General features: G+C 35.9%; 91 protein-coding genes and 1 pseudogene. 44 read left to right on the top strand and 48 right to left on the bottom strand.

Annotated features, from left to right (window positions below; genetic code table 11):
• Nucleotides 1-15: 15 nt before the first annotated feature.
• The gene (locus tag ACN0U3_RS05425) at nucleotides 16-1,695 is read right to left on the bottom strand and encodes a pseudouridine synthase (protein ID WP_417265439.1); all 1,680 of its coding nucleotides are present in this window, start codon (nucleotides 1,693-1,695) and stop codon (nucleotides 16-18) included.
• Between the two features lie 260 nt (nucleotides 1,696-1,955).
• On the opposite strand from ACN0U3_RS05425, the gene pheT reads away from it, so the two are divergent.
• On the top strand, nucleotides 1,956-4,394 hold the full coding sequence (pheT, locus tag ACN0U3_RS05420) for a phenylalanine--tRNA ligase subunit beta (RefSeq protein ID WP_417265438.1): 2,439 nt from the start codon (nucleotides 1,956-1,958) through the stop codon (nucleotides 4,392-4,394).
• A 37-nt stretch (nucleotides 4,395-4,431) separates the two neighbouring features.
• The gene (pepT, locus tag ACN0U3_RS05415) at nucleotides 4,432-5,682 is read left to right on the top strand and encodes a peptidase T (protein ID WP_417265437.1); all 1,251 of its coding nucleotides are present in this window, start codon (nucleotides 4,432-4,434) and stop codon (nucleotides 5,680-5,682) included.
• 499 nt (nucleotides 5,683-6,181) lie between these two features.
• Here the strand turns inward: pepT and ACN0U3_RS05410 are convergent, their stop codons facing one another.
• The 8 genes from ACN0U3_RS05410 to ACN0U3_RS05375 all read right to left on the bottom strand — a co-directional run bounded on the left by ACN0U3_RS05410 (nucleotide 6,182) and on the right by ACN0U3_RS05375 (nucleotide 15,868).
• The gene (locus ACN0U3_RS05410) at nucleotides 6,182-6,559 is read right to left on the bottom strand and encodes a hypothetical protein (RefSeq protein ID WP_417265436.1); all 378 of its coding nucleotides are present in this window, start codon (nucleotides 6,557-6,559) and stop codon (nucleotides 6,182-6,184) included.
• A gap of 323 nt (nucleotides 6,560-6,882) precedes the next feature.
• The gene (locus ACN0U3_RS05405) at nucleotides 6,883-7,695 is read right to left on the bottom strand and encodes a metallophosphoesterase (protein WP_417265435.1); all 813 of its coding nucleotides are present in this window, start codon (nucleotides 7,693-7,695) and stop codon (nucleotides 6,883-6,885) included.
• Nucleotides 7,695-8,603 carry a T9SS type A sorting domain-containing protein gene (locus tag ACN0U3_RS05400; protein WP_417265434.1) on the bottom strand — a complete coding sequence of 303 codons (909 nt, stop codon included), beginning with the start codon at nucleotides 8,601-8,603 and terminating at the stop codon, nucleotides 7,695-7,697. The genes ACN0U3_RS05405 and ACN0U3_RS05400 overlap by 1 nt, the downstream gene beginning before the upstream one ends.
• 339 nt (nucleotides 8,604-8,942) lie before the next feature.
• Nucleotides 8,943-9,605 carry a hypothetical protein gene (locus tag ACN0U3_RS05395; RefSeq protein ID WP_417265433.1) on the bottom strand — a complete coding sequence of 221 codons (663 nt, stop codon included), beginning with the start codon at nucleotides 9,603-9,605 and terminating at the stop codon, nucleotides 8,943-8,945.
• Nucleotides 9,606-10,311: 706 nt separating this feature from the next.
• The gene (locus ACN0U3_RS05390) at nucleotides 10,312-12,765 is read right to left on the bottom strand and encodes an alpha-ketoacid dehydrogenase subunit alpha/beta (RefSeq protein WP_417265432.1); all 2,454 of its coding nucleotides are present in this window, start codon (nucleotides 12,763-12,765) and stop codon (nucleotides 10,312-10,314) included.
• 248 nt (nucleotides 12,766-13,013) lie between these two features.
• Complete coding sequence (locus ACN0U3_RS05385; protein ID WP_299205615.1) at nucleotides 13,014-13,676, bottom strand: outer membrane beta-barrel protein; 663 nt, start codon at nucleotides 13,674-13,676, stop codon at nucleotides 13,014-13,016.
• 64 nt (nucleotides 13,677-13,740) lie between these two features.
• Entirely contained in the window at nucleotides 13,741-14,856 is a 1,116-nt protein-coding gene (locus tag ACN0U3_RS05380) for a hypothetical protein (protein WP_417265431.1), read from the bottom strand.
• 121 nt (nucleotides 14,857-14,977) lie between these two features.
• Nucleotides 14,978-15,868 (bottom strand): 3-hydroxyacyl-CoA dehydrogenase family protein, encoded by an 891-nt coding sequence (locus tag ACN0U3_RS05375; RefSeq protein WP_417265492.1) that lies wholly within the window; start codon nucleotides 15,866-15,868, stop codon nucleotides 14,978-14,980.
• Between the two features lie 102 nt (nucleotides 15,869-15,970).
• Here ACN0U3_RS05375 and ACN0U3_RS05370 point away from each other — a divergent pair, with 102 nt between their 5' ends.
• Nucleotides 15,971-17,074, top strand: coding sequence for a glycosyltransferase (locus tag ACN0U3_RS05370; RefSeq protein ID WP_417265430.1), 1,104 nt, complete (start codon nucleotides 15,971-15,973; stop codon nucleotides 17,072-17,074).
• Between the two features lie 208 nt (nucleotides 17,075-17,282).
• Here ACN0U3_RS05370 and ACN0U3_RS05365 read toward each other — a convergent pair whose 3' ends face one another.
• The 6 genes from ACN0U3_RS05365 to ACN0U3_RS05340 form a co-directional block, all read right to left on the bottom strand.
• On the bottom strand, nucleotides 17,283-18,476 hold the full coding sequence (locus tag ACN0U3_RS05365) for an ABC transporter permease subunit (protein ID WP_417265429.1): 1,194 nt from the start codon (nucleotides 18,474-18,476) through the stop codon (nucleotides 17,283-17,285).
• Nucleotides 18,477-18,479: 3 nt separating this feature from the next.
• The gene (locus ACN0U3_RS05360) at nucleotides 18,480-19,244 is read right to left on the bottom strand and encodes an ABC transporter ATP-binding protein (RefSeq protein ID WP_417265428.1); all 765 of its coding nucleotides are present in this window, start codon (nucleotides 19,242-19,244) and stop codon (nucleotides 18,480-18,482) included.
• Between the two features lie 151 nt (nucleotides 19,245-19,395).
• Nucleotides 19,396-20,346 carry an alpha/beta hydrolase gene (locus tag ACN0U3_RS05355; protein ID WP_417265427.1) on the bottom strand — a complete coding sequence of 317 codons (951 nt, stop codon included), beginning with the start codon at nucleotides 20,344-20,346 and terminating at the stop codon, nucleotides 19,396-19,398.
• A complete protein-coding gene (locus ACN0U3_RS05350) occupies nucleotides 20,297-20,776 on the bottom strand; it encodes a DUF1456 family protein (RefSeq protein ID WP_417265426.1) in 480 nt (159 codons plus the stop codon). Before ACN0U3_RS05350 ends, ACN0U3_RS05355 begins: the two co-directional genes overlap by 50 nt.
• A gap of 53 nt (nucleotides 20,777-20,829) precedes the next feature.
• Nucleotides 20,830-22,776, bottom strand: a complete 1,947-nt coding sequence (locus ACN0U3_RS05345) for a phospholipase D-like domain-containing protein (protein WP_417265425.1) — start codon at nucleotides 22,774-22,776, stop codon at nucleotides 20,830-20,832.
• A 27-nt stretch (nucleotides 22,777-22,803) separates the two neighbouring features.
• Entirely contained in the window at nucleotides 22,804-23,526 is a 723-nt protein-coding gene (locus ACN0U3_RS05340; protein WP_299205606.1) for a 2-phosphosulfolactate phosphatase, read from the bottom strand.
• 246 nt (nucleotides 23,527-23,772) lie between these two features.
• On the opposite strand from ACN0U3_RS05340, the gene ACN0U3_RS05335 reads away from it, so the two are divergent.
• Genes ACN0U3_RS05335 through ACN0U3_RS05325 form a run of 3 tightly spaced genes read left to right on the top strand, consistent with a single transcriptional unit; the run spans nucleotide 23,773 to nucleotide 30,578 of the window.
• Entirely contained in the window at nucleotides 23,773-29,172 is a 5,400-nt protein-coding gene (locus ACN0U3_RS05335; protein WP_417265424.1) for a hypothetical protein, read from the top strand.
• The gene (locus ACN0U3_RS05330) at nucleotides 29,135-30,292 is read left to right on the top strand and encodes an FAD:protein FMN transferase (protein WP_417265423.1); all 1,158 of its coding nucleotides are present in this window, start codon (nucleotides 29,135-29,137) and stop codon (nucleotides 30,290-30,292) included. The genes ACN0U3_RS05335 and ACN0U3_RS05330 overlap by 38 nt, the downstream gene beginning before the upstream one ends.
• A 37-nt stretch (nucleotides 30,293-30,329) precedes the next feature.
• A complete protein-coding gene (locus ACN0U3_RS05325) occupies nucleotides 30,330-30,578 on the top strand; it encodes a hypothetical protein (protein WP_299205602.1) in 249 nt (82 codons plus the stop codon).
• Nucleotides 30,579-30,597: 19 nt separating this feature from the next.
• Here ACN0U3_RS05325 and ACN0U3_RS05320 read toward each other — a convergent pair whose 3' ends face one another.
• Genes ACN0U3_RS05320 through ACN0U3_RS05305 form a run of 4 tightly spaced genes read right to left on the bottom strand, consistent with a single transcriptional unit; the run spans nucleotide 30,598 to nucleotide 35,777 of the window.
• Nucleotides 30,598-31,818, bottom strand: a complete 1,221-nt coding sequence (locus ACN0U3_RS05320; protein ID WP_417265422.1) for a bifunctional 3,4-dihydroxy-2-butanone-4-phosphate synthase/GTP cyclohydrolase II — start codon at nucleotides 31,816-31,818, stop codon at nucleotides 30,598-30,600.
• A gap of 54 nt (nucleotides 31,819-31,872) precedes the next feature.
• Nucleotides 31,873-33,015, bottom strand: coding sequence for a glycosyltransferase (locus ACN0U3_RS05315; RefSeq protein ID WP_417265421.1), 1,143 nt, complete (start codon nucleotides 33,013-33,015; stop codon nucleotides 31,873-31,875).
• 13 nt (nucleotides 33,016-33,028) lie between these two features.
• Nucleotides 33,029-34,201 carry a glycosyltransferase family 4 protein gene (locus ACN0U3_RS05310; protein ID WP_417265420.1) on the bottom strand — a complete coding sequence of 391 codons (1,173 nt, stop codon included), beginning with the start codon at nucleotides 34,199-34,201 and terminating at the stop codon, nucleotides 33,029-33,031.
• A complete protein-coding gene (locus ACN0U3_RS05305; RefSeq protein WP_417265419.1) occupies nucleotides 34,194-35,777 on the bottom strand; it encodes an LptF/LptG family permease in 1,584 nt (527 codons plus the stop codon). Before ACN0U3_RS05305 ends, ACN0U3_RS05310 begins: the two co-directional genes overlap by 8 nt.
• Before the next feature lie 102 nt (nucleotides 35,778-35,879).
• On the opposite strand from ACN0U3_RS05305, the gene ACN0U3_RS05300 reads away from it, so the two are divergent.
• Entirely contained in the window at nucleotides 35,880-38,231 is a 2,352-nt protein-coding gene (locus tag ACN0U3_RS05300) for a hypothetical protein (RefSeq protein ID WP_417265418.1), read from the top strand.
• Nucleotides 38,232-38,571: 340 nt separating this feature from the next.
• Here ACN0U3_RS05300 and ACN0U3_RS05295 read toward each other — a convergent pair whose 3' ends face one another.
• The gene (locus tag ACN0U3_RS05295; protein WP_417265417.1) at nucleotides 38,572-40,011 is read right to left on the bottom strand and encodes an ATP-dependent DNA helicase; all 1,440 of its coding nucleotides are present in this window, start codon (nucleotides 40,009-40,011) and stop codon (nucleotides 38,572-38,574) included.
• A gap of 302 nt (nucleotides 40,012-40,313) precedes the next feature.
• Here ACN0U3_RS05295 and ACN0U3_RS05290 point away from each other — a divergent pair, with 302 nt between their 5' ends.
• From ACN0U3_RS05290 to ACN0U3_RS05270, 5 genes are read left to right on the top strand one after another with little or no spacing between them, the layout of a single operon-like run.
• Nucleotides 40,314-41,207 (top strand): hypothetical protein, encoded by an 894-nt coding sequence (locus tag ACN0U3_RS05290; RefSeq protein ID WP_417265416.1) that lies wholly within the window; start codon nucleotides 40,314-40,316, stop codon nucleotides 41,205-41,207.
• 13 nt (nucleotides 41,208-41,220) lie between these two features.
• The gene (locus ACN0U3_RS05285) at nucleotides 41,221-41,985 is read left to right on the top strand and encodes a DUF3822 family protein (protein ID WP_417265415.1); all 765 of its coding nucleotides are present in this window, start codon (nucleotides 41,221-41,223) and stop codon (nucleotides 41,983-41,985) included.
• Complete coding sequence (locus ACN0U3_RS05280; protein ID WP_299205592.1) at nucleotides 41,976-42,518, top strand: RsmD family RNA methyltransferase; 543 nt, start codon at nucleotides 41,976-41,978, stop codon at nucleotides 42,516-42,518. Before ACN0U3_RS05285 ends, ACN0U3_RS05280 begins: the two co-directional genes overlap by 10 nt.
• Nucleotides 42,519-42,545: 27 nt before the next feature.
• The gene (gene coaD, locus ACN0U3_RS05275; RefSeq protein WP_417265414.1) at nucleotides 42,546-43,007 is read left to right on the top strand and encodes a pantetheine-phosphate adenylyltransferase; all 462 of its coding nucleotides are present in this window, start codon (nucleotides 42,546-42,548) and stop codon (nucleotides 43,005-43,007) included.
• Nucleotides 43,008-43,048: 41 nt separating this feature from the next.
• The gene (locus tag ACN0U3_RS05270; protein ID WP_417265413.1) at nucleotides 43,049-44,488 is read left to right on the top strand and encodes a hypothetical protein; all 1,440 of its coding nucleotides are present in this window, start codon (nucleotides 43,049-43,051) and stop codon (nucleotides 44,486-44,488) included.
• 5 nt (nucleotides 44,489-44,493) lie between these two features.
• Here ACN0U3_RS05270 and ACN0U3_RS05265 read toward each other — a convergent pair whose 3' ends face one another.
• Nucleotides 44,494-44,907, bottom strand: coding sequence for a thiol-disulfide oxidoreductase DCC family protein (locus tag ACN0U3_RS05265; RefSeq protein ID WP_417265412.1), 414 nt, complete (start codon nucleotides 44,905-44,907; stop codon nucleotides 44,494-44,496).
• Between the two features lie 79 nt (nucleotides 44,908-44,986).
• On the opposite strand from ACN0U3_RS05265, the gene elbB reads away from it, so the two are divergent.
• Nucleotides 44,987-45,667: an isoprenoid biosynthesis glyoxalase ElbB gene (gene elbB, locus ACN0U3_RS05260; protein ID WP_417265411.1), complete on the top strand. Its 681-nt coding sequence runs from the start codon at nucleotides 44,987-44,989 to the stop codon at nucleotides 45,665-45,667.
• Between the two features lie 85 nt (nucleotides 45,668-45,752).
• Here elbB and tsaD read toward each other — a convergent pair whose 3' ends face one another.
• Nucleotides 45,753-46,775, bottom strand: a complete 1,023-nt coding sequence (tsaD, locus tag ACN0U3_RS05255; RefSeq protein WP_417265410.1) for a tRNA (adenosine(37)-N6)-threonylcarbamoyltransferase complex transferase subunit TsaD — start codon at nucleotides 46,773-46,775, stop codon at nucleotides 45,753-45,755.
• Between the two features lie 24 nt (nucleotides 46,776-46,799).
• Between tsaD and ACN0U3_RS05250 the strand changes: the two genes are divergently transcribed.
• The gene (locus ACN0U3_RS05250; RefSeq protein ID WP_417265409.1) at nucleotides 46,800-51,425 is read left to right on the top strand and encodes a translocation/assembly module TamB domain-containing protein; all 4,626 of its coding nucleotides are present in this window, start codon (nucleotides 46,800-46,802) and stop codon (nucleotides 51,423-51,425) included.
• Nucleotides 51,422-52,882: an acetyl-CoA carboxylase biotin carboxylase subunit gene (locus ACN0U3_RS05245; protein ID WP_417265408.1), complete on the top strand. Its 1,461-nt coding sequence runs from the start codon at nucleotides 51,422-51,424 to the stop codon at nucleotides 52,880-52,882. Before ACN0U3_RS05250 ends, ACN0U3_RS05245 begins: the two co-directional genes overlap by 4 nt.
• 77 nt (nucleotides 52,883-52,959) lie before the next feature.
• On the opposite strand, the gene ACN0U3_RS05240 is transcribed toward ACN0U3_RS05245, so the two are convergent.
• The 4 genes from ACN0U3_RS05240 to ACN0U3_RS05225 form a co-directional block, all read right to left on the bottom strand.
• A complete protein-coding gene (locus ACN0U3_RS05240) occupies nucleotides 52,960-53,679 on the bottom strand; it encodes a hypothetical protein (RefSeq protein ID WP_417265407.1) in 720 nt (239 codons plus the stop codon).
• Nucleotides 53,680-53,814: 135 nt separating this feature from the next.
• Entirely contained in the window at nucleotides 53,815-54,867 is a 1,053-nt protein-coding gene (locus ACN0U3_RS05235) for an AI-2E family transporter (RefSeq protein ID WP_299205582.1), read from the bottom strand.
• Nucleotides 54,868-54,873: 6 nt separating this feature from the next.
• On the bottom strand, nucleotides 54,874-56,982 hold the full coding sequence (gene scpA, locus ACN0U3_RS05230; RefSeq protein WP_417265491.1) for a methylmalonyl-CoA mutase: 2,109 nt from the start codon (nucleotides 56,980-56,982) through the stop codon (nucleotides 54,874-54,876).
• Nucleotides 56,983-57,007: 25 nt separating this feature from the next.
• Complete coding sequence (locus ACN0U3_RS05225) at nucleotides 57,008-58,306, bottom strand: methylmalonyl-CoA mutase family protein (protein ID WP_417265406.1); 1,299 nt, start codon at nucleotides 58,304-58,306, stop codon at nucleotides 57,008-57,010.
• Between the two features lie 341 nt (nucleotides 58,307-58,647).
• Between ACN0U3_RS05225 and ACN0U3_RS05220 the strand changes: the two genes are divergently transcribed.
• The 3 genes from ACN0U3_RS05220 to ACN0U3_RS05210 all read left to right on the top strand — a co-directional run bounded on the left by ACN0U3_RS05220 (nucleotide 58,648) and on the right by ACN0U3_RS05210 (nucleotide 60,719).
• On the top strand, nucleotides 58,648-58,869 hold the full coding sequence (locus tag ACN0U3_RS05220; protein ID WP_299205579.1) for a hypothetical protein: 222 nt from the start codon (nucleotides 58,648-58,650) through the stop codon (nucleotides 58,867-58,869).
• 183 nt (nucleotides 58,870-59,052) lie between these two features.
• Nucleotides 59,053-59,805 (top strand): YoaK family protein, encoded by a 753-nt coding sequence (locus ACN0U3_RS05215; protein WP_417265405.1) that lies wholly within the window; start codon nucleotides 59,053-59,055, stop codon nucleotides 59,803-59,805.
• 32 nt (nucleotides 59,806-59,837) lie between these two features.
• Nucleotides 59,838-60,719, top strand: a complete 882-nt coding sequence (locus ACN0U3_RS05210) for a M90 family metallopeptidase (RefSeq protein ID WP_417265404.1) — start codon at nucleotides 59,838-59,840, stop codon at nucleotides 60,717-60,719.
• 7 nt (nucleotides 60,720-60,726) lie between these two features.
• On the opposite strand, the gene ACN0U3_RS05205 is transcribed toward ACN0U3_RS05210, so the two are convergent.
• The 5 genes from ACN0U3_RS05205 to ACN0U3_RS05185 form a co-directional block, all read right to left on the bottom strand.
• Nucleotides 60,727-61,221, bottom strand: coding sequence for a phosphoribosyltransferase family protein (locus ACN0U3_RS05205; protein WP_417265403.1), 495 nt, complete (start codon nucleotides 61,219-61,221; stop codon nucleotides 60,727-60,729).
• A gap of 5 nt (nucleotides 61,222-61,226) precedes the next feature.
• Nucleotides 61,227-62,291: an endolytic transglycosylase MltG gene (gene mltG, locus ACN0U3_RS05200; RefSeq protein ID WP_417265402.1), complete on the bottom strand. Its 1,065-nt coding sequence runs from the start codon at nucleotides 62,289-62,291 to the stop codon at nucleotides 61,227-61,229.
• A gap of 3 nt (nucleotides 62,292-62,294) precedes the next feature.
• Entirely contained in the window at nucleotides 62,295-62,810 is a 516-nt protein-coding gene (locus tag ACN0U3_RS05195) for a GNAT family N-acetyltransferase (protein ID WP_299205573.1), read from the bottom strand.
• A gap of 111 nt (nucleotides 62,811-62,921) precedes the next feature.
• The gene (gene dapF, locus ACN0U3_RS05190; RefSeq protein ID WP_417265401.1) at nucleotides 62,922-63,698 is read right to left on the bottom strand and encodes a diaminopimelate epimerase; all 777 of its coding nucleotides are present in this window, start codon (nucleotides 63,696-63,698) and stop codon (nucleotides 62,922-62,924) included.
• Nucleotides 63,695-64,303, bottom strand: coding sequence for a hypothetical protein (locus ACN0U3_RS05185; RefSeq protein ID WP_417265400.1), 609 nt, complete (start codon nucleotides 64,301-64,303; stop codon nucleotides 63,695-63,697). Before ACN0U3_RS05185 ends, dapF begins: the two co-directional genes overlap by 4 nt.
• A 146-nt stretch (nucleotides 64,304-64,449) precedes the next feature.
• Between ACN0U3_RS05185 and ACN0U3_RS05180 the strand changes: the two genes are divergently transcribed.
• The 3 genes from ACN0U3_RS05180 (at nucleotide 64,450) to ACN0U3_RS05170 (ending at nucleotide 68,494) form a co-directional block, all read left to right on the top strand.
• On the top strand, nucleotides 64,450-65,925 hold the full coding sequence (locus tag ACN0U3_RS05180) for a Do family serine endopeptidase (protein ID WP_417265399.1): 1,476 nt from the start codon (nucleotides 64,450-64,452) through the stop codon (nucleotides 65,923-65,925).
• Between the two features lie 174 nt (nucleotides 65,926-66,099).
• Entirely contained in the window at nucleotides 66,100-66,966 is an 867-nt protein-coding gene (locus tag ACN0U3_RS05175) for a sigma-70 family RNA polymerase sigma factor (protein WP_299205568.1), read from the top strand.
• A 76-nt stretch (nucleotides 66,967-67,042) separates the two neighbouring features.
• Nucleotides 67,043-68,494 (top strand): glyceraldehyde-3-phosphate dehydrogenase, encoded by a 1,452-nt coding sequence (locus ACN0U3_RS05170; protein WP_299205566.1) that lies wholly within the window; start codon nucleotides 67,043-67,045, stop codon nucleotides 68,492-68,494.
• A gap of 190 nt (nucleotides 68,495-68,684) precedes the next feature.
• Here ACN0U3_RS05170 and ACN0U3_RS05165 read toward each other — a convergent pair whose 3' ends face one another.
• The 7 genes from ACN0U3_RS05165 to ACN0U3_RS05135 all read right to left on the bottom strand — a co-directional run bounded on the left by ACN0U3_RS05165 (nucleotide 68,685) and on the right by ACN0U3_RS05135 (nucleotide 76,252).
• Nucleotides 68,685-69,137 carry an FKBP-type peptidyl-prolyl cis-trans isomerase gene (locus tag ACN0U3_RS05165; protein ID WP_417265398.1) on the bottom strand — a complete coding sequence of 151 codons (453 nt, stop codon included), beginning with the start codon at nucleotides 69,135-69,137 and terminating at the stop codon, nucleotides 68,685-68,687.
• Nucleotides 69,138-69,141: 4 nt separating this feature from the next.
• Nucleotides 69,142-70,011: a TraB/GumN family protein gene (locus ACN0U3_RS05160; protein WP_417265397.1), complete on the bottom strand. Its 870-nt coding sequence runs from the start codon at nucleotides 70,009-70,011 to the stop codon at nucleotides 69,142-69,144.
• The gene (locus ACN0U3_RS05155; protein WP_417265396.1) at nucleotides 70,008-70,724 is read right to left on the bottom strand and encodes a class I SAM-dependent methyltransferase; all 717 of its coding nucleotides are present in this window, start codon (nucleotides 70,722-70,724) and stop codon (nucleotides 70,008-70,010) included. Before ACN0U3_RS05155 ends, ACN0U3_RS05160 begins: the two co-directional genes overlap by 4 nt.
• Nucleotides 70,725-70,726: 2 nt before the next feature.
• The gene (locus tag ACN0U3_RS05150) at nucleotides 70,727-71,284 is read right to left on the bottom strand and encodes an IS1096 element passenger TnpR family protein (protein WP_417265395.1); all 558 of its coding nucleotides are present in this window, start codon (nucleotides 71,282-71,284) and stop codon (nucleotides 70,727-70,729) included.
• Nucleotides 71,285-71,326: 42 nt separating this feature from the next.
• Entirely contained in the window at nucleotides 71,327-72,739 is a 1,413-nt protein-coding gene (locus tag ACN0U3_RS05145; RefSeq protein WP_417265490.1) for a CCA tRNA nucleotidyltransferase, read from the bottom strand.
• A gap of 40 nt (nucleotides 72,740-72,779) precedes the next feature.
• Nucleotides 72,780-73,637, bottom strand: a complete 858-nt coding sequence (locus ACN0U3_RS05140) for a hypothetical protein (RefSeq protein WP_417265394.1) — start codon at nucleotides 73,635-73,637, stop codon at nucleotides 72,780-72,782.
• Nucleotides 73,638-73,699: 62 nt separating this feature from the next.
• Entirely contained in the window at nucleotides 73,700-76,252 is a 2,553-nt protein-coding gene (locus ACN0U3_RS05135) for an ATP-dependent Clp protease ATP-binding subunit (RefSeq protein ID WP_417265393.1), read from the bottom strand.
• A gap of 223 nt (nucleotides 76,253-76,475) precedes the next feature.
• On the opposite strand from ACN0U3_RS05135, the gene gyrA reads away from it, so the two are divergent.
• The gene (gyrA, locus tag ACN0U3_RS05130; RefSeq protein ID WP_417265392.1) at nucleotides 76,476-79,040 is read left to right on the top strand and encodes a DNA gyrase subunit A; all 2,565 of its coding nucleotides are present in this window, start codon (nucleotides 76,476-76,478) and stop codon (nucleotides 79,038-79,040) included.
• An 18-nt stretch (nucleotides 79,041-79,058) separates the two neighbouring features.
• Nucleotides 79,059-80,276 carry a tetratricopeptide repeat protein gene (locus ACN0U3_RS05125; RefSeq protein ID WP_417265391.1) on the top strand — a complete coding sequence of 406 codons (1,218 nt, stop codon included), beginning with the start codon at nucleotides 79,059-79,061 and terminating at the stop codon, nucleotides 80,274-80,276.
• Between the two features lie 137 nt (nucleotides 80,277-80,413).
• On the opposite strand, the gene ACN0U3_RS05120 is transcribed toward ACN0U3_RS05125, so the two are convergent.
• From ACN0U3_RS05120 to ACN0U3_RS05100, 5 genes are all read right to left on the bottom strand, one after another.
• The gene (locus tag ACN0U3_RS05120) at nucleotides 80,414-81,244 is read right to left on the bottom strand and encodes a S1 RNA-binding domain-containing protein (protein ID WP_417265390.1); all 831 of its coding nucleotides are present in this window, start codon (nucleotides 81,242-81,244) and stop codon (nucleotides 80,414-80,416) included.
• Nucleotides 81,245-81,281: 37 nt separating this feature from the next.
• Nucleotides 81,282-82,091, bottom strand: a complete 810-nt coding sequence (locus ACN0U3_RS05115) for a universal stress protein (RefSeq protein ID WP_299205546.1) — start codon at nucleotides 82,089-82,091, stop codon at nucleotides 81,282-81,284.
• 349 nt (nucleotides 82,092-82,440) lie between these two features.
• Nucleotides 82,441-83,007: a class I SAM-dependent methyltransferase gene (locus ACN0U3_RS05110; protein WP_417265389.1), complete on the bottom strand. Its 567-nt coding sequence runs from the start codon at nucleotides 83,005-83,007 to the stop codon at nucleotides 82,441-82,443.
• 5 nt (nucleotides 83,008-83,012) lie between these two features.
• The gene (locus tag ACN0U3_RS05105) at nucleotides 83,013-84,275 is read right to left on the bottom strand and encodes a dihydroorotase (RefSeq protein ID WP_417265388.1); all 1,263 of its coding nucleotides are present in this window, start codon (nucleotides 84,273-84,275) and stop codon (nucleotides 83,013-83,015) included.
• Nucleotide 84,276: 1 nt separating this feature from the next.
• On the bottom strand, nucleotides 84,277-86,316 hold the full coding sequence (locus ACN0U3_RS05100) for a BatA domain-containing protein (protein ID WP_417265387.1): 2,040 nt from the start codon (nucleotides 86,314-86,316) through the stop codon (nucleotides 84,277-84,279).
• Nucleotides 86,317-87,221: 905 nt separating this feature from the next.
• On the opposite strand from ACN0U3_RS05100, the gene ACN0U3_RS05095 reads away from it, so the two are divergent.
• The 5 genes from ACN0U3_RS05095 to ACN0U3_RS05075 all read left to right on the top strand — a co-directional run bounded on the left by ACN0U3_RS05095 (nucleotide 87,222) and on the right by ACN0U3_RS05075 (nucleotide 92,632).
• The gene (locus tag ACN0U3_RS05095; protein ID WP_417265386.1) at nucleotides 87,222-87,929 is read left to right on the top strand and encodes a hypothetical protein; all 708 of its coding nucleotides are present in this window, start codon (nucleotides 87,222-87,224) and stop codon (nucleotides 87,927-87,929) included.
• A 393-nt stretch (nucleotides 87,930-88,322) separates the two neighbouring features.
• Nucleotides 88,323-88,862: a hypothetical protein gene (locus ACN0U3_RS05090; RefSeq protein WP_417265385.1), complete on the top strand. Its 540-nt coding sequence runs from the start codon at nucleotides 88,323-88,325 to the stop codon at nucleotides 88,860-88,862.
• Nucleotides 88,863-89,005: 143 nt separating this feature from the next.
• Nucleotides 89,006-89,596: a DUF3109 family protein gene (locus ACN0U3_RS05085; RefSeq protein WP_417265384.1), complete on the top strand. Its 591-nt coding sequence runs from the start codon at nucleotides 89,006-89,008 to the stop codon at nucleotides 89,594-89,596.
• Nucleotides 89,596-90,438, top strand: a complete 843-nt coding sequence (locus tag ACN0U3_RS05080) for a class I SAM-dependent methyltransferase (protein WP_417265383.1) — start codon at nucleotides 89,596-89,598, stop codon at nucleotides 90,436-90,438. Before ACN0U3_RS05085 ends, ACN0U3_RS05080 begins: the two co-directional genes overlap by 1 nt.
• Nucleotides 90,439-90,541: 103 nt before the next feature.
• The gene (locus tag ACN0U3_RS05075) at nucleotides 90,542-92,632 is read left to right on the top strand and encodes an alpha-ketoacid dehydrogenase subunit alpha/beta (protein ID WP_417265382.1); all 2,091 of its coding nucleotides are present in this window, start codon (nucleotides 90,542-90,544) and stop codon (nucleotides 92,630-92,632) included.
• A gap of 473 nt (nucleotides 92,633-93,105) precedes the next feature.
• On the opposite strand, the gene ACN0U3_RS05070 is transcribed toward ACN0U3_RS05075, so the two are convergent.
• Nucleotides 93,106-94,935 (bottom strand): AAA domain-containing protein, encoded by a 1,830-nt coding sequence (locus ACN0U3_RS05070; RefSeq protein WP_417265381.1) that lies wholly within the window; start codon nucleotides 94,933-94,935, stop codon nucleotides 93,106-93,108.
• A gap of 545 nt (nucleotides 94,936-95,480) precedes the next feature.
• On the opposite strand from ACN0U3_RS05070, the gene ACN0U3_RS05065 reads away from it, so the two are divergent.
• From ACN0U3_RS05065 to ACN0U3_RS05020, 10 genes are all read left to right on the top strand, one after another.
• Nucleotides 95,481-97,226, top strand: a complete 1,746-nt coding sequence (locus ACN0U3_RS05065) for a cbb3-type cytochrome c oxidase subunit I (RefSeq protein ID WP_417265380.1) — start codon at nucleotides 95,481-95,483, stop codon at nucleotides 97,224-97,226.
• Between the two features lie 4 nt (nucleotides 97,227-97,230).
• Nucleotides 97,231-98,241, top strand: a complete 1,011-nt coding sequence (locus ACN0U3_RS05060; RefSeq protein WP_417265379.1) for a cytochrome c — start codon at nucleotides 97,231-97,233, stop codon at nucleotides 98,239-98,241.
• Nucleotides 98,242-98,274: 33 nt separating this feature from the next.
• Nucleotides 98,275-98,550: a hypothetical protein gene (locus ACN0U3_RS05055; protein ID WP_417265378.1), complete on the top strand. Its 276-nt coding sequence runs from the start codon at nucleotides 98,275-98,277 to the stop codon at nucleotides 98,548-98,550.
• On the top strand, nucleotides 98,540-98,944 hold the full coding sequence (locus tag ACN0U3_RS05050) for a cytochrome C (protein ID WP_417265377.1): 405 nt from the start codon (nucleotides 98,540-98,542) through the stop codon (nucleotides 98,942-98,944). Before ACN0U3_RS05055 ends, ACN0U3_RS05050 begins: the two co-directional genes overlap by 11 nt.
• A gap of 346 nt (nucleotides 98,945-99,290) precedes the next feature.
• On the top strand, nucleotides 99,291-100,019 hold the full coding sequence (locus ACN0U3_RS05045) for an FkbM family methyltransferase (RefSeq protein ID WP_417265376.1): 729 nt from the start codon (nucleotides 99,291-99,293) through the stop codon (nucleotides 100,017-100,019).
• A gap of 83 nt (nucleotides 100,020-100,102) precedes the next feature.
• The gene (locus ACN0U3_RS05040) at nucleotides 100,103-100,672 is read left to right on the top strand and encodes a pentapeptide repeat-containing protein (protein ID WP_417265375.1); all 570 of its coding nucleotides are present in this window, start codon (nucleotides 100,103-100,105) and stop codon (nucleotides 100,670-100,672) included.
• A gap of 112 nt (nucleotides 100,673-100,784) precedes the next feature.
• Nucleotides 100,785-101,552 carry an ion transporter gene (locus ACN0U3_RS05035; protein ID WP_299204528.1) on the top strand — a complete coding sequence of 256 codons (768 nt, stop codon included), beginning with the start codon at nucleotides 100,785-100,787 and terminating at the stop codon, nucleotides 101,550-101,552.
• A gap of 120 nt (nucleotides 101,553-101,672) precedes the next feature.
• Complete coding sequence (locus tag ACN0U3_RS05030) at nucleotides 101,673-102,311, top strand: HdeD family acid-resistance protein (protein WP_299204531.1); 639 nt, start codon at nucleotides 101,673-101,675, stop codon at nucleotides 102,309-102,311.
• Between the two features lie 13 nt (nucleotides 102,312-102,324).
• Nucleotides 102,325-102,918, top strand: coding sequence for a Crp/Fnr family transcriptional regulator (locus ACN0U3_RS05025; protein ID WP_299204534.1), 594 nt, complete (start codon nucleotides 102,325-102,327; stop codon nucleotides 102,916-102,918).
• Between the two features lie 64 nt (nucleotides 102,919-102,982).
• Nucleotides 102,983-103,858 carry a pirin family protein gene (locus ACN0U3_RS05020; protein ID WP_299204537.1) on the top strand — a complete coding sequence of 292 codons (876 nt, stop codon included), beginning with the start codon at nucleotides 102,983-102,985 and terminating at the stop codon, nucleotides 103,856-103,858.
• 19 nt (nucleotides 103,859-103,877) lie between these two features.
• On the opposite strand, the gene ACN0U3_RS05015 is transcribed toward ACN0U3_RS05020, so the two are convergent.
• The gene (locus tag ACN0U3_RS05015) at nucleotides 103,878-105,062 is read right to left on the bottom strand and encodes an oxygenase MpaB family protein (protein WP_299204540.1); all 1,185 of its coding nucleotides are present in this window, start codon (nucleotides 105,060-105,062) and stop codon (nucleotides 103,878-103,880) included.
• 324 nt (nucleotides 105,063-105,386) lie between these two features.
• On the opposite strand from ACN0U3_RS05015, the gene ACN0U3_RS05010 reads away from it, so the two are divergent.
• Complete coding sequence (locus tag ACN0U3_RS05010) at nucleotides 105,387-105,911, top strand: YceI family protein (protein ID WP_417265374.1); 525 nt, start codon at nucleotides 105,387-105,389, stop codon at nucleotides 105,909-105,911.
• Between the two features lie 76 nt (nucleotides 105,912-105,987).
• On the opposite strand, the gene ACN0U3_RS05005 is transcribed toward ACN0U3_RS05010, so the two are convergent.
• Entirely contained in the window at nucleotides 105,988-107,067 is a 1,080-nt protein-coding gene (locus ACN0U3_RS05005; protein ID WP_417265373.1) for a cytochrome-c peroxidase, read from the bottom strand.
• A 331-nt stretch (nucleotides 107,068-107,398) separates the two neighbouring features.
• Here ACN0U3_RS05005 and ACN0U3_RS05000 point away from each other — a divergent pair, with 331 nt between their 5' ends.
• Nucleotides 107,399-108,763, top strand: a complete 1,365-nt coding sequence (locus ACN0U3_RS05000; protein ID WP_299204551.1) for a cation:proton antiporter — start codon at nucleotides 107,399-107,401, stop codon at nucleotides 108,761-108,763.
• Nucleotides 108,764-108,865: 102 nt separating this feature from the next.
• Here ACN0U3_RS05000 and accD read toward each other — a convergent pair whose 3' ends face one another.
• Both accD and fbaA read right to left on the bottom strand, forming a co-directional pair.
• Nucleotides 108,866-109,711, bottom strand: coding sequence for an acetyl-CoA carboxylase, carboxyltransferase subunit beta (gene accD, locus ACN0U3_RS04995; RefSeq protein ID WP_299204554.1), 846 nt, complete (start codon nucleotides 109,709-109,711; stop codon nucleotides 108,866-108,868).
• Between the two features lie 50 nt (nucleotides 109,712-109,761).
• The gene (gene fbaA / locus ACN0U3_RS04990) at nucleotides 109,762-110,829 is read right to left on the bottom strand and encodes a class II fructose-bisphosphate aldolase (RefSeq protein ID WP_417265372.1); all 1,068 of its coding nucleotides are present in this window, start codon (nucleotides 110,827-110,829) and stop codon (nucleotides 109,762-109,764) included.
• A gap of 619 nt (nucleotides 110,830-111,448) precedes the next feature.
• Here fbaA and ACN0U3_RS04985 point away from each other — a divergent pair.
• The 4 genes and pseudogenes from ACN0U3_RS04985 (at nucleotide 111,449) to ACN0U3_RS04970 (ending at nucleotide 115,078) form a co-directional block, all read left to right on the top strand.
• Complete coding sequence (locus ACN0U3_RS04985) at nucleotides 111,449-113,479, top strand: S9 family peptidase (protein WP_417265371.1); 2,031 nt, start codon at nucleotides 111,449-111,451, stop codon at nucleotides 113,477-113,479.
• A gap of 1 nt (nucleotide 113,480) precedes the next feature.
• A pseudogene (locus tag ACN0U3_RS04980) lies at nucleotides 113,481-113,648 on the top strand (hypothetical protein); the annotation flags it as partial.
• A 39-nt stretch (nucleotides 113,649-113,687) separates the two neighbouring features.
• Complete coding sequence (locus ACN0U3_RS04975; protein ID WP_417265494.1) at nucleotides 113,688-114,530, top strand: hypothetical protein; 843 nt, start codon at nucleotides 113,688-113,690, stop codon at nucleotides 114,528-114,530.
• A complete protein-coding gene (locus tag ACN0U3_RS04970; protein ID WP_417265370.1) occupies nucleotides 114,527-115,078 on the top strand; it encodes a hypothetical protein in 552 nt (183 codons plus the stop codon). Before ACN0U3_RS04975 ends, ACN0U3_RS04970 begins: the two co-directional genes overlap by 4 nt.
• The last annotated feature ends 265 nt before the right edge of the window (nucleotides 115,079-115,343 follow it).

Below are 115,343 nucleotides of genomic sequence, written 5' to 3'. Positions count from 1 at the left end.
CAACAGTATTCCAACTTAAAAATCGGGTTGAGCTTCAAAAAATATTTTTTCTTTGGTTCGGGGGTGTTCAATTTCTAATGTTGTGGCGTGTAGGTAGAGTCGATCTGCGACTTTTCCGTACAAATCATCACCTTTGATGGGGAGGTTTAAGCCTTTGCTGTGTGCACAATGTACCCGCAATTGATGTGTTCTCCCAGTTATGGGTGTAAGTTCAATTCTTGTCATGCCTTTTCTTCGCTCTAAGACTTTCCAAATGGTTCGTGCCGATTTGCCATTTTCAAAATCAACTTTCTGACGTGGTCGATCCAAGACGTCTAAAGTCATGGGCAGGTCAATAATCCCTTCTGTTTCCTTTAAATAACCATTCAAAAGTGCGGTATATGTTTTCTTTACAGTTCTTTTGATGAATTGTTGCTGTAACTTCTTGTGCGCAATTAGATTTTTCGCAATGATTAATAGACCAGAGGTTGACATGTCTAGTCGATGAATCAACAAAGGTCCTTCAGCCTCTGGATATCGCTTTCTAATTCGCGCATAAACAGAATCGTAGATTTCTTTTCCAGGAACCGACAATAATTCGTGAGGTTTGTTAACCAATAGAATATCTTCATCTTCATAAACGGTATGAATAACCTTGTCAATTCCTGGATTGGTCAATAGCGGGTTGTCGTCAACTTCCATTCCTTTGAGCATGTGTGAAAGAATGGGTTTACATTTTCCTATACAAGCTGGATAATACTGCTTATGTTTTCTGACTTCTGTTCCTGGAGGAGCGCCCCACCAAAATTCAGCCAAAGCAACAGGTTTTAATTGGTGACTAAATGCATAATGTAAAAGTTTGGGTGCTGCGCATTCTCCTGCTCCGGCTGGTGGTTTCTTGAATGCAGTATGTTTAAAAATATCGAGCAAAGCAGCTTTTTCACCTGCTTGATTTAAAAACATATAGGACTTAAATAACTTTTGCTGAAGTTGGGCAGAATCTTGTTTGCGTTGTTCTTGTAGAAAGTTTAATTTATCTTTGAAAGGAGCGATTTTCGATTCAAGGGCAGTCAATTGATCGATATGACCTTTTTTGACTTTCGCTAATTCTGTCTTGTAAGCAATGCTTTCCTCGGCCAATGACTTCATTAAAGTTTGTAATTCATTTTCAGGGAGTGACTGCTGTCCAATTTGACGTTTTTTTTTGCGATTGGCTTTAGCAATTCTCATTTCTTCTCGCAATTCAGCTTCTTCTTTTTGGAGTTTTTGTTTTAATGCTAGGTACTCTGATTGAAGATCTAAAAAAGTAGAATTTCTTTCAAGAGCAATAATTTCAGCATTGATGGCATTGATTTCTTGTTCACCTGATAAAAAGAAACTACCTTCAGTTAGCATATCAAAAACTGGAGGAACGAAGTATTCATGATGATTTGAATTGGCAAGTTTACCTGAGAATGCTGCTAAATAACCCAATTCACCAGCCTTGTTTTCTACCACTAATACACCAAACATTTTACCGATCTCGAGGCCTTCTGAATTAGCATTTAACCCAAAATTGTGTTTCCAATCATTTGACTCTATGTGTTGCTGTAATTCTTCTGCAGCTTGAATGGCCAATGGATGTGGAGTGTAGTAAAATGGAAAAGTGAATTTTTCAGGTACAGTTAGACCTGCAAGATGAGATTTAAAATGGATGAACTTTGAAGGGTTTTGCATCTTACTTTTCCGCTGATGTTGAGTTTGGGTGCAAATATAAAATGATTTTACTGAATTTACATGTGGTTTATTCAAAGAATAACGGTCATTTAAAACCTATAGGAAAGTGATGATAAAGCTAATTTGTATCGCGCTAAAATGCACAATAAGCAATCCATATCAATAATCTCAATAAAAAGCGACAAAGTCCTTATTCATTCACTGTTTAACACAATAATTTAACTATTTTTGCTATTTGAAAATATTGCAATTAAAGAAGAATGAAAATTTCATATAACTGGTTAAAAGATTACGTAAAAACAGAACATTCACCACAACGTTTAAGCGAAATCCTTACGGATACAGGGCTTGAAGTAGAAGGGCTTGAAAAGGTAGAGGTAATTAAAGGCGGACTTAATGGTGTTGTAATTGGTCAAGTGACCAGTTGTGAACCTCACGAAGGCGCTGACCGTTTAAATGTAACCACCGTTAATATCGGGGAGGACGAAGAGCTACAAATTGTTTGTGGTGCACCCAATGTAGCAGAAGGACAAAAAGTTGTTGTGGCTACTGTTGGAACGACATTGTATCCGAATCCAGATGAACCATTCAAAATAAAGAAAGCCAAAATTAGAGGGGTTGAGTCATTTGGGATGATTTGTGCTGAAGACGAACTTGGTCTTGGTAAATCACATGAGGGAATTATGGTTTTACCCGAAGAGGCCAAAATTGGACAAGGAGCAGCTGAGTATTTTAACTTAGCAGATGACTATAGAATCGAAATCGGATTAACACCTAATAGAAGTGATGCTTTAGGTCATTTAGGTGTAGCACGTGACGTTGTGGCGTATAACAAAGTACATAAGGTAGAGAAAAGCTCTCTTCAGATGCCTGATGTTAGTGCTTACGAAGTTTTTGAAAATGGCGATAAAATAAAAATATCAGTAGAATCTCCTGAAGATTGTCCTCGTTATATGGGGTGTGTTGTTTCAAATCTAAAAGTGAAGTCTTCTCCTGATTGGCTGAAAAACTACCTGTTAACAATTGGACTTACGCCGATCAATAACGTTGTAGATGTGACGAACTTTGTGATGCATGAACTGGGAACCCCCTTGCACGCATTTGATTTGAGCAAAGTAGGAGATAAAATTGTTGTGAAACGCGCTAAGGAAGGTGAGAAATTTACCACTTTGGACGACGTAGAACGTACAATGACTGACCAAGACCTCATGATTACCAATGGGAAAAAGAACCTTGCTATTGCAGGTGTATTTGGTGGTAAAGAATCTGGAGTTAGTGAAGACACAACTACTATTTTTATCGAAGCGGCTTATTTTAATCCTGTGAGTGTTCGTAAAACTGCTAAACGCCACGGGTTAAATACAGATGCCTCATTCCGCTATGAAAGAGGTGTAGACATTTGTATGATTGAATTTGCGATGAAGCGAGCGGCAACCTTGATTGCTATGCTAGCGGAAGGAAATATAACGCATGAACCTATTCCTCATTATCCAAAACGTGTTGAACCGACTGAAGTTATGTTTAGCTACACGAGGTGTAACCAGTTGATAGGTAATGATATTGATGTTGACAAAGTGGGGGAGATCTTAAATGCTTTGGATATTCAAATTTTGCAAAATAATGGCGACCAAGTGAAGTTGAAGATTCCAACCTACCGTGTTGACGTTACACGTGAAGCAGATGTTATTGAAGAGGTGTTGAGAATCTATGGATTCAATAATATTGAACTACCGCAAAAGTGGAACATTAGTTTATCGAGTCAAAACCTACGTAGTGAAGAAATGCGCTTGAATACCATTGCAGATTTATTGGTCTCACAGGGATACTTTGAAATGATGAACAATTCATTAACCTCAAGTAGCTTGATTGAAAATCATGGTGGTGAGGCCTTCTCAAACGATCATTCTGTAAGAATGCTGAATCCTTTAAGTTCTGATTTAGATGTGTTGAGGCAATCCCTTGTGTTTCAAGGGTTAACAACTGTGGTTCACAATAAAAACCGTCAGAATTCTGACCTTGGTTTGTTTGAGTTTGGAAAGATTTACCAAAAGTTCAATGGTGAATTTAAAGAAAATAAACGTTTGTCGATATTTTTGACAGGATCAAAAGAACCTGAACAATGGAATTCTAATCAAGAAGAGGTTTCCTTCTATACTTTAAAAGGAATTGTTACTGCAATTTTAGACCGTTTAGGATTGGACCATATGGCTTCAATGAAAGGATTGAAAAAATCAATCTTAGAAGACGGAATGCAGCTTTATGTTCAGAAAGATAAGATTGGAGAAATAGGGTGGACAAGTAATGAATTGAATAAAAGTTTAGGTTTAAAGAAAAAGGTTTATGTTGCTGATTTAGATTGGGATATAATCATAAGTCTGGGGAACAGAAACAAGGTTTTATTTACTCCACTACCAAAGACTTTTGCAATGCGTCGTGACTTTTCTTTATTGTTAGACCGATCAGTAACCTTTCAAGAAATAGAAGAAGTGGCGCGTATAACAGATAGGAAATTACTGAAAGAAGTAAACTTATTTGACGTTTACGAAGGCGATAAATTACCAGAAGACAAGAAGTCCTACGCAGTGAGTTTTTACTTTCAAGATGAGGAAAAGACCTTGAAGGATGACCAGATTGATAAAATCATGGAGAAAATCCGTGTCCAATTAGAGAAACAATTGAGTGCTGAACTAAGAAAGTAATCACTACTTATTAAGCAATACGAAAAAGAATAATATTATGGCAATTAAAAATTACAATCACACCGTTGCAGAACGTCTAATGCGTTACGTGCAAATCGATACAACAGCAGATCCCAATTCAACTTCTTTTCCTTCTACCGAGATCCAAAAAGATTTAGGTAGACTCTTGGTGCAAGAATTACTTGACTTGGGTGTTGAGGATGCTGAAATGGATGAATGGGGTTATGTATTTGGAACGGTAAAAGGAAATACATCGAATGATGTTCCAACAGTATGTTTTTGTGCACACATGGATACTGCTCCAGATGTTACAGGGAAAAACGTAAAGCCAATTCTACATAAAAACTATGACGGTAAACCAATCACACTTCCAGACGATACAACCCAAGTAATTACAACAGAAAAACATCCTTACCTTAAAGAAAAGATAGGTGATGATTTAATTACTGCAAGCGGAAAAACACTTTTGGGAGCAGATGATAAAGCGGGGGTTGCTTGTATCATGGATTTTGTGGAATACCTGATGGGGAATCCAGGAATCAAACATGGTGATATCCGTATTTTATTTACGCCAGACGAAGAAGTTGGAAGAGGAGTTGACCATTTAGATATGGAAAAACTGAATGCTGACTATGGTTATACCTTGGATGGAGGAGTATTAGGATCTATCGAAGACGAAAGTTTCTCTGCAGATGCTGTTAAAATTACAATTCATGGGGTAAGTGCTCACCCAGGATATGCCAAAGGTAAAATCATCAATGCTTTAAAGTTAGGAGGAGAAATTCTTGCTGCTTTACCAAGAGACAGCTGGTCTCCAGAAACTACCGAAGGTAGAGAAGGATTTGTTCACCCGACATCATTTGATGGAATTCAAGAAAAAGCGACTATTGGATTTATTATTCGTGATCATGAGACCAGTAAATTGGCCGAATATGAAGAACGTTTAAAAGGAATTGCAGAGGAAGTTGTTGCTCAATATCCTGGAGCTAGCATGGACTTTGAAGTTACAGAACAATACAGAAACATGAAGGAAGTTTTAAAAACAGTTCCTTTTGTAACTGACTATGCTATCGAAGCCATGAAAAAAGCAGATATCACTCCGCGTCCAGTTATTATCCGAGGAGGAACAGATGGTTCACGTTTGTCTTTCATGGGATTACCTTGTCCGAACTTGTTTACAGGCGAAATGGCAATACATTCCAAACATGAGTACGTAAGTGTTCAAGATATGCAAAAGGCAGTTCAAACGATGGGAGAATTGGTTCAAATTTGGGAAAAGCATATTTGAGGAAGAGGTTGCCAATAAAAATTGGCAGGGAGAGATTTAAGGGAGGATTTTGAGAAACTTGAATCAGAGTTATCCTTTAACTCAAAACTCTTTTGAAGAAAATATATTTTATAGATTTATTTTTTTTAAAATAATTGAGGAAAAAAAGGTGGTAAGAATGGTTAAGTATTCATGCTATATAGTTTGTTGAAATTGTGATGACCTCTAGAGGTCTTTTTAAAAAACTGATACCACCGCGGGCTGAAAGCCCAACTCATATCAGCTGGATGCAAGGCATTCAGCTGATATGAAAGTTTTTCAAGCGCACTGAAGGTGCAGCTCAACTGTTTTTTTGATTAGCTATTTTAAACCGTGTCATCCTACGATTTCTGAAAATAAGATTTAGAAATTGTAGAACCTCATTTTTATTTTTTGGTAAAACAAGGTCAATGAATTTAATATTAACAAGCCTGTTTTTGTGCTAATCTTTAATTTGAGTAATATTAGATTGGTTTTAAATCTATTCATGGTTGTCCTTTCTTTTCAATTTGAAGAGCATTCCAGAAATAATTGCTGCAAGAGAATAACTAATTGTAATTTCAAGACTAATATCATTAAGGCCTATCCACTGGGTTAAAGGCACACCTAATAATGTAATTGAAATAAGAAGTGTCTTCACTGTTTTAACATCAATTTCATATTCATCTAGGTAATTAAAAACGAATGCTAACACAGTGAAAGTAGGCATAGAAAAAAATCCACTCAACAATAGCGCAAATAAATAAATTTCAATTGAGACTGTAAAAAATGAAGAACTTGAATTCATACTGTAAACAAGAATTAGAGATCCTAAGAATACTGTAGTTAACCAATGTTTGAAATAGTATGACCATTTCATATTATCATTTTAGAACAAATATAAGATAACTTAACTAAACCTATTTTGTATTTATCATATTTACGATGAAGTTGAGTTGCCTTTTCAAGGCGCTAGAACATTTTTATGATTTCAACCCAAGGCGATGCCTTGAGTTGAAATCAGTTGCCTTTTCAAGGCGAAGTAATATGTTCATTATGAAATGCTCTATTGATTAAGGGGAATTTTATCAAATAGCCATACGGGCTGAAAGCCCAACTCATATCAGCTGGATGCAACGCATTCAGCTGATATGAAAGTTTTTCAAGCGCACTGAAGGTGCAGCTCAACTCTCTTTTCATTCATCACAAATCCATCTCTACCATTTCTGCTCTCGCACCAAAACGAAAAGGCAAAACACTGGTACCTATTCCTTTTGAAATATACATTTTTGGTTCTTTTTCTGTATACCATCCTTTTAAATATTTCCCACTTCCTTGGGGTTTAAATGGTGCAAAGCCCAAGATGGCAATTTGACCGCCATGGGTATGTCCTGATAGCACTATGTCAATGCTTAAACTATTGTTTTGATCTGTAATAACATCTCTATATGCAGGACAGTGGGCCAGGACAATGTTGGTTTCAGAGGCTGTTAGGTTTTCTGTTGACTTTTTAAAGTCAGCGTTACCACCTACTAAATCATCCACTCCTATAATGCTAACAGTTCTGTCTTCGATAGAAATAGTTCTGTTTTCATTTATGAGCAATTCACAATTGTTATGTTGATATACTTCTTTAAGCTCATCGAGGTTGACGTTCCCCCAATATTCCCAGTTTCCCGTGATTGCATACTTTTGAATGGACTTGTCAATTAACTGTAAGAATTCATTAAAAACTATAATTTTGTCATTACTGTCTACAGCATCTCCGGTAATGAAGAGCAAATCAGGCTTCTTCTCGTTGATGGTTGTAGCAATGGAATGATGAAAAGAACGTAGTTTGTCGATGTGCAAATCTGTAAGCTGAATTATTTTAATTTTTTTTCGATTTTGCTTAGAAAGGACAAAGTATTTCCAGTCAATAACATATTTCTCAAACCATAAAGAATCCAACAGAACAAGTCCAATTGTAGTGAGGATACTACCTTTGATAAACTTCCTTCTACTAACTTTCCTCATTATTGAACAATTATTTTCTTCACTTGTCTTTGAGAACTATTGTCCATTCTTAAAAAATAAATACCTGACTCCCAATGTGAAACATCAATCTTCACTGTCTCGCCATGGCTTTCTATTGTTTTTATTGATGCTCCATAAACATCAAAAATAGTAATTACTCCTTTAGATTTCTGTTGAGGTTCTATCGTTAGTAAAGAACTCACAGGATTGGGGTATAGATTGAAGTTTAAAGCGTTTTCTTCCATGATTCCTAGAGTAATTTCTGTGAAACAATCAGAATATCCTGGATGATTGTAGTGTTCTAAACTATTGGCAAAAGAACAAGTCATGAGCATAGAATCTGGCATTTCCTCGCTAAACTTTACAGGTGAAAGAGGAAAAAGTGGCCCGTGAACACTTCCAATGCCTTCAATCCACACTTCGTTTAAATGATCAAATGCTGTGGGGCCAGTTGGTTCTGAAAAGATGAATTTTTTATAACTTTCCCCATTAATTTGAACGGATTGAATTTCATCCACATGAATCCATGAAGTGAAGAAATCAAATTCATAAAATACACTATCTCCAACACTTAAATTAAAATTATAAAGGGTGTCAATTGGATCCGTAGCACTTTTAAAAAGCACAAAATCATTTTCAACTTTTGTTAAACCTTCAAATACTAGATTACTTTGAAATGTGGAATCATTTGTCGAATACATTTTTGACCAAACTTCACCGCTAATTGTGCTGTCTCCTTGAAAACCATAAACTGTCGTTGTTGTTGCAACAAAATTGGGGTGTTCTTGTGTGGCAGCAGTAGATGTTTTAGCGACATTCCATTTAGAATCTTGGTGAGAGAAGTGGTTGGTGATTTGTCCAAATAGGAGAGTAGGAGCCAGGAATGAAAAAAGTAGAAGTGTTTTCATGGATTTAATTTATTAACTAATGTTTAAATTTATGATTTAAATTTTTAATCTACAAAAGTTTATTGTTGTCGTGGTGTAGTTTTGATGACAGAACGCATATTTCGACAGGCTCAATAGAGCGATGACGTGGATGATGAAGCAACGTTGATAATGACAGTTTTTTTAAGTTTAAAAAATCTCTTGGTAATGCAATTCTAAAAGAAAACGCTGCCGCGAGAAGTCTTTCATGTGGTTATTTTGTATTCGAATCCTTCATCGTTTCATAAGGATATTGAATTCTGATCAAAGAAACAATATGTGGTTTTATGCTATTTTTTTTACATTAAAACCCCATTTTACTTAATTGGGGATAGTCAATCGATACGAAAGCATTAAACGACCAAGAAGAAGGGTCTTCGATCCCCAAAACTCCCTCCATTCTATGTCAATATTACCGTCTAAGGATAATCCAAACCCGTTCATTCTATCTAGTTTATAATAGAATTCCAGACGATGAAACAAAATAGGCGTAAACACCCAAGCCTCATTGTATTCAGTATTAACATATCCATCTTCATCGTTAAAATAGGTTTTTCTTAGATTTTTCTGAAAATTGTAGTGAGGAATGAGCAGTAGAGAAAAGTCGAAATGTTCGGAACGAAGAAATTGAAACCCCAAGTGAACTCCGATTGAATAGGCCTTGATTTTATTTTTATACTTCGCATTGGAAGAGCCGATAGCAATCCCTTTTTTAAGTGTTGATCGATCAATGAGGTACTCAAACCCAAGTACAAAACGTGAGGGAAAATAAATTTGATAAGCTCCAGAAGCTGACCATCCATAATAGTCGTTGTTACTTTTTTGTGCGGTGTTTTGTACAAACATTCCTCCAGAAAATATAAATGAATGTTTAGCTTTATGATCTATAGCTGATTTAGAATCAGTAAGCTCGTCGGTCAAGGGTTCTTGTGCAGCCACTGCAAAAGAGAAGAACAGCGTAATAATCCAAAAGGTATATTTCATGATTTTTGTGTTTTGGTCTTCAGTTCATTGAGTTGAAGTTGTTCCGTAAAAACAACATTGAAATTATGGATAATAAATGAAAGTACAATTCAATTTAACGCTTATCCTAATACAGATTCTTTTGAACTCAACGTTTTAAAGTAACACTATTCTTAATTAATATTGATTCTTAATACTGTGACTCTGCATCTAAGTATAATAGAACTACTTTTTTTGAATGCTATTTTAGACTAAGTTGATTTATTTCTTAATTTATAGAGTCCTGCCGATAAAACACCTACTATTGAATAAACTATAGTATATTCAACTGCGATGGAATTAGAGATGATATACAAGGTTAAAAATGTTCCGAATACAGTTGTAAGAATGATGACTAATTTAATAATACTTGATTGAACACTTTTCTTAATTAAAAAGTGAAAAAGTAGGAACGAGATTATAATAGTTGGTAGAGCAAAGAGTGAGCTAAACAATAAGAAAATAAAGAAAATCTCCAGTTGATAAGAAAGGTCATATGTTTCTTCCTGAAAAAATGAATAGATAAAAATAAATAAAGAGCTAAAGGTTAAGGTAGTAATCCAGTGTTTAATGAGATATGAATAGTTCATTGTAATTTTATAAGGTTCTCTTTATTTACAGACGAAAATTAGGCCAAAAATAAAAAAAGGGCGTTCCTTTCGAAACGCCCTCTCTCTTTAACTATTTATTAATCCAAAAAAGAAGGAAACTCTTTTGGATCTGCCTCATTCATAATTTTGTATGCAGCGGCATAAATGTCATCGATATTTGGTTTAGAGAAGTAATCTCCATCTGTTCCATACGCTGGACGGTGGTCGTTTGCACTTACTGTTACTGGCTCGCTGTCCAATAAATAATAAGCTTTTTGCTTCACTAAAACTTGATCTAAAATATATGCAGACGCTCCACTAGAAACATCTTCGTCAACAATCATTAATCGATTCGTTTTTTCCAAAGATTTAGAAATATCGTGGTTTAAATCGAAAGGCAATAAAGTTTGAACGTCAATTAATTCAACACTAATGCCTGCTTTTTCTAATTCTTTGACTGCTTCTGCTGCGATATTGAAAGTAGAACCATAACTAACTAATGTTAAGTCTGTTCCTTCTTTTACAACATCAACCTTACCTAATGGAGTTTTGTATTCACCAAGGTTTGTAGGCATTGCTTCTTTAACACGGTAACCGTTCAATGGTTCAATCACCAATGCGGGCTCATCTGCTTCGATTAATGTATTGTACATTCCAGCAGCTTGCGTCATATTTCTAGGAACACAAACATGAATTCCACGTGCAGCGTTGATGATCATTCCCATTGGACTACCAGAGTGCCAAATACCCTCTAAACGGTGTCCACGTGTACGAATAATTACAGGTGCTTTTTGTCCACCTTTTGTTCTGTATTGAACGGTTGCTAAATCATCAGAAATAACCTGGATGGCATACAACAAATAATCTAAGTATTGAATTTCTGCAATTGGACGAAGTCCTCTCAATGCCATTCCAATTCCTTGACCAAGAATGGTGTTTTCACGAATTCCAGTATCAGAAACACGGATTTCACCAAACTTTTCTTGCATTCCTTCCATCGATTGGTTTACTCCACCAATTTTTCCGGTATCCTCACCGAAAGTGATGATTTCAGGATGTTTTTCGAACAACTTCATAAAGTTGTCACGTAAAATTAAACGTCCATCTTCAATTCTTTCATCATCTCCATAAGTCGGCGCTACAGCCTCTATATTGGTCACTGCATATTTAGAAGCAGAGTAGAGGTGAGACCCATATCGCTTTTTATTTTCTTCAAGTTTCCCCTTGTACCAGTTGATCAATTGCGTTCTTGCAGCACTGTTTTCTCCTCTAACTAAACGTAATACTTTGTTTACTGTATTGAAAACATCTTTTCTGATCGGTTCAAAGGCTTTTTCTAAAGCTTCAATTTCTTTATTGATAAAGGTTCCGTTTTCACTCTCAACAGCAATTTGTTTCATCAACTGAACAGCAGCATTTAAATCTTGTTCTGTACCTTTTCTAAAGTCCTTCCAAGCAGCTGCTTTTTGTTCTCTTACCGTTTTCTTTGCTTCTTTTTCAATGGCTTCAACTTCTTCAGCTGTTGCAATTGTTTCTCCGTTTTCTCCCTTATAATTAAGGATGAATTCTTTGAATTTTGCTACGGCGTCAAAATCTTTCTCCCATTGTAAACGCTCTTCAGACTTATATCTTTCGTGAGAACCTGAAGTAGAGTGACCTTGTGGTTGATTCACTTCTTCGACGTGTACCAATACTGGAACATGCTCTTCACGTGCAATACGAACCGCTTTTTCATAGGTTGCACAAAGGTGTGGATAATCCCAACCTTTTGTCTTTAAGATTTCAAATCCTTTCTTTTCTTCCGTACGCTGGAATCCAGCTAGAGCTTCTGAAATACTTTGTTTAATAGTTTGGTACTTTTTAGATACAGAAATTCCGTATCCATCATCCCAAACTGACATTACCATCGGTACTTGTAAAACTCCAGCAGCGTTCATCGCTTCCCAGAACTGACCTTCAGAAGTACTTGCATCTCCGATTGTACCAAAGGCAACTTCATTTCCTCCGTTTGAAAAAGCCTTAAATTTCTCTATGTTTTTTAATTCATCATGATGACGATAAACTTTAGAGGCTTGTGCTAATCCTAATAGTCTAGCCATTTGACCAGCAGTAGGGGAGATGTCTGAAGAACTGTTTTTTTGTTCCATTAAGTTCTTCCACTCTCCATTTTCGTCTATATTTCGTGTGGCATAATGCCCACCCATTTGACGACCTCCTGATGCAGGTTCTAAAGTCTCATCAGTTTCTGCATATAAAGCAGCAAAGTACTGTTGTACTGTCAATTGATCGATGGCCAACATGATGGTTTGATCTCGGTAATAACCTGATCTGAAATCTCCATTTCTGAACTGCTTTGCTAAAGCAATTTGTGCGACTTCTTTACCGTCACCGAAAATTCCAAACTTGGCTTTTCCAGTAAGTACTTCACGTCTTCCTAATAATGATGCTTCTCGAGAAATGTTCGCCAATCTGAAATCAGCTAATACTTCTTTCTTGAAGTCTTCAAAATCGATTTTATTCGGTTCCTCTTTAAGGACTGTTGCTTTTGACATAGGATAAAAATTTGTACGCAAATATAAGTATTTAATTTCAATTTATCGAATGATCAACTCCCCGTTAAAGGTATTGTGAAAGCACAGAGGTATCCTGTTGATTTTTATCAAGTTGTTTGCTGATCTAATAGAATTATAAGTCTAAGTCTTCGAAATTAGACCAGAACAATTAGATAGTGAGAAGACCAATGATTGAAATTCACTGAAATTTAAAAGAATGGGAGAGTGAACTTACAACTAAAAAAAGACTATAGTCCTTTTGGTTTTTTGTATTTGTACTTTTTATGGGTCCACTTGTAACGTTTACCATCGAATTTACCCGCGTAGTTTTGAGCACCAAATCTATAGATAACTCCAGCATGATAATGTAAGTAATTCGATTCATGTTTATAAATCACAGGGTGAACTGCAACTTTACCTGCTGCTCTAAGCTGTATTCCTATGTATTCAGTAAACATTACATTAAATCCAACTCCTAGGTTGGGTGAAACCATGTGATTAATCTTGTCAATTGGTCGGTTTGTATATCCAACTCCCAAGAATATAAAAGGATCAAAGTAAGGTTGTTCCATCAAGTACCCAAAACTGTATTTAAAGTTTACATCACTGTTGAACACCAATCCTTTTTCTCCAGTATTCGCATTAACAATATTAGATCCGATGTAACGGTTGAAATTAAACAAAGCCTCAACACTCATTCCTTGTTGCAGGTAATAATCAACGCTTACAGTTGTAGGGGCGGGGATCATGTTCCACCTCGGCATGAAATTGAGTAAATTACGATAGGGATCACCGTCGTCATCTATGGCATTCCATGATAAACCAACCATGAAAGTATATGGTTTTAATTCTTGAGCATTGACTTTAGAAACTGTAAAAGCAAGTAGTAAAATAATGAATATATGACGCATAAAACCTTTGTTTATTTGTAAAACTAATAAATTAGAATGGAAAATTGATTATTCGTATCTTTCTTTATTTTCTTTTTCTCTTCCTTTTCTTTTTCTTGTCGTTTAGATTTGAAAAACTAACTCCTTGATGATTTGATTTGGATTTGTTAGGACTGACTTTTTCAATGTTTGATTTCTTTGGTTTTTTACCTTTCTGTTCTTGTTTCAAATCATCAGGGGTAACAGCTTGGTGTCGACCTCCGTCAATAGGTGAATTAGGATCTTCTGGATTGATCCATGTACTTTTTGTAGGAACAGAAACTACGGAATCTAATTCCTTATCGTAGGCTTTTAAATCTACAGTGTTAGAAACTTCTTTGTTCACTGCAATAATGTCTTCATGTAAAATCCATTGCTTACCATCCCATTCATAAGCATCATAAGACATGTCCGGAACGTAAAACTCTCGAAATTCTTTTAAACCAGGTGACTCTGGAGTAAGGTGGTCGAATACAATTTTATCGCGTTCAACATCGAACCTTAGAGACATTGTGGCTTTATTCGAATGTTCAAATATTACTCGTTTTGCCCTGCCGTTTTTGACTTCAAATAATGGATAACCAAAGTTGGGAATCTTACCTGTGAAATACAGTACATCAATTAATTTTATTGAACTCCTTTGGTCATTGGCATCATAACCCAAAAGGGTATAGTAGGTTCTATTTCTGCGTTGAACATCAATGATGTCATAGTACAAGGCGCCATACCAATTTTCATGGGTTACCGTTTCTTCTTGAATCATTCCGAAGTGTTGCTTCTCGCGATTTAATTCAATAACATGTATTCGGTCTCTACGCTCATCTTTTTTCATGATAAATGAAAAGTAATTATGCATCAAGTCCTTGTATTGAATATTCCATGTGATTACACGTACAAGCTTATCATCCGAATATATTTTTCCCACAGAAGTTAAAGCAGCAAAAGGATAGTCAAATGCACCATCCATATTGAGTGCCTTGCCAAACGCTGTTTTGAACTCTTTATTCAAGAGGTTAATTTTTTCGTCTTCTTTGGCTGTTCTTAACTGCGTGAGTAATTTACTCAATTCTTCTTCTTTTTCACGAAGTTGAGCAAGATTCTTCTGTCCAAAGATTGGGAATGAAATAGAAAGTAAAACTATAAGGGTGATAATGTATCTCATGGTTATATAACGTTCAAAATGTACTATTGTTACACAATTTATATACCGTAAAAATAATGCGAATTGTAGAAACAAACAAGCACCTCAAAAAAGGTGCTTGTATTGAGTCAAATAATAAAGTTTACTTCTTGAAATTAGAAGCTACAATAAGTTCTTTTGTTCCATGTGACCAATCATAAAAACCTTCTCCAGATTTAACTCCTTTTTTGCCAGCAGCAACCATGTTCACCAATAGTGGGGAAGGTGCATATTTGTCATTTCCAAGACCGCTGTATAGCACTTCCATAATCGCTAAACAAACATCTAGTCCAATAAAGTCAGCCAATTGCAAAGGTCCCATTGGGTGAGCCATTCCTAGTTTCATTACAGTATCGATTTCTTCAACTCCGGCAACACCTTCATTTAAAGTAATGATTGCTTCGTTGATCATCGGCATTAAAATACGATTGGCAACGAATCCTGGATAGTCATTCACTTCAACTGGAGTTTTCTTCAATGACTTAGAAGTTTCCATAATTAAGCTTGTCACTTCATCAGAAGTTGAATAACCTCGAATGATTTCAACCAATTTCATTACAGGAACTGGATTCATAAAGTGCATTCCAATTACCTTATCTGGACGAGAAGTTACAGCAGCGATTTTTGTAATTGAGATTGAAGAAGTGTTGGTCGCTAAAATCGCTTCTGGCTTAGCAGCTTTATCTAGTTGTTCGAAGATTTTAAACTTCAAACTTTCGTTTTCTGTCGCTGCTTCAACGATTAAATCAGCTGTTTTTACTCCTTCTTCTGTTGAAGTAAAAGTTTTAAGTCGACCTAATGTTGCTGCTTTATCTTCTGCACTGATTTTTTCCTTGCTGACCATACGATCGAGGTTCTTTTCAATCGTTGCCATTCCTCTATCTAAAGAGTCTTGTGAAATATCAACCAATGACACTTCGTATCCAAACTGTGCAAAAACGTGAGCAATTCCATTTCCCATTGTTCCAGCACCAATTACTGCTACTTTTTTTATCATATTCTTATAAAATTATTTTCGTGCCCTAAAGTTACAGATAATCGTTAATTAGCTAAGGCTTTTGGGTTAAATTTTATAGAGTTTGTTAAATTTGACCTTATGAAAATAGCCGTTTTATCTACTTTTTATCCTTATCGTGGCGGAATAGCACAGTTTAATGCCGCTTTATATCGTGCAATTGAACGTAAATATGAAGTGAAAGCATTTAATTTTTCCTTACAATATCCAAAGGCGATGTTTCCAGGGAAAACACAATTGGTCACAGCGGATGATAAGGTAGATGAAATTCCAACTGTTCGCGTGTTAAATGCAATGAATCCGGCAACATATATGACCACGGTGAAACGCATTCGTGAGTTTGAACCTGATGTTTTGGTCATAGGATACTGGATGCCTTATATGGCACCTGCATTAGGGTACGTAGCAAAAAAAATGAGTAAACATTGTCGCGTGGTCTCAATCGTTCATAATGCTACACCACACGAGCAAGGGAAGTTGGACAGAACTTTATCTAATTATTTCTTTAATCGAAATAGTCATTGCATTGCTTTGTCAAATGCTGTAAATAAGGAAATTAAAGAAAACTATCCAAGGGTTAAGTCTAAAGTTTTACTTCATCCTGTTTATGATCATTTCGGGAATGTTGTGGACAGAACAGAAGCAGCTGAGAAACTAAATCTTAATCCTGATAAAAAATACTTGTTGTTTTTTGGATTAATCCGTGATTATAAAGGTCTAGACCAATTGTTATTGTCGATGAAAGACTTGGAAGAAGATATTCATTTGATTGTTGCTGGAGAAGTTTATGGTTCTTTTGAACAGTATGATGAAATCATCAAATCACACCAGCTTGAAGATAGGGTACACCTCAATTTGGAATATATTTCCGATGAAATGGTGAAGTATTATTTTTCCTTAACCTCAGTGGTTGTTTTGCCTTATAAATCTGGAACCCAAAGCGGAATTATCGCCATAGCCAAACACTTCAATAAACCTGTAGTAGCCACAGATGTTGGCGGATTGTCAGAATTTATTCAAGATGAAACAGAAGGAATGATCGTCCCCCCAAATAATGTTCTTGAATTGAGTAAAGGCATTGAGAAAATGTTGAATAGTGTTCATATTACAACAACAGATCAACCTTCAACCTATAATTGGGACGATTTTGTAGAGGATATGTTGGAGTTTATGATTGAGGAGTGAGGTGGTCTGGTGAATGGGAAGTTGAAGGTCAAACAGAACTAAAAGGTTTAGAGGGCATCGCAACAGAGGTTTTTATTGGAGTCTTTGAGATGAAAATGGAGGAGTAAATAGAAACTGTTTAAAATTAAAAAAGAAGCACAGCTTAGCCGTGCTTCTATAAATTTCACTTGATTGAAATACCCGAAATGTAAATACCCGAACCTTAAAATCAACTAATAATATTACTCTCTTTACCAAATCGCTTGTAAGAAAACAATACTGATAACGCAGCGACAGCAACCATGGTCATAAAACTAATGATCATCAAGATTGGATCGATGGTTCCTGCAACGATTTCTTTTGTGGCCAATACGATATTGACAATCGGAATGACCGCTGTAGTATAGTCGAGTTCAATGTTAGGTAAAAAACCTATAAAAGTAGGGAGTATGACAACAAAGTTGACTGGAGTTAATACACTCTGTGCCTCTTTAAATGACTTTGCGTATATTGTTGCTGGTATCATTATTCCGGCAAAGAAAATAGTCAATGGTAAAAGAAGAACAAATAAACTCAGTATAAATGTAGGAGTTAGTATTCCATCGATAACAGTCATTATTGCAGGATTGTCCACTAAATTGAAAACCCGAAGTCCTAAAAACAAACCGAGTAAAGAAAAACTTGCTGCAGCTATTCCTGATAGAACAATCACTAGCATTTTACCGATTAATATTTTCCAACGTGGAACTGGAGTAGTCAATAGAGTCTCAAGGGTTTTTCTTTCTTTTTCTCCAGTGAATAAATCTATGGCTGGATACATACATCCAATGAATCCAAAAATGATGAATAAATAGGGGAGGACACCACCTGCTAATTTTCCTATGACTTCTTTTTCACTTGAAAAATCAATGTATTGCTCCGCAATGGGCTCGATAAGTTGCGTGTCTAAATTTAACCTCTCAAAACGTTGCGTTAAAAAAGTGTTTTTAATTTCAGAAAGATAGGTTTGAACCCGTGCCTTGTTTCCTACATTTACTCCTTTATGAAAAATGAGAACTGTTGATTGCTTGTTCTCAGCTTGTTCATCATCAAAACTTGTGGGAATAAAAAAGGCCAGTTGAATCGAGTCATTGTTAATGTCTTTCCTTAATCCTAAAGTATCTTCTCGAAAAATCAACTCTTTTGGTCCCAATGTGTCAGGGATGGAGGCAAGTGTTTGTGAGAATTGATTGTCTGTTTTATCAGAAATCAATGCAATTTTTAAAACCTCTTCTTTTTGCTGCTCGTCAAAATGCTTGGTGACAGTTGTCGAAAGCCCAATAATTAATGGAAAAACCAAGATAGGAACTACAATCATTGCGATAATAGTTCTGCGATCTCGTAATGTGTCTTTTAATTCTTTTTTAAATATTGTAAATATCATGGCTTAATTGTTTTCGTTGATGATGCGGATGAATTCTTCAGTTAAATTCTTGGTTTGCATGTTGTCACGGAAGTCTTGCATGCTGCTACGGTGAATTATCGTTCCTTTATGGATTATGGCGAGGTCATCACACAGCAAGTCAACTTCGCTCATAATGTGAGAGGAGAAAATGACTGTTTTTCCTTGTGTTTTGCAATCACTGATGAGTTTAATGATGTTTTCTGCTGTTATGACGTCTAGTCCACTGGTTGGCTCGTCAAATACAACTACGTCTGGATCGTGTATCATCGTTCTGGCAATGGAGACTTTTTGTTTCATTCCTGTACTTAATCGACCAATGCGTTGATCTTGGAAGTCGTGCATTCCCAATAAGGTGTATAAATGTTCTTTTCGTTGCTCGTAGTCAGCATCTGAAACTCCATATAGCTTTGCAAAATAAGCGATGATCTCATTTGCTGTTAACCGCTCATAGAGTCCTGTAGAACCCGTAAGAAAACCAATCACTTTTTTGGCATCATTGGGTTGTTTCTGAATGTCAATACCGTTGATTTTGATGGAGCCTTGACTGGGTTTTAATATTCCTGCGAGCATGCGTAATGTCGTCGTTTTTCCAGCGCCATTTGGACCAAGTAGTGAGAAGATACGTCCAGGTTGACATTCAAAACTCACATCTTCAACGGCTAAAGCAAACTTATCGGTGGTATTGTTTTCCTTTTGTTGCTTTTTCGTTAACTCAAACTCTTTGCGTATGTTTTCTACTTGAATCATAAGTGTTCTATGTTGATAATCTTTAAATATTCACCACACTTTTGTAGGGAATATCATAATTGTACGGTGTGATTATGAAGGCATAAAGATAGTAAATTCTGTTATTATACTTGATTTATTACTTGAAACTTAAAAGAATTATCAATTGATTTTATTGTGCTATCATTTTTGCGATTTTTTGAGCGATTTCTTTGTTGTAAATTCGCGCTCCGCAGATATGACAACCGTCTATTTCATAAAACGCTTTGGGTTCATTCGCATGGTCATATATCTTTTTTCCCATTTCAAATGGTACAACATTGTCTTCTGTGCTGTGAATGACAAGGATGGGTTTGTTGAACTGCTGAACAGATTCGATTGCACTATACTGTTCTTTTACAAATATTTTTCCTAGAAAACCTGCGAAGTGGATGCCAATGTCCTTGTGTGAGGAAAAGGCGCCTTCTACTACCAAAGCATCAATTTTATCTTGATTTTGAGCGGCTACTACCGTGGCTAAATGTCCACCCAGTGACTGACCGTAGAGCACAATATCTGTTCCTTTAACATCTGGTCGGGTCAGGATATAGTTCAGGGCAGAGTTTCCATCTTTTAATACATTTTTTCGCGTGGCCCTTCCTTCAGAAAATCCGTATCCGCTATAATCTATGACGAATGCTTGGTAGCCATACTTCAAAAGTAGGGTCATAGACCAATGTTGACTGGTAATAAATCCGGCATTTCCGTGAAAGAATAAAAGGGTGGCTTTTGGTTTAACATCTTTCGGTGTGAGCATCCAACCATTGAGTAAATTCCCACTTGTGCTTTCAAATAGGGTACTTTCTATGGTGTAATCAAATTCGACGGTGTCTTTTCCATTGCGGATAAATTGGGGTTGATAGTGTTCACCTATGTAGTTTATGGTCACGGTGTCTCCTTCTAAATAAAGGGTTGCCGATTTAGCATCAGGCTTCATTTCTGTAGGCTGAAGATACATTTTATTCAGGTTGCATGCACTGAACATGAACAAGAGAAGGGGAAGAATAAGGTGGATTGTGTATTTAATCATTTTATTACTGGTCTTCCACTTTTGCGTTGTCTCTGTATTTAATTTGTAATCCATAAAGGAAGTTTCGTAAAAATTGATCGTTACACTTTCTGTACTGACGCTGTGATGGATTGCGAAAGAATGAACTTAATTCATGTTTGCTCACCCGCATATTGGCCAAATCAAAGATGTCCAACATATCATTGTCTTGTAAATTTAAAGCAATCTTTAATTTTCTAAGGATAATGTTGTTGTTCAATCGATCTTCAGGTCTCATTTGAGCTCCTTCCTTTTTCCCTCTTTTTTCATTGATGAAACCGTTGAGAAAAGCAGCCAATTCTTTGTCCTCAATTTTAACATGTGAATCATCGTCTTCTTTCTTCAACCAATCACACACTTGAGCACGTGAAGCCTCTAATGCTCCTGAAGCAAAAAGCTCCATCATTTTGTCATCATTATAATCAAATGTATAGCGCAATTGACGTATTATATCGTTGTTTGTCATAGTTTTCCAAAATTAATGATTTTTTAGAGATGAAATGTTACTATTTTATAGTTTTAGTCTTCTTCTTCTTCTCCTATAATAAGGTAGGCTTTTAATTTTTCCAATGTAGCCGTTCCAATTCCTCTGATTTCTAAAAGATCATCTAAACTTGAAAACACGCCTTTTTCTTCTCTGTATTGTATGATTGTTTCTGCTGTTTTTGGACCTACGGATGGTACAAGTGACAGTTCTTCAATTGTTGCTGTGTTGATGTCTAACGGAAATAAGTTCTTGAGCATTGTTGCTTCAGCGGTAAGGATTTTGGTATCAACTAATTCTGGACAATCCCACATTCCACGGTAGTTTGTTTTGGCTTGTTCTTCAGCTAATTTGAATGAAAGTATGGAGTCTGGTTGTTGTCTACCATAATAAGAAAACGTAGCGTTTCCAGTTTCGATCATTTTTCTGTTTACATTAATTAATTGGGTGTCTTTTTTTGCGGTGATGTATCCAGAATAACGTCCAAACCTATGTGATGGTTCTTCTTTTCCTGCTGTTATTCTTAAGGCTGCTCCTTCAATTAGAGAATCAAGAAACTGCAAGGATTCTTCAGCATAATAGTAACTTGAATCTTTGTGACCAGCCCAGTTTCTCGGAATTTTCACCCCCAACAATTCAACAGGATAAAATAAGTTGGTTGCTAACTCCACCTCAATATTTCCATTTCTACCTATTCTAAAGTTATCATACCAAATATTGGTGTCTAGGCTGGGGTAGTGGTGATAGCTTTCTCCCTTTGCCCGACTCATAACACCTTTGAAATCTTGAAAGAATTGATTGGCTATTTTATTGTCATAAATCATCAAAATGTTCTCATCATTGGCAACTTCAGCAGCTGCGGAAAAATTATAAGAACCCACAATGGTAAGCGCTTTGTGTTTTTCGGGATAAGGATACTCTGCATCAATGATTATGGTTTTTGCGTGAAGTTTTCGCACTTCTTTTCCAGGGAGTATAAGTCTGTTTCCAAACGCCATTTCAGGTTTTGCCCAAATTTGGTCGTTGTTCCTATATCGTGCGTAAAAAGCAGGATCTATAACGCCTTCTAAAATGATCTCTCCGCGACCTGAACGCTCTATCATAGCTTCGCTAATGGGAATGTTTGGACTGATGGCAAAGGCTAAAAAACGAACATCATGTTTTGCGTATTCGTTAATTAGTGTGGTTATTCTTTTCGAAATACTAGGCTTGGTTTTGTTCCTGTCCATGGGGCCGAAGTAAACCTCTACTTTAATATCATTGATGTGGTGAATGTTTTTTGAAACATTGCGTTTGTCTTTGTGAAATCTAGCTTTTCTGGCATTGGGAACTGCAGTTTTACTTCCCCACATTTGCTTAAACTCTTCTAGGTATGCTCCTGCAATTCCACTGTCTTTGATGACTAGTACAACGTTGGTGTTCCATGGACCAGTATAAGTAATGTTCATGGAACCTGTCCATAAATAGTCGTCTTCTGGATCTTCACTTAAGGCGTCAAACACAGCGAATTTATGGTGCATGTTCGCTCCTGAATTAGGAAGTTTTTCATTTAAGGCAATAATTCTTCCATCAGGATGATAAATTGTACCACTGTCATCGATGTTATATATTCCAGCCGCCCTCAAAGTATCCCACATGGGATGAGTAAAACGAGGAGCGTGATCTCTATGAATAACATCTGTAACGACCCTTACCCGAACACCTCTTCGTGATGCATTTGCCAAGGCGTGACCTACACGCATGTTTTGCAAATCATAGGCTACAAGGTCTATACTGTATTGCGCGCTATCAATTCGATCGATAAGGGGTTGAATGAGGTCGTATTCACCTAAAGCTTTGTTGTCGGGCAGTGCGAAGTTATGGTCGGGAATAGAATTAAAGTAAGTTCTAATCCATTCGACTTTGCTGGTGTCTTTTTTCTTGCATGCAAATGAATACGTGCTGAAGAGTAGAAAGAAAAGCAATAGTGTTTTTTGTGTCATGTGCTGATTAAAAATTCACTAATCAAACTAAAGGCTTAATTTTTCAATTCTATTTCCTTTTAAAATTGGAATAACCTTCATTTGATTAGGGGTAAGACAAAATTTAATATCTTCATTCAAATTTAATCTTTTTAATCTTCTTCTATGTGAACTTGCTTTTAAGAATCCAAAATAATTGTCTTTTGCTGCAAGATAAAGGTATTTCGCTGCTACTGAAGAATCGTCATCGGATGTGAATTTCCCTGTTTTCAACAAACCTTCTGCAATTGCTCCTCCGCAAATGGTATCTTCTAAGTTGAATTTATCTTTCCAACCTGAACATAGACAAACAACGTTTTGCTCTTGTTGTATCAACCAGTCAATCAGATAATCAAGGTTAGTTAAAGCCCCAATTACTACTGTTGGCGCTTCTTTTGCAATATTGATGGCGCGAGTTCCATTAGTGGTTGACAGTACTATGTCTTTCCCTTTTAGTGCTGGCTTCATATAACTGTAAGGGGAATTACCAAAGTCAAAACCTTCTACGATTTCTCCTTGTCTTTCTGCGCCGACTAAAAAACCTTTGTCTTGGTAAGCCTTCGCTTCTTCAATTGTAGATACAGGGATCACACTATTCACTCCGTTGTCAATGGCCGAACAAATAGCTGTTGTTGCACGCAATACATCGATTACTACCACAATGTCAAAGCGTCCTTTATAATATTCGTAATCTCCCGGGGTATAACACACCTCAATAAATTTCTTTTGCATGCAGCGAAAGTAATGAATTTCCATAAATAGTAGACGAGACAAAAGTAATCTTTACAAGAACTCAAGATTGACTTGATTATAAACTGGTGTTTATCAGGTCTTTTTGCCGCGTGATTTAATTGTTAGAACATCCTTTGGATAAAATCGCCTGATTTATTTTATTTTTAACGATATTTGTATGTTAAACTATGAAATTGAACGTAACATGTAACAGATTGTACTAGATTACGTTCTATATACTAATAAATGAAATATCTTTTCTCAGTCATAACGGTTCTATTGTTCAGCATTGCCTTTTCTTTTGGGCAAAAAGTTACCTATGAAGGGAAGGTTTCTGATATGGATACAAAAAAATCTATGTCAGGTGTTACCATTCGTGTTCTAGAAAATGGTGCAGAAGTTTATAAGCATGTAACAAAATCTAATGGAAATTATAGGGTAGAGTTTTCACCTGGTAAAGCGTTTACTATAGAATATTCTAAACCGGGGTATGTTACCAAAATAATTAAAGTTGATGTTGTTAAGGTATTTGAAGAGGACATGCCCCCAGGAGGAAATATATTCCCGCCCATTGATATTGATTTATTTACAGAGAGGGACGCTGATTTTTCCTTTTTGAAAACAGAACCTGTTGTGGAATGGTACTTTGACCGAGACCGTATGACTTATGATCCAGGTCCAACAAATCGAACTAAAAAGAAAATTATAGATAAGTTGGAAGAGGCGGAGCAGGCGTCTGGTCAAAATGAAGCAAAGTACAATGCTTTAATTCAAGAGGCAGATCAACTTTACAATGAAAAGAAATACGAACAAGCATTAGATAAATATGTAGCTGCTCTGCAAGTCCCCGATAAGCAAGCAGAAAAACATCCCAACAACAGATTAATCGAAATTGAAGCCTTACTGCAGAAAAAAGCGGAAGAGGAATTGGCGTTCCAGCAAGATAATCAGGCGTATTTGAATTTGATTGAAGCGGCAGATAACCTAGCCAGTAATAAAGAATATGATAAAGCAATTGCTAAATACAGCGAAGCAAGCGCCATGAAATCGGATGAGCAATATCCAAAAGATAAAATTGAAGAACTTAAGGAATTACAAGCCAATGCTGCCAAGCAAGAAGAATACGATAAACTGATTCAGCAAGCAGATGGATTCTTTAAACAGAATAGTTTACAAGCTGCTCGTGATAAATATCAAGCGGCTAGCCGAGTGCTCCCCAATGAACAATATCCTAAAGATAGGTTAAAAACGATAGCGGATCAATTGGATGCTCAGTCGGCAGAAAGAGAACGTAGAGAGAATTATAATAAAGCCATAGAGGCTGCGGATGCTTTGTTCGATAAGGAAGATTATGCGGGAGCTATAGAGAAGTATAAGGAAGCGATTACCTATGAAAGTGCAGCAACTTATCCTGTGGAAAGAATAAGCATGGCTACAACAAAACTTGAAGAGCAACAAGCGGCCAACGCTAATATTGAAGCTTTCAATCAATTGGTTGCTGAAGGAGATGAGCAAGTTACTGCCGAAAATTATCAGTCAGCAGTAGATAAATACAACGAAGCTTTAGGGTTACTGCAAGACAATACTGTTGTGGTCAAACGTGATAATGCCCAAGAGGCCCTTGAGCAGCAACAAGCTCAAATGGCTCAGCAAAATCAAATCTCAGAATTACTTTCAAGTGCGGCAACAAAAATACAAAATGAAGATTTTACCGGAGCGATTGCCGATTATGATGTTGTTTTAGGTTTGGATAGTCAAAATGCAGAAGCGATTGCGGGAAAAGCAAATGCCGAAGCCTTAATGGCGCAGAAAGAAGCGGCAGCTGCGGATCAAGAAAAAGCCAATCAAATAGCTGCTTTACTAGCCAGTGCAGAAGAAAAGTTGAGCAGTGAAAACTATACAGAAGCACTTGTTGATTTCGAAGCTGTTTTAGCTTTAGATGTTCAAAACGCTACTGCTATTGAAGGTAAAGGAAGAGCTGAAGCACTATTGAATGAAAAGCAAAATAAGGCCGCTAAAGAAGCTGAGTTTAATCAGTTGGTGAGTGAGGCGGATCAAGCTTTTAACGACGAAAATTGGGAAGAGGCCAAAACAAAATATATTGCAGCAAAAGGAATTTTTAATGACCGACCGCATGTAAACGACAGGATTGAAGCCATAAGAGCTAAACAAGAACAACTAGGAAATCAAGAGCGGATTGCAGAAGAGATTCAGGTGTTGATGGATCAAGCGACAACATTAAAGGCACAAAACAAATGGAGTGAAGCGATCCTAAAATATGAAGAAGCTATTCAATTAGATGGAAACCGTGAAGATATTAAAGCTCTATTAACTGCTGCCAAAACCAGTAAAGAGGAGTTTGACGCTCAACAATCTAAGGAAGAACAATTCGCTCAGTTGAAACAAGAAGCAAATGTCTTGATGGCGCAAAAGAATTGGGCAGGAGCCAAAGAAAAATTTGAAGCTGCACTGGCCATTAATGAAGATGCTGAAATTAGAACCAGTTTAGAATTGATTGCGCAAAAAGAAGCTGAGGAAGCCAATAATCAAGAAGCAGAATTGGCATATGAAGCAAAAATGGCTGAAGGAGAATCGTTCGCAGCGGCGGAAGAATATGAAAAAGCGATGACTGCTTTCAACGAAGCTTTGAATCTTAAAGAAAATGATGCTGTAGCAAAAAGTCGAATTGCAGATATGCTACAAAAGATTGATCAAAAGAATCAGTTGGCTGAAAAAAATGAGCGTTATAACGCAGCTATGGTGGAAGGAAACAAAGCCCTTTCTAATAAAGATTATTCAGCTGCAATTAAGTTTTTTGACGATGCTTTAATTGAAAAACCATTGGATCCTGAAGCGACTCAACTAAAAAATCAGGCAAAAGAGTTAATTAAAGGACTTCAGTCTGAGGAGGAGCAATACATGGCTTTATTAAATTCAGGACAAACTAAATTTGATGAAGCCCTTTCGAACAACAATCACATTCCTACTTTAGAAGAAGCTAAAGCCATTTATGTTCAGGCTCAAAATATGAGACCAAATGCATCCTTACCTCAAAATAAGATTGTAGAAATCGATGAGTTATTGCGACAAATTGAGGAAGCAAAAGAACAAGAAGGTGCATTGGCTGAACTTGACCGTCAGTACCAGGAGCAGATAGAATTGGCAAATGTAGCCGCACAAGACTTTAAATACCAAAACGCTATTGATTATTTAAAAGCAGCTTCTAATTTAAAGCCTAATGAGCAATATCCTAAAACTAAAATCAGTGAATACCAGGCTTTGTTAGACCAAATAGCCTCGCAGAATGCAAAAGATACGCAGTATACGAATTTGATAAATAAAGCAGATTTGGCATTTGACAACAAGAATTATGAGGAAAGTATTGCCTTCTACAATGATGCTCTAAAGGTTAAAGAAGATGAAGAATATCCAAAATCGCAAATTCAATTGGCTCTAAAAAACATTGAGGATATAGCGAATAACTCTGTGAACCAAGAATATCAAAATTTCATCGATCAGGCGGATGCATATTTTGCCAATAAGCAATATCAAGAGGCACTTGGAGCATATAAGTCGGCATTGTCTGTTCAAGAAAATGATTCTTATGCTAAAGATAAAGTAGATGAAGTTGAGCAGATCCTTAATAATTTGGATAAAATAGAAAAAGAAGAAGCAGAACGATTAGAGCGATTTAATGAACGTATTGCGGCAGCTGATGCCATGTTTGATCAAGAAAACTTTATTGAGGCCAAAAAAGAATACGAAAAAGCACTTCAAATTGACCCGAATAGTGTGTATGCGAATGACCGTATGCAGTTAAGTGTGGTTAAAGCGAAAGAGAAAACGGAAAGAGGGGATAACGTTCGTTATCAAAAAATCTTGACTAAAGCGGATGAGTATTTCGATGATGAAAATTATGATAAAGCAATCAGTCTTTATGAAAGAGCAATTAAATTAAGAAGCTATGACCAATATCCAGTAGATAAGATAGCTGAAATTACAGCGATTCTTAATGGTAACGTAAAAACAGAAAGTACAGTCGAATACCTAGGAGAGGAAGAGAATATTTCTATTATTGAAGGAGCGGCCTTGCTGGAAGCAGGAGCAAGGCAAAGGGAGCAGATGAAGTTGGAGTCGGTTCAAAAAGAATTGAGAAGAAACGAAGGTTTGGCAGAAGAAAGGTCTGCTACTGATTTTGAAGAGCGTGTTGCTTATGAAAATGAAATTTTATCTATAAAAGACCGAAGAGATCAGATAACGATTGATGAACACGATAAATTAAGGGTCTTTATTGAGCAGGTTGACAATGAGGAGTTCAATTTGGAAATCAGAAGCAACCAAAATAATTTATTTGAACGAGGAGAAGCCTTGAGAGCAAACCAAAACATTGTTTACATCAACGATGGAATGGATGAATTAAGACAGCAATTAACCCACGATCATGTTGAAACTATTGAGAGAATTAAAGGTGTAGAAGAAGCTAGAGAAATTCAAAATACAGCCGAAGCAGCGCATCACCAAGTGAGGGTAACATCCACAGAAGAGGAAATTCTAAAAATTGATAAGCAACAAGATGCTTTTTTCCTTTTAAGTGAAGAACAACGTAAAGACAATGAAGTCAAAGTGGATGAAATCATTAAAGGCAGAGAGTTAAGGTCATTTGAAGAGCGTTCTGCAGAGTATGATCAAGTGGTACAAATTCAAGATGAAGCGCTTTTAGCTGAAATGAAAGTTGCTGAATCTACGGAAGAAAAAAGCGCCATTCATCAACAATTACAAGATGATATTTATGCTTTAGATGCTGCCTTGCAACGTAAGTTTGACCAAGAGACTGATGAAGCTTATCAAGAACAATTGTTAATTGATAGTCAATATACTGCTGCTTCTAATCAATTTGACCAATCAAAAGAGGGGAAAGACGATGCGAGACAATTGGCTTTGGAAGTATTGAAAGAAATGGATCAGAAAGAGGTTGAACAAATGCTTGTCCGTTCGAATAAGCAGTATGCTGAAACCCAAAACACCATAAAGGAAGTTGAAACGGTTCAAAATATGCAGGATGAACAAGGGCAACAACAAAGAGAAGATTTAGCATTGATTAACGAGCATGTAAAAGATCAGCAAGATGCAATGGAGCGTGCTAGTGAGTTGAGAAATCAAGATGAAAAAACACAGCGATATAACACAGTTAACGAAATTGAAAGAATCAAAAAGCAAGAGGAGTTAGCGAATGAGATCAAAGCAGAAAAAGTTAAGGAGAACTACGAAGATGTGAAAGGTTTAAATGCAAGCATTGATAGTCAAGCTCAATTGCGCGATGAGGCTTCTAAAAGAGATAAGTTCAAGACACAAGAATTGGTGAATCAATTGGAGGAGAATAAACTGACTTTTAATGAGGCAATAGCAAACACTCTTGGTGATGAATACCCTGAAGGTGTTTCTCAAGAAAATTATATCCGAAAAGATAAAGATGGAATTCCAGTAAAGATTGTTACCCGTCGTTTTGTTGTTCAAAATGGAAGAGGAGATATTTATATTAGAATTCAGAGTAGAAATGGCTTAACGTACAGTAAGAACGGTATGCCTGTAACAGAGCAAAGTTGGATTAATGGAACAGAAAACGCCAAGTTGGAAAAACACTATTAGAAAAAAGTTTTTTCTAGAATCTTCATTCTACTTGTGGATGGTCTTTATGTTAGGATTAAGTTCTTGTACTGCACCAGAAAAGTCCAACAAACCACAAAACAAAACCATTCAAAAAACACAAGTTCCCAATACCAAAAATGTTTGGTTGGAGAATAAAACTAGTATCAAGGGAAAAGCATTGGGTACCACTTTTGTAATTAAAACAGGGGAAGACTCTTTGAAGGCTGCTCCTATGGAAATAGAGGAGTTGTTTGAAGGGTTTAATGCTGAATTATCAACTTATATTGACGCTTCTTTAATTAGTCAATTTAACGCATCTAATTCTAGTATTGATCTTAATTCAACTTTGTACTTTCAATCTTGTTTTGAGTTGAGTCAAGAAGTATACGACTACACAGAAGGAGCGTTTGACCCAACCGTTTATCCATTGGTCAGCTTGTGGGGATTTTTTAAGGACATTGAGAAAGCACCTACAGCGGTTGAGATAGATAGTGTATTGAATTTCGTCGGGTTTGATAACAATGATCACTACAGTTATAATGATGGTGTTTTAACAAAATTAGACCCTCGCTTTAAATTGGTGTTTAATGCTATCGCAAAAGGTCAGGCCGTTGATGTGCTTGCAGATTATCTTGATGGCAAAGGTCATCAGAGCTACTTCATTGAAGTGGGGGGTGAAATTCGTGTGAAAGGAATGAACGATAGGGGTACCAAGTGGGTGATAGGTGTTGACGAACCTGTGGAAGTAAATACAGGGAATGAAGGCCTTTCAAAACGAGATTTAGAAAATTATATTGAAGTTAGTGATCGTGCTGTGGCAACATCAGGGAATTATAGGGATTTTTATGTCTTGGATGGAAAAAAGTACAGTCACACCTTAAGTCCAGTTACTGGAAGACCAGTTCGACATCACATTCTTAGTGCAACTGTAATTGCTGATGATGCAGCAACGGCAGATGCTTATGCAACTGCGTTTATGGTAATGGGGGTCGAGAAATCTTTGGACTTGATCAAAAAGCATCCTGAATTGAATTTGGAAGCGTATTTACTTTTCGATGGCGGTAGCGGTAGAATTGAAAGGGCTTACAGCAAAGGAATGACACACTATTTAATGAAATAATCTGGGTACTCCAAATAATTTTTATTACATTGTAGGTATGAGAAATAAATTAAATATACTATTGGCTTTTTTATGGATGGGGTTAACTGTTGTAGCACAAACACCACAACATGTTACCCAAAATGATAAAGAACAGACTAATTTTTGGGAGTCTCCAACGGCGATGATAATCGGAGCTGTGATCATACTTGCGTTAATTCTTACCAGGACCTGGTCTAAACGAATTCATAAAAACAGAGACGAAATCATTCGTCAAGAGAAAGAAGAAAAGGAAAATAAAGAATAAAAAAAAAGTAGGGAAGTCCCTACTTTTTGTCTTTTACCGCTATTGTATGTCCCATTCGGTCACGCTTGGTTTCCAAATAAAACTTATTGTGTTTATTGCTTTCAATTTCTAAAGATACATTTTCAACGACTTCTAAACCGTATCCAATAAGACCTGTTCGCTTTGTTGGATTGTTGGTCAACAAGCGCATTTTACGTACGTTTAAATCGCGTAAAATCTGAGCACCAATTCCGTAATCCCTTTGGTCTCCTTTAAATCCTAATTTTTCGTTCGCTTGTACTGTATCGTAACCTTCTTCTTGAAGCTTATACGCCTTAAGTTTGTTGATCATTCCAATTCCACGACCTTCTTGATTCATGTATACAATCACTCCTTTTCCTTCTTCTTGAATCATTCGCATAGCCTCGTGCAATTGCGGTCCGCAGTCACATCTACAAGAACCAAAGATGTCTCCAGTCATACATGAACTGTGTACACGTGTTAAAACAGGTTCATCTGTTTCCCATTCCCCTTTAATTAAAGCCAAATGTTCCTCACCACTATTTTTGTCGGTGTAGGCCACCATTTCGAAATCTCCAAATTCAGTGGGCAGTTGAATTTTAACTTGACGTTCAACCAGACTTTCTTTCTTTAATCTATATTTGATTAAATCTTCTATGGTAATGATTTTCACATCAAAATGTTCTGCAATCTTAACCAATTGAGGCAATCGCGCCATTGAACCATCTTCATTTAATATTTCTACGATTAATCCAGCGGGTTGAAATCCTGCAAGTCGAGCTAAATCAATAGCTGCTTCTGTATGTCCAGCACGTCTTAATACTCCTCCTCGTTTTGCGCGTAATGGAAAGATATGTCCAGGTTTTCCTAATTCTTCTGGTTTTGTATTGGGGTCAATTAAAGCCTTCACTGTTTTGTATCGATCGCTTGCTGATATTCCAGTGGTGCAACCATGACCGATTAAGTCTACAGATACTGTGAAAGGCGTTTCATATGCCGCTGAATTAGATTGCACCATAAGGTCCAATCCTAACTCATCACACCTGTCTTCAACTAAAGGAGCGCAAATTAACCCACGACCATGTGTGGCCATAAAGTTGATAATTTCTGGAGTTACATTTTCTGCGGCGGTTAAGAAATCACCCTCATTCTCTCTGTCCTCATCGTCAACTACAATTACAACTTTTCCCGCTATGATGTCTTCAATAGCTTCTTCTATGGTATTCAATTTATATTGCATAACTGTATTCTGAAATTTAATGCAAAAGTACGACAATAAAGCCGGATAATAAACTCATTCCTTGATTAGTTGAACGAGTTTGTCGGTTACAGAGCTCCACTGGTAATTATCCACGATGAAAGCACGTCCATTGTCGATAAGTTTTTGCTTTAATTCTGGAGCATTTTGCAAGCGCTTGATTTGATGTGCAAATGCTTCTGCATCATCGGCAATAAGGATTTCTTGTTCTGGTTTTGCTCCAAGTGCATTATTGGCTAAGGTTGTTGTTATACATGGTATTCCTAACGCCATTGCTTCTAAGAGTTTATTCTGAAGTCCTGTACCTAAAAACATTGGGGCTACAAATATTTCAGCACTGCAATAGGCCGCTTTTATATCGTCTACATAACCTGTGATCTCAACATGAGAACTGGCGAGTTTAAGAACTTCTTTTGCAGGAGAGGAACCAGCAATTTTTACCTTTGTGGAAGGTGATATCAAAGGCACTATATCTTGAACGATAAACTGTGCTGCCGTTACGTTTGGTGGATAAGACATGTTTCCTGTAAAAACCAATTCCGCTGATTTACTTTGTTGTTGATTAACTTCTAAAAAAGAAGCGTCAACTCCGTTGGGAATGACATGGATTTGTGCTCTGTTTTTATGAAAAATATACTGTTTGTCTTGCTGTGAAATTATGGTGTGGTGCTCAAAATATTCAAAAATTGAATTTTCATAATAAGTCAAACGCTTGAATTCATTTTCAAATATATAATGTTTGATGAATTTTGCGTTTTTTGAACGTCTTTCCATTCCTTTTGAAAGCGCATCCATATAATCTATCGTTTTCGGGCAATGGTGGTAGTTTTTAACATATTCAGCTGCACGAATCAACTGACAATAAATATGATCTGGCCGAATCTCTTGTAATATTCGGTTGACTTTTTTGTGTATTGAATAGTGATGGAAATACCCGACCTGAATAGGTTTTCTACTCAATAGTTTGGAAAGAACTCCCCAAAGTTTTTGCGGAAGTGATATCGGAAACACATTGATACTGGCACAAAATGGACGCAATTGATCAATGTCCGTTGGATTGACTTTCTGTTCTGAAGTACTGATTAAATGGACTTCAAAATGGTTAGCCAATTGCTTGATCTGATGATACGCACGCAGTTTATCTCCTTTTTCCAATGGATAAGGGAAGCGTGAAGTCACAATGACGAGCTTTTTATATGTCTTTGATGAATGCAATGAGTCTTCGGGTTAACTTTTCTTCACTATAGTTATTTTTGATGAATAACTTTGAGTTTTTACCTAATTTCCTTCTTAAGTTTTTGTCTAAATGCAAACGGTACATTAATTCTCTAAATTCATCTGGATCATCAGCTATTAAAACTTCTTTTTCATGAGTAACATCTACACCTCTAACGCCTTCTGATGTGGTAATGATGGGTTTTCCCATGGCCATGTTTTCTAATAGCTTTATTTTGATCCCACTACCGGAATGCATTGGTATGATACAAATTCCATGCGCACTGATGAAGTCTAAAGCGTTTTCTACTTCTCCAACATTCTCAACACTGGGATGATTGTATTGATTGGTTTTTAGACCTTTTCCACCCAAATAAAACTTTGTTCCTTTTAATCCTTCTGGAATAACATTATTCAAAAACCATTGAATTCCATCTATATTAGGCTTCCAGTCCATTGCTCCTAAAAAATAAAAGTCAGAGAGGGAATAATCTGTCGGAGGAAATTTGGTTTTAACAGCTGTCGGAATTGCAGTGGTAGTGACTTCTGGTTCGAACTGTTGAAAAAATAAAGCATCTTCTTCTGTGATGGATACAATTCCGTCAACTTTGGCTAATTCTGTTCTTTCATATTTCTCAAGCTGCGAGGACAATCGATTAAAGTACCAACGTTTTAAAAATATTGGGGATTTCTCGGCCATTGAACTCCATATTTCATGCTCTAAATTGTGTGCACGAACAATCACTTTGATGCCCTTTTCTTTGAATAAGGAAAGGTATGGTAAAAGGTAAATACTTTCAAGTATTGCTGTGTCATACTTGTTGTTATTCAAATGTGTTTTTATTGTTTTTACAACTTTAGGATCGTAAAAACGCGCAACATTATAGGACTTATTTCTGACCAAGTAGTATAGTGCGCCCAATAAATTGGTTTTCGTATTGACGATTGAAGAATCCATTTCCATTCTTTCTTTCCAAGTCTGAGGATACATTTCAGGAGCGTATGGATGTTTATAAGTGGATAATGTGAAATGAAAAACCTCTATTTCTGAAGACGACAATAAAGATTTCAATACGCTCGAAATTGCAATGCATCCGCCATCTCTTAATGGAAAAGGAGGTTTGTTCGAAAAATGAAAAACTCTATGCATTCTTCTTTTTCTTTTTAAATATTTTGGGTAATGTTACTACGCTTCTGTCGTTCGCAGCACTCATCATAAGTAAGGCAGCAATTGGAGAGAGTATAATGTTTGGACCCCACATTCCGAAGAAAGGGGAGAGTACATTGCTTTCAGCCATTCCATCACCTATCGTAATTAAAACAAAATAGATCATAAAGAGTAAAGCCGCAATGACAACAGGAGCACCAAACCCTCCTCTTTTAACAATGGCACCTAGCGGTGCACCAACAAAAAACAGTACGATAATAGAGAAAGAAAGTGCAAACTTACGGTGAAATTCAATTTCATACCTGCGCATTGTGCGATGACGATTTTTTTCGATTTCTACTTGCCCTTCTAATGATTTTATATTGTTTCTTAATTGAGATTTCATGTGAGAGATGGTTTCCATCTTTAACTCTTCGGTCATGTCTTCAATTTGATATATCGGTACGATAGAAAGGGTAGAATCACGCTTCGTTTTTGCATCGTGTTGATCTGCCAAAGGTGGGGTGTCTAAGTCCATCTCCTTTATATCTTTTTCAGGTACAGGTGAAACCTCCCTTATTTTCTTGTTTCGTTCTATATATTCCTCTAGTTGCTGTCTTTGTACTGTGTCCATTTCTTGCTCTGTGGAATAGTGTATAGCCTGGAAATAGGCGTGTTTGGCTTTACTGTTAAAAGACAAGGACTTCATGAGGTCTTGGTAGATATTCTTAATAGAGTCTGCAGTTTCATTGATTTGAAATACATTCAACATTTCATAATCATTTTTAAACATGTCGTCTTTTGTACGTTGCAACTGAAAACCACTCATATCCATTTTGTAGGTTGCTGTTTTAAAGTCAGATTTTCTGCCCGGAAAAATACTTGAACCTGAACTTTTTTTCTTTCCAGATGCTTGAAAATCGGGGGCACTGGAAAGTTCTTCTACTACGCTTCCATCAAACAGTTTGAAAAATAGAAACTCTCCATTCGTTGATTGATAAAATTCTCCAGATTTGGCTGTAATGGTTTTTATTTCATTACTCACACGTCGGTCGTGAATAATGATGTCTTTGAAATGATTGTCCTTTCCATCCTTTATTTTTATACTGAACCCATCAATTTCTTGTGTATAGGAGCCGGGCTTTAAAAATGAAGTCATCTTTTTCTCTTGTATGTCCCAAATAATTGAATGCCACTTGTAGTTGGCTATGGGGATAACATAGTTTGAAAAATAAAATGTTCCAATGGCAATGAGTATAACCACTCCTGTGAGCGGGCGTAGAATACGATAGATTGAAAGTCCACTAGATTTTAATGCGGTAAGCTCATTTGACTCACCAAGATTTCCCATCACAATTAATGATGAAAGTAAAATCGCAAGCGGTAAAGCTAGCGGCAATAAACTTGCCGAAACATAAAAAAGGAGTTCTAGAATTATTGTGATTTCTAGTCCTTTACCCATTAAATCATCAATGTATTTCCATAGAAACTGCATTACAAGCATAAACATGGAAATAAAAAAGGTCGCTAAAAACGGCCCCACAAATGATTTTATGAAAAAAATGCTGAGTTTTTTCATCGCTTTAATTCAATTGCGAATGTACTGATTTAATTTTTATCCTTGTTGATATTTGTCAGCGCCTTTTGAATTTATTCGCGATTTTTAATACAAAAACAAAGTATGTGTTATTATTTCGAAGGAATGGATGAAAGGAATCATAAAAGTTTTTTCCATATTTGTGGAATGAATAAGTTACCATTAATTATGTTCTTGTGGGTAATGTCAATTTACTCTGCTATTGGTCAAGAGGATTATTTCCTTACCCCACAAAATAAAGCTTACATCTATCATACTGTTAGAAAAAGCCCCATTTTAGAACAAAATATTGGACGCTATATCGTCTATTCTGGCAAAGAAATTACGCTTCCTAATGGGGAGATAAATTACGATTCAACAGAGCAAGTGATTATTAATCAACCGGAATTGTTGAAGATCTACTCTAATGAAATTCGCCGTTCGCCAAAAGGAATTCTTGCTGAATTATCAAATAAGATGGCCATTTGGGAATTGAATAGTTTGTTGCAGTCTCACAGGAGTAACAGCTTGGTGAAAGACGGAAAAGTTTCAGATTATGAACGGTTTGAACAATTGCTTCTAGAACATTTGCCAGAACAAGCTAAGCGAATAAAAAAAGAAGAACTTCAAGTACACAGGAAAGTTGAAAAACTGTCTAATCCAACCTTAACTTTTAAAGATAAGGTTGCCATGTTGGATGGTTTTGCTGCTTGGACAGAAGAAGAAAAAAAAGAGGTAATCCTTGCGTATAACAATGCAATCAATGTATGGGTGGCACAACGAACTTTTCAAATTTTTGAAAAGCTGGGTGGCGAAGCTGATTATTTTGAAAATGTTTTAACGGCCGCAGGAGATGGTTCTACAACCTCTGGATTGTTTGAAGAACGAGAAAAGGATGAGAGAGGAAGATGGAACAAAGGATTGCCTAAAGCGGTTGGACTTTTTCCTTATGAACCGTATATCGGTATAAAACCTACTTCCAAAAAGAAAAAACCTGAGGTTTTGCCTATGGGATATACCATTCACCAGTTTCAAACTGTAGGAGAAGGAAGAGAAACCAATATTCACATGGATGTTTGGGGATACAATTCTGAAAAGCAAACAACTGTTGTTATCCAAAAGGCTGGAAACTATTATCCACTTTTTGGTGCAGTAAACACCCGATTTCTTTCTCCTGATTCTACATTTGGGGGAGGCTTGACGTACTATACTTTGATTGGTAGAATTCAAAAGGATATTCAAGAAATTGAAGAGAAAATCAGTGGTAAAAGAGGTTTTGATTATTGGATTGATTACTATGAAAATAAAAAAGACGACACAAAGTTGAGTATCGATAAGACTGAAAAAGAACTGAATGATATTCGCTACAGTACTGTTACAACAAAACCACCTAAGAACAATAAAAAGAAATCAAAACGCACTAAGGCAAATCAAGGCTCTGGACCGCCTATATTAAAAACAGATTCTAAGCGTTCAAAACGGAAAAAACGACAGGATAAAGTCGTAGCGCTTTACGGTCAACTTCAGGCAATCAATAAAAAATTGGCTGCTTTGGCAGAGGAAAGAGAGAAAGCATTGGTTGAACAACAGGCGCTCAATAGAAAGGTACAATTGATGTATGATATGATTGGAACTAAATGGGTCCCTTATCAAGAAAAAGATGGGTTCTATTTATATGAAGATTCAACGCGCTTCGATTTGACAACACAGGAGTTTACTTTTCCTGCAAGCGATAAGCCAGAGGTGTTTGAAGTAAAGCTATTGGCAATTCCTATTTCACACAAAAGTAGTCAGTATGATGAAGTAATGTTACATATCAATATTACTGATGCTCTTCCTTTGTATACTTCACAAGTCCAATTGCGCATTCAAGATTTATTTGATACAGACCAATATGAATTGAAACAAGAGCGATTATTTGTTGAAAAAGATTCTATAGCTGTGGTGGAATTTTTTGAAGCTTTAATGGATAAAAAGAAAAATTTCAAAATCATCGCTAGAGGAGGTGGTGTTGGAAAACTGAAAAATAATCGTGTGGTAATCAATTATGAACCTGAGGAGTTGAATCAATACCCTGGTGCTAGCTCTGAAGACAGACTGATAGCGCGTGAAGATTCAACTTTTAAGCAGTTGAGAACAACCGAAGTTCTTATTCATATTGAAAGAGAAATAGTGCTTCAAGTCAATAGTTTTACGGATTCTGTGCGTAGTAATTTTAATCCGCCTCATAAAGATTTGTTAAGTTTGAAAAACCAATATAACTTGAGTGGTAATCAAATGTTGAGTGCTTACCGTGCTTATTCTACGCTTAAGGCCTTGAAGAATGAATTAAACATCCTGGCAGGTCAGTATTTGTCAAGAAGTGATGCTACAAAAGTCATCGATCGTTTGAATAAAGCAATTGATAAATCAAGGATTACTGTTGGACCAACTTCCGTTAAGTTTAAATCGTTTTAGGGGTGTATCTCTATCTTTAACAATCTTCATGTTGAATAGATGCTTCGTGTACGTTTTCGTTGTTTTAATTTTTCTTGTTGCGATTAGATGTACAGACCGCATATCTAATGATGAAATTGAGAAATCATGGTGGAAATACGGCTCTGGACTGCACCTTGGTGATGTTCTTCGTTTTGATGATTCCAATTTGAAAGGCGATACTATTTATCGGAATAACCAACCTGTCGCGATAGTTATTGCTTGCGAGAGAAAAGTTTTAGAAAATTCAGCAGTTCTAAAGTTGAAATCTATTCATAATGAGAAAACAGGTACCTATCATGAGAAGGGGTTGCCCTAAGGACTAAAACTCATCCACTTCGTCTCCAAAGAACTGACCGTTGAAATTAACCAAAAAAAGCTTTTCCGTTGCTCTTGTCAATGCGGTATACAACCACCTAAAATAGGACGTGTCCAACATTTCTTCTGTAAGAAATCCTTGATCTACAAAAACACATGCCCATTGTCCACCTTGTGATTTATGGCAAGTAACCGCATAAGCATATTTTACTTGCAATGCATTGAAATAAGGATCAGCCATAATTAGTTCATAACGTTTTTTCTTATTGCGTTCATAAGCATAGTCTTTCTCAACTGAAAAAAACAGTTCTTTCATTTTTTGTCGAGGTAAATTAGGTGCTTCTTCATCAAGGACTTCTAATAAGATTTTGACTTCAAACGGTTCCGCTTCAGGATAGTCGATAAGTTGAACCAAAGCATCAACAAAATCAAATCCATGCATTGTTTCTCTATTTCTTATGCGAACGACCTTAATGGTTTCACCATTTGCAATAAATCCTAGTTTTGAGTTGTCTCCTAACCAGAAATAGTTATTTCTTACGACCATCAATAAATCGTTGGCCACTATTTTCTCATCAAACCAAAAGATTCTGGATCTAATTTGTTGGTTGAATAAATTCGCTCGTTTATTACTCCGGGTAATGACTAAGGTCTCGGTGACTCCGTAATTCGAAAAAGCAGAATCTAATTCATCTTCTAATTCTCCACCATCCAAACGAATCAGGTCATTTTTCCCACTTAAATCAAAAGAAGGGTATGTGTTTTCGGGTGCTGAACGTAAATCTGTGGCGTTTTTTAAAATGTCAGAATCATAAGCTTGTCTCAATACTTTAGACAATTGAAATCCTTGAATTTCTAATTGCGCATAATGGTTGGACATATAGTCTAGATTTAAAGCTGGACTAAAATCAGAACCGACAGGAGGGAGCTGTCCTTCATCACCAATGAGAATCAATTTGCAATTCTTGCCGTTATAAACATAATTGATCAGGTCTTCAAGTAAGTTTTGACTACTAATAGCACCATCGTTACGTTGTGTATAATCCCCAATCATAGATGCTTCATCAACAAGAAATAGGGTATTGGTATGCAAATTAGGAGCAAGACCTAATTGAATTGCACCTCCAGCAATCTTTTCTTTTCGGTAAATCTTTTTGTGTATGGTAAAGGCCATTTTGTTTGAGCGTTGTGCAAATACTTTTGCTGCTCGTCCTGTAGGAGCAAGTAAAACAGACTTCCTTTTTAGTTCAACTAAAGCTTTAACAAAAGCACTAAGTAAACTTGTCTTCCCTGTACCTGCATATCCTTTTAAAATGAATAAAGATTGATTGTTGGGCTGCACATAGAAGTTGCAAAGCTGTGTCAATAATTCATCTTGATCAGTAGATATATCGAAATCAAAATGTTTTAAAGTGGACTTGTAAAGTTCTTTGTGAATTGGCATGTTGCAAAGATAAGTTTATAAACAATCATTGAAATGATAATTTCAGATAAAATTATTCGAATTACAGAATGAGAAAAGAAGCGTTTTAATGGAAGGTGATCTATTGGTTTGACACTCAGGTGTAAGGCGGGTTTGTAAACGCTAGAAAAGGAGGTGGATTTATACAGATATTGAAGGGATAAATGATATCAACGGCATTCTGTTGATTAAACGGTATAAAAAATCTACCCTATAAGTCAAAGACATTTCAAAATTATTGTAGATTTGTGGAGGTAAGAAATGAATTTAATTAACATTGAATAATGAATAATCAATTTTCTGTAATTATAAAGCGCTATTTAGTAGCAGCAATTATCGCAATTTTAGGAATCGTTATGATCGTGATTGGTCTACAAACTGAGCAAGATTCTCTTTTTCTGATGTCAGCAGTAAACCTGTTGATTGGTGGTGTTTTAGCGTTGTTGTTCAGTGCGGGTATTTTGGGTAGAAACATCGTTTTAGGAATTGGAGTGATTTGTATTGTTGCTACACTTTTTATGTGGAATCAATCCATAAAAGCAGTTCAAAACACAATAAAGCATGAGAAGGCATATGCTAAATCAGAGTTGCTTTATCAGTACACTTTAACTCAAATTAGAGATATCCAAAGAGCTTACCGTGTGAAAAACGGTGTTTATGCACCAAGCTTTGATGCTTTAAAGGATTTCTTTGAAAACGATAAAATTCAAAAAATCGAATCAGTTGGATCTACACCTTCTCGTAAACTTACGATTAAAGAACGTGATGCTTTGTATACTGACAAAAGAGCATTGGATAAAAACATGACAGAGCAAGAAGCTGCAAAGTTAGTTTATATGGGGAATCCAACCAATAGTGCTGACCTTGCCAATTTCAAAAGAGATACTGTAATGGTAAGTTATAAAGATGAGTACTTAAGCTCTAGAACAAGACAAACATTACGTGAGGCATTAAATTTAGGGGCGTTTGATATCAATGAATTGAGATACATTCCTATGACGAATCCTAAAGAAGAATGGACTATTGAAACAAGAGACGAAGTCGTATATCTAGCGGATACGATTCCTACTGTTCACGTTTATGGAAAACAAGCTATTCCAAGGTTTGAAGGAGGAGAGCGAAAAATCGTTGGCTTTGGTAATTTGAAAACAAATTCCGATAAAGGAACGTGGGAATAAACTACAAAGAATCGTGAGTAAAACTCAACTTACAATACATATTTCAAGAACCTCAGTACATGTTGCTGAGGTTCTTCGTTCTAATCAAGAAATTGTTCGCAGTTTTAGCTATGAACTAATAGAAAACACGCCTGAAGGATATAAAAAGAAATTAAGGGAAATCTTTGATGAAATGAATCTCCGAGATGATTACGAAGAGTATACCATGGCGTGGGGAACACAAAAACAAACCTTAGTCCCCCTCAGTGTTTTCAATGAATCTTCTGCGAGGTCAATATTCCAATTAATGTTTGGTGAAGGAACAGATGAAAATATGATTGACTTCAATCGCTTAATGGAATTAAGTATGGTAAGCGTCTTTGAAATTCCAGATTGGGTAAAATCATTTTTTATTATTAGATTTCCTCAAATTGTGTTCAAACATGAACATGCAATGACTTTGAGGGCGCTTTTTCAAAAGAATACTTTTCAAAGAAAAATCAACATAAGCTTTAGTGATGAGTATGTTAACGTAAGCATTCTCAATAAAAACGAATTGGGCTTTTCCAATAGTTTTGATTTTCAAACGGCAGAAGATATACTTTATCATTTGTTGTTTGTAATCGAACAACAAGGCTTGACCAATGAAGATGGAGAAATCAATTTTTACTTCGTAGACGAAAAAACTAAAGTTATGGCTGAAGAAAGTAAAAAGTTATTCGAAGCTTTAAAAGCAACAAAAAAGATTAAAGTTAATTCAATAGATAATGTTCTTAAACTCCAAACATTGTGCGTATAATTAGTGGTATTCTTAAAAAGCAACGCTTTTCTCCGCCAAAAGGGTTCCCTTCACGACCTACAACGGATTTTGCAAAGGAAGGACTTTTTAATGTATTGGAAAATCAATTGGTGCTTGCAGACTTAGAAATATTAGACCTTTTTGCAGGTACTGGAAATATTTCTTTTGAATTTGCCTCTCGTGAAGCGGGAATGATCACCTCGGTGGACAAAAATTTTAAATGTACACGTTTCATCAAATCTTTTGCCGAAGAACATGGTATAGGGAAAAGCATAAATGTTGTGAAAGCGGATGTAATGAAGTTTATTGAGAAACATACGAAGTCATACGATATTATATTTGCAGACCCGCCATTCGAAGAGAAATTACACAAGGAGTTCCTTAATAAAGTAATGAGCAGTAATTTATTGAAAGAAGACGGCCTCTTCATTCTTGAGCATGGAAAACACGACTCCTTTGCTGATCATGAGAATTATCAATCTTCTAGAAAGTACGGTCATGTTGTGTTTAGTTTTTATCAACATAATCCTTAATTTTAAATTCTAAAAATTTATTCATTTATGAAAAAAGTAGCGGTTTTTCCAGGTTCGTTTGATCCCTTTACAAAAGGTCATGAATGTATTGTAGAGAAGGCCTTAAACCTCTTTGATGAAGTAGTTATTGGGATAGGACAAAACACATCAAAAAAATACCTTTTTGATCTGGAGCGCAGAAAAGCTCACATTGAATCAATTTTTGAGGGAAAAGATAGGGTTAAAGTTCAGGTGTTTACAGGACTAACTGTGAACTTTTGCAAATCGATAAATGCTGAATTTATTGTTCGCGGTTTGAGGGATTCGAAAGACTTTGGCTATGAAAGAAGCATCGCTCAAATGAACCAAGAAATTTCTGGCATAGAAAGTGTATTTTTCATGACCGTTCCAGAGTATACAGCAATCAATTCTACTATTGTGAGAGAAATTTACAAAAGCGGAGGAAATATTGATTTGTTTGTAACGAATGCAGAAATGCTCGTTAAATAGATACACGACTTTCTGGTCAAATGTATTAATACAATTAAACTATGCGAAAATTACTTTTTGTTTTCTTCCTGTTTTTTATAGGGTCAACCATCCTTGCTCAACCTGTTACCACAATTCAAGGTTTTGCAGAAGCTTATGTTGGAAAAGAGGTGAAGGTTTTTGTTATTGATGATTACCTAAGCCATTTAAGAACTCAAGTAGCCAGTTCCACAGTTCAGAATGACTCAACATTTAAATTGAGCTTCTTTAACAAACAAACCAGAAAGCTGAGAATCGAAGTAGATAAAAACTACTTCCATATTTATACCCAACCCAAAGGTGATTATAAATTATTCGTTGGCGAAAGTTCTCCTTATATTGATGAAAAAGCTAAAGGAGTAGAGGTGGAGTTCTTTTTCCTTGATCTTGATTCTACCGATATCAATTATAAAATTTTGATGTTTGAAGATTATCAATTGAAATTCTTGCAAAAATACTATTATCATAAATCATTGAAATCAACCAACTTTGTAGCTCAACTCGATACTTTTAAATTGGATGTTTCAGAAAAGTATGCTGCTGATACAAGTCGGTTTTTTAAAGCGTATGTAAAGTATTCTGTGGCGTCTTTAGATAATATTGCTTTTCTAGGTCAAAGAAATGAATATGAAAAGTACGATTTCTATATCAAGCCAGAAACGGTTTTGTATCAGAATGATCGGTATATGGATTATGTTTTAAATTACTATAAACTGTATGAAGCCCAGCTTTCAAATGAAGTGAATGAGCGCTTTTATAATGGGGTAATCAATAGCAGTCCAACGGTAATCATGAATGCTCTTGGTGGAGATTATGCTTTAAAAAATGTGCGATTAAGAGAGTTGGTAATGATCAAAATGCTTTCTGAAGTGTTTTTTACTGATGTTTATCCACAAACGAATATATTGACCATTTTGGATAGCGTTTCAAATAACGCTCTTTTTAGTGAGCATAAAAAAATTGCTTCGAATTTAAAGTATAGATTGTTGGACTTGGTTCCTGGAACGAAAATGCCAGATTATAGTTTTATGGTGAATGGTGAACGTAAATTTGGTAGTGATTATGCAGGGAAACATGTCTACATTCAGTTGGTCAACCAAGAAATTAGAAAGTCAATTGAAGATATTTCACTCTTAAAACCAATACAACAGAAATACGCTAAACATATTCAGGTGCTTACTGTTCTTGTCGTGGATGAGGATGATGCCTTACTGAAAGACCCTTCAAAATTCATCAAAGAACATAAAATTACTTGGGATTTATCTGTAGTTACTAAAGACGACCCTGCACTGAAAAAGTTAAATGTCAATAGTTATCCGCATTATGTTTTGGCTGATGCTTCAGGACATGTTGTAGCTGTACCAGCTTTGTCTCCACGACCAAACAATGAATACGAAACCATTGAAAATATGTTTATCGGTATTGCACGTTATTATCGATTGATGGGGAAAGATGAGGAGTAATTTAATTATGATTGGATAAAGAACTTCCTTTCATCAACCGAAGGAAGCGCGCAAAACCCAGGGCGAATTTTATGTCTGCGTTTGGCAATTTGATTGTACACTGAATCCCTGATGAATTTTGGAACTAAAAGCCCCAGGTAGTAGAGCAGAGGATACAAAGAACTTAAATGTTTTGCAATTCTTATTGCTGCTGTTGATCTATCGTAGAGTAACCCATTTTCAACTAAATATAAGGTGTTCATTTCAATAGTCTCATTAAAATGAGTCATGATTTCTTCTGCTATACTTGATTGTAGTGGAATGAAGTAGAAATCTTTCTTTCTTTTCTTCAGCACCAATTGAACAGAAGTATTACAAAACCCACAATCTCCATCGTAGAAAATAATGCGTTTGAATTGAAGTACCTCTTGAATTTTCATGGAATTATCTGTTAAAAACAAATTTAATGCTTTATATTAGATTTTACGAGATATATAACAAGATCAAAAATTATAAATTATGAAAATAGGAGTTCTTTTGTCGGGATGCGGAGTATATGATGGTGCAGAAATTCATGAGTCAGTGTTTACACTATTGGCCATTGCAGAGGCTGGACATGAGGCCGTTTGTATTGGTATTGATAAAGACCAACACCATGTAATTAATCACCTAAATGGAGAGGAGCAGAATGAAAATAGAAACATGTTGGTTGAAGCAGCTCGAATTGCACGTGGTGAAATAACAGAGATCAGTGAAATTACCCCAGCTGATATTGATGCTTTAGTTATTCCAGGTGGATTTGGGAGTGCGAAAAACTTAACGAGCTGGGCTTTTAATGGACCTGACGGAACAATATTGCCTGAAGTTAAGTTGCTTTTGGTCAACATGATTAATGTTGGTAAACCAATTGTAGCGCTTTGTGTGAGTCCAGTTGTTGTTGCGAAAGCTTTGGAAGACTCAAAGGTAAAACCTTTTATGACCATTGGTTCTGATCAGGCAGAATCTCCATACGATATTAATGGTTTTGTTGAAGGCTTGACTAAAACTGGAACGGAAATGACCATGAAGTTAGCCGATGAAATTAATGTTGACAAGGAAAATAAAATTGTGACAGCACCTTGTTATATGATGAAGTCCGATTTGATTACCTTACGAAATAACATCGCAAATGCCATCAATGCAGGGATAGAATTGATATAAAAAAAGTAGTCTATTTGAATTAATAGAAGGTAGAACTTAAAAATGGATTATTACTTTTTAAAAGACAGGATTTAAGGTCTGTCTTTTATATTTTTAAACGGGCGCTTGGACTGATGTCTTGTTGTGCAAAGTTTTTATTTAGGTAATGATATCTTCCCGTAATGGCAATCATAGCCGCATTGTCTGTACAGTATTCAAACTTTGGAATATGTGTTTTCCAACCCCGTTTTTCACCCTCTTGTTGAAGTCGTTTACGTATTCCAGAATTTGCAGAAACTCCACCAGCAATAGCCACTTCATTAATGTTAAAATGTCGGGTAGCTTGAATTAATTTATCGAACAAAATTTCTACAATTGTAGCTTGTAAACTCGCACAAATATCATCAATATTGTTTTGAACGAAATCTTTGTCGTTTTTAGTGTTGCGTTGTAAAAATTGAAGCACGTTAGTTTTTAATCCACTAAAACTATAGTCAAAATCGGGCATGTTTGGTGCTGTAAATTGAAAAGCTTTAGGATTTCCTAATTTTGCATGTTTGTCAATCAGAGGACCACCAGGATAAGGTAATCCAAGTAATTTGCCACTTTTGTCGAAAGCTTCCCCAGCGGCATCATCTTTTGTAGTTCCAACGACTTCCATGTCCAAATAGTCATTCACTAAAACTATTTGTGTATGTCCTCCCGAAACAGTCAAGCAAATAAAAGGAAATCTAGGTTTATCTTTTCCTTCATCGTCAATAAAGTGTGCCAGCACATGTCCATGCATGTGATTAACTTCCATCATAGGGATATTTAAACCCAGAGCAAGTGATTTCGCAAAAGAGGTTCCTACGATTAAACTCCCCAATAATCCTGGTCCACGCGTAAAAGCAATTGCATCGATGTCACTGATGTTAATTTTAGCATTTTTTATAGCTGTGTCCACAACGGGCAATATATTTTGCTGATGGGCTCTTGATGCTAACTCAGGAACCACGCCACCATAGGCTTCGTGAACTTTTTGTCCTGCAATTTCATTGCTCAATATGGCCTCGTTTTTAAGGATTGCTGCGGAGGTATCATCACATGATGACTCAATACCTAGAATGATAATATCGTTTTTAATCAACTTTGAATATCTTTGTTAAAGCGAATGACAAAATTACTGAAAATACTAGGGAATTCCATCCTAATTCTGGTGGAGATTGTAATGATCTTCATCATTGCTTTGGCATTTCTTATTCGCACCTCAACATTCCAAACTTTTTTAGCCCATAAAGGAGCCGAATTCTTGTCAGAGTTGGTTGATTCAAAAGTGACTATAGGTAAAGTGGATATTGCTTTTATCGACCGCATTTATTTTGATGAACTATATATTGAAGACCAGCACCAAGATACTTTGGCCTATATTCAAGAATTTCAGGTAGATTATAACCTGATGGGAGCGTTTATGATGAACTTTAATGTGGATCATGCTCAAATTAAGAATGCACGAATAGCTCTGAAAAAATATAAAGGAGAGGAAAACTTAAACCTTCAATTCATTATTGATGCATTTAAGCCTGAGCAAGCTTCAGAAAAAGCAATTGATTTTAAAGTTACTGTCAATAAACTCAGCCTTGTTCAAACTCATTTCTCTTTTCTAGATCAAAATGCAGATACACTTTCTTATGGTGTTGACTATTCCAATTTAGATGTGAAAAACATTGATCTCACGGCTCGAGACCTCGTAATTCTACCCAATAGCTACAGGGCAAACATTGAATCTATGGCATTTGATGAAAGGAGTGGATTTCAATTGAATCAGCTTTCGGCCATTGCTTTGTTTAATAATCAGGGTTTGAATTTAGAAAAAACAACTATTGAAACAGATCATTCTAATATTAAAGCCAGTTCCTTTAAGTTACGTTCAAATGAACTGAGTGATTTTTCAAATTTTGTAGAATTAGTACAACTAGAAAGTAAATTTGATACTTCGTTTGTGTCTCTTAAAGATGTTTCCTTATTTGCTCCACAACTGAAAGGAATGGACGATATTGTTGTGCTTTCAGGTACTACTGAAAAAGCAGTGCAAGAACTGGCTTTAAACAATATCTATTTAAAGTATGGAAGTGGTACTGTCTTAAAAGGAGACTTTTATTTACCTGATTTTAAAAAGTTATCAAAATCAAATATTCATCAAGAGCTTGATTATTTTGCTTTAAATATTGACGATTTAGAGCGTTTGAGAATGCCCGATAGTGCACCAATGACCTACATTCAATGGCCTGAAGCATTGAAGTCTTTAAAAAAGGTCGAAGCCTCTCATTTATCAATTAATGGTTCGATTCATGATTTAAATGTGCAATTGTCTTCTTTAAATACGAATGTTGGTTCTTTTGTGTTTAAGGAGGAATTTAAAATACAGTCAGACACGAGTTATTCGTCTTTTAAAATTATACCTAAAAATAAAGGAAAAGACCAGATACAAGTTGCCAATGTGGCTTTAGGACAAATTTTAAATGACAGTGGATTCGGAAATGTTAATGGTGTATTTGGTTTAACATCAGCGGTAATCGACAGTAAAGGGTTCAAAGCGAATAACGTTTATGGTACATTGACCAATACGGAGCTCTATACCTATTCTTACGATTATATTATTTTAGATAATATCAACTATACCTTAGATCAACGTAGAAGAATAACCCAAAATCAAGTGGAGGGAAATATTTACATAAGAGACGATAATTTCGACCTTTCTTTTGATGGTTTCTTTAGTTCTGGAAATTTCTTAGAAATGAAAGCTAAAATTGATTTGGAATGTGCAATGTTAGACAATATTAATCCCATTTTTAAAGATAGAGGAGAGTTAAGCACACGCATTGAGGTCGATGCAAAAGGTGTTGATTTTAATGACTTCAAAGGAAATATTATTATAGACTCCTTGTATTACGAAGAAAACAATCAGTTTTTTCATACCACAAACTTTAACGGCTTTGTTGAAAGAAATAAATCAAAAGACAGTATTTCCATCCAATCAGAAATTGTTGATGCTAAACTGAACGGATTAATCGATTATTCAAAAGTTGGAGAAAATATCACCTATGAAATCGGAAGAATTTTTCCAGCAATGAATGTTTCTGCAGTTGAAATTGAAGATGCCTTAACAACTTTCAAATACGACATTACCATCAAGGAGGTTAATCCAATATTAAACGTCTTATATCCTGAATTGCAAATCGCCGAATATTCGCAAATTGATGGATATTATAACGGAAGTAAAAACTCAATGGGCTTAAATGTATTGTCGGACTATGTTTCATATAATACTGTGCAATTAAATAATATTTATGCTATTCAAGAGGTCTCGAACCACGAACTTCTGGCATTGATTGATGTCGACAATATGACTTTACGAGATTCCTTAGCCTTCAAAAGAATTCACTTTACAGGATTAGCAGCTGATGGCGGACTAGATTCTCAATTGCTTTTTGAAGATTCTAAAGCGTCAAAATCGAACGTTGAATGGTTTACCAATATCCGTGAAAATTCAGAGTTTGACATTGACATTTCACCCTCTTACTTTACTTTTGGAGGACACCAGTGGAACCTTGAAGAAAAGGCGTATATCAATTATACCGATAGTTGTTTTTTGGTGAATGGATTAAAGTTAGAACATGAAAATCAATACATTTCAGCCAACGGACAATTGTCAAACTCTAGCTTTGATCGATTGTACCTCGACATCATGAATTTGCATCTAAAAGAGTTTGGAAATATTTTGGGAGCTGATACAAAATTATCAGGAGTAGCCAATGTCTCAGGTTATGTTACAACTCCGATTACCAATCTTCAGTTTTTCGGAGAAGCCATTGTAGAAGAGTTGCACATCAATAAAACCGATGTCGGTAACGTTAGTTTTGGTGCCGATTACAAATCAAAAGAAGATAAGATTAAAATGTATGGAGATATATTCTATCGTAACGAAAGAACATTCCAATTTTTAGGCGATTATCACTTGAATAAAACAGATGAAGAAGGTCGACTCGATTTTGAAATGCTATTTAATCATACTGATATTTCTGTAGTTAGTGAATTCCTTGATCCAGATGTTATTTCGGATTTAAAAGGATATTTGAATGGTAAACTTGACCTGAAAGGAACCTTTAAAGAACCAGAATTAACGGGTAAAGTTGATTTTAATAATGGAATGGTAAATATTGCACTCCTGGGAGCCAATATGTATTTTGACGGAGAAATAGAATCTGTAAAAGACGGAATTTATATCAACACCATGCCGATTCGGGATAAAGAAGGGAATACTGGATTTATAAACGGAACATTGCTTCATAATAATTTTAGTGATTTCTACTTCGAGATTGTTGCCAACCTTGAAGAACACCCCACCAAACGTATGCCCACTGACCGTTCAAAACCTTTACCTGTAGAACGCTTTATGGTGATGAATACAACTTATGATATTGATAATCCTTATTATGGAGATGCCTACATTACAGGTATGGCAACAATTACAGGGTACGCCGATAACCTTTCAATTATTGTAAACGCCAAAACCAGACGAGGAACAAAAATTGTTTTCCCGATGTATGGACCAACAACCATCGAAGAAGATGGGTTTATTACCTTCAAAAAAGATGGTTCTATGGAAGAAGAAGAGGATAAAAGAGTGGATTTGACAGGTGTTGACTTGCAATTAAATTTTGATGTTACTGACGATGCAGAAGTAAAATTGATTTTTGATGAGAAAATTGGAGATGAAATTTCAGCTAAAGGAAGAGGAAACTTGAGTTTAACTGTCGATCAATTCAACGAATTGGCAATGGATGGAACCTACACTGTTTCTGATGGTGTCTATAACTTTGCAATGGGACCATACAAACAAAATTTTAACATTCAACCCGGTGGAACGGTTCAATGGACAGGTGATCCCTACGAAGCAATTCTCGATATCAATGCTTTTTATAGAACCACCGCTAACTTGAACGTGGTTATGCCAGATGTTGTAGATAATCAGTCTTCAAGCAATGAGGAAATATTATCGTATCTACATATTACAGGAAATATGATGAGTCCGGAAATTTCATTTGATTTAGAAGCACCAAAAGCTTCAGAATCTGGGAAAGCCGTAATTGCTAGAATTAGAAGTGATCGTGACGAGTTAAATAAACAATTCTTTTCCATTTTAATCTCTAAATCTTTTATGCCATTGGCAGGACAAAGTGGTGGAGCAGGAGGGACAGGAGGTGCTTTCTTAGACTTAGCATCAACACAAATTAACAACATTCTAGATAAAATGGCCGAAGGGTATAAAATGAATGTGAATTTGGAAAGTGACGAATATTCTGGGCAATTCTCAGGAGAGTTTGGACTTTCAAAATCATTTTTAGATGATCGTTTACTCGTTTCTGGATCTTTCGGAGTAGGGACTAAAAAGGCAGAAAATGGTAGCTCTGGAAATGTACCTAGTCAAAATACCTTTATTGGAGACGTTAAAATTGAGTACTTATTGAATGAGCAAGGAACATTCAGAATGAACGTTTTTAATGAGTCAAACAACAACACTGTTCTACAAAATGAAGGAAGAGGTCAATTTACCCAAGGTGTTGGGGTCAGTTATAAAGAAGATTTTCATACTTTAGAGGACTTTAAACTATTCCAGTTTTTCGCCAATATCTTTAGAAAGAAGAAAAACAGGGTAGACATACAGAAAAAGAACGATAATCGAGTTCCGATTCCAAAGCGTTATTTGGAGGGGGACGCAATAAAAAATGAAGAATGAAGAAAGTATTAATTGCCAACCGAGGTGAAATTGCAAGACGAGTTATTCGAACATTGAATAAAATGAACATTAAATCTGTGGCAGTTTATTCTGAAGCAGACAAAGATGCTCCATTTGTTCATGAAGCAGACGAAGCCGTTCATATTGGACCTGCGCCATCAGCGGAAAGTTACTTGGTTCAAGACAAAATCATTCAAGTAGCCAAAGACCTTAATGTTGATGCAATTCATCCAGGATATGGTTTTTTATCTGAGAACGCAGACTTTGCAGTACGTTTGAAAAAGGAAGGTATTCAATTGATCGGTCCTTCTGCTGAAGCGATGCAACTTATGGGAGATAAATTAAGCGCAAAACAAGCTGTTAAAGCTTATGACGTTCCTTTGGTTCCAGGAATAGACAAAGCAGTTGTTGATTTTGAAGAAGCAAGGAAAATTGCAGTTGAAATAGGATTTCCTGTATTGATTAAAGCATCTGCCGGTGGAGGTGGTAAAGGAATGAGGTTGGTTGAAAGAGAAGAAGACATGGAAGAACAAATGGGCTTGGCACAATCAGAAGCCAGATCTTCATTTGGTAATGATGCTGTTTTCGTAGAAAAATTTGTGACTAAACCTCGCCATATTGAAATTCAAATCTTTGCAGATAACCATGGAAATGTAATTCACCTTCACGAACGAGAGTGCAGTATTCAGAGAAGACACCAAAAGGTAATTGAAGAAGCGCCTAGTGCTATCTTAACTCCAGAGTTGAGAGCAAAAATGGGGGCTGCTGCATGTGCTGTAGCCAAAGCTTGTGATTATTCAGGTGCCGGAACAGTGGAGTTTTTATTGGATGCAGATTTAAATTTCTATTTCTTAGAAATGAATACACGTTTACAGGTTGAACATACAGTAACTGAAGAAATAACAGGTTTGGACCTTGTAGAACTTCAAATTAAAGTCGCCAATAACGAAGTTTTACCAATCAAACAAGAGGATGTGCAATTGAATGGACACGCAATGGAAATTCGTGTATATGCTGAAGATGCTTTGAGTAATTTTATGCCTGACATAGGAACATTGAAAAGATATAAAAAGCCAGAAGCAGATTACATTAGAATTGATGATGCTTTTGAAGAGGGTATGGAGATTCCAATTTATTACGATCCAATGATCGCCAAATTGATTACTTGGGGAAAAACACGTGAAGAATCAATAGATAGAATGATTTACGCCATTGATCATTACGAAATTTCTGGATTAAGAACTACCTTAGATTTTGGTAAATATGTGATGAAACACAAAGCTTTCAGAAGTGGTGATTTTGATACGAACTTTATTAAACATTACTTCTCTGACCCAAAAATAATGCATACTGCACAAGAAGAAGAGAAAAGAGCGCTTGAAGCAGCTCTCGGTCAGCTTTGGGAAGATGTGATTGAAAAACAAAATAAACAAGTCGTTTCGGAACAAATAAAGTAGTTGATTCGTCAATACTTGAACATAAAAAAAATCCATAACTAGATGTTATGGATTTTTTTTATGAACTCTATTTTATTTTAGTTTACAATTTCATCGTACATCGTGTTCCATCTTTTATTGTCCTCAAGATATGGAGCACCAATATTCATTACTTCTTTGGCTTTATCTACCTGACGATCTTCTTTTAGGGCTTTAGCTGTTTCGTACAAGCCAAGCATAAAGATTTGTTTATCTGGTTCAGACCAACTATTGATATCCGCAGTAGCAATTAATTCATCCCCTGTTTTCCATCTTGCATTGGCAGTAGATCTATCATTTCTCCTGTAACGTAAAGCACCTTCTAAATAGTAAACCGGAGCGTAATCACGACCAAATTTATACAGTCTCATGACCCAACCAAAAGCACGTCGGTGCTCATCATTTTCTACCTCATTTTGAATGATTTCCAGCAAAGACAACTTTAATTCGTCAATAAATTCAGCATGTTTTTCCTGAACCTCTCCATTTTTATCATTTCTTAGCATTTTCCCAATGGCATTAAAGGAATCTTTATAAGCATTTTTATAAGCATCACCTCTGTCTGCTTGAAATGAAATTTTATAAAGCCCGTAAGCAAGGTAGTAATAGGGTAGAGCATCTTTCTCTGTAGAACTCTTCAAGGTGTATCTTTCTGCTTTTTTGATTAAGTCTTCCCATTTACCGTCTGCTTGAATAATTAGTAAATCATCATAAGTGTTTTGAGAAAAAGCACTCATTGAAATAAACAAAGTGGTAATAACTGTAAGTAATCGTTTCATTTTTCTTAATTTTTTTAATATTTAGATTCAAGAACTATGCCTAAATAATATAACAATCTTTTTATGGTAAAATCACCTATTCAACACCTAATAATACGTAATATTATAGATATGGATACATATTCCTAATAGAAATCATGATTTTTTATCCTCAAAGAGGTATTTCCATTGTTTTAAATTAGGAGAGTGTTCAATAATTACTTTAATCACTGCTAAAAGAGGAACCGTAAGAATTAGTCCTAGAACACCTGCGATAGCTCCAAAAATTACCAAGCTAATGATAATAATTAATGGATTCAAATTGACATTGTTTCCCATTATCTTTGGGGTAATCACGTTTCCTTCTAAAAACTGAACAACAGCAAAAACACCAAGGACTCCTGCACTATACCAAATTGAATCTTTTGTCAATACAGCAATAATAACTGGAATTGTGGCACTGATGATAACCCCAATATAAGGGAGTGGTGTGAGTAAAGCGGTCAATATTCCTAAAAATAGAGCGTATTTTATTCCCAATAATAGTAAACCGAGATAGGTGAGTACTCCAACGGTTAACATCACCAATAGCATTCCTTTTAGGTATTGGAACAAACTGTGTTTAACATCATCAATGATTTGGTCACTGTCTTTACCATTGTCTCTTTTTCTTTGCGCTTCCGTAATAAATTTGTAGACATTATTTCTGTACATCAGCATAAAGAAAATATAGATTGGACAGGTGATCAGGAAAACTACAAAGTTTGTTACTCCTTTATATCCGCCTTCAATAACTGTAATTAAACCACCTTTCAAAGATGAAATATAGTTTTTTAGTGTTTCCACTTCAATTCCAATCATGTTGCTGAAGGAGTTGAGGGTGATGTTTTCTGGGTCAACATTTAAAAAACTTTCGTTTTCTTTCATCAGTTTGGGGAGTTCAGTGACTATTGATTGACTTTGAACTACTAAAACTAAAATTAATCCGGAAAGAAGGATGAGAATGAGAAACACCGTTAGAAAAACAGAGAAAGCTTTGCCCATTTTAATGCGCTCAAAAAACTTCACCATGGGAAGAAGAATAAGCGATGCGATTCCTGAAAAAAGAATAGGCATTAACACAGAGCCAAAGAAATAAAAAGCCACAACAATAAATGCGACAATAAATAAACTCTTGGCTGTCCTATCAATGGAGTTGTTTCTAATCATAGATTATCATTTAGCACTATCAATAAGTAAATCTAATATTTTTATTGCAGAAGATGAGATTTTGGTCCCTGGTCCAAAAACTCCAAATACCCCAGCGTCATATAAATAATCATAATCTTGCTGTGGAATAACACCACCTGCAACAACCATAATGTCTCCTCGACCTAATTTCTCTAATTCTGCAATAATTTGAGGAACCAATGTTTTGTGACCAGCAGCCAAGGATGAAACTCCAACGACATGGACGTCATTTTCAACCGCCTGTTTTGCAGCCTCCTTAGGAGTTTGGAATAAAGGACCGATATCAACATCAAATCCGATATCTGCAAAAGAAGTAGAAATTACTTTTGCTCCACGATCATGACCATCTTGTCCCATTTTCGCTACCATAATTCTAGGTCTACGACCTTCTAATTTAGCGAACTCGTCTGCTTTCGCTTTGGCTGTGTTAAAATCGTTATCTTTCATAGATTCACTTGAGTATACCCCACTAATAGAACGGATGGTAGCTTGATATCTGCCGAATGATTTTTCCATCGCCAAGGAGATTTCTCCTAAACTCGCACGTTCCCTTGCACAATCAACAGCGGCAGCTAATAAATTCCCTTCACCTGAAGCAGCAACTTTTTCTAATTGCTCTAAAGTACTTTGTACTTTGCTTTCATTTCTATTTTTACGCAATTTATTTAAACGTTCTATTTGAGAAAGACGCACTTTGGTGTTATCAATCTCTAATATATCAATGGTTTCCTCTTCGTCAAGTTGATATTTATTCACTCCAACCAATACATCTTTACCAGCATCCAATCGGGCTTGTTTTCTTGCCGCAGCTTCTTCAATTCTCATTTTTGGAACTCCGGTTTCTATAGCTTTGGCCATTCCTCCAAGTTCTTCAACTTCTTGAATTAATTCCCATGCTTTTTCAACCAATTCATCTGTGAGCTTTTCAACATAATAACTACCTCCCCAAGGATCAATGAAATCTGTAATTCCTGTTTCTTCTTGAAGGAAGATTTGTGTATTCCTAGCAATTCTTGCTGAAAAATCTGTTGGTAATGCAATGGCTTCGTCTAAAGCATTGGTGTGTAACGATTGCGTGCCGCCAAATACAGCGGCCATGGCTTCTATACAAGTTCGTCCAACGTTGTTGAAAGGATCTTGTTCAGTTAAACTCCAACCAGAGGTTTGACAATGTGTTCTTAAGGCTAATGATTTTTCACTTTGAGGGTTAAATTGTTTTACAATCTTTGCCCAAAGCAATCTTCCTGCACGCATCTTAGCGATTTCCATGAATTGATTCATCCCAATTCCCCAGAAAAAACTCAATCGGGGAGCAAATTCATCTATTTTTAATCCTGCGTTGATTCCTGCACGCAAATATTCTAAACCATCGGCTAAGGTATAGGCCAGTTCAATGGAAGCTGTAGCTCCAGCTTCTTGCATATGGTAACCTGAAATAGAAATAGAATTGAATTTCGGCATATTTTGAGAAGTGTATTCGAAAATATCCGAAATAATTCGCATTGAAGGAAGAGGAGGGTAGATGTAGGTGTTCCTCACCATAAACTCCTTCAAAATATCGTTCTGTATGGTTCCCGATAATAGCTTTTTATCGACTCCTTGTTCTTCAGCAGCAACAATGTAAAAAGCCATGATTGGAATCACTGCGCCGTTCATCGTCATCGAAACAGACATTTTATCCAATGGGATTTCATCAAACAATAATTTCATATCCATAATAGAGTCAATGGCTACTCCTGCTTTACCAACATCACCTTCTACACGCTCATGATCTGAATCGTAACCTCGATGTGTGGCCAAATCAAATGCTACTGAAAGTCCTTTCTGTCCAGCTTTTAAGTTTCGTTTATAAAAGGCATTAGATTCTTCAGCGGTTGAAAACCCAGCATATTGTCGAATTGTCCATGGTCTTGCAGTGTACATTGTTGAATAAGGTCCTCGCAAATACGGAGCTATTCCTGAAACAAATCCTAATTGTTTTAAAGCTGAAATATCTTCAAATCGGTAAAAAGACTGTAAGTCGATTTTCTCCGCAGTTTCGTGGGATTTAACAGGACTTAAAGCTTTACTTTCTTGAGGCTCTTTAGGAGCCATTTGGCTAAAATCTATTTTCTTCATATTAAATTTCAACTTTACTATCTTTTTCTAAAATTAAAGGGGCTCCAAAAGGAGTGTTTACTTCCACTTTCCAATCAATATCTGAAGGATCATCATTAAAGTATTTGTTTACCCCAATCAATGTATTCTCTTTGTTGTTAATTAGTTGAATTCTTTTATTTGCAACTTCATGTACCTCCTCGGTAAGGAAGGAGCTACCTTCTTTTTCCAAACGTTGGAATAATTTCCAAGCATTATTTCTGACCTCAGAATAGATATCTTCAATAACATATGCGCCTCCTGCAGGGTCAATTACCTTGTCTAAATATGACTCTTCTTTCAATAATAACGCTATGTTGAGCCCTAATCTTTGCGTTTTTTCTAAACTTTGATCTGTTGACCAAGCGTTATATGGACGAATGGTTAATTCATCTATTCCTCCTAAAACTGCTGATAAGGCTTCAGTCGTTTGACGTAATAAATTGTTATTGGGGTCTTTTAGTGATTTGTTTAAAAAACCAGTTTCCGCTTCAATATAAGGAATTGAAGTACAAGCATGTTCAGGTGAGTATGCATCAACAATCGTATACCATAAAGAACGAAAAACTTTAAATTTCGACAACTCAAAAAAGAAGTTGCTTCCAATTCCAAATTGAAATTTAATCTTTGCTGCAGCATCATCGATTGAATGTCCGTTTTCAATCAGTTTATACAATGCTTCATGACCTTTGAATAGAGCGTAAGCAATTTCTTGAGTGACATTTCCACCTGCATATTGAACATCGATAGCTTTGACAAGCACACTTCTGGTATTATTCAATGTTCCAAAAGATGCATTTTCCGTATTGATTGCTGTTCCATAAAGTTTATCTTCGTCTGCTAACTTTTTTAACCAATCAAATTGTTCTTTTGTGGAGTAGTAGAAAGTAGAAACAATGTGTTCGAATCCAATATCTTTGCTCAACTTGTCGAGATCTTTAACTGTAAATTCTCTTAAATCAATCTTTAGACCAGTCGCACCATTCATCAGTTGTTTCAAAGCAAATGCATTCATTTCTTCAGGTGTTCCATGTGGAATAAAAACGCAGTTATTCCAATCATTGTTCTCTATTCTACCTCCTCTAGAATAACTTGCTTGTCCTGGAGTTGTATGCTGTTTATTGTTTTCCTTGGCAAAACCATAAGAAGTATAGTTTACCTGCTCAATTGGATGGGTCTTATGTAAAACATCTTCAATACTTTTTCCTTTCAAATCTACTTTGACTTTCTCCAGCCATTCTTGTTCAGTAGTTGTCGGAAATTCTTTATAAAAACTGGTCATAATTATGGTAATTCAATTTTTATCAAAAATAGAAAATATTTAAGGTTCTGTATCGCCTAAGTGCGCTAATTAATGAATAATTGAAGAATATATTTTTTCTATCCCCTCAATTAGTTGAAGATTAGTGAATCAATAGGACTAAAAGTGAAGGATGAAATGGGATAAATAGCCTACTAAAAAATGTACAATCGTTTCAAAAATTTAGTAAGGTGAAAATGGCTATTTGCAACTTAATTGCATTTTGTTTGTCGTAAATTAGGATTTTTAAAGATCATTTCTTATTTTAGTAAAAACTGGAGAAAATCTAGTTATTTGTTTAATTAATATGATAAATTAGGATTATGGGTAGACCGCCAACAAGACCAGCGAAATTAAAAGATGGTTTTTATATAGAAGTAAGAAACGAGGGATCAAAAGCAAACGGTATCAAGATAAGACGTGATACAAAAGAAGAAATGCTAATGGCCATAGAAGATTACAATAGAATTAAAGATGTTACTGTTTTAGGTGAGCTCAAAAATGACAAATGGGTCAACAAAAAAGAAGCGAAGAAAAAAAAGTAACACTTATTGTTTAAAAACTTGAAAAGCTTTCCAATTCGGAAGGCTTTTTTTATTGCCTAAACAGTTGAAATTATGAAAGGAATGTAGATTTTTATGAGGAGTCGAAAAATTGATTTGAATATCTTACTGTTTTTAAGCTCTTAAAGAAGCTAAACTTTCTTAATTTTATTTTAAAATTGATTAATGTATAAACATCAAGGCCGGAAAAGGACACTACATGATAATCTACGGATTGCCATTATATTATCATTTGTTGCAGGAATTGTAAATGTTTCAGGTTTCCTCTTTCTGAAGCAATTAACCACTAATGTAACTGGACATTTTGCATTGTTCATTAATGATGTAGCTAATTTTGAATTTTGGCACGGTACCGTTTATCTTTTGTATATCCTTTCTTTTTTGATGGGGTCATTTGTTTCGAGTTTCCTCATTGAGTTTTTTAAAAGAAATAAACGCCTAAATGTCTATGTAATTCCCGTCTTCATTGAAACTGTTATTCTTGTTACAGTTGCTGTGCTCGCAAGTCTCGTGCTCTTCGATTATCCGGATTTAATAGCTTGTCTATTGCTGTTTTCGATGGGACTTCAAAACTCCTATGTAACAAAGGTGTCAGATGCAGTGGTAAGAACAACGCATTTGACAGGATTGTTTACAGATTTAGGCATTGAATTATCCTATTTGTTGTTTAAAAAAAGATATCCAAACAGATCGAAGATTAAAGACTCTATTCGGCTAAGGATTTACATTATTTCATTTTTCTTTATTGGTGGTATATTTGGCGGTTTTGTTTACTCAACTTTAGCGTTTGAAATGTACACGCTCATTTTTGCTGCAGTAGTTTTAATTGCAAACTTGCTTTATGATGGAATAAAATTTAAAGTAGTAAGCATGAGAAGAAGAAACTTTAGAAAGAGATTGAAGTTGCGTAATCATTAATTATTGAACTTTTTATAAAACGGTTATTGATCATGAAAAACAAACAGTTTTTGCCTTGGATTATATTATTTCTGACCCTTTTGGGAAGTATTCCTATTATTCTACATAATAAAGGTTATACAAGTGCTCGAATTATAGGTGTTTTGGTTGTTGTTTCAGCGATAGCAGCCCTTTGGTTTTGGCGAGTAAATACCCGTAAAAAGTCGCCTAGAAAAGAAAGGGTAAGACTTTCTGTTAATGATAAGCACTGGTTAAAGGAAAAGATATCATTCTACAAACGATTGAAAAAATCAGATCAAATTATTTTTGAAGACCGTGTTGGAATTTTCTTGGCTGATGTGATCATCACAGAGATAGGGAAGGAACAAACAGAGAAAACAACAGCATTATATGTCGCTTCGAGTGCAGTAATTGCTTTTTGGGGTTTACCTTATTTCAATTATGGGAATCTTCGTGAAGTGTTGGTGTATCCTTCCAATTTTGATATGGATAATACCCTAAACAAACATGGAGTAGTCAATGGAAAGGTTCATCATGGTGGATTGATGAATAATACTATGATTTTATCTTTACCTGCTTTGGTAAAAGGGTTTCAAATTGACAATGACAAGAAAAATGTTGGGATTCATGAGTTTGCCCATTTGCTAGATAAATCCAATGGATCTATCGATGGCGTGCCTGAATACCTTGGTGAAGAAGACAAAAAGATTTGGATTCAATTGATGAAAGATGCTATGGATAAAATCAATAACGATGATTCCACAATTCCAGCATACGGAGGAACTTCTGAAGCTGAATTTTTTGCTGTAGTCACCACTTATTACAAAGAGTGTCCTCATTTACTAAAAGTAAAGCACAGACCATTGTTTGAGTTTTTGGAGGCTTATTTTAACGATGAGAAAAACAAGCAATAGATGAACTTTAAATTAAAAACGCTCTTTTAACGTTTTCCAACTCTACCTCAACTCTATCTTTAAGTGTTGTAGAAAGGGTGAGACCAACATAGTCGCAACGGATAGGAAAACTCCTGTGTTTTCGGTCCACAAGTGCAACGGTTTTTACTCTTTTTGTCGGACGCTCTAACAATTTTATTAATGCGTATTGCATTGTACGACCAGAATTAATTACATCATCAATGAGAATGATTGTATTATTGTCAAAGGCTTCAATTGAAATTGTCGTAGAAATATCATGTTCGAGCGGATTTTTTTTATCGATGATTAATTCAGAAACATGTATTTCTTGCTCACCAATTTTTTCCAGTCGTTCTGCTAACTCTTTAGCAATTTCAAATCCATTTCCTTTAATTCCGACGAGAAATAATTTCTCATCATCGAAGTTGTTTTCAACTATTTCATAAGCTATTCTGTCAAGCTTTTGATTAATTCGTCTTTCGTCGAGTACAAGTGTATTCATTGTGATTATCGTTTCCTATTTCTAATCCATTGTTGAAACTCAGCAGCGTTTCTATTGTGTTGCTCTATGGTTTTAGCAAAATTATGCAATCCATCTCCTTTAGGTTTTGCACACATGTACATGTAATCGTTGTTTTCTGCATTCAACACTGCGTCAACAACTTCTGCGGGAGGGATAAATATTGGTCCAGGTGGAAGTCCAGCGTATAGGTAGGTGTTGTATGGACAATCTCTATCTCGGTGTTCATAGGTTAATCTTTCCACACCGTCAAGTTCATCCCCCCAGCAAAACCTAAATGTTGGATCTGATTGCAATAGCCAGCCTTTTCTGATGCGATTCAAATAAAGTCCAGCAATTGTTTTCCATTCTTCAGGATATTTATCTTGTTCTTTGTAAACAATGGAGGCTAATGTTACGGCCTCGGATTGTGATTTTAGTCCAGCTTGTTTCAATTTCTCCAAGCGCTCAGGGGTCCAGAATTTTTTAAACTCCTGTGCCATTCTTTGGATGAATTGTTCGTGGTCGGTATCCCAAAAAAGGCGATAGGTGTTGGGTAAGAACAAAGCGCTAACTGTGGCCTCATTAAATCCATATTTATTCAAGATTGAATCAGAAAGCATGTAGTCCATAAATGCTGTACTATCCATTTCTATTTGTTGAGAAACTTTGCTGGCTATATCTCTGATGTCTTTACAGTTATTGAATGTGACTTCAACCTCTACTTCTTTATTTCCATTCCCAAGATTATTCAATGTAAAACCGTTGATTAGGGTGTTGTATTCAGTACCTGGTGCGATAATAAACTTTCCAGCAGCCAGCCTTTCATCTTTAAATTCTTTATAATCCAAAACAGCTTGGAACCCGTCAAGATCATCAATGATGTTTTGTTCGACCAAAAGTGATTTGAGTTGTTCAAGATTTGTGTGTGTAGGAATGTAGAAGTCGACATTTTCTCTGTTCAAGGTCTCTTTTTTACCTCCAAAATATGCATTTATTGAAGTACAAGCACTGAACAAAAGAAATAAGCCTATTACAGACAAAAGCTTTACTCCGGAATTTAAACTCATCATGATTTAAATAAATTTTTGGTAAAAATAAGCATCGATTACTTTAGATTTAAACTTATACCATTTCTTTTTTGTACCAGTTCTTATAAAACCAGCTTTTTCAAAGAGTTGGATGCTTGCTTCATTATCTGCTTGGATATCACAAAACAGCTGTTCTAACTCCAATCGGTTCGAAGAAAACGCAGCTAAAAGCGCTAATGCTTCTTGTGCATACCCTTTTTTTCTGTTTTCTTTATTGGCAATCAATATTCCCACACCAGCCCTTAGGTTTTTAAAATCAATTTCGAACAAATCTATCGTTCCAATGGCCTGATGGTTTTCGTTAAGACAAATAATAAATCTTAATTGTTGATTTTGTCGCACATGGCTTGCGTTTTTCACGTAATGTTGCAATTGATGTAGGGAGAATGGCGCTTCTGATTCGCTGTAGCGCCAGTTTTCTGTATCATTTTCCCACAAAAGGAGAAGGTTCACGTCGGATTCCTCGATTTGTCTGAGATATATGTTTTTTCCTTTTAGCATTATCCTTCAAAGATACAATTTTCAATCTCATAAAGTGAATATTTCTTCATTCCATAATAATATGGATTGGGAAATGATTAAAAAACCTCTTGAATTTAAACGTTGATAAACTTAAATTGAAATGCGTCCATCGAATACTTTTTCTGCAGGTCCAATTAGATAAATAGATTCAAAAGAGCGATCAAAACGTTCTGCTCTCACTGCAAGTTCACCTCCTTTAACATTGATTTTAACATCGATATCATCGTAATCTAAAACGAGTGCATAAGCCAATGCGACAGCTGTCGCTCCGGTACCACAAGAGTAGGTTTCATCTTCAACACCACGTTCATAGGTCAACATATTCAAATGATTGTCTTCAAGAACTTCAACTAAATTTACATTGATTCCTTTCTCAAAATATTTATGTGAAAATCGAACCTTTTTACCATATTCAACTATATCTTCATCATCTAATTCCGCAACAAACTGTACATAATGTGGACTTCCAGTATCGAGAATAAAAGCGGTTTCATCTTTTGAAAAGTTGGCAACATCATTCATTTTTAATGAAATTAATTCACCTTCTATGGTTGCTGAATGAATTCCGTCAATAGCCTCAAATTGAGCTTTATCTTGAAATAATCCCAATGAACGAGAATAATGAACTGCACACCTTGCGCCATTTCCACAAAAGCTTTGTGAGCCGTCAGAGTTATAGTAAACCATTTTAAAGTCAAGGGTAGAATGTGAATAAATTAAAATTATTCCATCTGCGCCAATACCAAAGCGTCGATCACAGAGTGTACTAATTTCTTCAGCCGAAAGATTGAATTCTTTTACTGATGTACAATCTACCATTATGAAGTCATTTCCAGTTCCTTGGTACTTTGTGAAAAAAAATGTCATTTCAGTTTTAAGCTTTTAAATTGTTTTGACTTTGGGAGTAATAGGCTCATGGAGTCAGTATTCAATATTATTTGGTCTTCTTGGTTCCCTATTCGCAAAGAAATAGATTCATTCGGATTAAAACCAAATAATTTCAGCTTATTTCTTGTCAATTCATAACCGGTAAGGTTGAGTGGACTTTGCCAGAACTCTACTATAATATCTTTAGCAAAGGCATTGCTTTTTAATTCGAGAAGCGCTGAGACATCAGTCGAATCGAGAGGAACTTCCTCAAGTGTATAGGTTTTCTTAGAGATCAGTACTTCTTTGATAATAATTTCTTCAGTATCATCCTCGATATGATCTATTGAGTTGTATATGTTGTGGTTAATACTATCTACTTGAACAACTTTTTCTGCTCTTTGAATTGAGTCAGCAGGAAGTGGGTAATGTACAATCTTTTCTACTTCTACGGTGTCTCTAACAATTTCTTTTTTTACTTTTTCAACAACAACCGTTTCAGTTTTGGTTTGAATTTCTTGCGGTTTTGTTAGGAATGCATTGATGGCGTATCCGATTCCGATACCTCCAATTAGAATAAGTAGATATGTAACTCCTTGTTTCATTTATTATTATATGCTCAAAAGTCTGCAAAAATACATAAAAAGAATGAATAATTGCTTAACAACTTTTAACGCATTTTCATTAACAAAAAAGAAACTTTGGTGTTATTATTGGGAATGCTAAAATGATCATTAAAAAAACAAACAATATGAAGAAAAATATGAAGTCAATAGGTCTTGGTATCCTAGGAGGAGCCTTACCACTAGTTGTGTTTTTCATGTTAAATTCTAACGGTATAAATAGTGACACAACAAGCAATAATAAAACAATAGAGGAGACGAATGCACCAGTCTCTAAAGTCAATTTTGTACCATCTCAAATCGATGAAAAATTGGACTTTACTAAAGCTAGTGAAGAAAGTGTTCATTCTGTCGTTCACGTTAAAACCAAAGTTGTTCAGTCCTATGTTCAACGAGACCCTTTTTTAGAGTTCTTTTATGGACCTGGAGCTGGACGAGAGCGTAAACAATATGGAAGCGGATCTGGTTCAGGGGTAATCATCACTGAAGATGGTTACATTGTTACCAACAATCACGTGATTCAAAATGCAAGTGAAATACAGGTGACTTTAAACAACAACACCACGTTTGATGCAGAAATTATTGGAACAGACCCTTCAACAGATATTGCTGTACTTAAAATCAATAAAACTGGATTGCGTGCAATGCCTATCGCCAATAGTGATGATGTAAAAGTAGGGCAGTGGGTATTGGCAGTAGGGAATCCTTTCAACTTAAACTCGACAGTTACAGCGGGTATTGTATCAGCAAAAGCGAGGAACATTAACATTATTGGAAGTCAGAATAAGGAGATCATTCCAATTGAATCATTTATTCAGACCGATGCCGCTGTAAATCCAGGGAACTCAGGAGGAGCATTGATCAACACTCAAGGACAGTTAATTGGGATAAATACTGCTATTGCCTCTCAAACAGGAAACTATGCAGGATATTCTTTTGCTGTTCCTTCACGATTGGTTACGAAAATCACCAATGATTTAATTGATTATGGGATGGTTCAACGTGGATTCTTAGGGGTACAAATTCAAGAGATTACACAAGACCTTATCAACGATAAAGATTTAGAAGATTCAAAAGGAATTTATATCGTAGGAGTCAATGAAGGTTCTGGTGCAGACAAAGCAAAAATCAAAGAAGGTGATGTGATTTTAAAAGTCGGATCGAAAGCAATTAATTCAACGGCAGAACTTCAAGAAGCCATTGGACGAAGAAGACCAGGAGATATTGTAACATTGACCATTCGTCGAGAAGGAAAAATCATGACCAAGGATGTCTTATTGAAGAACATTGAAGGGAATACAGAATTAACTTCGAAGGCAGAACTAGAAAAACATTCTGCACTTGGGGCAACATTTGTGGAATTGACGAATAAAGAAAAGAAGGAGTTAAACATAGAGCATGGTGTTAAAATCTCCTCCATAACCACTGGGAAATTACGCGCCAATGGCCTCACCAAAGGTATCATCATTACCAAGATAAACAACGAAGATGTGAAAAGCGTAGAGCAACTTACATCTTATTTAAAACGCAAAGATAAAAAAGGTGTGTTACTCGAAGTGATGTCAGAAAGTGGTCAGAAAGATTATGTTGGGTTTGGTTTGTAACCTTTTCATGAAATAACCGTTATACAAGCGCTCTTAAGCAAAAAGTTTAAGGGCGCTTTTTTTTTATAAACATTAGAAATAAAAATTTGCATGAACTTATATTTTGTAGTATAGTTTTATTGGTGTAAATTTGCCACACTTTATTTCACATTATTTAATAAGGACTAGAAAAACATGAGACAACTTAAGATTACAAAGTCGATCACTAACCGCGAAAGTCAATCCCTAGATAAATATCTTCAGGATATCGGTAAAGAGGAATTGATTACCGCTGATGAAGAGGTTGAGTTAGCAAGAAAGATTAAACAAGGTGACCAACGCGCCCTTGAGAAACTAACCAGAGCAAACCTCCGATTTGTTGTCTCCGTAGCAAAACAATATCAAAATCAAGGCTTAACACTTCCAGATTTAATTAATGAAGGTAACTTAGGTTTGATTAAGGCCGCTCAAAAGTTTGATGAAACACGAGGATTTAAATTCATTTCATACGCAGTATGGTGGATTCGTCAATCAATTTTATCTGCATTAGCTGAGCAAGCACGTATTGTTCGTTTGCCATTGAACCAAGTAGGTTCTTTAAACAAGATCAACAAAGCATTCTCTCGTTTAGAGCAAGAATACGAACGTCCACCTTCAGCTGAAGAATTAGCAGAAGCATTGGAAGTTCCAGAAGATAAAATTAAGGAAAGCATGAACGTTTCAGGACGTCATGTATCTATGGACGCTCCTTTATCAGCCAATGAAGATGGAGGAACATTGATGGATGTGATGGCGAATGGTGATTCACCTAAAGCTGATGCTTTGTTAATGTCTGAATCATTACAAAGAGAAATCGAACGCTCACTTTCAACTTTAACAGATAAAGAACGTGAAATAATTCGTTTGTTCTTCGGTATTGGAATGAACCATGGATTAACATTAGAAGAAATTGGGTCAAAATTCAATCTGACCAGAGAACGTGTGCGACAAATTAAAGAAAAGGCTATACGCCGACTGCGACACACTTCGCGAAATAAACTGTTGAAAGCTTATTTAGGATAAGAAATTTCGGGGCTGCTATTATTAGCGGCCCTTTTTTGTACGTAATAATTAACAATCAATATATAAACAAAAAAATATGAATACTTCAAACGGGTATGAAGAACAATTAGACGCTCACGTAAAAAGAGAAAGAGCGGCTGTAAAATTAGCTAGTAAAACCGGTCAACTTCTTTATGATAAAGGAGTGGAGTTAGTATTATTTAGAAACCACCTTGTCAGCTTAACTGTTTCTGAAATCATGAACTTACATGAATATTCAAGAAATGTTGTTCAAAAGCCAATTGATGTGTTTACAACATCTGATTTGGCCGAGGCACTTTTGTCTATTGACCTTGCGCCGTCAAAATTAGACATCGGACGTTTAGCCTACGAATACCAGGAGGCAAAAGATAAATACAGCAGTAAAGATGAATTTTTAAGAGACACATTAAAAAACTTTATTGGTCAAGACAAATTCTCAATGGAGCCACGTGATGTTGTGCTTTATGGATTTGGACGTATTGGTCGTTTGGCAGCTCGAGAGTTAATAAAACAAGCAGGGAAAGGACAACAATTGCGATTAAGAGCCATTGTTACAAGAGATGTTTCTGATGATATCATTAAAAAACGTGCAGCTTTATTCAAAAACGATTCAGTTCACGGAACTTTTGATGGAATTGTAGATGTTGATGTAGAGAACAAAGTATTGAACATCAATGGAATGAAAGTTCAAATGATTGAAGCAAAGAACCCAGAGGACATTGATTATACTCAGTATGGAATCAACAATGCATTGATCATTGACAATACAGGTGTATTTACAGATAAAGAAAGTTTAGGAAGACACCTTCAAGCCAAAGGAGCAGCCCGTGTTATTTTAACCGCACCAGGAAAAGGAATTCCAAACATTGTTTATGGAATTAATCAAGGAGAATTGAATTTAGAAGAACAAAGAATTTTCTCTGCAGCTTCTTGTACAACCAATGCAATTTCACCGGTTCTTGAAGTAATCAACAATAAATTTGGGGTAGTAAAAGGACATATTGAAACAGTTCATGCTTATACCAACGATCAAAACTTGTTGGACAACATGCATAAGAAACCAAGAAGAGGTCGTTCTGCTGCAATCAACATGGTTATTACTTCTACAGGTGCAGGTAAAGCAGTTACTAAAGTAATTCCTGCATTAGAAAACAAGTTGACTGCAAATGCTGTTCGTGTACCTACACCAAACGGATCTTTGGCCATCCTTTCTTTAGAATTAGGAAAAGAAGTTACCCTTGAAGATGTAAATAATGAAATTAGACATGCTGCATTAAATGGTAATTTAATTAATCAAATTCATTATTCTATAGACGAAGAATTGGTTTCAAATGACATTATTGGAAACACATGTTGTTCTGTATTTGATTCCCCAGCGACTATCGTTTCAAACGACAAGAAAAACGTAGTACTTTACACATGGTACGATAACGAGTTTGGTTATACTAAACAAGTGATTCGTTTAGCTAAGTACGTAGCGAAGGTGAGAAGATTGATTTATTACTAGGAAAAGTAAGTGAAGAGATAATGAAAAGCCCTAACATATAGTTAGGGCTTTTTTAATGTCTTAGTTATTTTGTTGGAGTAGTGGTCGAAACTAAATAACACCTTAAATCATCGAGGAGTATACGAAGATAACCCATTATCTTGAGGATAGAATCCTAATCCAGATTGACTATAGTAAGATAATTAACACACTACCTTACATCATGCACCTCCAACTCATACATCAAGGTACTATTGGCAGGAATTAGATCTGTTTTTTGTGTGGCATAGCCCAATTGCGGTGGGATAATGATATGAATACGACCTCCGTTTTTTAACATCATCAAAGCATCTTGCCATCCTATAATGAGTTGACTTACTTTATAGCTTATTGGATCGTCTTTACCAATTATTTGAAAAACATTCCCATCTAAAAAAGACCCTTTGTATGAAAATGTAACTTGGTCTTTGTAAGCAATTGTTTTTTCACCTTCACCTTCTTCAAGAATCTTGAAGTAAAGTCCATCTTCGGTTTTCTCCATTTCAATTCCAGTTGAATCAAGGTAAGCTTGAATTTCTTGATCAAATCCAATTAAGTCATTCTCTGAATAGGTAGTACAACTAGTTATAGAAATCAATAATGCTATGCATCCAATCCACTTCATATTCTTATAATTTTACAGGAGTTAAAGTATATCCTTCAGCCTTTAGCAATTCAATTACACCTTCTGGGCCTCCTAAATGAGCAGCACCAACGGCAATAAATGCTTTATTCTTTTTGATTATTTTTTTTATAGGAGCTATCCAATTTTTGTTGCGCTGATTTAGAAAACTTTCTTCGAATTCTGGTGAACTCATACCTGAACTAACAGTATATTCATGGATGGCGTTGATGTCTTGGGATAAATACACATCAATTAACTTTCTTGTTTCACTGTTGTCGTCCTTGTCCGATCTTAGTGTCTCCATGATCATATTTACTTGATCTTCGACAGAAAGTCCATCAATAAAGCCCATTTGTTCCTCAATGGTTTCAAGACCTAAAACTTCAATTTCATTGGACTTAGCAATTTTCTCTAAAGTCATTTCATAACTCTGAGGGTTTTCTCCAAAAGCATCTTTTGTAAATAACTGCAACAAAACAAAAGGCTTCATTTTGCCAAAAGCCATTCTCATTTTAGCCTCATCAAATCCCAATTCTGTTTCTGTATATGTAAATAAAGAATCCAATTGTTCTTTATTAAAATAATCAAACATTGTCCCCGTGTCAAGCATCATCAATTGCATCGCTTTCATTTGCTCAGACAGACCACCAATTTCCATAACTAGAATATCAGATCCTTGGACTTTTTCTTTTAAAGTTTCAGGAAATAAGAAATCATCATTCGGAATCAAATGCATTGTTCCAAAAATATAAGATGGAGATTTTACTTTTTTTCCTGTTACTTCCCACAACAATGAAGAAGTTGGAGTGTCTTGTGCAATTCCGAAATGAACAGCAAAAATGAAACTTGTTAATAGTAAGATTATATTTTTCATGCTTCTTTTTTTAATTGAACCAAAAATGAATTTGCGTCATCTTCAGCGAGTAATGTTAATTTTAGACCAGCCGCCTTAGCTATCTTTTCAAAGTTTTCCAAATCTAAATAAATCCAATCAAACCAACCACTTTCTGTGCCTTTGTATTTCATGTTAAATTTAAATTCGCCATAATAATTCGCATTTAAATCGACCCAAAGTCCACCTTCATCATCTTCAAAAATGCTTTGAACATCAGTAGAGTCACAGAGAATACTTCCGCCTGGATTCAATAAACTTGCCAAATGTTCCAAGAAAGGCTGAACTTCATTAAGGTGACCAGCTAATCCAATTCCATTCATCAATAACAAAATGGTGTCATATTGACCTGTATTGAATTCTTGAATTCGTGCAGAGTAGTGGGTTGCTTGTGGTAATATTGCTTGCAAATAGCGGTGTGCGATAGGACTGCTTTCTATGGTCGTTACATCAAATCCTTTCTTCGTTAGATATTTGGCGTGTGGACCGGCCGCAGCACCAACATCCAACACATTTCCTTTACATTGCTCCATTGCTTTAATTTCAAGGAGAGAGAAAGTATCGAATTGGCGAAAAAGTACGTCAATAGGCAAAATATCATCTTCCACAAGATCTGATTCTACAGTGATGTCTTCAGGATCGTTTTTCGTGTGGTAATCCCAGATTGCATTTCCTATTGGGTCTTTAATGTCCATTTTTAAATGTCGTAATCGTCAATATTGTCGAACTGACCATTTCCAAATTCATCATCAAAATCATCAAATCCAAAGTCATCTGCGTTTGGATCTAAGTCAGTTTCAAATTTCATATCATCCAAAGCTTTTGGACCTTTATCAATTAAATCTTGGGGAATTTCGCCAACTTCAAGTACCAATTGAGGGAATTCAACTTCTTCATCTGTAATTTCATGAAGTTCTATTAAGAAAATCCACATCGATAAGAAGTCATGCACCAAAATAAATCGTTGTTTTGGATCGTGAATTCTTTCCTTTAATTCAACGGCGTTCATTTCAATTGGCGATTCCTCTTCATCGTTACTGCCAAAAGACATGTCCATTAGAGAGATTTCCTCTCCTTTATTCCAGTCTTCATCACTAACGAAAAATGATGCCATTTGGTCATTTGGAAGTCCAAAAGCATCAAGAATAGTATTGTAAAAATGTTCGAAATTTAAATCATCGCTGATTAAAATATCTCTAAAAATTTCTTTGTCTTCAATACTATCGAGTAAAATTCTAAATTTCAGTCCTGCCATATCTACTTTTGCTATTGAACAATTGACGAAGTTAATAGTTTTCTATCTTTTCAACCCTAATTCCTCACCTAATTTAAGCATCATATCGTATGCTTCTTGGTAATCATTTTGAATCTCACCTTCTAAGATTGCTTCTTTTATTTTATTTTTAATGGTACCGATTTCACTGCAAGGTGGAATTTTGAATGTTTCCATAATCAATTTTCCATCGATAGGAGGTTGAAAATTACGCACGTTGTCTTTCTCCTCTACAGACTTTAGTTTTTCTTCAACCTTTTTAAAGTTGTTTCTGTATCTCTTAACTTTAAATTCGTTTTTTGACGTAATATCTGCATTACACAACAACATTAAATCTTCGATATCATCTCCTGCTTCGTTTAAAAGTCGACGAATTGCTGAATCTGTAACATCTCCTTTAACCAAAGATATAGGACGTAAATGCAGGCGAACAAGTTTTTGAACATACTTCATTTTTGCATCCATAGGGAGTTTTAATCTTCTAAAGATACGAGGAACCATTTTAGCACCTAAATCTTCATGTCCATGGAATGTCCATCCTGTTTTCTTATTGTATCTCTTAGTTGGTGGTTTTGCAATATCGTGCATAATAGCAGCCCATCTTAACCACAAGTCATCTGTATGTTCAGAGATATTATCTAAAACCTCAAGGGTGTGGTAAAAATTATCTTTGTGTGAATGATTATTGATGGTTTCTACACCAGCTAAATTGACCATTTCTGGGAAGAACTGATGGAGTAGGTGAGTCGAATACAAAAGTTTAAATCCTCTTGACGGAGTATCACTGAGAATGATTTTATTTAACTCGTCAATAATCCGTTCTTTAGAAATAATAGAAAGTCGTTCTGCATTTTCCTTAATGGCAGCTAAACTTTTATTCTCTATTTTAAAATCTAATTGCGTTGCGAAACGAATTGCGCGCAACATGCGTAAAGGATCATCAGAATATGTTGTTTCAGGATCTAAGGGGGTACGAATGATTCCTTTTTCTAAATCTTCAATTCCATTGAAGGGATCAATGATGTCACCAAAACCATCTTCATGCAAGTTTAGAGCTAGCGCATTGATTGTAAAATCCCTTCTTTTTTGATCGTCCGCTAAAGTTCCATCTTCAACAATGGGTTTTCTGGAGTCCCTTTGGTAGGATTCCCTTCTTGCCCCAACAAATTCAACATCTAAATCTTTATAATTAAAGTGTGCAGTTCCAAAGGACTTGAAGCGAGAAACTTTTTTAACCCTAAGTTTTTTGGCCACTTTTTCAGCCAATTTTAATCCATTACCAACAACGACAATATCGATGTCTTTAGAAGGTCTTTCTAAGATTAAGTCCCTAACAAAACCACCAATCACATAGGATTCTAGACCTTCTTCTGTAACGATGTCTCGTGTAACCTTAAATACCGGATGTTTTAACTTGTCTTTGTAATTCAATTTCATTTCGGGTGCAAATATACTTGACTTTTGTAAAACAGAAAGATTATTTCTTAATCCATCCATAAACGCCTTTATTTTTGAAGTTGGTATAGTTTAACATCTTACTTTGTTCTTCAGCAATTCCGGTAAAAAACAACACAAATAGCCACTCTCCTTGATCATGAAGTATTTTATACATTGCGCCCTTATTATAGTGAATCATAAGATTAGATTCTGTCCATCCTTCAAAAGCATTCTCAGAAACTACTGCAGGCGACCAACGTAATTCAGTTTTTTTCGTTAAAAAATGATACTTACCATCATGGTTTACTCGTTCGGGGAAGAAAGGTCCAACCATATCACCTGTATCTCTTCCTACGAAAAAGCGATCATGGAACTTTAGATTTTCATTGATTTGTCGGATGTTGAAAATGTTATGACTTGCACTTTGACAGCAAGGATACCTGTGTACAAAAAGAATCAATTCGTCTGTAAATGGATGTTTTTTATAAGCTAGTAATCTTCCAATTTCACTAAAGACCATTCTGTTGTTTATGGTTTTATCCATGTTGTAAATCTCCACATACTCCCTTTCATCATCAGAATTTCTAAGTCCATGAAAAAGCAACATTGGTGATTTGTTTTCTTTAAACTGAATGTAAAACCATTGTTCTTTGTATCGTTCCCAGTATTCATCAAAGGTATGCATTTGAGCAGGGAAGTCGTGACCCAATTCTATATATGTGTGTAAGCTTTTTACCTTTTCGGCGATGGTTTCATCTTTATACAGAATCTGATCAAAATCATCAGTGCCACCGTTTACAAAGACCTGATGAGGAATATCAACCATATTTGGGTCAACTTGACTATAAATTGAGGTTGAAATTACAATAGAAAGAAAATAAAATAAATACTTTGCCATACTAATAACTAAAAAAGGGAGTATATAAACACACTCCCTTTATAATTGTTTAAAATTAGAATTTACTCTTCATCTTTTTTAGTGTCTTTAGCTTTCTTCGCTTTTACAATAGTCGAAGTTAAACCATTTCCTTCTTCATTCATCGTAAGGGAGATTTTATCTCCTTCTTTGATTTCGGAGTTAATGATTTGTTCCGCTAACGGATCTTCAATATACTTTTGGATAGCACGTTTAAGCGGACGAGCACCAAATTTAGAATCATATCCTTTATCTACAATAAAATCTTTGGCTTCTTTTTGTAATTCAATTTCATAACCAAGTTCATTAATTCTCTTATAAAGAGTAATCAACTCAAGGTCAATGATTTTATATATATCATCACGCTCTAATGACTTAAATAGGATAAGGTCATCAACACGGTTAAGGAACTCTGGTGAAAATGCTTTTCTTAATGCATTCTGAATAACAGATTTCTGATCTTCATCTGCTGAAGCTGCACGTGCGGCAGTGCCAAAACCAACCCCAGTACCAAAATCTTGAAGTTGTCTAGCTCCAATATTTGAAGTCATGATGATAATTGTGTTTTTAAAGTCAATTTTGCGACCTAATCCATCCGTCATGTGTCCATCATCAAGCGCTTGAAGTAATAAATTGAAAACATCTGGGTGCGCTTTTTCGATTTCATCCAAAAGAATGATAGAGTAGGGCTTCCTTCTTACTTTTTCAGTCAACTGTCCACCTTCCTCATAACCAACATATCCTGGAGGAGCTCCAACCAATCTTGAAATAGAGAATTTCTCCATATACTCTGACATATCCACACGGATTAAAGCGTCTTCAGAATCGAACATGTGTTTCGCAAGAACCTTTGCCAATAATGTTTTTCCTACACCTGTTGGTCCAAGAAAGAAAAAGGAACCGATTGGCTTATTAGGGTCTTTTAATCCCGCTCTATTTCTTTGAATTGCTTTAACAACTTTAGCTACTGCTTCGTCTTGACCAATAATCTTTCCTCTTACTTCTGTTTCCATTTTGGCCAACTTACCGCTTTCTTTTTCAGCAATACGTTGAACAGGGATTCCAGTCATCATAGCTACAACATCAGCAACATTTTCTTCTGTTACGGTAACTTTATGATTTTTGGTATCTTCTTCCCATTTCAATTTCTCCTCTTCGAGTTGATCTTGTAGTTTCTTCTCAGTATCTCTAAGTTCAGCAGCTTTTTCGTACTGTTGGGACTTAATAACATCGTTCTTCTTTACTTTAATGTCTTCGATTTTCTTTTCAATCTCAATAATTACAGGAGGAACATTAATATTTGTTAGGTGCACACGTGAACCTACTTCATCTAAAGCGTCAATGGCTTTATCTGGTAAATGACGATCCGAAATATAGCGATTGGTTAAAGTCACACAAGCTTCGATTGCTTCTTTGGTGTAACTAACATTGTGATGATCTTCGTATCGTTCTTTAATATTCTCTAAAATTTGAATGGTTTCCTCAGTCGTTGTTGGTTCAACCAAAACTTTTTGGAAACGACGTTCTAAAGCACCATCTTTTTCAATGTGTTGACGATATTCATCTAGCGTTGTTGCACCTATGGCTTGAAGTTCACCTCGGGCCAAAGCAGGTTTAAACATGTTAGAGGCATCTAAAGAGCCACTAGCGCCACCAGCACCAACAATAGTATGAATTTCATCGATAAATAAAATTACATCTCTATTTTTTTCGATTTCAGCCATTACCGCCTTCATTCTTTCTTCGAACTGACCACGGTATTTTGTTCCTGCAACAAGCGATGCTAAGTCAAGAGAAACAATTCTCTTATTGAAAAGAACACGAGAAACTTTACGTTGAACAATTCTCAAGGCTAGACCTTCAGCGATTGCACTTTTACCAACACCAGGTTCTCCGATAAGAATGGGGTTGTTTTTCTTTCTACGCGACAAGATTTGACTTACTCTTTCAATTTCTTTATCACGCCCAACGATTGGGTCGAGTTGATCATTTTCAGCCAACTTGGTCAAATCTCTTCCGAAATTATCAAGTACAGGCGTTTTTGATTTTGTATCTCCAGGTTTTCTAGCACCACCACCAGTAGCACCAGAACCTCCTGCAAAGCCAGCGTCACCGCCACCTTCATCAGAACCAGGAAATTCAAATCTAGGGTTATTTTCTTCTAACATAGCTTCGATTTCATCTTTAACATTATCATAAATAACCCCGTATTTGTTTAAAGTACGACAAGCCACGTTATTTTCATCCTTTAATATAGACAATAATAAGTGTTCAGTTCCAATGACTGTACTTTTGAATAGTTTTGCTTCGAGGTAAGTAATTTTCAATACTTTTTCAGCTTGTTTAACCAATGGAATATTAGTTAAGTCTTTTGCAGAACTATTTGTTGATTTATTTAAATAAGATTCAATTTGGTAACGGATTTGTTCCAAATCAAGATTAAATTCCTTTAATACACGAATGCCCAAACCTTCTCCTTCACGAATTAAGCCAAGGAGTAGGTGCTCAACACCTATATAGTCATTGCCGAGACGAAGAGCCTCCTCGCGACTAAAGTTGATTACATCTTTTACTCTTGGTGAAAATTTTGCTTCCATAGTTTACGAATATACATATTTTTTGCGTTGATTACTTCAAGAGTAATATAACACTTTCAAAAATAAAACGTTTTATTATCAAAATGGTTTAAGTTGTTCACAATTATCCACAGATTTTTGTTTATAATTTTAAGTTTAACTGAACGTTATCTTGATTTAAATCCTTATTTTCGGACATTCTAAACGCACGCAATATTCGTGCAGTAATAAATAAAATGACAAGATGGCAGAAGGAGAAAGAATCATTAAGATTAATATCGAAGATGAAATGAAATCCGCTTACATCGATTACTCGATGTCAGTTATTGTTTCGCGTGCTCTTCCAGATGTACGTGACGGATTTAAACCAGTACATAGACGTGTATTATATGGAATGCAAGACTTAGGTGTTTATTCAAACAAAGCACATAAAAAGTCAGCGAGAATTGTAGGGGAGGTGTTAGGTAAGTACCACCCACATGGAGATAGTTCTGTATATGACACGATGGTGCGTATGGCGCAATACTGGTCATTGCGTTATCCTTTAGTTGATGGTCAAGGTAACTTTGGTTCCATGGACGGTGATAGTCCGGCAGCTATGCGTTATACTGAGGCCCGTCTAAGAAAGATTTCTGAGGAAATGCTTGGTGATCTGGATAAGGAAACGGTTGACTTCGTAGCTAACTTTGATGATAGTTTAACAGAGCCTACAGTTTTGCCCACAAAAGTTCCTAACCTGTTAATTAACGGAGCGAGTGGTATTGCAGTAGGTATGGCTACAAATATGGCACCTCATAACTTAACTGAAGTTATTAATGGGACTATTGCATACATTGAGGACAAGGATATAGATACTGAAGGTTTAATGAAGTATGTAACCGCACCTGACTTCCCAACTGGGGGAATCATTTATGGTTATGAAGGCGTTAAATCTGCTTTCGAGACAGGGAAAGGCCGTATTGTTATTCGTGCTAAAGCAATTATCGAAGAAAATAACCAAGGGCGTGAGCATATTGTTGTGACCGAAATACCTTATTTAGTAAATAAGGCCGACATGATCAAGAAGACTGCTGACATGGTGAATGAAGGTAGAATTGATGGAATTACTGATATTCGTGATGAGTCTGACCGTAACGGGTTGCGTATTGTTTACGAATTAAGACGTGATTCTATACCGAATGTTGTGTTGAATAAACTATTCAAGTATACGGCTTTACAGACCTCATTTTCAGTCAATAACATATGTTTAGTTGATGGAAGGCCCGAATTGCTGAACTTAAAGCAAATCATAGAAAAATTCGTTGAGTTCCGTCACGAGGTGGTGATTAGAAGAACAAAATATGAATTGCGTAAAGCTGAAGAAAGAGCGCATTTACTCGAAGGTTTAATTATTGCTTCGGACAATATTGACGAAGTAATTAAGATTATCCGTGCTTCTAGTAGTCCGGACGAGGCAAGAGAAAATTTAATAAAACGATTTGAGTTATCAGATCTACAGTCTCGTGCGATTGTTGAAATGCGTTTGAGACAATTAACAGGACTTGAGCAGGACAAGCTTAGGGCAGAGTACGAAGATTTAATGATTACCATTGCAGACTTAAAAGATATCTTAGACAAAGAGTCGCGTAGAATGGACATTATTAAAGAAGAATTAGAATACATCAGAGAGAAGTACGGAGATGAGCGTCGTTCAGAAATTGAATATTCTGCTTCGGAGATGAGAATTGAAGATTTGATTCCAGATGAAGAGGTTGTTGTAACAATTTCTCACGCAGGATACATTAAACGTACTAGTCTATCTGAATACAAAGTACAAAACAGAGGAGGAACAGGTTCAAAAGGTTCAACGACAAGAGATAAAGATTTCTTAGAGTCCATTTTTGTGGCGACAAACCACAATTATTTGATGGTGTTCACAGAGAAAGGGAAGTGTTTTTGGATGCGTGTATTCGAAATTCCAGAAGGAAGTAAAACTTCAAAAGGAAGAGCAATTCAAAATCTTATTAATATCGAACAAGATGATAAGATTAAAGCATACATTAATGTTGAGGACTTAACAGATGAAGATTATGTAAACAATAACTTCATTGTAATGTGTACGAAGAATGGAATTATTAAGAAAACGAAGTTAGAAGCCTACTCAAGACCACGTTCAAACGGTATTAATGCTATTAATATTAATGAAGGTGATGAATTGTTAGAAGCTAAATTAACAAATGGTCAACAAGAAATTATCTTGGCGAAAAAATCAGGTTATGCGATTCGTTTCAATGAGTCGACTGTAAGAACAGTAGGAAGAAACTCAATTGGGGTGAAAGGAGTAACAATGAGTAAGCCAAATGATGAAGTGATTGGAATGATTTGTTTGGAGCCAGATAGTGAAAACACTATATTGGTTGTTTCTGAAAATGGATACGGAAAACGTTCGTACTTTAATGATCCAGAAACTGGAGAACCAATTTATCGTGTCACAAACCGTGGAGGAAAAGGGGTTAAAACCATTTCTGTTACGGAAAAAACTGGAAATCTAATTGCTATTAAGAACGTAACTGATGATGATGATTTAATGATTATTACGAAACGAGGGATTACAATTCGTTCGCGTGTAGATCAAATCAGAGTTATGGGACGTGCAGCTCAAGGAGTTAAGGTAATTAATCTTTCTAAAGGAGGAGAGATTGCAGCAGTTGCCAAAGTTCCAAAAGAAGACGAAGAAGAATTATCAGATGATTTAGAAACGGACTTACCAGAAGGTGGTGAGGATGCAGCTGAAAATCATGGCACAGAAAATGATAATACAGAGGAGTAAAATTAAAAATAAATTCAAATGAAATTAAACAAAGTAAGATTAGGAGTTCTAGCATCTACTTTATTTATTGCAGCACAAAGTTTTGGTCAGAGTAATAATGTTATCTCTGCAGCCATCGAATACAATAAATATGAGCCTGCCTTTATGCAACAAGACTTAAAAAAGGCCAAGGAACATTTACTAGAAGCTAAAGCATTTATTGATCCTGCAATGAAACATGAATCAACAATAAATGACGAGAAGGCAAACTATTACAATGCTATGATAAACTATAGTTTAGTAGAGCTTTCAGCACTTGGCGAAAATGAAGATTTAAAAATCTACCAAAATGATTCTATTGTTGACGTGATCAGTGAATCTGTAAAGAAAACTGCATCCAAAAGACGTTGGAAAGGTGAGATGGATGATTTTTTCAATAGAAAAGTGAGTCAAGCGATCATGTTGGGCGAAATGATGTTCAAACAAAAGAACTTCGAAATGGCTTATGCTGGTTTTGCTGGTGCTTACCAAGTGAAAGTTATCGCTGGAATCGAAGAAGAACGTGATGCAATGAGAACGAATGCTATTATTGCAGCAAGAAACTATATCGATACACTAGAGAAATCTAATGAGTCAGAAAAAGCGATGGAGTTTATTACCGCAAGTTTGGAAATGTTCCCTAAGAGTGAGGAACTAGCAATTGCAGGTGTTAATCTTGCATTAAGTAACAATGACCTAAACAAAGCTGAAGAATTCTTCAACGCAGCTGCAGAAGTGTCTCCAAAGAATAAAGTTTTGTTTTCCAACATGGGCTCTATTTATCTAACAGCTGCTGATAAAGCCTACAACGAGTTTGCTCGTATGGAGATTACAGCTGAAGGTTATCAACAGAAGTCAGATGAAGTGGAGGACCTTTATGCAAAAGCAGAAAAGAACCTTGAGCGTGCGATTGAAATTGATCCAGAATATGCTGAAGCAGCTTATAACTTAGGTGTTCTTTATCTTGGTAGAGGAGAGAAGTTGAAGACTACAGCAGCTCAAATGGACTTTAAAAATCCTGATTACGAAAGAATTAGCCAGAGAAGTCAAGAAATGTATAAAAAAGCTATTTCACCATTAGAAATTTACATCAAACAAGACCCTAAAAATTCAGGTGTACTTAATGTATTGTTCCAGGTGCATAGAAATGCAGGAAACAACGAAAAGGCTTTAGAGTATAAAAGACGTGCCGAAGCAGCTGCTGCAGAAGGTAACTAAACTATCGTTTAATTCATTCAAAAAAGGGAGATTACAGTGTGTAATCTCCCTTTTTTAATTTCTAAACCTCAAAAAATATTAAAAAAAAAAGGAAATGACTTTATCACTTCCTTTAAGCTTTCATTAATACTTGGGTTTTAAACCAATTCAATAGTTGTATCTGTAAGTTTAATCTTTTTGTTTTTATATAAATTACCCACTGCTTTTTTGAATGATTTTTTACTCATTCCAAGTTCTGAACGTATAAGGTCAGGACTAGATTTGTCAGTGACCGTAATTGTACCATTGTTTTCTTTCAAATAGCTGAGAACTGTTTCTGAGAATTCATCAAACTTTTCTAAACCGATGGGGACTAAAGAAATGTCTAGTTTTCCGTCTTCACGTACAAACTCAACATAAGCAGTAGTTCTTTCACCATTTCTTAAGGGACGTACAAGTCTGTCTTTAAAAATAAGGCCACTGTATTTGTTATTGACGATTACTTTTCTTCCTAAATCTGTTACTTCAGCAACAAATATATCAACTTCATCTCCTTGTTCAAGATCTGTTATCTCGTCCTCAAGGAATCGATTGATTCTGGCGGAACCGACTAAACGGTTGGTTTGTTCATCACGATACAAGTGAATAAGATAGACACCATCTTCAACCATTTTAGCAGTTTGCTCTTTAAAAGGAACAAGTAAATCTTTTTCTAATCCCCAATCTAAGAAAGCACCGAAATTACTCACTGCTTTTACTTTTAAAAATGCAAAATCATTAAGTTCAACCATAGGTGTTTCAGTTGTTGCAACTGGTCGATCTTCAGAGTCGTTATAGATGTATACCCTTATGGTCTGATCTACTTCTAGGTTATCTGTTAGGTATTTATTGGGCAATAAAACTTCAAATCCTTCGTCATCTTCTAGGTAAGCACCCACACTGGTAAAACGATCAATTCTAAGTTCTGCGTATTCTCCTATATATTTCATATTCAATTTTTACTTCTACAAAGTTAATTGAACTTTTTTAGTAATACAGTTTTGACAGTAATTTAGCGTTAACAACTAGGCAAGGGATATTTTCATCATTGGTAATAAGGTCTTGGGTGTATTTCTCGAATTGAGCAAAAATACTGTCAGAATAGTGAGCAACTGCAATTAAATCACAGTTGTGGTGTTTGGCATATTCCACAACCGTTTTTTGGAAAGATTTTTTAGATTTAATAATTTCTATATTGGCATCAACACCTTTCTCTTCAAATTGATTTTGAACTAAGGAAATTCTAATTTTTAATTGTTGTGCTAATCTTTGGTCAGACTGTTTTTCGGCAATCACATGTATACTACTGTCAAAAGTCTTTGCTATTTCTCCAGCAATATTGATGATTTGCAAACTCTCTTTTGAGGTGGTAATAGGAACCACAATATTGTTCAGTGTTCCATGGTCAACACCATCTTGAACTACTAAGAATGGAACACTAGAATTGACAACTACCTTCATGGCATAAGAACCAAATAACTTTTGCATTCCAACCGCGCCATGGGTTCCCATGATAATTACGCGCGCATCATTTTCCTCAGCTATTTTAGATATGTCTTCGAAGATATTGCCCTCTATCACTTTGGCTTCTACTGTGCCGTCTCCAACATCTAGGTCTAAATTCCCAATAATTTGTTCAAGCTTTTCTAGGGCTGCTTTGGATTTCGATTTGCTGCTCACAATATGGAGTAACATAATTGATGTCTTGCGTGGCTTTGCTAAAAACAATGCATATTTCAAAGCTGCATCTCCAACACTTGTAAAATCATGGGGTACAATAAATAAATTAGCGCTCATAAGTGATAAAGTAATTGTTAATCATATATATATAAATATTCAAAACTATACGCCCAATCAAAAAGTGTTTTTTTCAAGCATACAATTGTATAACGCCAAAGTTCATCTTGAAGTTGCTTCTTTTATGTAAATGAGGACGTTTTCTGTTCTTTTTCTTATGCCTAAAAAAAAATAAGAAATATTTAACTTTTTATCTTTCAGATAATCAGTAGATTAGGTTAGAGTTGTTAAATTAGGTTATTATTTTGTAAAATTCGAAGCAACCTTTTAATAATAGGAAACGTTTAATAACCGCATATTACTGCATTACTACTAATGAAAACTAAAAAATAAGCTCGAGTAATCGGGCTTATTTTTTTTTGCATGTGTACACAAAAGCAGGGGGTAAATTATTGACTGTGAATTGGATATCTATAGTGTTGAATATTTTCATCAGCAACTTTCTAGCGTTTAAAGAGTATTGAAATTGAATGTAATTACCTCCAGATTTTAAAGCCATTTCCGCAGACTTTAAAATGCGCATTGTCAACTTTTGGTCAAAGTTTGTGAGTGGTAATGAAGAAAGAATTACATCAGCGCTTTCGTGATTGTCTTTTTCAAGGTATTTACGAACTTCTACTGCACTGTCAAAAATGATTTTAACACGTTCATCATTTTCAAATTCTTTTTGTAGTTTAAGGAAGAAGGGTTCATGCAGTTCAAAAACATAAAGCATGGCATCAGGTTTCATTTCCTCAATGATTCGGCGTGTAAAAACACCCGTTCCTGGACCATATTCAACAATGATTTTTGCATCGTTAAAGTCAACATTCTTTAGCATCTTTTTAGCCAAAGACTTTGAACTTGGTCGAATAGCACCAACAGTTTTACGTTCTTTAAAAAATTCTTTTAGGAAATTATCTTTCTTCTTATCCAAGCGTCTTAGGTATTAATCGTAATAGTATTGTTTCTAATGATTCCAATGGCTTTCCCTTTCATTTTGTCACCATAAAAAGGGGAGTTTTTACTTTTTGAAAGATTGGTAGAATCATCAAACGTCCATTCAATCGTTGGGTCAAATATAGTTAAATCTGCTAAATTCCCTTCGTTTATTGCTGTGTTTGACTCCATTCTTGCAATTTTTCTTGGTTGAACAGAAATTTTATCAATGAAATCTTTTTGGTCTTTTAAATTATTCGCTACCAATGAAGCGTAAAAACTTTGTAAAGTTAAACTTCCAAAAGCAGCATTATCAAACTCGATATCTTTTTCCTCTATGGTTTTGGGTTGGTGATTGGAAACAATACAATCGATTGTACCATCTTTGATTCCATCCCATAGTGCTAATCGATCTTCTTCACGGCGGTATGGAGGGAAGACTTTGTGATTGGTGTCATAATTCAGTGTATCGCGTTCATTAAACAATAGCTGATGTATGTGAACATCACAAGTAACCTTAAACCCTTTCGATTTAGCTTCACGGATCAAATTCAATGATGCCGCAGAAGAAATTCCAGAAAAATGTAATTCTCCATCTGTATACTCAAGTAAGCTCAGGTCCCTTTGAACTTGAATTTGTTCTCCAATAGCGGGAATAGCTTTTAATCCAGTTTTTAAGGAAGCTGTTCCTTCATTGACCTGACCACCTTCGCTAATTGATTCATTTTGTGGGAAAGAAATGATTTTTCCACCAAAGTTTTTTACATACAATAACGCACGGAATAAAATTCCGGCAGAAACAAAATGGGTATTGTCAGTGAACAAACGGGCACCGACTTTATACATATCATACATTTCGGAAAGGCTTTCACCTTTGGCTCCTTTGGTAATCGCACCTAAAGGGTGAAGATCGGTAATATGACTAGAACTTTCAGCTTTTAAATAGTTGATTTGACTTTTACTGTCTACAACAGGAGAGGTAGTTGGAACGACATAAACATGTCCAAATCCTCCGTCTGCAGCAGCGGCAAGTCCAGTTTGAACATCTTCGTTGTATTCATAACCGGGGTCACAGAAGTCTGCTTTTAAATCCACCCAGCTTTGTGAAACAAATAATTCGTTACTGGTAATTACCTCCGCATCTTCAGTTATTATTTGATCTGCAATTTTTGAAATTTTCCCATCTTCAATTAAGATGTCTTGTTTTTTTTCGTAATGTACAGACTCACGGTCTAAAATAGTTGCTTGTTTGAGTAAAATCTTCATGTTATACTTTCCAAAAGATGATGATTAGCATTTCTAATAGTAAAAATGCTAGGGCCAAAATTAAGAGAATTCTCCAAAATTCATTCGGATTTTTCAGGGTTAATTGTTGAATATCCGACATCGTTGAAATTCCTTCTGTGTTTAACTTTCTTACGTTTAAAGAATTAAAATAGCTTGTAATTTCATTTTCAGAAACGTATTGCATATCTGATTCGAATCGATTATAGTTCAACGCTAATTTCCCCAGTGTTTTACCTTCTGTTTGGATGGCATATATTCCATCCAAAATAGACTGATTGTCGCTGGCATTTCTAACAGAAATCGAACTTGAACCAGTATTTCTTGACATTTCTGGAATAAATTCATATTCTTTCTGCTTCAAAATCAAGGCGCTTTCGTTAGTTCCAGAAGACCGTATTCGGTATTCATCAGAAGAACCTATGGTCAACGATAAAGGTAATTGACCTTGACTTTTTTCACCAATTCTCAATAAAACAGAAGAAAATAAGGCTGATTTTCCAAGATTATTGAAATTGGGGTCAATGGGAGAATAGAAAGCGAATACGTTTTTAACTTTAGCATGTTCAACCAAAAGCGGCATACCATTTTCGTATTGTATCAAACTGTTATAATTGGCATTGGTATAAGTGGTCGATGAAATATATCGCTTTAATGGCGGCATTCTAATATTGTCTACATTGCCGTCAAACATTCCTGTAAAGAAGTCTAATTCCGAAGCGATCTTTCCTATTCTAATTTCTTGCTGGGTCACATTCCTGTACAATGGAAGTTGAAAAGAACTCAATAAGTTGTTGTAGGATTGACTTTCAAAATCTGCAGAAGGAATTATCAATATATGAACTCCATTTTCAACCAATTGCTTAAGCTGTGATTGAATTCCAGAACTTATCGTGTTCAAACCATTCAATACGATTAAATCTGCCTCATTTAGTTCATTGCTTTTTAACTGTCCTACGGCAGTCTCTTTTACCGAATAAAAATCATCTGTAGCATAAACCAATCCTGGATAAGGAGTGCTGTTTTCATCATTAATTACTAATATTTGAACGCTTTCTTCAACCTTATATGTGAAATAAAAACGATTGTCAAAATATAAATTCTCATCAATGATCTCTACTAATCCTTCCTTTATCCCTGTAGACTTATCGGTATAGTTCATCGTTACCACCGTAGCGTTGTCGGCTTCAAGGTCAGTTAAAGTTTGACGTTTGGTTCCTGCAACACTTAGGTTTAGTTCAACATTGGTCAATTTTTCCTTTCCTGTATTTTGCACCCTAACATTCAAAGTATTGTTATTGTTAACCCTTTGAAATGCTTGCTCAAACCAAATAGAATCAATGTATAAATTTCGATTGATTTGAGGAGTGAATTGCAAGAAAGTGTAATTAGAACTTGTATCAATCGCTGCTTTAGTTTCTTTTAAATTGTTTTTTTGAAAATCGGAAAGAACGTAATAATGCAGATTACCTTCGTAAGCAATTGAACTGAGGTATTCTTTTATACTTTCTAAAGGGTTTGTGACCGCTCTAGAGATTGGAGAAAGATTGATGTTTTCAATTTTCTCTTCTAGTTCAGTCCTTGTAATTATGCGGTGTTCTGTTCCGTCTAATGCGTTGGTAACCAAAATAAACCGTTGACCTTTTGGATAGGCATCAGCAATTTGTTGCACCGTGGTCTTGGCTTGATTCAGTAAATCGCCATTGCTGCCTTTGGCTGACATTGAAAAAGAGTTGTCAAGGTAGATAGGAATAATACTTTCATAAGACTTGGACTGTTCCGATGTTGGAATATAAGGCTGTGCAAAAGCAAAGATCAAGGCGGTGAAAGCTAACATTCTACATGCTAAAATGATATAATGCCTTAAGTTTTTTGTTGCATTGGTCTCTTTTTCAACCTTTTTAATGAATTGTAAACTTGAGAAATACAGTTTTTTATATCTTCTAAAATTAAAAAGGTGAATGATAATCGGAATGATTAACAAGAATAGAAAATAGAGGATATTTGGGTACACAAAATTCATCCTTCCAAATTTAATAGAATTCGGTCGTTTAGTTGAGATTTAGAAGAATTTATTTTAAATAATTAAATAATGGATATGGCTAGATTATAAACGTGAATTAACTAAGATACGACCATTTAAAATGATTGGGTTACCAAGATAAGTCGTAATTATTAAAAAAGAGATTCCTCGTCGCCCCGAGTTCTCGGGACTCCATCGGAATGACAGGTTTTCGTTGGCTTGGGTAGGGTAAAAATTGCTCAAGCTTGGCTTGAGCAATTTTTACCCCCAAAGACCTCCTTATGAGCTGTCATTCCGATAGTTGATAAAATATTAGATTTTAACAACTGAGGAATCCTTTCTTCCTTTTTTGATAAAGTTTAACACTAGATAAAATTAATTAATACGATTCTCTGCTGTAATTATTGATAAAACACAACCTTAAAACTAGTGATTAACGACCTATCTTGATAGCCCAGTAAAACATAATACTTCATAACTTTTGCAGTATGCTTTTATCATAAAACCAAAGCTCAATAAAAAGCGTCCATCAGTTTTTTCACTCATGATGTATCAACTAGAACAAAGCTAAATTCAATACACTACACAACTTTTACTAGCCTTTCAACCCGAGGACATAGTTATATACAAAATATTTTTTCAAGACAAAACATTCTTCCCCACGACAAACGACTTCACCAGCTTATCTGCAGAAAAATCAACAGCCTATCACAACAAAAGTTTTGAAAACTCAAAAAAAGATTCGTTACTTAGTGTAAACTAATTACTTACTATAATGGAAATGATTTCAATAAATCGTGTGTTCAAGCGTGTCTTAAAGTTACCTCAAAATCAATTATTGGAAATAAAACAACCTTATATTTAAACAAGGGACTTTATATAATACGCATTAAAATAAACGAATCATGGTACACCAAAAAATTAATTATGTATTAATCCTATTTCTCGCAGTTCTGCTACTGGCAGCCTGCAAGAAAAAATCGAAGGAGTATACTACGGTAATATGGGAGGTCGTAAACCCCGTAACTAACGAACCTTATACAAATATGCTGGTTCGCTTGTATGAGGCAAAAAAGAAAAATAACGGCATTGAGTATAAAGTCCTTTTTGAGGGCAAAACTAATCAAGTGGGAATAGCTGAATTTAGTTTTAAAGCAAATTTGACCTCAGGTTATTGGTACAAACCAGAAATTAATGAAGGCTCGCTTGGCCATAATGGCTTTGACTACTCGGTATTAAAACAGCCTTCTCCATCGGACGAAAGTGTAAAAAAGGATGAAGAGAATTTCATAAGATATGAGATTGTGCCGATTGCAAATTATTATGTCCATATAAAAAATGTAAATTGTGTAGATGTAAATGACAAAATGAGATATCGAAGTAATCAAATCTTCACTAGACCAGGTGATGGATATTCTATTTGGTCTCCAAGTCCAACATTAACATCTGGTTATTTTGAAGGGTGCTATGAATATGTTTCACCTTTAAGAACTAACCCATCAGATTCTGTTATTTATGAAATGGAAGTAACTAGAGGTGGAATAACAGAAGTTATAGAATTAAAGTTTTTTAGGAACCCAAATAGCATTGACACTGTTAAACTATACTACTGATGCAACAGAAAATTAATTATGTATTAATCCTATTTCTAACAGTTCTGCTACTAGCAGGCTGCAAGAAAAAATCGAAAGAGTATACTACGGTAATATGGGAGGTCGTAAACCCCGTAACTAGCGAACCTTATACAAATATGCTGGTTCGCTTGTATGAGGCAAAAAAGAAAAATAATGGAATTGAGTACACAGTCCTTTTTGAGAATAAAATAGGTAAAAGTGGAATAAACACCATATAACAAGGAATGTTTTGAAAATAATTATGGTGTATATAATAGTAGGTTAGATAGCTTTTTTTTGAGGCTAAAAAAAATATAGTTAACTCAAGATCAGTCATCAACGAGGTTTTTCATTGGTTATAATGAAATTGATACATTAAAAAAATTATTGAAAATGAAGAAAGCACACTTATATATCACCATTATTTTCTCTGTTTATGGTTATTTTCTTTTTTCACAAGAAGCAAATAGCTTGTCTAAAACTTCGCCTTTAAAACATGAAATAGGTGTTTTTGCATCTTTAGACTCAGGGCTAGGCTTTTCTTTTAGAAGTACTTTAGAAAGACATGAAAACATCAAAATCCAAGTTTCTCTTTTCTATTTTCCAGCCAATTTTGGTTCAGGGATTATCCATGGTCTAATATTAGGCGGGTCAGGACAATACGTTTTCTATAAACCAAGAGTTATTGAGTTCTACAGCTACGTCGGAGGTCAGATGTATGCTTATCTTAACGATTTGAATGAATCCACACTGCTTCTAGGGACAGGTTTAGGTATAAATATAAGTCTATTTAAAAGGATGAAAATTCAGCTCCAATCAGGTCTAGCTTTTCAAGTTACAGATACTGATAATCTCACTTCTCTTAATAACCGAAAGGTTATGTTTTCACCCGGTATTGGAATTATGTTTGGCTTGGGTAAGTTGGACAACTGATATGTAATAAAACGATGTTAGATATTAAAGTTTCACACAGCAACTTAGGAAAACACAACTTAGCCACATCCAAAACCCACATCTCCCTAAACAATTCCCGCCTAATTTTATGCAACATCATTTCCTTTCGGTAAATTTGCCGCATGTTAATAGAAATTGACGATAAAATAGTAACCGATGAGTTGTTTTCACGCAAGTTTGTGTGTGACCTATCGAAGTGTAAAGGTGCTTGCTGCGTAGAAGGCGATGCCGGTGCTCCATTGAAGAACGATGAAATTAAAATCATTGAAAGGCTTTTGCCGAAAATTAAGCCTTACATGACGGAAGAGGGAATTGCTAAAGTCGAAAAAGATGGTGTTTCTTATCTTGATGACTTTGGAGAACCTGTAACCAGTCTTGTGGAAGGTGGTGCTTGTGCATTTGTTGCATTTGATCCTGATGGAACAACAAAATGTACCATCGAACAAGCATACCGCGATGGAGAAATAGATTGGAAAAAACCAATTTCATGTGAGCTCTATCCTATTCGTGCGAAAGAATACGAAAGTTTTACGGCCCTCAACTATGAGGAAATAGACATTTGCAAGCCGGGTTGTGTTTTAGGTGAATCTTTAAACGTTCCTGTTTATCAATTCTTAAAAGAGCCGTTAACACGTGCTTATGGCGAAGAGTTTTATGCGTCATTGCAGCAAGTGCATAAGGAACTTGAAAAACAAAACGACAGCGACAAGTAATGGCAGAAAAAACCTACAGTGAAAACTGGGAAGATTACGAACTCATCGACGCAGGAAATGAAAAAAAACTGGAGCGTTGGGGAAATATCGTGACCATTCGTCCGGAAAGACAAGCGTATTTCAAACCTGGAATGCCAGAAGAAGAATGGAATGAAATCGCTCATTTGGAATTTGTTCCTAAAGGAAATACGGCTGGAAAGTGGGTTATCCGTCAAGCATTACCCGAAGGAGAATGGACGGTGAGATTCAAACATTTGACTTTTAATCTCGAAACCACAAAGTTCAAACATGTGGGACTTTTTCCAGAACAAGCCACGAATTGGAACCTGATTTTAGATCACCTTTCACCAGGAATGAAAATGCTCAATCTTTTCGCCTATACTGGAGCAGCTTCAGTAGTTGCGAAGTCACGCGGTGCTGAAGTCACGCATGTAGATTCTGTAAAACAACTCATTTCTTGGGCGAAAACTAACATGGAATCCTCAGGATTAGAAGACATTCGTTGGATGCATGAAGACGCCATGAAATTTGCTCAACGTGAACTCAAAAGAGGAAATTTATACCATTTAATCGTCATGGATCCACCCGCATGGGGAATCGGTGCTAAAAAAGAAAAATGGAAAATCGAGCATAAACTCGAAGAACTTATTGAAGTCGCTTCACAACTTTTACACCCTGGAGGATTATTAATTCTCAACACCTATTCTCCAAAAGTAAAACTCAAAGAAATCAATTATTTCGCTAAAAAACATTTTCCGAAAGCGGAGGTTTCCGAATTGTGGAAGAAGACATTTACAGGGAAGGATATGTTTTTCGGGCACTTGTTGAGGGCTTATAAGTAGGGACGATTTGCAAATCGTCCCTACATAACGCCCCAATACCCACAAATTAATGCCCTTATTCCAAAATATTTTCACTATCTTAGCCATCCAAAATTTTGAAATTATGCCGAATACAGATACAGCCAAAAAGAAGACAGTGAAAATTGATCAATCGATAGTGCGTAAAGGATTTGAGTTGATGTGTACTGCAAAAACCCTATCCGAAAAGTATGAGGCCCATAAAGAAATTACAAGTAAATATGTGCATGCGACATCGCGTGGACATGAAGCCATACAGTTGGCTTTAGGAATGCAATTGAATCCTCAAGATTTTGTAGCACCGTATTATAGAGATGACAGCATTTTATTAGGATTAGGAATTACACCTTATGAACTAATGCTGGACCTCTTCGCAAAGAAAGACGATCCTTTTTCTGGAGGAAGAACCTATTATTCTCATCCTTCTTTGAATCGTCCAGATATGCCGAAAATCCCACACCAATCTTCTGCTACAGGAATGCAAGCCATTCCAATGACAGGAGTTGCTATGGGAATGCAATACAAAGAAATTGAAGGATTATCCGAAGATTATAATGGAGAAAATCCAGTGGCTGTTTGTTCAATCGGTGACGCTGCATGTACAGAAGGAGAGTTTTCTGAAGCGCTTCAAATGGCGGCATTAAAACAGTTGCCCATATTATATTTAGTACAAGATAACGAATGGGATATCTCGGCAAGTGCTGAAGAAATTCGTGCCCAAGATATGGCGTATTATGCACGTGGATTTAAAGGTATTGAAGTCTATTCTATTGATGGCTCTGACTTTGAAGAGTCGTACAATACGATTAAAAAAGTATTGAAACTCATCAGAACAGAACGCCGTCCATTCTTAATTCATGCGAAAGTTCCACTATTAGGTCACCACACTTCTGGTGTACGTATGGAATTTTACCGTGATGATTTGGACGAACACGCGACAAGAGATCCATATCCGAAAATTAAAGAATTAGCAAGAGCTGTTGGAATTGATGAAGCTGATTTAATCAACTTTGAAGTAGAAACAAAAGCGCTTGTTGACCAAGTTTACGAAGAAGCTAAAAACGCAGAAGATCCAGATCCAACGAGTATCACAGACCACTACTTTGCACCGACTCCAATCACCGAAGAAAAAGGTGTGCGTGAGCCCAAAGGAAAACAAAAAACGGTCATGGTAGATTGTGCTTTATTTGCGGTACGTGAAATCATGGAAAAACATCCTGAAGCTTTATTGTACGGTCAAGATGTTGGAGCAAGACTAGGTGGTGTTTTTAGAGAAGCAGCAACTTTAGGTAAAAAGTTCGGAGACAGTCGGGTTTTTAACACACCAATTATGGAGGCATTCATTATCGGAAGTACGGTAGGAATGTCAGCAGTCGGATTAAAACCCATCGTTGAAGTTCAGTTTGCCGATTACATTTGGCCTGGACTCAACCAATTATTCACAGAATTAAGCCGTAGTAATTACCTTTCGAATGGAAAATGGCCGGTAAGCTCGGTGATTCGTGTTCCAATTGGTGCCTATGGTTCTGGAGGACCTTACCATTCTTCAAGTGTGGAATCTGTAGTGACCAACATTCGTGGAATTAAAGTCGTGTATCCTTCTACAGGTGCAGATTTGAAAGGATTAATGAAAGCAGCTTATTATGATCCAAACCCTGTTTTAATTCTAGAACACAAAGGTTTGTATTGGTCAAAAATAAAAGGAACGGAAGGCGCTATGTCTGTTGAACCAGATGAAGATTACGTTATTCCAATTGGAAAAGCAAGAACTGTTCAAACTGCAGATCAAGAAAAAATTGACAGTGGAGAAAGTGTTGCGATAATTACCTACGGAATGGGAGTTTATTGGGCAAAGACTGCTGCTAAAAACTACCCTGGTGCTGTTGAAATTATCGATTTAAGAACACTGAGTCCAATCGATACAGATGCAATTTATTCAGCTGCCAAAAGACACAGTAAAGTGATGTTGGTAACAGAAGAATCTATCGAAGCGAGTTTTACTTTAGGGTTAGCAGGAAGAATTCAGCGTGAGTGTTTCGAATACTTGGACGCACCAGTTGCAATTGTTGGAGCAGTGGATACACCAGCGATTCCTTTGCACAGTGATCTGGAATTTGCTTTATTGCCGAATGCGGATAAGGTAGGTGTGGCGTTGAAGGAGTTGATAGAATACTAAATTGTTTTTTAACCGCTAAGACTCGCGGAGGTATTCGCTAAGGTCGCAGAGAAGGAAAAGAAGAAAGCCAGGACTAAGCAGAGAAATATAAAGTAGAGGGCGCGTTCTCTACTTTTTTTGTTTAAGCTATAAATAAGAATCCAGACAATACCATAAACTCCTAAGCTCTTGAGCTGCCCCTTCAGGGCGCTAGAAAACACATTATTCAGCAGGAAGCGTTGCATCCTGCTGAATTGAGTTGGGCCTTCAGCCCGAATAAATCTTCATTAATAAAATTGAGAACGTTAACGCCTTGAAGAGGCAATTTATTCCAACCCAATGGCAACGCCTTGGGTTGGAAATGTAATCAATATACCAGCGCCCTGAAGGGGCAACTCATATCTAAAAAATCGCAATTCTTCAATTCAAAATTCCACAATTCGTAATTCGTAATTCCTCCATTCGTAATTGACTAATTCGTAATTGAACTATTCTTAATTGAATAACTCAAATACACTCCGATATCCCCCAACTTCTTCCGCATATTCCACAAATTCCTTATAAAATTGATCATTCGCTAAAGTAGATGAGTCACCTATCACAATCAGTTTTTTCTTTGCACGGGTTAAGGCCACATTCATTCTTCGGTAGTCCGATAAAAACCCTATTTTTCCTTCGCTGTTGCTCCTCACTAAACTCAAAATTACTACATCCGCTTCCTGACCTTGGAAAGAGTCTATGGTACTCACAGATAAGTTCTTGAACTCTTCTTTGGCCAACTCCACCTGACTCGAATAAGGAGAAATAAACACAGCAGATTGACCATTTTCAATCCATTTCTCTGCATTTTCAGCAACAATTCTCAATTCCTCAGGATTATTCGTACTGCGGCTATTTTCTTGCCTTTTTTCTTCAAATCCAGCACCAGCAGTATCGTAAAAAAACATCGATTCAGGAACCGAAGCGGCATGTGTTTGTAATTTTCCTTCGTAGAAATAACGAGACGAAAAACCAGCAATTTCTGGTGTCATTCTGTATTGAATTCCCAACAAATCACTTTGTACCCCCGCATTAATAGCACGTTCTAAAATTGAAGTCGACAAGCCTTTTTTCCCCGCTTCTTCACTGATAATCGTTGGAGGAAGTTGCAAATGGTCACCGCTTAAAATCGCCCGGTTCGCTTTCTCAAGCACCAACCACGCAAAAGGCTCAATGCACTGTCCTGCTTCATCTAAAAAAGCCACATCAAATTTCTTTTCCTTTAACATTGGATCCATTAAACCAACAGGAGTTCCTAAAATAACATCTGCAGCATCAAAAAAACGTGAAATATAATGCGTGGACATCGATTTGATTTGGTCACGAATCGCATACACTTCTTTAAACAATAACTTTCTCTGCTCACGCTCCGCTTTTCCAAAACTACGTTTGTATTGATGCGCCATCTTGCGAAATTCAGCGGCTTGAATTTTCAATCGCTTAATTTCTTTACTGTATTTATCCTGACTCATGATCCCTTCCGGCGTATGTTCCCAAACGACCTTATTCACTTTGGCGGTATTCCCCAAACGCAAAACTTTGAGACCACTATCCAGTAATTGTTGTGCTAAATGATCGACCGCTGCATTACTCGGAGCAGAAGCAACAATACTCAGTCCTTGTTTTCGCAAAGCTTGAATCAAAGCAACAATTGTCGTTGTTTTTCCTGTTCCCGGAGGCCCATGAATTAATTGCAAAGGCAAATCACACAATCCATTTTCGACAGCTTTCAATTGAAATTCATTCAAGTGGTCACCTACCTCAATTTTCTTCCCTGAAGCTTGAATTTCTTCTTGTTTTTTTATCCCATGAACGTATTCAAAAAGCTGCGTTGTTGCTTTATCTTCTCCTTTATCGATGCGTTTCAATACCCCATGCATCATTTGAAAAGTACGGTTGTCGGGCAATCTTTTAATTCCTATATTTTTGTCATCAATCCAATCTGGAAAATCATCGGCATACAATAAAACCTCCGCTTGTCGATCCGAAATAGAAAGCAATTGTCCGTTACAAATCTCATTTGAAGAAGGTAAAAACAAAGCCACTGGAGTACCTTGGCTATAAAAGGAATTATTGATTCCTCCCGGCGTATGAAAGGAAACCGTTATCACTGGTTGGTCGGTATATCCGAAATTCTTATTTTGCATCTTCACAGGATGTAAAATAGCACCTTCTTTGCGCAATTCCTTCAAGGAAATATCTTTCTCAAACCACTTTTTCTCCTGCGCCTCCTCCTCTATTCTGAGCAGCTCCCTCATTTCCTGAATCACTGTACTTACCTCCATATTTTACTTTGAATTAACCTGCACGAAAATAGTTAAATTCTAGAAAGACTAAACCACTATGGACTGAAAGTACCATAGGTTTAAATAAGAATAAAATTCACCAGGCATAAAAGAACTAGAATTTAGGCATTAGATAATTAGGCTTTCGACTAACATCTGATATCTGATAAAATTTATAGAAGCTAAAGCGATTAGTTTTAACTCTTTTTGAGACCAATAAAAGTAAGTCTAAATATTTGGGCGCTCCCCAGACGAATTCTACTACACTGGGTTGCGTAGAATTGTCTGGGTCGGGTCATCCGTTATATCTCTGACATAAATGTCAGAGGATGCCACTTCTACCCCTAGCGCGAAAAACGATACGGAGCCCTATACATTTGCAAGCTGATTTAGGTCATATTTTAACATTTTACAACCTGCTTTAAATCAGTAAAATAAAAACAAAACCTGTTTTAAATCATATTTTTTATCACTCTTATTTAGAATGATTCAAATTAATTTCTACATTTGACAAAAAAGACAATTTTGTCCGAATTAAAAAAGTTATGGAAGAAACAAGTGTATTGAGTCAAACAGGCATCCTCATCACGATAGCCTTAATTGCAGTTCCGGTAATAATTGCAGCAATAATTGCTGTAATGAGAGGACGTGGCGCTTTAAGAGATCACCACGAACAAAAAGAATTCAAAAAATTTAGGGAAAAACTAGACAAAATGAGTCCCGAAGAGTTAGCCCGATTGGAGCAACGAAGAAAAGAATTAGCATTCGAACTTGAAGCAAATGAAATCTCAGGAAACCACCCAGCTATAGATGCAAGAGGATTGATTGACAAAGTAGCAACAGCTGAGGAATTAAGATTTATTGAATTAAAGAAGAAAAGTCAACCCCGACCAAATATAGACCCTCAATTGACCAAGTTAATTTTGTGGTATTTAGGCACCGCTGTTTTCTGGCTCGTGCTTGGAACAACGATAGGAGAATACCTGGGCATCAAATTCGTAGCTCCAGATGTAGACCATGTAAGCTGGCTAAGTTTCGGAAGGTTACGTCCTGTCCATACCAACATGGTCTTCTGGGGTTGGGCCTCCCTTGCCATGATCGGTTTGGCCTATTATGTCGTGCCGCGGGTTAGCAATGTCCCTATTCACAATTTAAAAACTGGTTTTCAATCACTCATTCTAATCAATGCAGCAGTTCTTATCGGTAGTCTTTGCCTAATGGCGGGAATAAACAATGGTGGTGGAGAGTACAGAGAATACATTTGGCCCGTAATGGCATTGTTTGGAATTGGTGTCCTAATCTCATTAATCAATTTTTGGAAAACCATCGCTGCTCGAAAAAACAAAGAAATTTATGTCTCCAATTGGTACATCATTGCTTCCATGATGTATGTATTGGTTATTGCATTTATCGCCTATTGGCCCACCTGGCAATCCGGATTGGGGGAAACAATAATCCAAGGATACTACATGCATCAGGGTGTTGGAATGTGGTTTATGCTCTTTTGTTTAGGGCTGATGTACTACTTTCTTCCACAACAATTAAACAAACCTATTTATTCTTACAGTTTGGGAATTCTAGCATTTTGGACACAGATCTTGTTTTACACCGTTATAGGAACACATCACTTTATCTTCAGTGCCATTCCGTGGTGGTTACAAACAGTGGCTATTGTAGGAAGTATGGGAATGGTGATTCCGGTTATTGCAGGAACAACAAACTTTTTAATGACTTTCAAAGGCTCATGGCACAAATTATCTAGCAGTTACACCCTTCCTTTTTACCTCATCGGTATCATCTTTTATTTCACGGGATCCTTACAAGGAACCGCTGAAGCTTTTCGGTTCACGAATTTAATCTGGCACTTCACCGATTTCACCGTTGCGCATTCACATTTAACAATGTATGGAATTATCACTTTCATGTTATGGGGATTCATTTATACGCTCGTTCCTCGACTCACAGGTAAAGAACCGAAACAAATTGCAGTAGGCGCACATTTTTGGCTAGCACTTATTGGATTAATGTTTTATAGCGTTCCATTAATGTATGGTTCAACACTTCGTGGATTAATGTGGATGGATTTAAAACCTTTTATGGACAGTGTTGAAATGATGGCTCCTTATTGGTTATGGAGGGCAATTGGAGGTTCATTAATGTGGCTTTCTCACCTTTTATTCGCCTATAACTTTTATGTAATGGTGAAGAAAAAAGTAAGGGCTCAGGTTCCAAAATCACCGATTGAAATACTCAAAGCAAAAGAAGAATTAAGTAAAAACTTAAACAATTAAGACCATGGACTTTTTCGATAATCACAAAAAACTATTCCGATCAGCATTTGCACTTTTTGTCGGACTCACACTAATTGTTGCGATACTTCCCGCAATTAACAATCAAAGAGACAACGCGCCACTTCCAGGCTCCTCACCATTAACCAAAGATGAACATGCAGGTAAAAAGAGCTTTATTGCCAATGGTTGTGTTGCTTGTCATACCCAACAAGTAAGGAATGTAGACATGGACAATGTTTGGGGAGATAGACCTGGAATCCCTGCAGATTACGCCCACATAGAACGAGAGGACTTCTGGAGAAACACAGCAACCTTAATGGGAACTGAAAGAACAGGACCTGACTTAACCAATGTTGGAAAAAGACAACCTTCAATGGCGTGGAATTTACTCCATTTATATCAACCTCGAGCTGTTGTAGAGAATTCTATAATGCCTGCCTATCCATGGTTATTCAAAACAAAAAAATCAGCTGATTCGACAGATATTCTAGTCAACGTTCCAGACAAATATAGAAAAGGTGTAAAAGGAGATATCGTAGCAACCCAAGAAGCATTAGACCTTGTAGCATACTTACAAAGTTTAAAACAAACTCCCTTACCGACAGGAAAAAAACCAATGGAATTTTTATACAAAAAGGAAATTCCAAAAACAGCATCAACTGGTGGCAAAGAGAGTCTTCCTGATGGTCAAAAATTATACGCCAGTAATTGTCAAGCTTGTCACCAAGCCAATGGCGAAGGACTCAAAGGTGCTTTTCCAAGTTTAATCGGAAGTAAAGTTGTACTCGATGATGATATAGAATTGTTTGTAGACATCATAATGAATGGGTATAACGCCCGTGAGGAATATGCAGTAATGAATGCTGTTGGAACAGATAATAATTTAACTCCAGAAGAAGTGACTGCAATCATTAATCACGAACGAACCAGTTGGGGAAATGATGCCGAACCTGTTACGCTAGAGGAAGTAAAGAAAATCATGGACTTTCTAAAATTAACAACAAGCAAAGAGTAATGAAGAGATAATTCATAATTAACTAAAAGAAAGATGAAAAAACAATATTGGACATTAATCATACTCATGGGCTTGGCACAATTTGGTTTTGCTTGCCCTGTTTGTGAACGTCAACAGCCAAAAGTGACCATGGGGCTGACCCATGGCGCTGGTCCAGAAAGTAATTGGGATTGGGTGATTATAGCTTTTATGTCTATCCTGACCTTACTCACTTTGTTTTATTCGATAAAATATTTGGTAAAACCCGGCGAAAAGAAAGCAGACCATATTAAACAATCCATTTTAAGAGAAGAAGAATATGAAAACTAATCCATGCAAAGTAAAACTCTTCATCGACGAAGAAATTCATCCAATTGCAGAGCTAGACACGCCTGTACAATTCGAATTAGATACAAAGAAATTAACCGATGGAGAGCACACCTTAAAAATAGTTGGTAAATCATCGAAAGGTCGAGAAGGTGTAAGAAAAGTAAAATTTATCGTTAGAAATGGTCCAGCCATAGACCTTGAAGGTCTCAGCGACAACAAAGTCGTGGATGGAACATTACCACTTATGATTAATGCTTACGACAAAGGAGACCTCAACCAATTCATAATTGAAGGATCTGAAACCCCAAAAAGTATTCCTAGTTGGTTGTGGATTATCCTTATCGCTTTCATTGGATGGGCTGCCTTTTACACCATCACTTATTTCAACCTATAACCAAGAACTAAATCAGTTCAACACCATTCTTAAATCATCAGTTTGTTTAAATTTCAGCTCCCTCAGTTGTTTATATAATTGGGGGAGTTTTTTGTATCAGTGGATATTCATCAGAGTTTTTAAGCCAATATTCTCTTTGTGAAAAAATAGGCCTTAGACTAAAGTCTAAAATCTGATTGGCCTATCGGAGCATAATTGTAACTCCTTCTGAGACCAATAAAAGAGAGAAGCTGAAAAAATAATTATAAAATCACCTTGTGTAAATCAAACAGAGATTAAAATCTATATCTTTGAGCCGAAATAAACTGATATACTCCTTTTATTAAGGCAATTAATAAAACATTTTATGGCTGTAAAAGATATCCTTAGGGAAATACTCATTAATCTTCGTCTGGATTTGACCAAAAATTTAGAATACGATAGATTAACAAGAGCAATCTTAAAGAAGTTTTTAAAAAACAACCACAATTGCATTGACGTAGGTTGTCATAAAGGTGAGATATTAGATTTAATGTTGACCTACTCTCCTCAAGGAAAACACTATGCATTTGAACCAATTCCTTATTTATTCGAGAATTTAAAAGTTAAGTATGCCCTTAAAGCCACACTTTACCCATATGCATTATCAGACAAAAGTGGATCAACCACTTTTAATTTAGTGAAAAATGCTCCTGCATATAGTGGAATTCAAAAGCGAAAATACGCCGTCAAAAATCCGGAAATTGAAGAGATCAATGTGGAGATAAAAACCCTAGACGAATTAATTCCCACAGATGAAAAAATTCATTTCATAAAAATTGATGTTGAAGGAGGAGAGTTCGGTGTGCTAAAAGGAGCCAAAAGCCTACTAAAAAGAAACAAACCTATCATACTTTTTGAATGCGGAAAAGGAGCCAGTGATTATTATGGGACGAAACCCGAAGAATTACATCAATTTCTTAACGAAGAAATCGGCTTAACAGTATATACTTTAAAATCATTCATCAAAAACAAGACTGCACTAAGCAATGCTCAATTTACGAGACACTTCAACAACAATGATGAATATTATTTCGTTGCCGCTCCTAAAAAGTAACAATTCCTTTCTTTATTTTCTATTTTAGTTTGTTCCCGACTTTTGTCGGATTAACTTTGCAAATCACCCAAACAGCAAGAAATATGGCGAATTTGATAGAAGAAGTGACCTTTGAAAAAGAAGATTATTCAATTGAAAGTTTAGAAAGAGGTGATTATGAACTCTGTACTTTCATCAATTGTAATTTTGCAAACTCTGACCTTTCAAATATTCGCTTTATTGATTGTGAATTTCATGATTGTAATTTAAGTGCTGTGAAACTTGGAGGAACAAGTTTGCAAGATGTACGCTTCAACAATTGTAAAATGTTAGGGCTTCACTTTGACGAATGTAGTGATTTCTTATTTCAAGTGGCTTTTGATAATTGTATGTTGAACCATTCTTCTTTTTTTAAAAAGAAACTCGTTAAAACACGCTTTTCACAATGTAAACTTCAAGAAGTAGACTTTACAGATTGCAACCTTAGTTCTGCTGACTTTGATCAAAGCGATATTATTGGAGCAACATTTACAAATTGTACTTTAGCCAAAGCAGACTTTAGAACAGCATTGAACTTGTCTATCGATCCAGAAAGAAACAGAATGAAAGGTGCACAGTTTTCTCAACAAAACGTCGTGGGATTATTGAATAAATATCAGATTAAAGTAGGCTAAATCAAAAGTTAGAAAAGGGAATGAAGAGAAAATAAAGAGTAAAAAAAAACTTGGCATTTGCACCAAATAATTTTAATTTCACTCTTTAAAGCTGCTAAAAACCAAATCATAAATGAGAGCTGAACTACGTACAATTGTAGAAGACAACACCACCAAAAAAGGTAAAATCTTTGATTACATCATTGAGTTTCTGATATTCATTTCGCTCACAGCTTATGCCATTGAGACGCTTCCCGATAATTCTGAAACAACAATAACAATTTTACACTGGATTGAAACAGTCAGTGTTATTGTTTTTACCATTGAATATATTTTACGCATTTATGTAGCCAAGAATCCCCTCAAATACATCTTCAGTTTTTATGGAGTTATCGACTTTTTAGCCATTCTCCCATTCTTCCTCAGCGCAACCTTTGATCTACGCTCATTGCGTGCCTTCAGAATTTTTAGAATATTCAGAGCTTTCAAACTCATTCGTTACAACAAAGCGCTCAACAGATTTCATATCGTTGCGAAACTCATACGCGAGGAGGTTATTCTTTTCCTTATCGTTACTGGTATATTTATTTTTCTAGCCTCGGCAGGAATATATTACTTTGAGAATGCTGCGCAACCAGAGGTCTTTAAATCTGTATTCCACAGTGGGTGGTGGGCTATTGTTACCCTAACTACAGTAGGTTACGGCGATGTTTATCCGATAACAATGGGAGGAAAACTGTTTACTTTCCTTATTCTAATGATTGGCGTTGGTATCGTTACCATTCCTGCTGGTCTTGTGGCCAGTGCCCTCACAAAAGCCAGACAAATGGAAGAAGAGGAGGAAGAAGCAATTCTGCAAAACAAGCAGGAGTCAACTACCGATTCAGAAATTAAAGATTAACTTTATTGGCCAAATTAAGTCTAATTGAAACCTAAAATATAGCCCTACAAATAGAAAATTATCCGTAAATTGTACCTACCAAGGGTAAAGAATTCTTGGTGTAACTTAAAACAATAGATCATGAGTAACTTTAGTTTAAAAGCGATGACAAAAACAGTCAAAAACTGGTACATCCCACTTATCGTTGGGATTTTATTTATTGGTGCAGGAATTTTCGTCTTTTCATTTCCTGAATCTACTTTTCAAACCTTAGCACTGCTTTTTAGCCTGTCCTTCATTATTGCAGGAGTGTTTGAAGTGATATTTTCACTGGCCAACAGGAATGAAATGGACAACTGGGCGTGGACTTTAATCTTTGGTTTGGTTACTTTTTTCTTTGGACTTGCCTTAACGCTTCAACCAGAATTGTCGATGTTGACTTTAGCTGTGTTTGTCGGATTAACCTTTATGTTTAGATCCATTGCAGCCATTAGTTTTGCTATTGACATAAAAGATTATGGTGTTTCCCAATGGGGAGGATTAATGGCACTTGGAATAGTTGGAGTTATTTTCTCTTTTATTCTTCTGATCAATCCTCAATTTACCGGAGCCACTGTAGTAACATGGATAGGCCTATCTTTCTTTGCCATTGGACTTTTAAACATTTTCCTTTCTTTACGCTTGAGAAAAGTAAAGCACAGTGTGAAAAAAGTTTCCAAGGAGCTTCGTGATCGATTTGATGATATTATTGAAGAAATTAAAGACGAACTTTTCGATTAATCATTCTCTATTTATGCAAGAATATAGATTTTCAGAATTTCTTACCTCTAATATTGAGGTCGATGAAAAAGTATTAAGTCAGTTCTTAAGTCAAAATCAACGCAAAACTTTCAACAAAGGTGACTTTCTAGTTTTTGCTGGTGACCTCTGTGAATCTATATTCTTTGTTGAAAAAGGACTGCTAAGGCAATATTCTATCGACGAAAAGGGAAAAGAACACGTCCTTCAATTTGCTCCAGAAGGCTGGCTGGTGAACGATAGGGAGAGCTTGTATTACAATAAACCATCAAAGTACAACATTGAAGCTTTAGAAAATACAGAAGTGTTTATTCTAGACAAAAAGATAATCGAAAAACTAGAGGAGGAACTACCTGAATTTGCAACCTTCAACAATGAGTTGCTCAACAACCATATTCGTCACCTTCAAAACAGAATCAACCTTTTGTTGAGCGCAACAGCTGAAGAAAGGTACTTGACTTTCATCAAAATGTATCCAGATATTCTTCTGCGTGTTCCACAATGGATGGTGGCCTCATACCTTGGAATTGCTCCTGAAAGTTTGAGTCGTGTCAGAAAAGAATTGGCCACACGAAACTTCAAGAAATAAAAGCCTTCTTAACATAGGTCAATGCACGATGCTGATCTCCTCCGTATCTTTACATTAAAAAAATATGAAGACAAAAAATATAGATTTTATTGCAGCACCTGTTCCTCCACACTTTGTAGGAAATGCATTTAGGGTACATAACTTTATCCCTGGGATTCCACGACTTGATATGAAATCAATGGATCCATTTATCATGTTGGATTACAATTCTAAATTCAACTTTCCACCCACGGATAGTCCAAGAGGTGTTGGGGTTCATCCGCACAAAGGATTTGAAACAGTGACCATTGCCTATCAGGGCAAGGTTGCACATCACGACAGTAGTGGTGGTGGAGGTGTAATTGGCGAAGGAGAGGTTCAATGGATGACCGCAGGAAATGGGATACTTCACAAGGAATATCACGATGAAGAATGGAGTAAAAAAGGAGGGGATTTTCAAATGGTTCAACTGTGGGTAAATCTTCCCAAAAAAGACAAAAGTACTCCACCAAAATACCAGGCCCTTACCACCGATAACATTAAAAAAGTTGAGCTTGATAACAAAGCAGGAACTGTAGAGCTTATCGCTGGAGAATATAAAGGCACTAAAGGAGCTGCAACGACCTTCTCTCCTATTCACATGATGAATGCAAAATTAAATAAAGGAGGAAAAGCAGATTTTAACTTTCCTGCACACTTCACCACAACCTTACTTGTAATCGAAGGAAGCATTAAGGTGAATGGTAAAGAAGAAATTCCAACAGACCATCTTGCATTAATGGACAGAAAAGGGGAGGAATTTCAACTCGAAGCAACTGAAGATGCGATTGTATTAGTGCTTAGTGGCGAGCCATTGAACGAACCGATTGCCGCTCATGGTCCTTTCGTTATGAATACCAGAGATGAACTAGTAGAAGCGTTTCAAGATTTCAACGAAGGGAAGTTTGGGTATCTAGAATAGTCAATTTCGAATTGTTCAATTACGAATTCGTAATTGCCTTATACTGATTCAATATATTCATCTGTGCTTTGTCTCCTCGCGCGATAAGTTGCTTGCGACTTAGTACTTTTTCTGCGATGGTATTTCCTAGCTTAATCGTATTGGGAATCAATCCAGCATTCCAAACTTCTGGCAGTTGTAAGCGCTCAAAAACTTCCTTGTCCAATAAAAACTTAGAACCACTGATATGAACATAGTTCAACAATTTCCGTTGGTAATTGTAGCGAAGAATAGGGTTTTCTAAAGACTCTTGAATTAATGATTGGGCAAGATAAACAGAGTCTTCATCTGCTGGAGGTTGAATTGAAGTCCACAAATAAAAATCTTCAACAGCGGCTTTTTTATTGTCTGGCAGGCATTCTTCTGGCACCCCCAATAAATAGGAGATATATTTCCACAAATGGAACATTCCTAATTCTTCCTCCTCCGTAAAAGAATTCCCCAATTTTTTTAGACCATGGAGTAAGACTAAACTAAATCCATTCGAAGTCGCTGTCATATCCCACCAATTAATAGGTTCGCCCATCGTTTGTTGATCCCAATCTTGATAATGCTCCTTCAATTTCAAGCGTGCATAAGAATGAATTAAGCGGGTTTTGATGGCAAACTCATATCCTTTCGCATGAATTTGCATTGCGTCATGACGTGTAACATTAACCCAAAACTCTAAAGTTTCTGCCAAGCGTTTTAAAGCGCCTTTTTTTAATGCCCCTGTGAAAACGAGTGGTTTATTGAGGTAGGCATAATCATATCCGCCCATTAAACTGTAATCTCGTAGTGACAACAAGGCGTCTAATCCTGTTTTCATACAAGCCTCGGCTCCACTTTTCAATAAATCTTCATCCAACCACTCAGGAACACACTCAGAAAATTCGAATAATTCCTTAACACTCTGCGGAAGCTCTGCATCTTTTGGTACACCATAACGAATGAGTTGCTCAATGGCCTGGTTGGCTTCCCTATATGTTTTTCCTTGATAAAAATCAGTCACAACCTCATCTCCCAACACATCCACTTTATGATACAAATGCGTTTTTTCTTCGAATTTTTTAAAACTCACTTCTGCTCCACTCCATTCAATTAAATCTTTTCCGTTGCCTTCCTCCCAATATGCTCTAAAATGAGGGGAATTCTTATAACGTGGGGTTAATTTCAATGATTCCATTCTATACGATTTTCTTGCAAAACTTTTATTCTCGTAATAATACCTTATTTTTAACTAAAATCATAAAATCAATCAATATGGCCAAAATGTTTCAAGGGAACAGTAACTCTTCAAGTAAGATCATTTACACTTTTGATGGAGCTTTCCCACCTGCATTATTGCTTACGTTAACTGCTTAATCAGAATACATTTAAATGAGCAGCATCCTAATGCAAAACACTTTACAGGAATAAAAACGTAGTGATTTTACAAAAATTACCGTACATTTATTAAAATTCACATTAGTGCTTATTGAATAATAAGGCTAATATTAAAGGTTACAAAATGAAAAATACACTCTTACTATTCAGTTTAATTTTAATTCAACTTTCTGTGTTTTCACAAACCATTGACAAGTCAAAGTCTATGGTCTATTTTAAAATAGGGAATATGGGAATTAGCAATGTTAAAGGAACTTTTTCAGGATTTACAGGTAAAGTTAATTTCAATCCCAATCAATTAGAGTCAGCAAAAATCGATGTCTGTATTGACGCTTCATCAATCAACACAAAAAACAAAAAGCGTGATGAACATTTGCGTTCAGAAGACTTTTTTGAGGTAGTAACTTATCCAACGATTTGCTTTACTTCTGATAAAATCACAAAAAGCGGAGAGAAATATATTGCCCAAGGGAAGTTAACATTGCATGGGGTGACAAAAACCATAGAAATTCCATTAACTTTTCAAGACAACAAACTGACCAGTTTCTTTACCTTAGATCGTTTTGACTATAAAATTGGCGAAGACACAGGTACTTTTATGGTAGGAACGGAAGTTGAGATTGCAATCAATTGCTTTTTAATTCCATAGTCCAATCGGGTTTTTAGCAAAGAAAAAGGTGTGATCGAAATTAATCACACCTTTTCTATTTAAGATCTATTGCTATTTATTGCTGTTTAAACTCATCATCAACATCCGCAGTTAAAGCTTTCAAGAAAGCTGTAATACTTTGCACATCTTCTTCACTGAGTTCGTTTGTGATTTGCAGTTTCCCCATAATTCTAACTGCTTCTTCAAGGCTTTCAACCGAGCCGTCATGAAAATAGGGGTAAGTCATTTCAACATTTCTCAATCCTGGTGTTTTAAATACATATCGGTCATTTTCATTCTTTGACAAATCAAACACACCATTATCGATCACACTGCTTTTTGTATGTTCCCAGTAATCACCATACAAGCCGAATTTCTGCAGCATAGAACCTCCTAACGCAGGCCCATTATGACAAGTGATACACGCATTATCTATAAATGCTTTTAATCCTTCCTTTTCGTGGGTTGACAAAGCATCTTTGTCACCATCTAGCCACTCATCAAAACGACTCATTGGCGCCAGTTGACGTTCAAACGCTCCAATCGCATTAGTGATTGTTGCAAACGTAATTGGTTGAGCAGAATCTGGGTAAACTTCTTTAAACAAAGTTTGATACTCCTCCACTTCTCTTAATCTTTTAGCCAAGAACTCCCCCGATGGAATATTGTGTTCTACAGGGTTCAAAATAGGACCTTCAGCTTGCTCTTCAACATCTTTTGCTCTTCCATCCCAAAATTGCATTGAGTGTAAGTGAGCATAAAAAACAGTTGGTGAATTTCTATTTCCTAATTCTTTAGTATCTCCTGGAGAAAGCGCTAAATTATCAACACCGTAAGTATTCATGTCGTGACACGAATTACAACTGATGGTTCCATCCAATGACAAACGGGTATCAAAATAAAGCATCTTCCCTAAAGCAATCTTATTACTTGGAATGTCCTCTTTGGGTACTTGTGAAATCGAAGTGAAAAATATATCCGCTTGCGCCTTTAACTCTTTTTCCTTTTCTGGGTCAAATGAAGAAACTTCCTTTACATCATTCACCTGTTCGTCTATTACCGGATCTTCACTGTACTTGATGTACAGCACTATAACAATAACAATTGAAATAATCAATCCAACTAAATACAGTATTCCTCCTTTGTTTTTAAGCATTATAAATGTAATTTATTATTAAATCAGTGACTGATACAAATTTACTAAATTGCCTCATCATTTAAACTTAAAAAGCCCTTGAATATCGATAATTTATAATGTGTCTAATCAATGCTTTTTTCACTCGAAATCAACATCCTAAAAAAAGCAAACCACTAAATTCTTATTAGAACGGAAGTCAAACAAAATTGGAAGTGAAAAAGAAAAGCACCAATTAAGCACAGTTTTTACCCTTCTCCTTTTTAATTCTTGTTATATTTAAAGGAATAAACCAAGTGTTTTTCATCTTCTATAAGGGAGAACAATATTGAAAAGCATGTAAAACAAAGCGATGACAAACACGTTTATTATTGCATTTTGTGTGCTCATTATTATAGCATACATATTCGATTTAACAACATCTAAAACAAAGATTCCATCTGTTATTCTTTTGCTCCTTTCAGGGTGGGGATTACAGCAATTTACTGATGTTTTCAATATCAATGTACCCAACCTTAGCGGGCTACTTCCTATTTTGGGAACTATAGGTTTAATTGTAATTGTTCTTGAAGGATCCTTAGAGCTTGAATTCAATAAATCTAAACTTTCTGTCTTAAAAAAGTCCGTAATTGTGGCATTGATTCCCATGATGGTACTCGGATTTGTACTGGCAGGCGCCTTCTATTATTACCAAGTTAATTATGGTGCAGGAGACATCGACCCGGACTTTCGAAAAGCGTTAATCGGTGCCATTCCTTTAACCGTAATCAGCTCTGCCATTGCTATACCAAGTGCTATAAATCTGGGTAAGAAAAACAAAGAGTTTGTTACTTATGAAAGCAGTATTTCTGATATTCTTGGTGTTTTATTTTTCGATTTTGTTTTCAGGAATGTTACCATCGATTTCCATTCATTTTGGATTTTTATTTTCCAAATCATCATCATTGCTGTTATTTCATTTATTGCAACGGTTGGATTATCATTCCTTTTGGCAAGAATTACGCATCAAATAAAGTTTATTCCAATTATCATCTTGGTGATTTTAATCTATACACTTTCAAAGATATATCACCTCCCAGCATTGATTTTCATTATGTTATTTGGAATGTTCCTAGGGAATCTAGAAGAGATCAAACGCCTCAAATTTATCCAACGTTTTACCTTGAATAAGTTAGAAAATGAAGTCACCAAGTTCCATGAAATACTCCGAGAAGGAACCTTCTTGGTAAGGGTAATGTTCTTTCTCTTATTTGGTTTTTTAATCAACACTGAGGAGCTCTTAAATCAGCAGACTTTTTTCTGGGCTTTGGGAATTGTTGGTGCCATCTTTTTAATCCGCTTTGTTCAATTAAAAATATCTAGGGTTCAGTTGATGCCCCTGATGTTTATCGCACCACGTGGTTTGATCACCATCTTGTTGTTTTTATATATTGTACCTGAAGACCGAATTGATCTTGTGAATGAGTCTTTGGTAACACAGGTAATCATCCTCACTGTGATTATTATGATGATTGGCTTAATTTTCAATAAACAAAAGGATGAATTGTTTTTCACCAAGAAAAAAGAAAAAATGGCCATGGGACCAGAAGATGCGGAATTCCCTTCCGAGAAAGAAGCGTCTACTCAAGAACTTGACCAAGATCAATCACTAACGCAAGAAATATCAGATGAAATAGAGGACGGTACAGACGAAGAAGATGAAGAAAACCTTCGTTAACAAGTCGGCAAGGAAAAGACCTCAAAGAGCAAAAGAGCAAAACAGAAACAAATAAAAAAAGCCTTCATTGATACAATGAAGGCTTTTTGTTGAGTGTCTATTTTAGTTCATGAACATTCTAATCGACTTAGATACTTCATCGCGTAAATGATGTCTATCTACGATATAGTCAAGGAAACCATGTTCTAGAACGAATTCTGAACGTTGGAAACCTGAAGGTAATTCTCGACCGATTGTCTCTTTAACTACACGTGGACCCGCAAATGCGATTAAGGCATCAGGTTCTGCAATGTTGATGTCTCCAAGCATCGCAAACGAAGCCGTCACCCCTCCTGTAGTTGGATCTGTTAAGAATGAAATATAAGGTAATTTTGCAGCAGAAAGCTGATTTAACTTTGCACTGACCTTCGCCATTTGCATTAAAGAAAGACCTGCTTCCATCATTCGTGCTCCACCCGATTTAGAAATAATCATGAATGGTGCTTTTAACTTAATGGCTTTGTCGATTGCTCTGGCAATTTTCTCTCCCATTACAGAACCTAACGATCCTCCAATAAAGCTAAAATCCATCGCTGCAATAACAAAGTCTTGACCATCAATTTTACCATGCGCAGTACGTATAGCATCTGTTAGCCCAGTTTTCTTCTGTGTTTGCTTAATCCTGTCCACATACTTTTTTGTGTCTTCAAACTCTAATGGGTCACCAGATTTCAACTTCTTGTCGATTTCTTTATATTCTCCATTATCGAAAAAGAGTTGGAAGTATTCTTCCGAACCTATTCGTTCGTGAAAGCTGCAGCGCTCACACACAAAAAAACTTGCTGTGTGATCTTCCGTTGTAACTACAGTCTGACACTTTGGACATTTATACCATAAACCTTCTGGAGTTTCTTTTTTATCCTTTGTGGACGTCTGTATCCCGTCTAACTTTCTCTTAAACCAAACCATTAAATTCTATTTTTTCATCACTAAAATAGTGATATTTTTTATCAAAATAATTATAAGGTGTCAATATTATTCAAATCTTCGAATGACTTTGTAAGTCTTTCTACAAATGAAATCTCACCTTCTCTAATCCATTTTCTTGGATCGTAGTACTTTTTATTTGGTAAATCGTCTCCTTCGGGATTTCCGATTTGTGAATTCAAATAATCATTGTATTTCACCATGTAATCGCGTACACCTGTGTTGAATGCATATTGCATATCGGTATCTAAATTCATTTTAATCACACCATATCCAATTGCTTCACGAATTTCTTCAACTGAAGAACCAGAACCACCATGGAAAACAAAGTCAACTGGATTTTCTCCTGTATTGTATTTCTTTTCGATGTACTCTTGTGAATTTTTTAGGATCTTTGGTGTTAATACAACATTCCCCGGACGGTATACACCATGTACGTTTCCAAATGCTGCTGCAATGGTAAACTTGTCACTCACTTTTAAAAGCTCTTCATAAGCATAAGCAACTTCTTCTGGTTGTGTATATAATTTCGAAACATCAACATCTGTATTGTCTACTCCGTCTTCTTCTCCACCCGTAATTCCCAATTCAATTTCTAAAGTCATCCCTATTTTGCTCATGCGCTCAAGGTACTTCTTACATGTTTCAATGTTTTGCTCAATTGGTTCGTCGGATAAATCAATCATATGCGAACTAAACAAAGGCTTACCTGTTCTTTTGAATTCCTCTTCACTGGCATCTAATAAACCATCAATCCAAGGCAATAACTTTCTAGCACAATGGTCTGTATGTAAAATCACAGTCGCTCCATAGAGCTCAGCCAACAAATGAACGTGTCTTGCTCCTGCAATACTTCCTGCAATGGCAGCTTGTTCATTTTCATTGGAAAGTCCTTTTCCGGCATTAAATACTCCGCCTCCATTCGAAAACTGAATGATAATAGGGGCATTTACTTTTGCTGCTGTCTCTAAACAAGCGTTAATTGTACTAGAACTAACAACATTCACCGCTGGTAAAGCAAAGTTATTTTCCTTTGCGTATTTGAAAATCTTTTGAACTTCATCCCCCGTTGCAACTCCGGGCTTAATTGAGTGTGACATAATCTTATCTTTTTAGGATAGCAAATGTACTAAATATCTTTAACAAGGGATAAACATAGTGGGGTTAGAATGGTTTTTTCTTTTAAAGATAGGGTGAATAAAAATAGGAGAAGACTTCTATGGTGTCGTCCTTGCAGAACTACGTTCAAGGTATTGCGGTTTTATACCAAGGACTAACCTCCTTGACTACTACGTCCCATCCTTTTCAGGATTGGCTCGATGTTACTTAATTTACAGACTTATTATGGTCTGCTTATGGTCTGACCTTTTTAATAATGATAGGTTAAATGGTAGGAAACAGTATTACACTCATCACCTACTGCTCTTTTAGGGATGGATTATCGATATGTCCCAAAGGGACGAATTGCAATAGCCTTGAACCTCAGTCCTAGGAAGCTAATCATATGCTTTCAAAATTTCTGTAAAAGCAACACAAAGTAAAGCCTAGATGTAAATATTCTCAGCTCCAAACGTTAGCTTTTCAGTGTTTTCAACCCTTATTTCAGCTGAATTTGTACAGTTTCTTTTAGATTTTGATACAATTGGCCTTAAATCGTGTAAAAAACATCTTTTCATCCCATATTTTTTATAATTTCACTTTTTCATAAAATACAAACCAATGAATTTACAGAAACTTGCAAGTGGATTCCTACTTTTAGTAGCGCCATTCGTTTATGGACAAAATCAAACTTTTACTCCAGAAAAACTATGGGAATTAAAACGTATTAATGGGGGGAGTGTTTCTCCAGACCATTCTTCTGTTCTCTACAGTTCTTCTGTTTATGACATGGACAAGAACAATGGTAAAAGTGACCATTACATTTATGATTTAAAAAAAGGAAACAGTGAATTGATTACAGGTGAACTCGCTAAAATTGGAGCGATCCGATGGATTAAAGATGGAGTTGCTGGGGTAATCACAGCAAATGAGGAGACACAAATTGTGACTTCTTCTATTAAGCAGCCTGAAATCAAAACAATATTGAAAAGACCTTCTGATCAATTATTAGATTTTAAAATCAGTCCAGAAGGGAAATATATAATAACGCTAGAACGTGTGAAGACCAGGGAAACAACTGCTGATCGTTATCCTAAATATCCAAAGGCCAATGTCCAAATTTATGATGACCTCATGTATAAACACTGGGACAAATGGCAAGATGAGTTCAGTGACCAACTGTTTTTATATACTATAGAAAACGGAAAAGCCAACCCTAATGGAGTTAATTTATTAGAAGGAACTCAGTATGATGGAGTAATGAAACCATTTAGTGGATTAGAAAACGTTGCGTTCTACAATGAAGAATTGGTCATTTATGCATCCAAAAAGAAAACTGGAAAAGAATATGCGGTAAGTACAGATTCTGAGTTGTATGTTTACAACATTGGGACAAAGGAAACCAGCAATTGGACAGAAGCATATCAAGGTTATGACACCCACCCAGTGTTTCACGAAAAGTCGCATCAATTAGCATGGTTGAGCATGGCCACAGATGGCTTCGAAGCCGATAAAAACGACATCATTATTCGAGACATCAAAACACAAATGGACAGAAACTTAACCGAAAGTATCGATTTAACCGTGAGTAGTTTTGTATGGAATGAAAAAGGAGATAAAATTTACTTTCTCGCTGTTACGGAAGCAACCTACCAACTATTTGAATTAGATGTTAAAACAAAAAAACACCGTCAAATAACAACTGGTGACCACAATTATGGAAGTTTAGCCTTAGCAGGTAAGAAACTCATTGCCATGCGTCAATCAATGTTACATCCTAACGAAATGTTTGAAGTTGACATCAAAACAGGAAAAGCAAAACAATTGACACACGCAAATGATGAGGTATTAAAACAATTTGATGCGCCAACCATTGAAAAAAGATGGGTTACGACATCAGACAACAAGAAAATGTTGACATGGGTTATTTTACCACCTAACTTTGATAAAAATAAAGAGTACCCCACTTTGCTTTATTGTCAAGGAGGACCTCAAAGTGCAGTAAGTCAGTTTTTCTCTTTCCGTTGGAATTTCAGATTAATGGCTTCTGACGGTTATGTTGTTGTTGCTCCAAACCGCAGAGGTTTGCCTGGTTTTGGTCAAAAATGGAATGATGCCATTTCCAAGGACTGGGGAGGTCAATCCATTCGTGATTATTTAGCAGCGATTGATGACGTGAGTAAGGAAGATTACGTTGACAAAGAAAGAATTGGTGCCGTAGGTGCATCTTATGGTGGATACTCTGTATTTTACCTAGCAGGGGTTCACGAAGGCCGATTCAAGTCTTTGATTGCACATGCTGGACTCTTCAACATGACTTCTTGGTACGGAACAACAGAAGAGTTATTCTTTGCCAATCACGACATTGGTGGTCCATATTGGGATAAAGAAAATGAAAAGTCCTACACCGAATTTAGTCCACACAAATTGGTCAACAATTGGGATACACCGATTCTTATTATCCAAGGAGGAAAAGACTTCCGAGTTCCAGAAGGACAAAGTTTCGAAGCATTTCAAGCAGCACAATTAAAAGGCATCAAGTCGAGAATGGTATACTTCCCAGAAGAAAACCACTGGATACTTTCACCACAAAACGCAATGGTTTGGCAGAAGGAATTCTTCAACTGGTTGGATGAGACCTTAAAGAACTAACATGCATTGGCAGGTTAGAAGTGATGGGTATCGTTATGGCTTCCAAGGACAGGAAATGGATGACGAGGTTAAAGGCGAGGGGAACTCAATAAATTACAAATATAGAATGCACGACCCAAGGGTCGGGAGGTTCTTTGCGGTGGATCCGTTGGCTCCGAAGTATCCTCATAATAGTCCTTATGCTTTTAGTGAGAATAAGGTTATACATATGGTTGAACTTGAAGGTTTGGAAGCAGAACAAACCGAGGATAAAAAAGCAGCTGAACCAAATGGGGAATCAGACGCAAATCGACGACTTGGAAATCCTTTTAAGCAAAATAATGGATTACTAAATTTAACAAAAAAAGACAAAGAATTTAAATTATCATTATCGATGGGTGGCCCAATACCTTTTATCGCCCCAGTGTCAAATTATGGTTTTGCTATATATAATAGCTTGATTAACGATAGTCCAAATGATATTGATAATTATGAAAGTTTTGATTACATCTATAATCCTGGTTGGAAAATGGATGAACCATCAAGCGCATTTAATGTTTTAGAGTTAGGGATTCTCGCTAAAAATGGAAACACCCATAATATTGGACTTGGGGGATATCATTATAAGTTTAAAACAAATAATGAAATTTTTCATTACGGTGGAGGTATTAATCAATTTGGAGGAAATTATTTATTTACATTACAAATTGGTAACTCGTCATTTGGTTTTGAAGGTGGAGGTGGCCTAGGAGTATTAGCTACAATTCCAAAGTTTCATGGGACGGTAGAAAACTACTCAATGGTTACTAATTCATCTAATGTTTTTGATGAATACAAATATGCAGGGTATTCTATTTCAGCTGTAACAGGAATGAATATAACGGTTCTTAAAAGTGATAGAATTAAAACTGAATTATTTTTAAGAGTACAATTTCATTATTTCAATTTGATTGACTTTGAATACAAAAATGATGTTTCTGGAAATCATGAAACGATGTATGGTTTTCAGAATCTTGGTACTGGATTAATTTTCGGAGGAAAAATATCTATTGATTTTAATTTAAGAAAATGATGAAAAGATTTTTGTTTTTAAGTATGATTATTCTCTGTTTTAATTCAAATGCTCAAAATCAATTTGGAGCAGGTATAAATATAGGAGTAAGAAATACTGGGTTGGAACTACAGTATTATTTTTTGAACAGAATTAAAATTTATGGGGGAGCCAGTTTAAGTCGATATAGTTCATTCTCTAATAGAATTGGAATTTGTTTATTTCTTTTACCAAATGATAAACAACATAATTTTGGATTAACTAACTCAATTGAATATAAATATGGAAAAACAACCATTCTTGAGAAAGAAGATGTTTTTTATTCATACAATACGAACGCCCTAAACTATCTTAATTTTGGTGGGGTTTATACATTTAAAATATATTTTGATGATTCAAAAAAGAATGCTTTTCTTTTCGAAGTAGAGTTGTTTTGGAAACAACTTTTGAATCAATTAATCATTACTGAAAATAACAACCAACAAGAATCAATACAGTTACAAAACTCTATTGAGAGATATTATAAATCAGGGTTAGGCTTATCTATTGGAATGAAATTAATATTCTAGTAGTTGTGATCCCCCCGCTCGTGCGAGATTACCTTCGGTGCTCCGTGTTCCATATCGTTCGCGGGGTATTGTTACCAATAATGTCCTTTTAGCGAGAGAATAAGTATTTTATTCTCTTCTTCAATTACCCCAGATTTCCATGATGAAATCCAAGTAAATTTAACATTAAATAATTAATTAAAATCAATTTTACAGTAATACGAGTTTCTGCTCCGCAGGCTCCTGCCGAGGGCGGCTCATTTCAGATGTTGAATAAATGACTTGC

The organism is Brumimicrobium sp. (genome assembly GCF_048268645.1).
Taxonomy (GTDB): domain Bacteria; phylum Bacteroidota; class Bacteroidia; order Flavobacteriales_D; family Crocinitomicaceae; genus Brumimicrobium; species Brumimicrobium ulvae.
Note: the sequence above shows the minus strand (reverse complement) of the source record. Positions and strands in the feature narration are given on the sequence as shown.

Coding starts and splice junctions, on each gene's coding strand:
- ACN0U3_RS05425 (WP_417265439.1), bottom strand. CDS start 1,695: ATGCAAAACCCTTCAAAGTTCATCCATTTTAAATCTCATCTTGCAGGT.
- pheT (WP_417265438.1), top strand. CDS start 1,956: ATGAAAATTTCATATAACTGGTTAAAAGATTACGTAAAAACAGAACAT.
- pepT (WP_417265437.1), top strand. CDS start 4,432: ATGGCAATTAAAAATTACAATCACACCGTTGCAGAACGTCTAATGCGT.
- ACN0U3_RS05410 (WP_417265436.1), bottom strand. CDS start 6,559: ATGAAATGGTCATACTATTTCAAACATTGGTTAACTACAGTATTCTTA.
- ACN0U3_RS05405 (WP_417265435.1), bottom strand. CDS start 7,695: ATGAGGAAAGTTAGTAGAAGGAAGTTTATCAAAGGTAGTATCCTCACT.
- ACN0U3_RS05400 (WP_417265434.1), bottom strand. CDS start 8,603: ATGAAAACACTTCTACTTTTTTCATTCCTGGCTCCTACTCTCCTATTT.
- ACN0U3_RS05395 (WP_417265433.1), bottom strand. CDS start 9,605: ATGAAATATACCTTTTGGATTATTACGCTGTTCTTCTCTTTTGCAGTG.
- ACN0U3_RS05390 (WP_417265432.1), bottom strand. CDS start 12,765: ATGTCAAAAGCAACAGTCCTTAAAGAGGAACCGAATAAAATCGATTTT.
- ACN0U3_RS05385 (WP_299205615.1), bottom strand. CDS start 13,676: ATGCGTCATATATTCATTATTTTACTACTTGCTTTTACAGTTTCTAAA.
- ACN0U3_RS05380 (WP_417265431.1), bottom strand. CDS start 14,856: ATGAGATACATTATCACCCTTATAGTTTTACTTTCTATTTCATTCCCA.
- ACN0U3_RS05370 (WP_417265430.1), top strand. CDS start 15,971: ATGAAAATAGCCGTTTTATCTACTTTTTATCCTTATCGTGGCGGAATA.
- ACN0U3_RS05365 (WP_417265429.1), bottom strand. CDS start 18,476: ATGATATTTACAATATTTAAAAAAGAATTAAAAGACACATTACGAGAT.
- ACN0U3_RS05360 (WP_417265428.1), bottom strand. CDS start 19,244: ATGATTCAAGTAGAAAACATACGCAAAGAGTTTGAGTTAACGAAAAAG.
- ACN0U3_RS05355 (WP_417265427.1), bottom strand. CDS start 20,346: ATGGATTACAAATTAAATACAGAGACAACGCAAAAGTGGAAGACCAGT.
- ACN0U3_RS05350 (WP_417265426.1), bottom strand. CDS start 20,776: ATGACAAACAACGATATAATACGTCAATTGCGCTATACATTTGATTAT.
- ACN0U3_RS05345 (WP_417265425.1), bottom strand. CDS start 22,776: ATGACACAAAAAACACTATTGCTTTTCTTTCTACTCTTCAGCACGTAT.
- ACN0U3_RS05340 (WP_299205606.1), bottom strand. CDS start 23,526: ATGCAAAAGAAATTTATTGAGGTGTGTTATACCCCGGGAGATTACGAA.
- ACN0U3_RS05335 (WP_417265424.1), top strand. CDS start 23,773: ATGAAATATCTTTTCTCAGTCATAACGGTTCTATTGTTCAGCATTGCC.
- ACN0U3_RS05330 (WP_417265423.1), top strand. CDS start 29,135: ATGGAACAGAAAACGCCAAGTTGGAAAAACACTATTAGAAAAAAGTTT.
- ACN0U3_RS05325 (WP_299205602.1), top strand. CDS start 30,330: ATGAGAAATAAATTAAATATACTATTGGCTTTTTTATGGATGGGGTTA.
- ACN0U3_RS05320 (WP_417265422.1), bottom strand. CDS start 31,818: ATGCAATATAAATTGAATACCATAGAAGAAGCTATTGAAGACATCATA.
- ACN0U3_RS05310 (WP_417265420.1), bottom strand. CDS start 34,201: ATGCATAGAGTTTTTCATTTTTCGAACAAACCTCCTTTTCCATTAAGA.
- ACN0U3_RS05305 (WP_417265419.1), bottom strand. CDS start 35,777: ATGAAAAAACTCAGCATTTTTTTCATAAAATCATTTGTGGGGCCGTTT.
- ACN0U3_RS05300 (WP_417265418.1), top strand. CDS start 35,880: ATGTGTTATTATTTCGAAGGAATGGATGAAAGGAATCATAAAAGTTTT.
- ACN0U3_RS05295 (WP_417265417.1), bottom strand. CDS start 40,011: ATGCCAATTCACAAAGAACTTTACAAGTCCACTTTAAAACATTTTGAT.
- ACN0U3_RS05290 (WP_417265416.1), top strand. CDS start 40,314: ATGAATAATCAATTTTCTGTAATTATAAAGCGCTATTTAGTAGCAGCA.
- coaD (WP_417265414.1), top strand. CDS start 42,546: ATGAAAAAAGTAGCGGTTTTTCCAGGTTCGTTTGATCCCTTTACAAAA.
- ACN0U3_RS05270 (WP_417265413.1), top strand. CDS start 43,049: ATGCGAAAATTACTTTTTGTTTTCTTCCTGTTTTTTATAGGGTCAACC.
- ACN0U3_RS05265 (WP_417265412.1), bottom strand. CDS start 44,907: ATGAAAATTCAAGAGGTACTTCAATTCAAACGCATTATTTTCTACGAT.
- elbB (WP_417265411.1), top strand. CDS start 44,987: ATGAAAATAGGAGTTCTTTTGTCGGGATGCGGAGTATATGATGGTGCA.
- ACN0U3_RS05250 (WP_417265409.1), top strand. CDS start 46,800: ATGACAAAATTACTGAAAATACTAGGGAATTCCATCCTAATTCTGGTG.
- ACN0U3_RS05245 (WP_417265408.1), top strand. CDS start 51,422: ATGAAGAAAGTATTAATTGCCAACCGAGGTGAAATTGCAAGACGAGTT.
- ACN0U3_RS05240 (WP_417265407.1), bottom strand. CDS start 53,679: ATGAAACGATTACTTACAGTTATTACCACTTTGTTTATTTCAATGAGT.
- ACN0U3_RS05235 (WP_299205582.1), bottom strand. CDS start 54,867: ATGATTAGAAACAACTCCATTGATAGGACAGCCAAGAGTTTATTTATT.
- scpA (WP_417265491.1), bottom strand. CDS start 56,982: ATGGCTCCTAAAGAGCCTCAAGAAAGTAAAGCTTTAAGTCCTGTTAAA.
- ACN0U3_RS05225 (WP_417265406.1), bottom strand. CDS start 58,306: ATGACCAGTTTTTATAAAGAATTTCCGACAACTACTGAACAAGAATGG.
- ACN0U3_RS05220 (WP_299205579.1), top strand. CDS start 58,648: ATGGGTAGACCGCCAACAAGACCAGCGAAATTAAAAGATGGTTTTTAT.
- ACN0U3_RS05215 (WP_417265405.1), top strand. CDS start 59,053: ATGTATAAACATCAAGGCCGGAAAAGGACACTACATGATAATCTACGG.
- ACN0U3_RS05210 (WP_417265404.1), top strand. CDS start 59,838: ATGAAAAACAAACAGTTTTTGCCTTGGATTATATTATTTCTGACCCTT.
- ACN0U3_RS05205 (WP_417265403.1), bottom strand. CDS start 61,221: ATGAATACACTTGTACTCGACGAAAGACGAATTAATCAAAAGCTTGAC.
- mltG (WP_417265402.1), bottom strand. CDS start 62,291: ATGATGAGTTTAAATTCCGGAGTAAAGCTTTTGTCTGTAATAGGCTTA.
- ACN0U3_RS05195 (WP_299205573.1), bottom strand. CDS start 62,810: ATGCTAAAAGGAAAAAACATATATCTCAGACAAATCGAGGAATCCGAC.
- dapF (WP_417265401.1), bottom strand. CDS start 63,698: ATGACATTTTTTTTCACAAAGTACCAAGGAACTGGAAATGACTTCATA.
- ACN0U3_RS05185 (WP_417265400.1), bottom strand. CDS start 64,303: ATGAAACAAGGAGTTACATATCTACTTATTCTAATTGGAGGTATCGGA.
- ACN0U3_RS05180 (WP_417265399.1), top strand. CDS start 64,450: ATGAAGAAAAATATGAAGTCAATAGGTCTTGGTATCCTAGGAGGAGCC.
- ACN0U3_RS05175 (WP_299205568.1), top strand. CDS start 66,100: ATGAGACAACTTAAGATTACAAAGTCGATCACTAACCGCGAAAGTCAA.
- ACN0U3_RS05170 (WP_299205566.1), top strand. CDS start 67,043: ATGAATACTTCAAACGGGTATGAAGAACAATTAGACGCTCACGTAAAA.
- ACN0U3_RS05165 (WP_417265398.1), bottom strand. CDS start 69,137: ATGAAGTGGATTGGATGCATAGCATTATTGATTTCTATAACTAGTTGT.
- ACN0U3_RS05160 (WP_417265397.1), bottom strand. CDS start 70,011: ATGAAAAATATAATCTTACTATTAACAAGTTTCATTTTTGCTGTTCAT.
- ACN0U3_RS05155 (WP_417265396.1), bottom strand. CDS start 70,724: ATGGACATTAAAGACCCAATAGGAAATGCAATCTGGGATTACCACACG.
- ACN0U3_RS05150 (WP_417265395.1), bottom strand. CDS start 71,284: ATGGCAGGACTGAAATTTAGAATTTTACTCGATAGTATTGAAGACAAA.
- ACN0U3_RS05145 (WP_417265490.1), bottom strand. CDS start 72,739: ATGAAATTGAATTACAAAGACAAGTTAAAACATCCGGTATTTAAGGTT.
- ACN0U3_RS05140 (WP_417265394.1), bottom strand. CDS start 73,637: ATGGCAAAGTATTTATTTTATTTTCTTTCTATTGTAATTTCAACCTCA.
- ACN0U3_RS05135 (WP_417265393.1), bottom strand. CDS start 76,252: ATGGAAGCAAAATTTTCACCAAGAGTAAAAGATGTAATCAACTTTAGT.
- gyrA (WP_417265392.1), top strand. CDS start 76,476: ATGGCAGAAGGAGAAAGAATCATTAAGATTAATATCGAAGATGAAATG.
- ACN0U3_RS05125 (WP_417265391.1), top strand. CDS start 79,059: ATGAAATTAAACAAAGTAAGATTAGGAGTTCTAGCATCTACTTTATTT.
- ACN0U3_RS05120 (WP_417265390.1), bottom strand. CDS start 81,244: ATGAAATATATAGGAGAATACGCAGAACTTAGAATTGATCGTTTTACC.
- ACN0U3_RS05115 (WP_299205546.1), bottom strand. CDS start 82,091: ATGAGCGCTAATTTATTTATTGTACCCCATGATTTTACAAGTGTTGGA.
- ACN0U3_RS05105 (WP_417265388.1), bottom strand. CDS start 84,275: ATGAAGATTTTACTCAAACAAGCAACTATTTTAGACCGTGAGTCTGTA.
- ACN0U3_RS05100 (WP_417265387.1), bottom strand. CDS start 86,316: ATGAATTTTGTGTACCCAAATATCCTCTATTTTCTATTCTTGTTAATC.
- ACN0U3_RS05095 (WP_417265386.1), top strand. CDS start 87,222: ATGGTACACCAAAAAATTAATTATGTATTAATCCTATTTCTCGCAGTT.
- ACN0U3_RS05090 (WP_417265385.1), top strand. CDS start 88,323: ATGAAGAAAGCACACTTATATATCACCATTATTTTCTCTGTTTATGGT.
- ACN0U3_RS05085 (WP_417265384.1), top strand. CDS start 89,006: ATGTTAATAGAAATTGACGATAAAATAGTAACCGATGAGTTGTTTTCA.
- ACN0U3_RS05080 (WP_417265383.1), top strand. CDS start 89,596: ATGGCAGAAAAAACCTACAGTGAAAACTGGGAAGATTACGAACTCATC.
- ACN0U3_RS05075 (WP_417265382.1), top strand. CDS start 90,542: ATGCCGAATACAGATACAGCCAAAAAGAAGACAGTGAAAATTGATCAA.
- ACN0U3_RS05070 (WP_417265381.1), bottom strand. CDS start 94,935: ATGGAGGTAAGTACAGTGATTCAGGAAATGAGGGAGCTGCTCAGAATA.
- ACN0U3_RS05065 (WP_417265380.1), top strand. CDS start 95,481: ATGGAAGAAACAAGTGTATTGAGTCAAACAGGCATCCTCATCACGATA.
- ACN0U3_RS05060 (WP_417265379.1), top strand. CDS start 97,231: ATGGACTTTTTCGATAATCACAAAAAACTATTCCGATCAGCATTTGCA.
- ACN0U3_RS05055 (WP_417265378.1), top strand. CDS start 98,275: ATGAAAAAACAATATTGGACATTAATCATACTCATGGGCTTGGCACAA.
- ACN0U3_RS05050 (WP_417265377.1), top strand. CDS start 98,540: ATGAAAACTAATCCATGCAAAGTAAAACTCTTCATCGACGAAGAAATT.
- ACN0U3_RS05045 (WP_417265376.1), top strand. CDS start 99,291: ATGGCTGTAAAAGATATCCTTAGGGAAATACTCATTAATCTTCGTCTG.
- ACN0U3_RS05040 (WP_417265375.1), top strand. CDS start 100,103: ATGGCGAATTTGATAGAAGAAGTGACCTTTGAAAAAGAAGATTATTCA.
- ACN0U3_RS05035 (WP_299204528.1), top strand. CDS start 100,785: ATGAGAGCTGAACTACGTACAATTGTAGAAGACAACACCACCAAAAAA.
- ACN0U3_RS05030 (WP_299204531.1), top strand. CDS start 101,673: ATGAGTAACTTTAGTTTAAAAGCGATGACAAAAACAGTCAAAAACTGG.
- ACN0U3_RS05025 (WP_299204534.1), top strand. CDS start 102,325: ATGCAAGAATATAGATTTTCAGAATTTCTTACCTCTAATATTGAGGTC.
- ACN0U3_RS05020 (WP_299204537.1), top strand. CDS start 102,983: ATGAAGACAAAAAATATAGATTTTATTGCAGCACCTGTTCCTCCACAC.
- ACN0U3_RS05015 (WP_299204540.1), bottom strand. CDS start 105,062: ATGGAATCATTGAAATTAACCCCACGTTATAAGAATTCCCCTCATTTT.
- ACN0U3_RS05010 (WP_417265374.1), top strand. CDS start 105,387: ATGAAAAATACACTCTTACTATTCAGTTTAATTTTAATTCAACTTTCT.
- ACN0U3_RS05005 (WP_417265373.1), bottom strand. CDS start 107,067: ATGCTTAAAAACAAAGGAGGAATACTGTATTTAGTTGGATTGATTATT.
- ACN0U3_RS05000 (WP_299204551.1), top strand. CDS start 107,399: ATGACAAACACGTTTATTATTGCATTTTGTGTGCTCATTATTATAGCA.
- accD (WP_299204554.1), bottom strand. CDS start 109,711: ATGGTTTGGTTTAAGAGAAAGTTAGACGGGATACAGACGTCCACAAAG.
- fbaA (WP_417265372.1), bottom strand. CDS start 110,829: ATGTCACACTCAATTAAGCCCGGAGTTGCAACGGGGGATGAAGTTCAA.
- ACN0U3_RS04985 (WP_417265371.1), top strand. CDS start 111,449: ATGAATTTACAGAAACTTGCAAGTGGATTCCTACTTTTAGTAGCGCCA.
- ACN0U3_RS04975 (WP_417265494.1), top strand. CDS start 113,688: ATGGTTGAACTTGAAGGTTTGGAAGCAGAACAAACCGAGGATAAAAAA.
- ACN0U3_RS04970 (WP_417265370.1), top strand. CDS start 114,527: ATGATGAAAAGATTTTTGTTTTTAAGTATGATTATTCTCTGTTTTAAT.